Genomic DNA, 113340 nt, shown 5'->3' with positions numbered 1-113340 from the left:
AAGCCCGAAGACTTGCGCAACTTTATTGAAGAAGCGGCGGGCATCTCCAAGTACAAGGAGCGCCGGCGCGAGACCGAAAACCGCATCCGTCGCACCCACGAAAACCTGGAACGCCTGACGGACCTGCGCGAAGAGCTTGCGCGGCAGCTTGAACGCTTGCACCGCCAGGCCGAGTCGGCCAAGAAGTATCAGGAATACAAGGGCGAGGAGCGGCAGCTCAAGGCCCAATTATCGGCCCTGCGCTGGCAGGCGTTGAACGAACAGGTTGGTCAGCGCGAAGCGGTCATCGGCAATCAGGAAGTCACGTTCGAAGCGCTGGTGGCCGAGCAGCGCAACGCCGACGCGAGCATCGAACGCTTCCGGGACGGGCACCATGACCTGTCGGAGCGCTTCAATCTGGTGCAGGGGCGCTTCTATTCGGTCGGCGGCGACATCGCCCGGGTCGAGCAGAGCATCCAGCATGGTCAGCAACGTCTGCGTCAGTTGCAGGACGATCTGAAGGAAGCCGAGCGCGCGCGGCTGGAAACCGAGTCGCATCTGGGCCACGACCGCACGTTGCTGCTGACCCTCGGCGAAGAACTGGACATGCTCACGCCGGAGCAGGAAGTCACCAGCGCCGCTGCCGAAGAGGCCGCCGCCGCGCTGGAAGAATCCGAAACCACCATGCACGGCTGGCAGGAGCAGTGGGACACGTTCAACCTGACGGCCGCCGAGCCGCGTCGCCAATCCGAAGTTCAGCAGTCGCGCATTCAGCAGCTGGAAACCAGCATGGAGCGTTTGGCGGATCGCCAGAAGCGTCTTGGCGAAGAGCGCGCGTTGCTTTCGGCGGACCCGGAAGATGCGGCAATCATGGAACTCAGCGAGCAACTCGCCGCCAGCGAAGCGACGCTGGAAGATTTGCAGGCCAGCGAAGAAGCGCAGGTTGAGCGCCTTGAGCAGCTGCGTCAGGAATTGCAGCAAGCACTGTCGGCACAGCAACAGGCGCAAGGTGATTTGCAGCGCCTCAACGGGCGCCTCGCCTCGCTGGAAGCCTTGCAGCAAGCCGCGCTCGATCCGGGCACCGGCACCGCTGAATGGCTGCGCGAGCAACACTTGGCTGACCGCCCGCGACTGGCCGAAGGCCTGAAAGTAGAAGCCGGTTGGGAGCTGGCGGTGGAAACCGTGCTTGGTGCCGACCTGCAAGCGGTGTTGGTGGATGATTTCGGCGATTTCGATCTGGCCGGTTTTGCACAGGGCGATTTGCGTTTGCTCAGTCCCGCTAGCGATGGCGTGCGCGTGCCCGGCAGCCTGCTCGACAAGGTCGAGGCGCAGATTGATCTGTCGCCCTGGCTGGGGCAGGTCAAACCGGTTGAAAGCCTCGAACAGGCCTTGGCCCTGCGCAGTCAGTTGACCGCCGGCCAGAGCTTGATCAGTCGCGACGGTTATTGGGTCGGTCGACACTTTCTGCGTGTGCGCCGGGCCAGCGAAGCGGAAAGCGGTGTGCTGGCTCGGGGTCAGGAAATCCAGCGGCTGAGCATCGAGCGTGAGGAGCGTGAAGCCACGGTCGAAACCCTGGAAACCCAACTTCAAAATCTGAGGGCACAACAGCGTCAGCAGGAAAACGGTCGCGAACATTTGCGCCGTTTGTTGCAGGACGAAGCGCGTCAGCAAGGTGAATTGAAAGCCCAGTTGTCCGCCGGCAAAGCCAAGGTCGAGCAACTGACGTTGCGTCGTACCCGGCTCGATGAAGAACTCACCGAACTGGCCGAACAGCGCGCGCTGGAGCACGAAAACATCGGTGAAGCGCGTCTGCAATTGCAGGACGCTCTGGACGCCATGGCGCTGGACACCGAGCAACGTGAGTTGCTGCTGGCCCAGCGCGACAGTCTGCGCGAACGGCTGGATCGCGTGCGTCAGGAAGCGCGGCAACACAAGGATCATGCGCATCAATTGGCGGTGCGTCTGGGGTCGCTCAAGGCGCAACACAACTCGACGCGTCAGGCGCTGGAACGGCTGGAAATGCAGTCCGAGCGCCTGACCGAGAAACGCGAACAGCTGAGCCTCAATCTGGAGGAGGGCGAGGCGCCGCTGGAAGAGCTACGCCTGAAGCTGGAAGAGTTGCTCGACAAGCGCATGACCGTCGATGAAGAGCTCAAGACCGCACAAATTGCTCTGGAAGATGCCGACCGCGAACTGCGTGACGCCGAGAAGCGCCGCAATCAGGCCGAACAGCAATCGCAGTTGATTCGTGGCCAGATGGAAACGCAACGCATGGAATGGCAAGCCCTGACCGTGCGCCGCAAGACTCTGGAAGATCAGTTGCTGGAAGACGGTTACGACCTGCACGGGGTGCTCGCTACGCTGGTGGCCGAGGCCAACGAGAAGGACGCCGAAGAAGAACTCGAACGCATTGCCGCGCGGATTCAGCGCCTCGGCGCAATCAACCTCGCGGCCATCGACGAATATCAGCAACAATCCGAGCGTAAACGTTATCTGGATGCGCAGAACGACGATCTGGTGGAAGCGCTGGACACGCTCGAGAACGTGATTCGCAAGATCGACAAGGAAACCCGCAACCGCTTCAAAGATACCTTCGATCAGATCAATGGCGGTTTACAGGCGCTTTTCCCAAAAGTTTTCGGTGGAGGTCGCGCGTATTTGGAACTGACGGGCGAAGATCTACTCGATACAGGGGTGACGATCATGGCGCAGCCGCCCGGAAAGAAGAACAGCACCATCCATTTGCTCTCCGGCGGCGAAAAAGCCCTGACTGCATTGGCCCTGGTTTTTGCGATCTTCAAGTTGAATCCGGCGCCGTTCTGCATGCTCGATGAAGTTGATGCGCCACTGGATGACGCTAACGTTGGACGCTACGCACGGCTGGTGAAAGAGATGTCGCAGACGGTGCAGTTCATCTATATCACCCACAACAAGATCGCCATGGAAATGGCCGATCAATTGATGGGGGTGACGATGCACGAACCGGGCTGCTCGCGTCTGGTGGCAGTGGATGTCGAGGAGGCCATGGCGATGGTGGATGCCTGAGTCAGCGCTTGAAGGGCAGGTGTTTTTTGTCTGTAGGACATATTTACCTCCCTCTACTTGCTGGCCAATCGACATATTCGCGCAAGCCACGGTGACAGACGGTGTAAAGTTGCCTTTGGTCGTGCTAGTTTAATGTAAATTTTTCGTATACGTGGGCAAAACGCCTGTCAGAACATAGAGTTGGCGCCACGTTTTAAAGCGGTTTACAAGCTGTAAACCCCTTATTTTTCAGCATTTTTTATAGAGGCACGGGATTACATGGAAATCGGTCTGCGCGAGTGGCTGATCGTCATCGGCATTATTGTCATTGCCGGTATTCTTTTCGATGGCTGGCGCCGTATGCGCGGCGGCAAGGGAAAACTGAAATTCCGTCTTGACCGGAGTCTGTCCAATTTGCCGGACGAGGACACCGGCGCCGAGCTGTTGGGCCCGCCCCGCGTCCTGGATACCCACAAAGAGCCGCATCTGGACGAGCACGATCTGCCGTCGGTGAGCATGCCAGCCCGTGAACCCCGTGAGTCGGGTTCCAAGCGCGGCAAGCGTGGCCATGGCGAACCGTCGCAAGGTGATATGAACCTAAGCCTGGACCTGGACGGCGGCCCGAGCTTCAGCAGCCGTAACGACGATTTCCCGGATGACACCAAGTCCTCGCCGTCGGTCAGCGACAAAGAACAACCGCAAGCCGAAGAAGTGCTGGTGATCAGCGTGATCTGCCGCGACGCCGCCGGCTTCAAGGGGCCGGCGCTGTTGCAGAACATTCTGGAAAGCGGTCTGCGCTTCGGCGAGATGGACATTTTCCACCGCCACGAAAGCATGGCCGGCAATGGCGAAGTCCTGTTCTCCATGGCCAATGCGGTCAAGCCGGGCATCTTCGATCTGGACGACATCGACCACTTCAGCACGCCGGCCGTGAGCTTCTTCCTCGGTCTGCCAGGCCCGCGCCATCCGAAGCAGGCCTTCGACGTGATGGTGGCTGCGGCACGCAAGTTGTCCCAGGAGCTGAACGGCGAACTGAAAGACGACCAGCGCAGCGTCCTGACCGCCCAGACGATCGAGCATTACCGTCAGCGTATTGTTGAGTTTGAACGTCGCGCACTGACCCAGAAGCGATAAATCGAATGGCTGGTGCAAGCTCTTGTGGTGAGAGAGCTTGTTGTGGCGAGGGAGCTTGCTCCCGCTGGGCTGCGAAGCGGCCCCATTCAGGCAGCAACCTTATTTATTCAGATACACCGCATTTGCTGGTTTTACGACGGCTTCGCCGCCGAACGGGAGCAAGCTCCCTCGCCAAAGTGTCCATAGCTTTAAGCTACTGTATTTAAACGATTGAGCAGCCTCGGCTGCTCTTTTGCTTTATGAGAGAACACCCATGACCGCCGCCAAAACCCGCATTCTAGAGCTGCGCGCTGAGCTGGATCAGCACAACTATCGCTACCATGTGATGGACGAGCCGAGCATTCCGGACGCCGAATACGACCGGTTGTTCCATGAGCTCAAGGCCCTTGAAGCGGCCAATCCTGACCTCATCACCAGCGACTCGCCGACCCAGCGCGTCGGAAGCGCGGCGCTGTCGGCATTCACTCAGGTGCGTCACGAAGTACCGATGCTCAGCCTCGGCAACGCCTTTGAAGAAACCGACATGCGCGAGTTCGATCGCCGTGTGACGGAAGGTCTTGATCTGCCGGCCGGCGACTTGTTTGGCGGCGGTGCGGCGGTGGAATACAGCTGCGAACCGAAGCTCGATGGCCTGGCGGTCAGCCTGCTTTATCAGGACGGTGTGCTGGTGCGCGGCGCGACCCGTGGCGATGGCACCACTGGCGAAGACATCAGCGTCAACGTACGCACCGTGCGCAACATCCCGCTCAAACTGCAAGGCAGCGGCTGGCCGGCGACCCTCGAAGTGCGCGGCGAAGTGTTCATGTCCAAAGCGGGTTTCGAACGGCTCAACGCCACGCAACTGGAAGTCGGCGGCAAGACCTTCGCCAACCCGCGCAACGCGGCGGCAGGCAGTTTGCGGCAGCTGGATTCGAAGATCACCGCCAACCGTCCGCTGGAATTCTGCTGCTACGGCATCGGCCAGGTGTCGGCGGACATTGCCGACACGCACATCGGCAATTTGAAGCAACTGCAGGCATGGGGGATGCCGATCAGTCGCGAGTTGAAACTGGCGCATGGCATCGAAGAATGTCTGGATTACTACCGCGACATCGGTGAGCGCCGCAGCGGGCTGGCCTATGAAATCGACGGTGTGGTGTTCAAGGTCAACAGCATCGCCTCTCAGCGTGAACTGGGTTTCCGTGCTCGCGAGCCGCGCTGGGCGATTGCTCATAAATTCCCGGCCATGGAAGAACTCACCGAGTTGCTCGACGTGGAATTCCAGGTCGGTCGTACCGGTGCAGTAACCCCCGTGGCGCGCTTGAAACCGGTCAAGGTGGCTGGCGTCACCGTGGCCAATGCGACGTTGCACAACATGGATGAAGTCGCGCGTTTGGGCCTGATGATCGGCGACACCGTGATCATTCGCCGCGCCGGCGACGTGATTCCGCAAGTGGTGCAAGTGGTCACCGAGCGCCGCCCCGATAACGCGCGAGCGGTGCAGATTCCCGAGCAATGCCCGGTCTGCGGCTCGCATGTCGAACGCACGCAACTGGTCAAGCGCAGCAAGGGTCGCGAGACCGTCAGCGAAGGCGCGGTGTATCGCTGCGTCGGCCGTCTGGCCTGCGGTGCGCAGCTCAAGCAGGCGATCATTCATTTTGTCTCGCGTCGCGCGATGGACATTGAGGGGCTGGGCGATAAAAGCGTCGAGCAACTGGTCGATGAAGGCCTGGTGAGTTCTCCGGCCGATCTGTATGCCCTGAAGTTTGACGACATTGTCGATCTGGAAGGGTTTGCCGAACTGTCGAGCAAGAAGTTGCTCAGCGCTATCGAAGACAGCAAGAAACCAGGCCTTGCACGGTTTATCTACGCCCTCGGCATTCCCGATGTCGGTGAAGAAACGGCCAAGGTCCTGGCACGCTCACTCGGTTCGCTGGAGCGGGTTCAGCAAGCGTTGCCGCAAGTGCTCACGTACCTGCCAGACGTCGGCCTGGAAGTGGCTCACGAGATTCACAGCTTTTTTGAAGATGCGCATAACCAACAGGTGATCGCGGATCTGCTCAAGCATGGCCTGCAGATTCAGGATCAGGGCGACCTGGGTGCCGAGTTTGCGGCGAGCACCACGCTGGGCGGTTTCCTCGACAAGTTGCACATTCCTTCGGTCGGGCCGGGTGGCGCGCAGAAACTGGCGGACAAGTTCGGTTCGCTGGAAGGCGTGTTCGGCGCTGACTGGCTGGACATGCGTCAGGCGCTGCCGGAGAAGCAGGCCAATTCGGTCCGCGAGTTTTTTGCGGTTGCGCAAAATCGCCAGATCGCTGAGGCCGCTGAAAAGCAGTTGCGTGATTTCGGCATGCACTGGCAGAGCGAGAAGAAGGTCGTCGAAGGACTGCCGCTGGCCGGGCAGACCTGGGTGCTGACCGGCTCGCTGGAATTGATGAGCCGTGACGTTGCCAAGGACAAACTGGAAAGCCTCGGCGCCAAGGTGGCCGGGTCGGTGTCGGCCAAGACCCATTGCGTGGTGGCCGGGCCGGGTGCCGGTTCGAAGTTGGCCAAGGCCAATGAGCTTGGGTTGAAGGTGCTGGATGAAGAGGCATTTGTGGCTCGTCTAAAGGAATACAACATCCAGATCTAACGCGTGACTCTGTGGCGAGGGAGCTTGCTCCCGCTGGAGCGCGAAGCGGTCCCTTCGATGCTGGCGCCTGCTGCGCAGGCGAACGGGAGCAAGCTCCCTCGCCACAAAGATCACGGAACGATCTTCGCGCAGCAATGATCTAGTCTTGGCAGCCCAAGGGAGAGATCGCCATGCACCGCTTCTTCGAACAGCTCAGCTCGCGCATTGCAGCGCCCTTCATCGGCGAGCGTTCGCGCAACAGTAAGGTCTGGCATTGCCGCTGTGGGCAGTCGCTGTTCTTTCGCAACAGCCAGTGCCTGGCCTGTTCGGCGGCGCTGGGTTATCAGCCTGAATACAGTCGTTTGTCTTCGCTGCAACCCGGCTTGCAGGCGGACACCTGGATTCTCGACACAGATCCCGACGCCGGTGTGTTTCGCCGCTGCGCCAATCTGGATTCCCCTGCCGCGTGCAACTGGCTGTTGCCAGCCAACGACCATGATGCGTTGTGTATCGCCTGTAGCCTGAATCGCACCATTCCTGATTTGTCGATTCCCGAGAATCACGAACGCTGGCACAAGGTCGAAACCGCCAAGCGGCGCCTGGTCGCGCAGTTGGTCAGCCTGGGTTTGCAGGTCATTCCCAAAACCGTGGACGAAAAGACCGGACTGGCCTTCGATTTCATCGGTATAGACCTCGAAGGCAAACCACCGACCACCGGCCATGCCAACGGCCTGATCACCCTCGATATCAAAGAAGCCGACGACGCCCACCGCGAGCAGGTCCGGGTGCAAATGCGCGAACCGTATCGCACGCTGCTCGGGCACTTTCGTCATGAGGTCGGGCACTATTACTGGGATCGGCTGATCGCCAACAGCCAGTGGCTGGGGCCGTTTCGCGGGCTGTTCGGTGACGAGCGCGTGAGTTACGCCGACGCCCTTGAGCGGCATTACCAGCAAGGCGCGCCGCTCGACTGGCAGCAACAGTTCGTCAGCGCCTACGCCACCATGCATCCATGGGAAGACTGGGCGGAAACCTGGGCGCACTACCTGCACATGATGGATGCGGTGGACACCGCCCTTGGATTCGGCATGAGCGCGCGGGAAATGGATTTCGACTACCAGCCATTTCCGTCCACAACGCTCTACGATCCGCAGCATCCTGGCGGTGTGGCATTCCTGTCCTTCGTCAATGCATGGATCGAACTGGCCGGCATGCTCAACGAACTGTCGCGCAGCATGGGCCAGCCGGATTTCTACCCGTTCGTTTTGCCGCCGGCGGTGATTGCCAAGCTGCACTTCATTCATCTGGTGATCCAGCAGGAGGGCGGCAGGGCGGATGAGGTGTTGGCGCAATAAGATCAAAAGATCGCAGCCTTCGGCAGCTCCTACGGGTGTACGCCGACCCATGTAGGAGCTGCCGAAGGCTGCAATCTTTTCCGAAATGCCGCATGTCCTTGAAGCCGCTCATATTTTTTAATCCACGCGAACGGTTGTAACTTCGTCTCAGACAGGTACAATGGCGCGGCTCGCCGTCAGGTGAGCGTCGTTATGGTGATCCCATCGGTCCCCCCGCAACGATTACCCGTGAACCTGGTCAGATCCGGAAGGAAGCAGCCACAGCGGGAACATTGTGTGCCGGGGTGTGGCTGGTGGGGTTGCCTCCTATCTCTAAGTCCTTGATTCCTCAAGGATTTGTCAGTAAAAAATCTCGAAGTGTGACAGCGTTTAGGTACACCTAAGTGGTGCACGGTGCGGACATTTTAGTGTGTTTATTCAGACGCCTCCATCACCCACTTTTTGCGCCTTATAGTATTTATACGATACGCTAAGGAAGCTGACTCCCACGCCAATCGCTATGAACGCAAACCCGATTGCAATAGCGATACCTTCATTTCCGTCTGCTTTGATGGAGGCGTCGGCGTTGTAGCCTAGTGGGGTGCTGTAGCTTCCTGAAAACTCGAGCATGATGTAACCCTCTTGGTTAGTGGTCTGCTTAATCTTTATTCTTTGCTTTCGCGGCAAGCTTGGATATCTGGGCGCCAATCAAACCGCCTAATACGTTACCTAGTACCGGTATGAGCGTTGAGATTCCTGCTGCGGAGGCGCCTAAAGATGTCGCTGCCGTGCCGATAGGCTGCAATTTGATGCCTTTCTTAGCTACATCTGCTTCTGCTGCTTCTGCCATTTCGAGTATGGCTCCCGGCGTATACCCCAAGGCGGGGGCGATTAGTCGGAGCTGATCGATCGATAGCCCGCTCTCACCTTTTTCTATCCGTGACCATGTCGATGGTCCCACGCCCGCGACGTCCGCTAAGTCAGCCTGTTTCATGTTCGCCTCGGCCCGAAGTGTGGCCAACACCGCACCCAGCACCGCTCCGGTAGTGGTAACCGCTTCAATTTCGCTCATTTGAATCTCTCCTCATCTGGAATGAGCATAATCCCTATAAAATATATCTGCAACAGATTTAGTTGCAGAATATGCACGTTCCCGTTTGATGGAGCGATAGTCGCAGTAGATTCGACCACGTTGTAGGTCGGAGCCGCCCATCAGGATTCCTGACAACTGTTTATCTATCCAGTATTGGGTGTTGCCGTGGAAGGGTGCGATTTGCTCTGTGCCGAGCTTGAGACGACACGCCGAGACTTGAGGAAGGCCCACCAGAACATCGCCGGGCTGATCGTCATGTACCGGGAAACTCCACTGAGCTTGCTGCCCTGAAGGTTGAGAACGAACGACTGAAGTGGACGCTGAGTGACATGCATAGCCGGGAACTGTGAACAGGGAAAGACACAACTGGGATATGCATATGGTGACTACTCGCCCAAGGACAAGACCTAGACCTAGGTCAATCAAGTGACGTGATGGCAGGTAGCTACTGCTCCGGGTAAGCTCACCACATCAACTATAGAGAGCGGGAACATGGCACAAGAACTAGACCGAGCGGACCACCTCGGTACATTGCAAATCGAGGCCGCTAGCAAACTGGACTACTTCACCCTCGGGGTAGCCCTAGCGATCTGTGCATATCTCGCTCAAACGAATCCTTACGCTCCACTGGGAGTCAACAAGGAAACGTTCCTTCTGCTAAGCCTGATAGTGTTCACGGCAAGTGTTATCTGCGGCTATTTGCGTTTGGAATTCAAGGTCAAAGAAATGCTGGCTTACACAAGGGTTCACGAAGCAGCAACTGTTGCTGACCGATACGAACCAATGCAGGACACTTTCCGATACCACACGTGGGGCAACTGGACATACAGGCTAAGGAACGCCCTACTGCTGCTGGGGATGATCTGCTACGTAATCACAAAGGTGGGGGCGAGCTACCAGAACAACGGATGGATACCAGTCCAGTAGGCCACAACACCCGGTGACATCACCTGATCACAACTCAAGAGAATCATCATGAAAGCAGGGATAGCAGTAGCGTTTGCACTACTTAGTGCATTAGCTCCACCATGCAATGCAGCAACAGGACCTCAGCTCATAAACGATGGCCGCACACTTCTATCTGCCTGCAAATCATTTCTCGACACAGCAGGCGGGAAGCCCAGCGACGCGGACAACTTCTTTTTCTTTGAAATGGGACAATGCATCGGGGTAGTCGGTGGCGTGAAAGCAACCATGCAAAGCCTTAACGGATCGCTTGAGGAAGACATGAGAACATGTTTCCCAGAGGCTCAAATGAAGATCGGGCAGAATGTACGAACCGTGGTTGACTACTTGAAAGCACACCCAGATGTACTTGCCCTCGACAGCAGCATGCTAACGATGATCGCCTTACATTCGGCATACCCCTGCAAGGAATGACTAAGACCGCTTTCCACAGGATTTCTTTTTCGCCGCCGAAAAAGGGGTGCAACTCTTCGGACGATCTAGTTTCGCTGACTGGAAATAATGATGGGGCTCACCCGGCATGACGTACTGCATCCAGCGAAGACGGGCACTGTCCACACCGGGCGAGCGGGACAGATTGTAGGTTGCTACTCCCTGGCTGGCAAAGGATTGACGGCAACGTAGAACGTGCCGTGAAACCTTGGCGTGCATCCCTCACTCTGAGATTAACGCGGCCACATCATCAGCGAATTGTTGTTGTAGCAGAGACGTCGGATTGGCATTTCCCCACTCTAAGAATGCGCTACCCATCGCTGATGACTTAGCGATATAGGTGAATGTACGCTGCGATGCGGGATCAGTAACAGGGTAGAGGCTAAGACGAAGTGATATACGGTCTGGAATCCCCGACCAACCCGTGGCTCGATCCTCATATTCAATGATTTGCGAGTCCAACATGAATTGGCAACCTGCGACTTGTGCTTTCGCCGGGTCATCGATAACAAACGCACTGCGGCCAGACTTTTCGACTCCTAATCGCACCTTCTCTGCAATTAACTTTCCGGCTCCGACGTAGACATGTTGCTGAAATGACGGATCGTTGGGGGTTGTGATGCAGACAGGTGTCTGATCCACGACTAAATTAGTGGCGCCTGATACTTTGGTAGATTCCGCATCGGGGATAGAAATACAGCCCGTCAAAAGCAATGGGAAGAGATAGAGGGTTCTTAACAAAGTCACGATGAGCATCCAAGCGTCGGTGGACCGCAGGTTTAGCATGATGTCATTTTGATGGTCAACGGCGAGCGCCAGGAGAATTGCTGAACTCCGCGTTTAACTCATGATTGCCTTAGCCGCAGAATCGCGTCAGTGATCCCCTGGGCGTTCAAATCCAGCGTTTCCATCGAAGTCATAGCGTTAGCGGCAACATCCCCCACACCATTCTCTGAGAGCCACTTAGTAACCTCTTCAATCGCAGCTGCCAATGCGTGCTGGTTATGCAAAAGCAGTGTGAGAGCGTCCGCTGTTGCGATGTTGGTTTCTGAATTACTCGGCATGGATATCGATCCTGAGTGATGGAGTAGGAAGCTTAGATTACCCGCCGCCGGTTTGAGCTACATTCCCAGTTCGCCGACACCTGGGTAATTTCACTCGTTTGACCCTTCATTTGCATCGGACTTGACCAGCATCCTTAGCAACAATGACCGGCAGCGAACGGCCAATAGCTGACGCACGTGGCGGCAGCTATTGACACCGGCACAAGATCGACCCAAGCCGTCACGCTGTAGGACAGACAGTGCTTGGACTGTTGCCGCTGACCGAAAACTGACCCAGTAAAGGCTGTTCTGCCGACTGAAAACTGACCCAGGTGTTCAACTGCTTCTGCTCGCTTTCCGAGCAGGAGAACACAGGGTGATCAGCATGGAAATGTTGGGGAAAATTCGGCGGATGTACTTTCGCGACAAGCTGTCGCTGCATCAGATAGCCAAGCGTACCGGGCTGTCGAGAAACACCATCCGAAAATGGGTCAGAGCGCCCGAAGCAACTCAGCCGGCGTACCAGCGGTGCGCAGCCTTCAACAAACTCAGTCCATTTCACCAGACGCTGGAGCAGGCGCTCAAGGCCGATTCGTTTCGGGCAAAGCACAACCGCAGGAGCGCCAAAGCGCTCCTTGAGCTGATCAAGGCCGAGGGTTACGACGGCGGCTACAGCCAGCTCACCGCCTTCATTCGCTCGTGGCGCGGTGAGCAAGGCAAATCCTTACGTGCCTTTGTACCGTTGACGTTCGCACTCGGTGAGGCTTTTCAATTCGACTGGAGCGAAGAAGGTCTGCTGATTGGCGGCCTGTTCCGACGCATCCAGGTCTCCCACATGAAGCTGTGCGCCAGTCGCGCATTTTGGTTGGTTGCGTATCCCAGCCAAGGCCACGAGATGTTGTTCGATGCCCATACCCGCTCGTTTGGCGCGTTAGGTGGGGTGCCGCGTCGCGGCATCTACGACAACATGAAGACCGCTGTCGACAAGGTCAACAAGGGCAAGGGCCGCACGGTCAATGCCCGGTTTGCCGTGATGTGCGCGCACTACCTGTTCGACCCGGACTTCTGCAACGTGGCCTCCGGCTGGGAAAAAGGTATCGTTGAAAAGAACGTCCAAGACAGCCGACGGCGCATCTGGCTCGATGCTCAAAACTGCATGTTCCACACCTTCGAGGAACTGAATGCTTGGCTCGGCCAACGCTGCCGTGCGCTCTGGGACGAGCTGGTGCACCCGCAGTACAACGGGCTGACAGTGGCGGACGTCCTGGAGCTGGAACGCGCTGAATTGATGCCGATGCCGACCGCCTTTGATGGTTACGTCGAGCGCACCGTGCGGGTCTCCAGCACCTGCCTGATCAGCGTGGCGCGAAATCGCTACTCGGTGCCGTGTGAGCGGGTCGGCCAGTGGGTCAGCAGCCGTCTGTATCCTTCGCGGATTGTAGTCATCGCCGATGAAACGACGATTGCCAGTCACAAGCGCCTCTTTGATCGAGACCAGGTCAGCTTCGACTGGCAGCACTACATCCCGCTCATCGAACGCAAGCCCGGAGCGCTGCGCAATGGCGCTCCGTTTGCTGATCTGCCGAAGCCGTTGCAACTGCTAAAACGCGGTCTGAGGCGTCACACCAACGGTGATCGAATCATGACGCAGGTACTGGCGGCTGTTCCCATCGCCGGGCTCGATGCCGTGTTGGTGGCTGTGGAGTTGGTACTTGAATCAGGCAGCTTGAGCGCTGACCACATCCTGAATGTCCTGGCTCGACTGACATCGACAGCAGCCCCTCCGTCCGCCGAAACCAGCCTTCAACTCAAGATAGCGCCTGTCGCCAATACGGCACGCTACGACCGGCTCCGTACCACCGATGAGGAGACTCGCAATGCGTGATCTTATGGCGGAACTCAAAGAACTGCGTCTGCATGGCATGGCCAGCGCCTGGGAAGAACTGGCTTCCCAAGGAGAGGCCTCAACGACCTCGTCGAAATGGCTGCTCGAACATCTGCTTCAACAAGAACATGCAGATCGTGCCGTACGGTCTGTGAATCATCAGATGCACATGGCCAAACTCCCCATGCATCGTGATTTGGCCGGCTTCGACTTCAGCGCTTCCAGCGCTGACGCCCGCCTGGTCAGGGATCTGTCCAACCTGGAGTTCACCGATACCGCGCAAAATGTCGTGTTCATCGGCGGGCCTGGAACAGGCAAAACACACCTCGCCACCGCCTTGGCCGTGTCCGGGATCACGACGCATCACAAACGCGTGCGCTTCTACTCCACGGTGGATCTGGTCAATTTACTGGAGCGCGAAAAGTACGACGGCAAGGCAGGCCGAATCGCTCAAGGGCTGCTTCGCACAGACCTGGTGATACTCGATGAACTGGGGTATTTGCCCTTCAGCCAGAGCGGTGGTGCCCTGTTATTTCACTTGCTGTCCAAGCTGTACGAGCACACCAGCGTGGTCATCACGACCAACCTCAGCTTCTCGGAATGGTCGAGCGTGTTTGGCGACGCCAAGATGACCACGGCGTTGCTAGATCGGCTGACACACCACTGCCACATCGTCGAAACGGGCAACGAGTCCTACCGCCTGCAACACAGCAGCTTGGTCGCCCAGACGAAGATCAAATCACGTGAACGAAAGCGCAAGGACGATGATGGTGCCGAGGACGATGAGCCGTTTTGATCTGCACCAAGATACCCTGCCGCATGCCTGCATGCGGTGGGGCTTGATGCCTCGTCCACTGGGACACGACTGCTAAGCTTATCCACAATTGCTGATGCAAAAATCAGCAATCCGCCCTGGGTCAAATTTCAATCGGCAGGGTGGGTCAGTTTTCAATCAGCGCCGACAGGTTTTGGGGTCAAAACCGGTTTTTTCGCCAAGTTCAGCCTGAGTAAGCCCCGCGACCTTGCGGTAACGCCGGATGGCTGGACCCAAACTTGAAATTTGCATCGCTCAATTCCCATTTATAATCAAGAACTTAACGATAGATTTTTGCATTAGACAACCGCATGACTCATCACCTTGCTTTGCAAAATGTGATGCATTTCGTAGAATCGCCGACCCAAAGGGGTATTCGGTGATCTGTTTTCGGAAGTTTGGTTGATATGGAAGAGCCCGCATTGCGCTCCCTCGAAGCGTGTGCGGAGCGCTGAATTTGTCCTGAAGCCTTGCAAAATGTTACCGAAATCGTTGTTGCTGCCCTTTGTCAGGGGCTTTGAGCCTAGTTGATCTTCGGCTGCCAATGGGTCATCAATCGCTGTATAGGGAGTGAACACGTGGCTCTGCTCAGTACGATTCAAAACATCTCTTCCGGGCATTGTGCGCTGGTCGAGCGGTACCACCGCTAGCGACAGTGAGCCTCTCTCATGGATGAGAAATACCGCAGGGCAGTGGATGCCGCCGCGATTTTTTCCGAGACCGATCTGACCGGCCGGATTACCTACGTCAATGATCAGTTTTGCGCCGTGTCCGGCTATAGCCGCGATGAACTGCTTGGGCAGAACCATCGCCTGCTCAACTCCGGACTGCACTCCGCTGATTTCTTTGCCGGGATGTGGGGCACCATCGCATTGGGCAATGTCTGGAAGGGCGAGATCTGCAATCGCGCCAAGGATGGCCGTCTGTATTGGGTCGAAAGCACCCTGGTGCCGGTGCTGGATGACGTCACCGGGCGGATTCACCGTTACCTGGCGATTCGTTTCGACATCAGCGAAAAGCGCCAACTGCTGCATTCCTTGCAATGGCGGGTCGGCCATGACGTGCTGACCGGACTGCCCAACCGCGCGTTTCTCTCGGATTTGCTGGATCAGGCGCTAGCCTTCTCCCGGCAGGAAAACATTCCGCTGGCGGTGTGCATGCTCGACCTCGACGGCTTTAAAGCGGTCAACGACGGCTACGGGCATGCCAGCGGCGATCTGCTGCTGGTGGAGGTGGCCAGGCGCTTGCGTGACATCGTTCGTGGCGAGGATGTGGTGGCGCGGCTGGCCGGTGACGAGTTCGTGTTGGTGTTGCGTTATGTGCATGATGTGCCGGAGTTGCGCGCGGCACTGAACCGTGTGCTGGGGGCGGTTTCCGCACCGTACGCGCTGCAGGGCAAAGCCCTGAATGTCTATGCCAGCATCGGCGTCACACTGTTTCCCCACGACAACGAAGATGCCGAAACCTTGCTGCGTCACGCCGATCAGGCTATGTACGTGGCCAAGCAGAGCGGGCGCAATCGTTTTCATTTGTTCGATGTGTTCCGGGATCAAGAGGTCAAGGCCACTCACCAGACCGTCGAACGGGTACGCCAGGCGCTGGCCGCCGGTGAGTTGCGCCTGTATTTCAAGCCCAAGGTCAATATGCGTCACGGTTTTGTCGTCGGCTTCGAGGCGCTATTACGCTGGGAACATCCACAAAAAGGTACGGTGCCGGCCCGGGAGTATCTGCCGTTGGTGGAAGAAACGGATCTGATCATCGATATCGGTGAATGGGTGATGGATCAGGTGTTGTCGCAGTTGGACCGTTGGCAGCAAGCGGGGCAGGGCTGGCCGATCAGCGTCAACATTGCCGCCCGGCATTTTCAGCGGACGGATTTCGTCGACCGCCTCAGGCAGGTGCTCGCCCGGCATGCCCGGGTCGCGCCACAGATGCTCGACCTGGAAATCGTCGAGTCGGTGGCCATCGAAAACATCCAGCATGTCAGCGCCTGTCTGCAGGCCTGTCAGGAACTCGGGGTGCAGTTTTCATTGGGCGACTTTGGCACCGGTTATTCGTCGTTGAGTTACCTCAAGCGTTTGCGTACCCAGACCATCAAGATCGACAAGTCGTTTATCCGCGACATTCTGCATGATCACGATGACCTGGCCCTGACCACGGCGGTCATTGGCCTGGCCCGGGCGTTTGGCCGGCAGGTAATCGCCGAGGGGCTGGAAAGCATCGAGCACGGTGAGCTGCTGTTGCAACTGGGGTGCGACGTTGCCCAGGGCTATTTCATCGCCCAACCGATGCCGGCGGCGGAGGTGCCGGGCTGGGTCGAAGGGTTTGTTGCGCCGCTGCAATGGCGGGTGCTCGATCAAACAGCCTGAGGCTCGTCCTGTCAGTCTTGTGAAGATCAAATGTGGGAGCGGGCTTGCTCCCACAGGTTCAGGGTTTGCCGACATAAAGCCGGATGATGTCATCAATTTCCCCGGACATTTTCATCCTCAGCAGGGTGCGCAGAATTCGCTGCGCCGGCACTTTCGGATCGTTGCGCACATAGCAGCCGACTCTTTGCTCCTGCAGCACCGCCACGCCTTGCAATTGCCGGTCAGGCAGCAAGCGTTGATTGAACCAGTCCAGTGTCCACTGATTGCTCATGGCATAGCGGTAGCGTCCGGCCATGAGTTTTTCCAGTACCTGTTCCTGATTGCGCGCGTCTTCGCGAATCAGGCGGTCAGCGTCGAACAGTGGTTGCAGGGCCGGGTAGCTGTAACCGAGCACCGTACCGATGGTTTGTCGCGGCAAGTCTGCCGGGGTAATCGCGATCTCCGGTTGTTGCCGGCTGATCAGCACGTCGGGCTGAGTCCATAGCGGAATGCTCCAGAGGTAGTCCTCGGGATTCGGCAGCCACGACTGCGCGGCATAGCAGCGAACATCGACCTCGCCGTGTTCCATCGCACCTTGCACCCGCGCCCGGGGCAGCACGTGAAATTCGATCGGAACGCCGACCTGGGTGGCGAGGCTGACCATCATGTCATGCAGGATGCCCTGGGTCGGCCGGCCGCGTTCCAGTTGCACCATCGGCATCGCCCAACTGTCGGGCACCACGAAGCGTAATGGCGCTTCGGCGGCCGCGACGCTCAGACTCATCAACAGCAGTGCCCCCAAGGCCAGCCGCATAAACACTCCAATAAATCCCCCCCAAAATGCAGCTTAGCCAGATTAGACGAGCGCGCCGGATGCAATTTTGGCCTTGCTCCGCTAGCATTAGCCGCTTGTGTTCCTTCGTGGCGACGGTTTTCGATGAGTTATCAGGTTCTTGCACGTAAATGGCGTCCGCGCTCGTTCCGCGAAATGGTCGGCCAGACCCATGTGCTCAAGGCTCTGATCAATGCCTTGGACAGCCAGCGGCTGCACCACGCCTACCTGTTTACCGGGACGCGCGGGGTCGGCAAGACCACCATCGCGCGGATCATCGCCAAATGCCTGAACTGTGAAACAGGTATCACTTCTACGCCCTGTGGCGAGTGCTCGGTGTGCCGTGAGATCGATGAAGGCCGCTTCGTCGACCTGATCGAGATCGACGCCGCGAGCCGGACCAAGGTCGAGGACACCCGCGAGCTGCTCGACAACGTGCAATACGCCCCGAGCCGCGGGCGCTTCAAGGTCTACCTGATCGACGAAGTGCACATGCTCTCCAGCCACTCCTTCAATGCGCTGCTGAAAACACTCGAAGAGCCGCCGCCCTACGTCAAGTTCATCCTGGCGACCACCGATCCGCAGAAACTTCCTGCAACTATTCTGTCGCGGTGCCTGCAGTTCTCCCTGAAAAACATGACCCCGGAACGTGTGGTCGAGCATTTGACCCACGTGCTGGGCGTCGAGAACGTGCCGTTCGAAGACGACGCACTGTGGCTGCTGGGCCGCGCCGCCGACGGTTCGATGCGTGACGCCATGAGCCTGACCGACCAGGCCATTGCCTTCGGTGAAGGCAAGGTCATGGCCGCCGACGTGCGGGCGATGCTCGGGACGCTCGATCACGGTCAGGTTTATGACGTTCTGCATGCGCTGATCGAAGGCGACGCCAAGGCGTTGCTCGAAGCCGTCCGTCATCTGGCCGAACAAGGCCCGGACTGGAACGGCGTGCTCTCGGAAATTCTTAACGTGCTGCACCGTGTCGCCATTGCCCAGGCCTTGCCTGAAGGTGTCGACAACGGCCACGGTGACCGTGACCGGGTGCTTGCGCTGGCTCAGGCCTTGCCGGCCGAAGACGTGCAGTTCTACTACCAGATGGGTCTGATCGGTCGCCGCGATTTGCCGCTGGCGCCGGACCCGCGTGGTGGTTTTGAAATGGTCCTGCTGCGGATGCTGGCGTTCCGGCCCGCAGACGCCGAAGACGCACCGAGGCAACCGCTAAAGTCAGTGGGGATCAGCCAGGCCACAGTTGATTCCGCAAACTCCGTGGCTGCCGCGCCGGTAGTCGCTTCGGCAGTTGCACCGGTTGCTGCGGTTGTTGCTCCGGTTCCCGCGCCAGCGCCAGAACCGGTCGCGCCCGTTGTCGTGCCTGACCCGGTTGTCGTGCCCAAGCCAGTCGCGGTTGACGCCGTCGTCGATCTGCCATGGAACGACCCGGTAGAACCCGAAGTCGTCCAGCAGCCAGCCGTCGAGCCTGTGCTGGAAACTGCCGGCGAACAACCCGAGTTGCCGCCGATGCCGTTGCCGACGCCGGACAGCGTTGTGCCGGACGCGCCGGAGTGGGCCGCTGCGCCCATCCCCGAGCCGTCTGTGGCCGACGTCGATGCTGCCACGCCCGGCATTGACCTCGACGACGAGCCGCCGCTCGACGAGGATTACATCGAGCCGGACATGGATTCGGCTTATAGCTACCTCGACGAACTGGCCAGTGAACATGCCGCCGAGCCAGCGCCGGAGCCCGAGCCTGAACCGGCCGCCATGCCCGCCACCGGTCTGGCCCTGCAATGGCTGGAACTGTTCCCGAAACTGCCGGTTTCCGGCATGACCGGCAGCATCGCCGCCAACTGCACGCTGATCTCCGTGGAGGGCGACCATTGGCTGATGCACCTGGACCCGGCCCACAGCGCCTTGTTCAACGCGACCCAGCAGCGTCGTCTCAACGATGCGTTGAACCAGTTTCACGGGCGCACGCTGACCTTGAGCATGGAGCTGATCAAACCCGAGCAGGAAACCCCGGCCCAGGCCGCCTTCCGGCGCCGCGCAAACCGTCAGCGCGAGGCCGAGGAGTCGATCCACGGTGATCCGTTCATCCAGCAAATGATGCAGCAGTTCGGTGCGGTGGTCCGTAACGATACTATTGAACCTGTCGAAGCCCTGGTCAGTCAGGGCTAATAACTGAAGGCGTTCGGCCGAACGGGCCGGGCACTGTTTTTATCCAAGTACTTTGAGGTGATTCCCATGATGAAAGGTGGCATGGCCGGCCTGATGAAGCAGGCGCAGCAGATGCAGGAAAAAATGGCCAAGATGCAGGAAGAACTGGCCAACGCCGAAGTCACCGGTAAAGCCGGTGGCGATTTGGTCACCGTGGTGATGACCGGTCGTCACGACGTCAAGCGCGTGACCATCGACCCAAGCCTGGTCGAAGGTCTGAGCGAAGACGACAAGGAAATGCTGGAGGCTGTGTTCGCCGCCGCCGTCAACGACGCCGTGCGCAAGATCGAAGCCAACAGCCAGGACAAAATGTCCGGCATGACCGCTGGCATGCAGTTGCCACCGGGCATGAAACTGCCATTCTGATTCGCCAACGCGCGTCGGATGAGCTAAAAAATGCCAGGCATCTTGCCTGGCATTTTTGTTTTCGGCTGGTTTTGTTAATCCCTGTGGCGAGGGAGCTTGCTCCCGCCGGACTGCGCAGCAGTCCCTTTTTTTGGGGCCGCTTCGCGACCCAGCGGGAGCAAGCTCCCTCGCCACAATGAAAGCAGAAACATCGAACGCCCCACCGCCACAAAGGTCTGCTCCCCTATACCGCCGAATTCATCGATCAAAGGAGACGCTCTAATGCCTGAAGCAACGACCCTCAACCAACGAATCGTCCTGGCGTCCCGTCCGGTTGGCGCGCCGACGCCAGAAAATTTCCGCCTGGAAAGCGAAGCGCTGCCGGACCTGGCCGACGGTCAGGTATTGCTCAAGACCCTTTTTCTGTCACTGGACCCCTACATGCGCGGTCGCATGAGTGATGCCCCTTCCTACGCGGCGCCGGTGGAAATCGACGAGGTGATGACCGGTGGCGCTGTCAGCCGGGTCGAGCGTTCGCTGAATCCCAAGTTCCAGGAAGGTGATCTGGTCGTTGGCGCTACCGGGTGGCAGAGCCACAGCATCAGCGACGGTCGCAACATCATTCCGGTGCCGTCCGGGCTGCCGAGCCCGTCGATGGCGCTGGGCGTGCTCGGCATGCCCGGGATGACCGCCTACATGGGGTTGATGGACATCGGCCAGCCCAAATCCGGCGAAACCCTGGTGGTCGCTGCGGCGTCCGGTGCGGTGGGTTCGGTGGTCGGCCAGGTGGCGAAGATCAAGGGCCTGCGTGTGGTCGGTGTGGCGGGCGGCGCGGACAAGTGTCGTTATGTGGTGGATGAGTTGGGCTTCGATGCCTGCATCGATCACAAGAGCCCGAATTTCGCCGAAGAACTGGCGCTGGCCTGTCCAAAAGGTGTCGACATCTATTACGAGAACGTGGGGGGCAAAGTCTTCGATGCGGTACTGCCGCTGCTCAATCCCAAGGCGCGGATTCCTCTGTGCGGCCTGATCGCTACCTACAACGCCCACGAGGCACCCACCGGCCCGGATCGCCTGCCGCAATTGCAGCGCACGTTGCTGACCAAGCGTGTGCGGATTCAGGGCTTCATCGTGTTTGACGACTACGGTGACCGTCAGCCGGAGTTTGTCAGCGCCATGGCGCCGTGGGTGCGTGATGGCAAGGTGAAGTTCCGCGAAGACGTGGTCGAGGGTCTGGATAATGCACCCGAGGCGTTCATCGGTCTGCTGGAAGGACGCAACTTCGGCAAACTGGTGGTGCGGGTCGCACAGAACTGAATAATTGACGCTCATTCGAGGCGCGGGTATAAACCGCGTCTCGTTGTTTTGTCGGACGTTTCCCCATGAGCTTCAGCCCTTTGATTCGCCAACTGATCGATGCCCTGCGAATTTTGCCAGGTGTGGGTCAGAAAACTGCCCAGCGCATGGCATTGCAACTGCTCGAGCGTGATCGCAGCGGTGGCTCGCGCCTGGCGTCGGCGTTGAGCCAGGCCATGGAAGGGGTGGGTCACTGCCGGTTGTGCCGCACGCTGACCGAAGATGACCTGTGCCCGCAATGCGCCGATACCCGTCGCGACGACACCTTGCTTTGCGTGGTGGAAGGGCCGATGGATGTCTACGCGGTGGAGCAGACCGGTTTCCGTGGTCGCTACTTTGTGCTCAAGGGCCATCTGTCGCCGCTCGACGGGCTCGGTCCGGAAGCCATCGGAATTCCGCAGTTGCTGGCGCGGATCGAAGAGGCGGGCACGTTTACCGAAGTCATCCTCGCGACCAACCCGACGGTCGAAGGTGAAGCCACGGCGCACTACATCGCCCAGTTGCTCAGCAACAAAGGCCTGATCGCTTCGCGCATTGCCCATGGCGTGCCGTTGGGTGGCGAGCTGGAGCTGGTGGATGGCGGGACGTTGGCGCATTCGTTTGCCGGGCGTAAGCCGATCGTGCTGTAACCGCATCAAAGTCAAAAGATCGCAGCCTTCGGCGGCTCCTACAGAATTTTGTGTACACCCTGTAGGAGCTGCCGAAGGCTGCGATCTTTTTTGTCCTCCACCCATCTTCCTGTTGAAAACCAAGCAAGCGCTCGGTTAACTTCGCTGAACCCTTCAGTGGAGTTCGCCGATGCCTGCCTTTCAGGAATACTTCGACCCCAGCCACCAATTGGTCCGTGACAGCGTCAGACGTTTCGTCGAGCGTGAGATTCTTCCGGACATCGACCAGTGGGAAGAGGCCGAAAGCTTTCCCCGCGAGCTTTACCTCAAGGCCGGTGCGGCGGGGATTCTGGGGATCGGTTACCCCGAAGCCCTGGGTGGCAGTCACGAAGGTGACCTGTTCGCCAAAATCGCCGCCAGCGAAGAGTTGATGCGCTGCGGCTCCGGCGGGTTGGTGGCGGGGCTTGGCTCGTTGGACATCGGATTGCCGCCGATCCTCAAATGGGCCAGGCCCGACGTTCGAGATCGTATCGTGCCGTCCGTGCTGGCTGGCGAGAAGATCAGCGCCCTGGCGGTGACCGAGCCCAGCGGTGGCTCCGATGTGGCCAACCTGCAAACCCGAGCCGTACGCGACGGTGATGTTTACCGGGTCAGCGGCAGCAAAACCTTTATCACCAGCGGCGTGCGCGCGGATTACTACACCGTCGCGGTGCGTACCGGCGCGCCCGGATTTGGTGGCATCAGCCTGTTGCTGATCGAGAAGGGCACGCCGGGTTTCACCGTAGGCCGACAGTTGAAGAAAATGGGCTGGTGGGCGTCGGACACGGCCGAATTGTTCTTCGACGATTGCCGCGTGCCTGTCGGAAATCTGATCGGCGCCGAGGACATGGGCTTTGCTTGCATCATGGGCAACTTCCAGAGCGAACGCCTGGCCTTGGCGCTGATGGCCAACATGACTGCGCAACTGGCGTTGGAAGAAAGCCTGAAATGGGCGCGTCAGCGCGAGGCGTTCGGCAAACCGATCGGCAAGTTTCAGGTGCTTAAACACCGCCTCGCCGAAATGGCTACCGCGTTGGAGGTGTCACGGGAGTTCACCTACCGTCAGGCGGCGAAAATGGCGGCGGGGCAGAGTGTGATAAAGGAGATTTCCATGGCCAAGAATTTTGCGACGGACACGGCGGATCGGATTACCACGGATGCGGTGCAGATTCTGGGGGGCTTGGGGTATATGCGTGAAAGCCTGGTGGAGCGGCTTTATCGGGATAACCGGATTCTGTCGATCGGTGGGGGGACGCGGGAAGTGATGAACGAAATTATCAGCAAGCAGATGGGGCTCTGAGTTTCGCGGTGTTGCGGCTGACGCCTTTGCGAGCAAGCCCGCTCCCACAGTTAATTTCAGTCGTGCACAAATGTTATGTACACAGAAAATCCACTGTGGGAGCGGGCTTGCTCGCGAAGAGGCCGGTACAGGCGCCGCTTACTTATCAGTCAGGGCAAACTGCGTCAGACAGAAAGTAGGAATCCCCATATCTTCCAGCCGCTGCGACCCACCCAGTTCCGGCAAATCAATAATCGCCGCCGCTTCATGCACCCGCGCGCCCATGCGCCGAATCAGGTTCGCCGCCGCAATCAGCGTGCCGCCGGTAGCGATCAAGTCATCGAACATCACCACCGAGTCGCCTTCGCAAAGACTGTCGGCGTGCACTTCAAGGAAGGCTTCACCGTACTCGGTCGCATAGCCCTCGGCCAGCACGTCGGCCGGCAGTTTGCCTTGTTTGCGGAACAGCACCAGCGGCTTGTTCAACTGATAGGCCAGCACCGAACCAATCAGAAAGCCACGGGCATCCATGGCGCCGATGTGGGTGAAGTCGGCCTCGACGTAGCGGTGGGCAAAGCTGTCCATCACCAGGCGCAGGGCGGTGGGCGACTGGAACAACGGGGTGATGTCGCGAAAGATGACACCCGGTTTCGGGAAGTCGATCACAGGGCGGATCAGGGATTTGATGTCAAAGGAGTCGAAGACCATCGTCGAGGTGTCCTGGCAGGCTGCAAACGTCGCAGTATACCGACGGCTGAACCGTTTCGCTCAGCCGCGATCGTCGGAATATCAGCCTTCGATCGAGCCACCGGCCAGGGCGCAGAGCTGGATCGGGTCAAGGATGTGAATTTCCTTGCCTTCGGCGGCAATCAGCTCGTTCTGCTGGAAGCGCGTGAACACCCGCGACACGGTTTCCACTGCCAGGCCCAGGTAGTTGCCGATTTCGTTGCGCGACATGCTCAGGCGGAACTGATTGGCCGAGAAGCCGCGAGCGCGGAAACGCGCCGACAGGTTGACCAGGAACGTGGCGATGCGCTCGTCGGCGGTTTTTTTCGACAGCAACAACATCATCTGTTGATCGTCGCGAATCTCGCGGCTCATCACGCGCATCAGTTGACGGCGCAATTGCGGCAGTTGCAGCGCCAGTTCATCGAGGCGTTCGAACGGAATTTCACAGACCGAGGTGGTTTCCAGCGCCTGCGCCGACACCGGATGCTTTTCCGTGTCCATGCCCGACAGCCCGACCAGTTCGCTCGGTAAATGGAAGCCGGTGAGCTGTTCTTCACCGCCATCGCTCAGGCTGAACGTTTTCAGGGCGCCAGAGCGTACTGCATAAACGGAATCGAAAACGTCGCCCTGACGGAACAGGAACTCGCCCTTTTTCAAGGGGCGGCCACGTTTAACGATCTCGTCCAGCGCATCCATGTCTTCCAGATTCAGAGAAAGTGGCAAGCAGAGGGGCGCCAGGCTGCAATCCTTGCAATGGGCCTGGTTATGAGCGCGCAGTTTTACTGACTCGGACATTTCTTAAATCCTTGTGGGAAAACACACATAAGACGTAAGGGTAACCTACCTGAGGACATTCAGGCCAGCTTGCGGCGATTTTGATGCTACCTCAAATGATACGTGAAAAGCGCTGGCGATTTTGTTGCTGCAGGTACGCATCGAACACCATGCACACCGAACGCACCAGCAATCGTCCGGCGGACAGCACGGTGATCCGTTCATTGGTCAGTTCGATCAGCCCGTCCTCGGCCATGCCCTGCAATTGCGGCCACAATTCGCCGAAGTAACCGCGAAAGTCGATGTTGAAGGCCTGCTCGATCTCGGCGAATTCCACATTGAAACTGCAAATCAACTGCTGAATCACCGCCCGTCGTACGCGGTCATCGGCGTTGCACAGCAGACCGCGGTTGGTCGCCAGTTGCGTGGAGGCCAGGGCGTTCTGGTACTGGTTCAGATCGCTGCTGTTCTGGCAGTACAGGTCGCCGATCTGGCTGATGGCCGAGACGCCCAGCCCGATCAGATCACAATGGCCGTGGGTGGTGTAGCCCTGGAAATTGCGTTGCAGGGTCGATTCTTCCTGGGCAATGGCCAGTTCATCGTCGGGCAGGGCGAAGTGGTCCATGCCGATGTAGCGATAGCCAGCGGCGGTCAACTGTTCGATGGTGCGCTGGAGCATGTCCAGTTTCTGCGCCGGGGTCGGCAACTCGTCGCTGCTGATTCGCCGTTGCGGCATGAAGCGCTCCGGCAAGTGCGCGTAGTTGAACACCGACAACCGGTCCGGTTGCAGGTTGATCACTTCTTCGACGGTGCGGGCGAAATTGTCGGGTGTCTGTTTGGGCAAGCCATAGATCAGGTCGATGTTGATCGAGCGGAATTGCAACGTGCGTGCCGCGTCGATCACCGCACGGGTTTCTTCCAGACTTTGCAGGCGATTCACCGCCCGTTGTACGGCCGGGTCGAGGTCTTGCAGGCCGATGCTGACCCGGTTGAAGCCCAGTTCACGGAGCAGGCCCATGGTTGACCAGTCGGCTTCGCGCGGGTCGATCTCGATGCCGTAGTCGCCGCTGTCGTCATCCAGCAAGTTGAAGCTTTTGCGCAACTGGGCCATTAGCTGGCGCAATTCGTCATGGCTGAGAAAGGTCGGCGTGCCGCCGCCGAAGTGCAATTGCTCGACCTTCTGCGCTGGGTCGAGGTGGCAGGCGATCAGCTGGATTTCCTGCTCCAGGCGCTGCAGGTAGGGCAGGGCGCGGCCGCGATCCTTGGTGATGACTTTGTTGCAGGCGCAGTAGTAGCAAATGTTCGCGCAGAACGGTACGTGCACATACAGCGACAACGGGCGCAGGGCCTTACGGCTTTCCCGCAGCGCATGAAACAGGTCGAAGGTGCCGACATGACCGTCGAATTGCACGGCGGTCGGGTAGGAGGTGTAACGCGGTCCCGCCAGGTCATAACGGCGGATCAGATCGGTATCCCAACGAATGGCGTCGAGCATCATGCGGGCATTCCCCCGGATAGGCTGGCAGTGTCGGCAAGTCTATGGGGTGCGGCGTTGGGGCATCTTGATTTGCATCAACGGCGATGGGTGGCTGTGTTTGGTTTTTGTGGCGAGGGAGCTTGCTCCCGCTGGGGCGCGTAGCGGCCCTAAAAGATGGGACTGCTGCGCAGTCCAGCGGGAGCAAGCTCCCTCGCCACAGGATCAGTGCCCCATGAGCCAATGCTGATGCGGCCCCGGCAAGGTCCAGATGCCGAACAACATCACCAGCAGGCCACCCGTCATGCGCACGCTGCGTTTGCGCAACAGCGCCGTGACTCGCTCGGCGGCCAGCCCCGTGGCGAGCAACACCGGCCAGGTGCCGAGGCCGAACGCGAGCATCAGCAATGCACTGTCCAGCGCATTGCCCTGGCTCGCCGACCACAGCAGCGTGCTGTAAACCAGCCCGCACGGCAGCCAGCCCCAGAGCGCGCCCAGCAGCAATGCGCGGGGCAGGCTCGACACTGGCAGCAATTTGTTCGCCACCGGTTGGATGTGCCGCCACAAGCCGCGACCGAGGCTTTCGATGCGGGTGAGGCCGCTCCACCAACCGGCGAGATAAAGCCCCATGGCAATCAGCAGCAATCCGGCGAGGATGCGCATGAACATCGCCGCCGGGCTGTTCGCCACCGCCCAACCCGCCAGGCCGATCAGCAGGCCGGCAGCGGCGTAACTGAGAATTCGCCCGAAGTTGTAGGCCAGCAGCAATCGAAAGCGTCGGCTGCGTTGGTCCTTGGGAATGGCCAGGGTCAACGCGCCCATCAAGCCGCCGCACATGCCCAGGCAATGGCCGCCGCCGAGCAGGCCGAGGATCACCGCAGACACCAACAGTGGCGCCAACTCAAACATGCGGGGGCGCCTTGTCGTCCGGTTTGACCGGTTGGCCGCTGGCCTCATCGACCGCTGCGGTGTGATTCGGGTCCTGGTCGTCGAACAGGATGCTATGGGCCGGGCCGTCGAGGTCGTCGTACTGACCGCTGTCGACCGCCCAGAAGAAGATGTAGACCGCGATGGCCACGATCAGCAGCGCGGCCGGGATCATCACGTAAAGAGCTGGCATGGGAAGGCTCCATGCCCGCGCGGCTCAGGCCGGCAACGGGCGGGTTTCTGGCGTGGCGCTGGCGGCCGGCGTGCTCGGCAGGCGAGTCAGGCGCAGGGCGTTCAGCACCACGGTCAACGAACTGATCGACATGCCGACGGCGGCCCACACTGGCGTGATCCAGCCGAGGGCGGCGAACGGCAACATGAGGCCATTGTACAGCCCGGCCCACAGCAGGTTCTCGATGATTACCCTACGGGTACGCCGGGCGAGGCTGAAGGCTTGCACCAGCGCATCGAGACGGTTGGACAGCAATACGGCGTCGGCACTGGTTTTCGCCAGGTCGGTGGCCGAGCCCATGGCGACACTGATGTCGGCGGCGGCCAGCACCGGTACATCGTTGACCCCGTCACCGAGCATCAACACTTTGCGTCCTTCCTTGTGCAGCTGTTGCAAGACCTGCAGTTTGTCGTCCGGAAGCAAGCCGCCACGGGCCTCGTCGATGCCCAGTTCCGCTGCGACGCTGGCAACCATCGGCGAGGTGTCCCCGGACAGCAACAATGTGCGCCAGCCGCGCGCCTTGCAGGCTTCCAGTAATGCGGGTGCATCGGCGCGCAAACGGTCGTCGAGGACGAACCAGGCCAGCGGCCCCTGACGGTCGCCGAGCAACAGCCATTGCCCGGCCTCATCAGGCATCAGCGGTACGGCGGCGCCGCTGAGTTCACAGACAAAACCCGGCTGGCCGATGCGCAGGCGCTGTAAACCGACCATGCCTTCCAGGCCCAGTCCCGGCGTGCTGTGGACTTCTTCGGCGGCCAGTGGCGCGCGACCAAACGCGCGGGCGATCGGGTGTTCGGAACGGTTTTCGAGGGCGGCGGCGAGGCTCAGGCACTGATCGCTGTCGAGTGCGCCGAGGGGGCGGATCGAACGCAACGCCAGGCGCCCTTCGGTGAGCGTGCCGGTCTTGTCGAAGATCACCGTGTCGATCTGGTTCAGGCCTTCCAGCACATGACCGCGCGTTAGCAGCAGACCCAGCTTGTGCAACGTGCCCGTGGCGGCGGTGAGGGCGGTCGGCGTGGCGAGGGACAAGGCGCACGGGCAGGTCGCGACGAGCATCGCCAGGACAATCCAGAAGGCGCGCGATGAGTCCAGCTCCCACCAAAGCAGGCCAATGCAGGCGGATGCGATCAGCGTCAGTAGAAGAAACCACTGCGCGGCGCGGTCGGCGATTTCTGCGAGTCGCGGTTTTTCAGCCTGAGCGCGGTCGAGCAGGCGGACAATGGCGGACAGTCGGGTGTCCTGGCCGAGGGCGCGGACTTCCACGGTCAACGCGCCTTCGACGTTCAGGGTGCCGGCGGTGACCGCATCGCCGAGCGTTCGCGGTTGCGGCAGGTATTCGCCGGTCAACAAAGACTCGTCGATGCTCGATTGGCCGTCGAGGATCTTGCCGTCGGCCGGGAGGATCGCGCCGGGATGCACCAGCACATGATCGCCGACGCGCAGTTCGCTGAGCAGGATCCGCTCGCTCTGGCCATCGGCGCTCAGCCGCAGGCACGAGGCGGGCAGCAGATTGACGAGCTGTGCGGTGGCGGCGGCGGTGCGTTCCCGGGCGCGGCGCTCCAGATAGCGCCCGGCCAGCAGGAACAGCGCAAACATGCCGACGGCATCGAAATACAGTTCGCCGACCCCGGTGATCGAGGTCCAGATCCCGGCTATGTAAGCACCGCCAATCGCCAGCGACACCGAAACGTCCATGGTCAGGTGGCGGGTGCGTAAATCGCGCATCGCCCCTTTGAAGAACGGCGCACAGCTGTAGAACACGATCGGCGTGGTGAGAAACAGCGCGACCCAGCGCAGGATGGTGTGCAGCTCGGGACTGAGGTCGATGTTGAATTCCGGCCAGGTGGCCATGGTCGCCATCATCGCCTGGAACCACAGCAGCCCGGCGACCCCGAGTTGGCGCAGGGCCAAGCGGTTTTCGCTGGCCAGTTGTTCGCTGGCGCGGTCGGCCTGATAGGGGTGCGCGGCGTAACCGATGTGGCGCAACTCGCTGAGCACCTGGCTCAGGGGCAGTTGCGCATCAGCCCAACGCACATGCAGGCGATGGTTGGACAGGTTCAGGCGCGCTTCCGCCACCGCTGGCAATCCGCGCAGGTGTTTCTCGATCAGCCAGCCGCATGCTGCGCAGCTGATGCCTTCCATCAACAAAGTGGTTTCCGCGAGTTCGCCGTCGTGTCGGACGAAGGGCTTTTGCACGTCGGCGCGATCGTACAACGCCAGTTCATCCACCAACTGCACCGGCAACGCTTCGGGGTTGGCCGAGGCTTCGCTGCGATGCTGGTAATAGCTTTCCAGCCCACCGGCGACAATCGCTTCGGCCACGGCCTGACAACCCGGGCAGCAGAACTCGCGGGTTTCACCGAGGACGGCAGCGGTGAAGCGGCTGCCGGCCGGAACGGGCAGGGCGCAGTGGTAGCAGGGGGTTGGTGTGGTCATGAGGGAAGTCTATATCGTCAGGAAGGAGCTCATGCCTGTAGGAGCTGACGAGTGAAACGAGGCTGCGATCTTTTGATGTTGTTTCTAAAGAGCAAGATCAAAAGATCGCAGCCTCGTTTCACTCGACAGCTCCTACAGGTCTTCCGCGCCTTGCAGCGGTTCGTCACCCAGCAGCAGGTCCTTGTCATGGCTGACCTGCTCTTCTTCGAACATGCGCCAGATGTGGTCGTCCTGAGTGCCCAGCAGTTCGACAAAACGACGGCCATCGACCTTGTCGCTCAACTGGCCGATGTAGCGGCCCTGTTCGGTTTCACTGCGGGCGAGGGTGATCTTGCGATCCTTCTCGGGCTGCGTCGGCGAGATCAGGTTCAGTTCCAGGGTTTTCGGTTGGCTGTTGCCGCTCAGGCGCAGGTCGACTTCGCCGGTCACGTCATCCAGGTGCACACTGGCGCGCAGGAGCAGGGTCTGCGCCAGCAGCTCGCGGTCGAGGGAGCGGTTGATGCCTTTGCCGGCCTCGTAGTAGTTGTCGTTGACCAGGTTGTCCGGGTTTTTCACCGCGATCGTCACCATGGACAACGTCAGCGTCACCGAACAGGCGAGGATGGCGATGATGATCCACGGCCAAAGGTGCTTGTACCAGGGACTTGCGGCGTTTGATGCGGGCATGATCACTTCTCTTAACGAATTTGTGGGCCGATGAACCGGCTCTTGGCTTCAACGTGGATGCTTTCGTCATCGGCATCCTTGAGGATGAATTTCACCTCGTTGGTGCTCGATGGCAGTTTTTCCGGGGCGATGGACAGTTCGACCGGCTGGCTGAAAATCTCACCGGCGGCGACCTTGATTTCGCGCCTGCCTTGCAGCTTCAGGTCCGGCAGGCCGGCGGCCTCCAGCACGTACGTGTGGTCGCGCTGATCCTTGTTCATGATCTTCAGGCTGTAGACGTTTTCGATCCGGCCTTCGGCGTTCTCGCGGTACAGCACGCGGTCCTTGCTGACGTCGAAACCCACCAGCGAACGCATGAAGAACGCTCCCGCCAGCAACGCCATCATGGCCAGCAACACCGCTGCGTAGCCGATCAGGCGCGGGCGCAGTTTATGGGTTTTTTGCCCGGACAGGTTGTGCTCGGTGGTGTAGCTGATCAGGCCGCGCGGGTAATTCATCTTGTCCATGATGCTGTCGCAGGCATCGATGCACGCAGCGCAACCGATGCATTCGATTTGCAGGCCATCACGGATGTCGATGCCGGTCGGGCAGACCTGGACGCACATGGTGCAGTCGATGCAATCGCCCAGGCCCTGAGCCTTGTAGTCGATGCCTTTCTTGCGCGGGCCGCGGCTTTCACCGCGACGCGGATCGTAGGAAACGATCAGTGTGTCCTTGTCGAACATCACACTCTGGAAGCGCGCATACGGGCACATGTAAATGCACACCTGCTCGCGCAACCAGCCGGCGTTGCCGTAGGTGGCAAGGGTGAAGAAACCGGCCCAGAAATACGACCAGCCATCGGCCTCGCCGATGAAGAAGTCGAGGGTCAGTTCGCGGATCGGCGAGAAGTAACCGACGAAGGTCATGCCGGTGACGAAGCCGATCAACAGCCACATCGCGTGCTTGCTGAATTTGCGCAGGAATTTGTTGGCGCTCATTGGCGCCTTGTCGAGTTTGATGCGCTGGTTGCGGTCGCCTTCGGTGACCTTTTCGCACCACATGAAAATCCACGTCCACACGCTCTGCGGGCAGGTATAGCCGCACCAGACGCGCCCGGCGTACACGGTAATGAAAAACAGCCCGAAGGCGCTGACGATCAGAATCCCCGAGAGCAGGATGAAGTCCTGGGGCCAGAAGGTGGCGCCAAAAATAAAGAATTTACGCTCTGGAAGGTTCCACCAGACGGCTTGATGACCGCCCCAGTTCAACCACACCGTGCCGAAGTACAACAGAAACAAAAAGGCCCCGCCCATCATCCGCAAGTTGCGGAACAGGCCGGTGAAGGCACGGGTGTAAATCTTTTCTCGAGAGGCGTAGAGGTCGACGCTGTTGTTCGCGTTTTTGGCAGGCGGAGTAACGTCGTGTACCGGAATCTGGTTGCTCATCAGTTGCATCCCACGGCAGTGGAAAAATGCCTCGGTCAGTACATGCCGACCGCGGTCAAAAAGAGGTGTTGCAGTGGCGCAATGATACGCCTGTAGCTCTAGCCCAAGGGTGCGACCTTTGGTCACGTTGGTGGAAATCAATCGACGGTGTAATGACTTGAATCAATTGACTGGTGAAATTATGGACGGTTTTGCGAGTGTCAGCGTTCAATCGGCCCATGGGTTGATCAGCGCAACGCCGCTGGACTGAAAGTCGCTGATATTGCGAGTGACCACCGTCAGACCATGAACCAAGGCAGTCGCTGCAATCAGGGCTGCGCTTTCATTGGTGCTGTCTGGAACATGCAAACCGGCACAGCGCAGGGCCACGGCGGCGTCGACCGGCAAGATTCTGGCATCAAAGGCTGGCATGACATGTCGCTTCAGCCAGGTGCGCAATACCTTCCCCTGCGCCGGGTCACGACGCTCCATTCGCAGAACCCCGGTCTCCAGCTCCTTCAGGGTAATGGCCGAAATAAACATCCGTGGGGCGATGACACTTTTGGCCCAGGCGACGACGTTGGCGTCTGCCCGGGGTTTGCGTAGTTCGGAAATCACATTGGTGTCGAGTAGAAACATCAGGACAGGTCCACGGGTCGATGAGTGATCACGGCACGCTCGGTCTCGAACTCGATGTCTGCCGCTTCTGGCATCACTAATAAGTCGACAATGCTGGCGTTGTTGCCGGTCAGTTTTTGGTAGTCCTCAATGCTTAGCAGTACATGTGCCGGCTTGCCACGATCGGTGATGATAACCGGCCCTTGGCATGTGGCTTTTTTGGCACTACCTGTGTCCTGATTGAATTCACGACTGGAAATGGTGGTGATGGCCATCATGGTGACCCTCCTGAAAAATCTAATGTAGAAACGTTACTACCAAGTCCGCTGTCCGGCAATTGGTTGAAGGAAAACGGATGTACCGTTCGTCATCGTTTACAAGGGGCGGGCGACATTGGCCAAAATCGGCGCCATCAGTTCGGACGTTGGCGCCAGACTGCTACCTGACCGGGACAGTGTGAGTCGCAACGGGGTTACGCCAGTCGTTACCCGCAATGACGTTTACCGTCAGTTGCGTTCTATCGGTTGAAAGAGCGGCAAACAACCAGCTCTGCTGAACGGCCGAGCCACTCATGAACAAGGGAATGTCGCCGTAAATATAGTTGCTCGACTCATATTTCCCGCTTCGCTTTTGCGCATTCGCGGAAAACACCGCGGTTACACCGTAGTCCTCGATCATTTTTGTGAACCGCAAAATCTCGGTTTCCTTCACGGGCCAGTGGAACGGTTGACTCAGGTTAAGCAGAATGATTTTCCCTTGCGCCCGCGCCCGCTTCAAATCTCGTTCCAGCCAGTCAAGGGAAGAAGTGATTTCATAAGTGGTCGTATTGAATAACGAACGGGTGGAAAAACTGGCTGAGTAGGTGGGTTCGTTATTCAGTTGAACCAGATGAACGTCGCCAAAGTCCCTGGAGTAAGCCAGGCTTCCATACCATGTTTTCGTCATGCCGGAAGCTCTCGCGGCGAGATCAAAGTTGTCGACCTTTCCCCAGTAACGATCCTTGAGGTCGTCGACACTTCCGGCCGCCCAATCCGGGCGACCAGCGACATTGTTATCGTAGTCAAAATTTCCCAGGCCGTAGTCATAGACGTTGTTCAGTTTGTTTTCCAGAACCGAACGGATGTATGAGCGTTCGCTGTCCTTCCCTGTAACGGTGAGATTGCCGTTGATCATGACGGGAACTGCGGCAGTTCCACCTGATTGCGCCCTGAAGTCGGCAATGCTGGTGTACTGCGCATCGATCAGCCACCTTGAGCGCGCTTGTTTGTCTGAGTCGGATTCAAATTCGCCGTTATCGGACTTTTCACTTGACGGGAATTTTGGGCTCGACGCCAGCACGATATAGCGTGGAGAAAGTTCGGAGGCGACTACAGGTATGATGTTTACGCTACAGGCAAATATCAGCATGCCCACGGTTGTAATGCGGTTTGATAGTTTCATTAGAAATCCATTTCTAAGTTTAAGATGAGGTGTATGTTTGCGTTTTCGAAGGTATGCCAAGGCTCACGACTATTCAAACAGTTGCCGTGGCCGGATTGATTGGGCATGTTTCGAGCGGGTTTGAAGTGCAACTTTTCTTTAAATGAAAACGGCCCCGCCAATTCTCATTGGCGGGGCCGTTTTTGCATCAGGCGTTTACCTTACTGGGCGTCCTGCGCCGGAGCCTTCTCACCGTGAGACAGGCTGTAGACGTAAGCGGCCAGCAGGTGAACCTTGTCGTTGCCTTGCAGCTGTTCTTGCGCAGGCATCTGGCCCTGACGGCCGTAACGGATGGTCTGCTGCAGTTGAGCGAAGCTCGAACCGTAGATGAACGTTGCCGGGTGAGTCAGGTCAGGTGCGCCCATCGCTGGCGTACCTTTACCGGCCGGACCGTGGCACGCCACGCAGTTTGCGGCGAACAGTTTCTGCCCGGCAGCCGGGTCAGCCTTGGTGCCTTCCGGCAGCTTGCGGCCATCGAGGTTGGTCAGCACGAACGCAGCAACGTCCGCCACGCCTTGCTCGCCGATCACTTCAGCCCACGCCGGCATGACCGCATGACGACCGCCCATGATGGTGGTCTTGATGGTTTGCGCTTCGCCGCCCCAGCGCCAGTCGGCGTCGGTCAGGTTAGGGAAGCCGTATGCGCCTTTGGCGTCGGAGCCGTGGCAGACCGAGCAGTTGGAGGCGAACAGACGGCCACCCATCTTCAGGGCTTGCGGGTCCTTGGCCACTTCTTCGATTGGCATGGAAGCGAACTTGGCGAAGATCGGGCCGAACTTGGCGTCCGATTTGGCCATTTCCTTTTCCCACTCGTGAACGCCGGTCCAGCCGGTCTGGCCGTTGGCGAACGCGGTCTGCTTCTCGTTATCCAGGTAGTTGTAACCCGGCAGCAGGCCTTTCCAGTTGCCCAGGCCCGGGTACAGCACCAGGTAGCCCAGGGCGAAAATGATGGTGCCCACGAACAGCATGAACCACCATTTCGGCAGTGGGTTGTCGTACTCCTCGATCCCGTCGAAGGAGTGGCCAACCGTTTCGTCCGTTTGCTCGGCGCGCTGGCCCTTGCGGGTGGACAGCAGCAGCCAGGTCAGGGCGAAGATGGTGCCGAGACTGAGGACTGTGACGTACAGACTCCAGAACGTAGTCATTCTTTGTTACTCCTAGAAGCTTGCTCGACGTGCTTGATGGCTTCGGGATCATCCGCGAAAGGCAGCAAGGTCGCGTCTTCAAACTCCGACTTGCGCTTGGGGCTGAACACCCACAACGCCAGACCGATGAAGGCCACCATCACGACAACGGTGCCCAGGCCACGAATCATCCCGATATCCATCTAAATCACCGTTTGCTTTTGATGATGGTGCCCAGGCCTTGCAGATAGGCCACCAGCGCGTCCATTTCGGTTTTGCCCTTCACAGCATCCTGAGCACCGGCGATGTCTTCGTCGGTGTAAGGGACGCCGAGCGTGCGCAAGACTTCCATTTTCTTGGCGGTTTCCTTGCCGTCGAGCTTGTTTTCCACGAGGAACGGGTAGGCCGGCATTTTCGACTCGGGCACTACGTTGCGCGGGTTGTACAAGTGCGCACGCTGCCAGTCATCGGAGTAACGACCGCCGACACGGGCCAGGTCCGGACCGGTACGCTTGGAACCCCACAGGAACGGGTGGTCCCAGACGCTTTCGCCGGCGACCGAGTAGTGGCCGTAACGTTCGGTTTCAGCACGGAACGGGCGGATCATCTGCGAGTGGCAGCCGACACAACCGTTGGCGATGTAGATGTCGCGGCCTTCCAGTTCAAGGGCGGTGCGCGGCTTCATGCCTTCGACCGGCTTGTTGGTGACGTCCTGGAAAAACAGCGGAACGATCTGGGTCAGGCCGCCAATGCTGACGGCGATAACCATGAAGAAGGCCAGCAGGCCAATGTTCTTCTCGACTGCTTCATGCTTCATCAGTGAGCTCCAACTACGGCAATCTGTTCAGCGGCTTTGGCTTCAGCCGGGTTCGAGGCGCGTACGGTGCGCCATACGTTGTAGGCCATGAACAGCATGCCGCTGGCAAAGAACGCACCGCCCAGGGCGCGAACGATGAAACCAGGGTGGCTGGCTTGCAGCGCTTCAACGAACGAGTAGGTGAGGGTGCCGTCGTCGTTGATTGCACGCCACATCAGACCCTGGGTGATGCCGTTGACCCACATCGAAGCGATGTACAGAACGGTACCGATGGTCGCGAGCCAGAAGTGCGCGTTGATCAGGCCGATGCTGTGCATCTGCGCGCGACCGAACAGTTTCGGGATCATGTGGTAGATCGCGCCGATCGAGATCATCGCCACCCAACCCAAGGCACCGGCGTGTACGTGGCCGATGGTCCAGTCGGTGTAGTGCGAGAGCGAGTTGACGGTCTTGATGGCCATCATCGGGCCTTCGAAGGTCGACATGCCGTAGAACGCCAGCGACACGACCAGAAAGCGCAGGATCGGGTCGGTGCGCAGCTTATGCCAGGCGCCCGACAGGGTCATCATGCCGTTGATCATGCCGCCCCAGCTCGGAGCCAGCAGAACGATCGACATCGCCATGCCCAGGGACTGAGCCCAATCCGGCAGTGCGGTGTAGTGCAGATGGTGCGGACCGGCCCAGATGTACAGGGTGATCAGCGCCCAGAAATGCACGATCGACAGGCGATAGGAGTAGATCGGACGCTCGGCCTGTTTAGGAACGAAGTAGTACATCATCCCCAGGAAGCCGGTGGTCAGGAAGAACCCTACGGCATTGTGGCCGTACCACCACTGGATCATGGCGTCAGTCGCACCGGCGTAGGCCGAGTAGGACTTGAATAAGCTGACCGGCAGTGAGATGTGGTTAACGATATGCAGCATTGCGGTCACGAGGATGAAGGCACCGTAGAACCAGTTGCCCACATAAATGTGCTTGGTCTTGCGCTTGATGATAGTGCCGAAGAACACCAGAGCGTAGGTCACCCAGACAATGGCCAGCAGAATAGCCAGGGGCCATTCCAGCTCAGCGTATTCCTTGCTGGTGGTGTAACCCAATGGCAAGGAGATGCCTGCACCGACGATCACCGCTTGCCAACCCCAGAAGGTGAAGGCCGCGAGGCTGTCGGAAATCAGTCGCGTTTGGCAGGTTCGCTGCACGACGTAATAAGAAGTGGCAAACAGTGCACAACCACCGAAGGCGAAAATCACCAGGTTGGTGTGCAACGGGCGTAAGCGTCCAAAAGTCGTCCACGGCAGACCGAAGTTCAATTCCGGCCATACGAGCTGTGAGGCGATGAAGACACCGAGCCCCATGCCAAGGATCCCCCAGACCACCGTCATGATGGCGAACTGGCGGACTACCTTATAGTTATAAGCAGTCGGACTGATTGCTGTGCTCATTCTAAGGTTCCACGGTTTGGGTGTTTTATTAGGAGTAAAAATCGGCCGCAAGTATGGAGAAAGCAGGGGGTCATTGCAACGCGCCATGACCTGGGTCAATGCTTTCAAGCGCTGATTCTGCGGCCTTTCCATGCGCCGCGTAAGGACAAAGTCGCCCTCGGACAAATGTCGCAGCGAACGAAAATGGTGAGGGGGGTCAGGTCAGTTGTAACGGGGTGTGTTCAAACGCAACGATCGGGTGACCGATGGCAATTGGCGCGACAGCCGGTATCTACCAGCCTTTGCGGCCTGTCATCGAATAGATTCGTCGAACACATCGGGTTGGGTCGACCTGGAACCGGCTCATGCCAGTCCGCATCGCAGGAAGCTTAGACCTGAATCCGGGGAATCGAAAGGAGGACTAACGGAGGGTGCGACAATGGGTCGCAAAGGGGCAGGGAACTGCCGCATCCGGGAAAAATGCGGCAGCAGAGCGGTCAAGAATTATTTGCTTTTGCCTTCCGCCTGCAAACGCTCTGTATTCAGACCGTGGGACAGGCTGTACACATAAGCGGCCAGCAATTGCACTTTATCGTTGCCGAGCAATTCGTTCTGCGCCGGCATATGGCCCTGACGGCCATGACGAATGGTTTGTTGCAGTTGCGCGAGGCTTGTACCGTAGATGAACCCGGCCGGTTGCGTCAGGTTCGGCGCGCCCATGGCTTCAGTGCCGTGGCCGTTTGCCCCATGACAGGCGACGCACATGGTGCTGAACGCTTGCTGTCCGGCTTGCAGGTCGGCACTGCTGTCGGCCGGCAGCGGCAGGCCAGCCAGTTCATGACGCACATACGCGGCAACGTTTGTCACACCGGCCTCACCGAGGATTTCACCCCAGGCCGGCATCGCGGCCATGCGACCGCCCATGATCGTGGTCTTGATCATTGCCGCGTCGCCGCCCCAGCGCCAGTTGCTGTCGGCCAGGTTCGGGAAGCCGAAAGCGCCCTTGGCATCCGAACCGTGGCACACCGAGCAGTTCGATGCGAACAGGCGACCGCCCATTTTCAGTGCTTGCGGGTCCTTGGCCACTTCTTCAACGGGCATGGCGGCGAATTTGGCGAAGATCGGTCCGAACTTCGCGTCGGCCTTGATCATCTCCTTTTCCCATTCGTGAGCGCCGGTCCAGCCGTTCTCGTAACCCGGCAGGATGCCTTTCCAGTTGCCCAGGCCCGGGTAAAGCACCAGATAACCCACGGCAAACACCAAGGTGCCGGCGAACAGCATGAACCACCACTGCGGCAGCGGGTTGTCGTACTCCTCGATGCCGTCGAAGCTGTGGCCCATGGTCTGGTCGACGCTGCCCTTGGTTTCGCCCTTGCGGGTGCTGATCAGCAGCCAGGTCAGGCCGATGAGGCTGCCGATGGTCAGTACGCAGATCCACGTACTCCAGAAAGTGGTCATGACCGGGTACTCCTTGTTTCAGGTTCTTGGGTGGCGTCATCGGATAGGGGGTCATCGGCGAACGGCAGCAAACGCGCTTCGGCGAATTCCGGATTGCGCTTGCTGTTGAACACCCACAATGTCAGGCCGACGAAGGCCACGAACACCACGACCGTGCCCAGGCCGCGGATCATTCCACTGCTCAATTCGCTCTCTATAAAAGAAATAGGCATGGCTCACCTCTTGCTCTTGATGGCAGTGCCGAGCACTTGCAGATAGGCGACCAGCGCGTCCATCTCGGTTTTGCCCTTGATCGAGGCGACAGCGCCTGTGATGTCGCCGTCGGTGTACGGCACGCCGAGGGTGCGCATTGCCTTGATCTTGCTTTCGGTGTGGCTGCTGTCGAGCTGATTGGCCACTAGCCACGGGTAGGCGGGCATCTTCGATTCCGGCACCACGTTGCGCGGGTTGTACAAGTGCGCGCGGTGCCAGTCTTCGGAGTAGCGGCCGCCGACACGGGCCAGGTCCGGACCGGTGCGTTTCGAGCCCCAGAGGAACGGGTGATCCCAGACGCTCTCACCGGCCACCGAGTAGTGACCGTAGCGTTCGGTTTCTGCGCGAAACGGACGGATCATCTGCGAGTGGCAGCCGACGCAGCCTTCGCGGATGTAAATGTCCCGACCTTCCAGTTGCAGCGCGGTGTAGGGCTTCATGCCTTCCACCGGTTTATTGGTCACGTCCTGGAAGAACAGCGGGACGATCTGGGTCAGACCGCCGATGCTCACGGCCAGGATCATTAGTAACATCAGCAGGCCGACGTTTTTCTCGATTGTTTCGTGTTTCATGGCGGACTCCTCAGGCCATCTGCGCGGCAGCGGCGACTTCGGCAGGCTGCGAGGCCCGCACGGTGCGCCAGGTGTTGTAAGCCATCAGGAACATGCCGCTGAGGAAGATCGCACCGCCCACCAGTCGTACGATGAAGCCTGGGTGGCTGGCCACCAGGGTTTCAACGAAGGAGTAGGTCAGCGTGCCGTCTTCGTTGACTGCGCGCCACATCAGGCCCTGGGCAATGCCGTTGACCCACATCGACGCGATGTACAACACGGTGCCGATGGTCGCGAGCCAGAAGTGCGCGTTGATCAGGCCGATGCTGTGCATCTGCGGGCGACCGAAGATTTTCGGGATCATGTGATACAGCGCGCCGATGGAAATCATCGCCACCCAGCCGAGCGCGCCGGCGTGAACGTGGCCGATGGTCCAGTCGGTGTAGTGGGAGAGGGCGTTCACCGTCTTGATCGCCATCATCGGGCCTTCGAAGGTCGACATGCCGTAAAAAGCCAGCGACACCACGAGGAAGCGCAGGATCGGGTCGCTGCGCAACTTATGCCAGGCGCCCGAGAGCGTCATCATGCCGTTGATCATCCCGCCCCAGCTTGGCGCCAGCAGGACCAGCGACATCACCATGCCCAGTGACTGCGCCCAGTCCGGCAGCGCGGTGTAGTGCAAATGGTGCGGACCCGCCCAGATATACAGGGTGATCAGCGCCCAGAAGTGCACGATCGACAGACGATAGGAATACACCGGGCGCTCGGCCTGTTTCGGCACGAAGTAGTACATCATCCCGAGGAAACCGGCAGTGAGGAAAAAGCCTACGGCGTTGTGGCCGTACCACCACTGCACCATGGCATCGGTCGCACCGGCGTACAGCGAGTAGGACTTGGTGAAACTCACCGGCAATTCCATGTTGTTGACGAGGTGCAAAATCGCCACGGTGATGATGAACGCGCCGAAGAACCAGTTGCCCACATAGATGTGCTTGGTCTTGCGCTTCATGATCGTGCCGAAGAACACGACGGCGTAGGCCACCCAGACGATGGTGATCAGGATGTCGATCGGCCACTCCAGTTCGGCGTATTCCTTGGAACTGGTGTAACCCAGCGGCAGGCTGATGGCCGCCAAGAGAATCACAAGCTGCCAGCCCCAAAAGCAGAACGCGGCAATTTTCGGCGCGAATAGCTGGGTTTGGCAGGTGCGCTGTACCGAGTAGAACGTACTGGCGAACAGGGCGCAGCCGCCAAAGGCGAAGATCACTGCGTTGGTGTGCAGCGGGCGCAACCGGCCGAAACTGGTCCACGGCAAATCGAAGTTGAGTTCAGGCCAGACCAATTGGGCCGCGAGAAAAACCCCGAGCCCCATGCCGACGATGCCCCACACCACCGTCATAATGGCGAATTGGCGGACCACCTTGTAGTTGTAGGCGGTACTGATAGAAGTGTTCATGGTTCCCCATCCACGGTTCAGCCGAAGTGAGGGCGTTCGCGCAAGGCAGACGCTCCCTTCGCCTGGAGTTATAGGCAGACTAAAAGCGAGGCAAGCATGGACAAAGAGCACAAGGCCAGTATTGACGGGGATCAATGGGCGCGGTGTGTGCGGGATCATGGATGGTTGTGGAATGCTGCTTCAGTGCCGGCATCGGCGACGCTGATTCTCGCCCACGGCGCCGGTGCGCCGATGGACAGTGACTGGATGAACGACATGGCTGCGCGCCTTGCTGCGCAGGGCGTCAACGTCGTGCGCTTCGAGTTTCCGTACATGGCGCAACGGCGTGTCGATGGCGGCAAGCGTCCACCGAACCCGGCACCGAAACTGCTGGAATGCTGGCGTGAGGTGTACGCCGTGGTGCGACGTCATGTCACTGGGTATCTGGCCATTGGCGGCAAGTCCATGGGTGGGCGGATGGCGAGTCTTTTAGTCGATGAACTCGAGGCAGATGCGTTGGTGTGCCTCGGTTATCCGTTTTATGCAGTGGGTAAACCGGAGAAGCCGCGGGTCGAGCATTTGTCTTCGTTGAAGACGCGGACGCTGATCGTGCAAGGCGAGCGGGATGCGCTGGGGAATCGTGAGGCGGTCGAGGCTTACACGTTGTCACCGAGTATCGAGGTGATCTGGTTGGCGGCGGGGGATCATGATTTGAAGCCGTTGAAGGTTTCCGGGTTTACCCATGAGCAGCATTTGGCTTCGGCGGCGAGTCGGGTAGCTGCATTTCTTCAGTGAAATAATGGGCGCCAAGTAGGGCCTCTTCGCGGGCAAGCCCGCTCCCACAGGGTTTCGTGTCGATCAAAAAATCTAACCACACGCCGGTTCACTGTGGGAGCGGGCTTGCCCGCGAAGAGGCCGGGACAGGCGACATCCCATTCAAACTGGCAATAAAAAACCCGGAAGCTTTCACCGTCCGGGTTCTTTGTTTCCAGCATCAATCAGCGGTTAAACCGCTCCACCAACGAATACTGCGTATTCGCCGTCTTGGTCAGCTCTTCACTCAACAATGCCGAGTGCTGCGCCTGTTCCGACGTCTGATCCGCCAGTTGCGAGATGTTGCTGATGTTGCGGCTGATTTCTTCCGCCACCGAGCTTTGCTCTTCGGTCGCAGCCGCAATCTGGGTGGTCATGTCGGTGATGTGCGCCACCGCTTCGCTGATGCCGACCAGTGCCTGATCCGCCTCCAGCACCCGCGCCACACCTTCTTCCGCCTGGCGATGCCCGGCTTCCATGGTTTGCACCGCCGTGCTGGCGGTCTGCTGAAGCTTGGCGATCAGGGCGTGAATCTGCCCGGTGGATTCGCTGGTGCGTTGCGCCAGTTGACGAACTTCATCAGCCACTACCGCAAACCCACGACCCATCTCGCCGGCACGCGCCGCTTCGATGGCAGCGTTCAACGCCAGCAGGTTGGTCTGGTCGGCGATGCCTTTGATCACATCGACCACGCCGCCGATTTCATCGCTGTCCTTGGCCAGTTGGGTCACGGTCAGACCGGTTTCACCCACCACCACCGACAGGCGCTCAATGGCTTCGCGGGTTTCCCCGGCGATGTCACGGCCGCGACCGGTCAGGCGATTGGCTTCCTGAGTCGCATCAGCGGTGCGCTGCACGTGGCTGGCGACTTCCTGTGTGGTGGCGGCCATCTGGTTGACGGCGGTGGCCACTTGCTCGGTTTCGACGCGCTGACGTTCCAGGCCGGTGGAGCTGTTGTGGGCCAGGTTGTTGGACTGCTTCGCTTGCTCTGTCAGGTACTCGGCGGTGTCCTGCAGACGGGTCAGGCAGGTTTTCAGGCGGGCTTCCTGGCTGAGGATCGACATCTCCAGACGCGCCTGATCGCCACGACTGTCGGTGTACATCTGCGCGATCAGCGGGTCGGAAGTGGTCTGCTCGGCCAAACGCAGCAAGCGCTTGAGACCGCGATGTTGCCAGCTCAGACCCAGCAGGCCCAACGGCACCGAAAGGCCGGCCGCCAAGGCGAAGCCCCAATGGGAGTTGAGCGTGGCACCGATCATGAAACTCAGCTGGCTGACCAGAATGAACGGCAGCCAGTCCTGAAGAACCGGCAGCCATTTATCGGTGGAAGGAATCGCTGACTTGCCCTGGTTGATGCGTTGGTAGAGCGCTTCGGCACGGTGGATTTGTTCGGCGGTGGGCTTTACCCGCACCGACTCGTAACCGACGACCTGATTGCCTTCGAAAACCGGTGTGACATAGGCGTTGACCCAGTAGTGGTCACCGCTCTTGCAGCGATTCTTGACAATGCCCATCCATGGCAAGCCTTGTTTCAATGTGCCCCACATATGCGCGAACACCGCGGCGGGTACGTCGGGGTGACGGACCAGGTTATGCGGTGCGCGGATCAGTTCCTCACGGGAATACCCACAGATTTCGACGAACGCGTCGTTGCAGTAGGTGATCACGCCCTTGGCATCGGTGGTGGAAATCAACCGTTGCTGAGTCGGGAAGGTCCGTTCGCGTTGTGTAATGGGCTGGTTGTTACGCATGGCTTTTTTCAATCCGCAAGGCTTTGAGAGGTTGTCGACACTGTCAGGGATTTATTGAAATTATTTTTTAATAATCAGCGGTGCGCCGCAATACGACCGTTGCATCAGCCAGCCAGCATCGGATAGGTGAACAGGGCGAAATGTAGCAGGTTCAAACCGAAATGCGTGGCAATGGCTGCCCCCAACCCGCCGAGACGGTAAGCCAGGCCATAGCCGACACCCGCCAGGCTCGCCAGCAACACCCATTGCCACCCGGCACCCAGATGCACCAGCCCAAACAACAGCGACGCAAGCAGCAGGGCCAGATGTTCACCGTAGCGCAGGTTTTTAAAGTGCCGGCTCAGACCGCCCTGGATGTAGCCGCGAAACAGCGCTTCCTCCACCAGCGTTACCAACAGCAGATTGTTCAGCACCCACAGCCACGCGTGGTCCGGCCACTTCGGTGCCCAACCGATCACGCCCAGCAATAACGCGCCGCCCAGCGCCAGCACGGTGCTCAGTGTCAGCCCCAGCGCCGTGGCATACAGGGAAAGCCGCAGCGAACGCCGCCCGACAATCCACGGGCAGACCAGCAATAGCCAGAAACCGAGCAGGGGTTTGTCCAGATTCAGGTACATGGAAAACGGTACGGCATCGTCGGTGAAGCGTTGCGGGTTGATGCCGCGGCCGTTGTAGAAACCGGGGAGCCAGTGCATGGCCAGTGCGAGGGCCATGAAAATGAACAGAGCGTGGCCGAAGTAGCGGCCGATGCGGAGCTGTTGCTGGCGTGCAGCGAAACCGGCGATCAGTAGCAGTGCGACGGAAATTCCGGCGAGCCAGCCGAGGTGGCCGAAGGTCAGGGCCAGGCCGTAGCCGAGGGAGAGCAGGACCAGGCAGGTCCATGGCAGAGCAAACATCTGAAGTCCTTGTGTCTGAAACTCTGCAGGTCGCCTCGATCCATTGTGGGAGCGGGCTTGCTCGCGAAGAGGCCATCACATTCGAAATCATCGGTGACGGATACTCCGCTTTCGTCGGAGCGCCGCCCGGAGCAAGCCCGCTCCCACAGTGGATTTGCGTCGGGTTCATAAATACGCGGCGATTATAGAGACGTACACGCAAACAAAAACACCGCCCGAAGGCGGTGTCTGTGTAAGGCGTCTGTCAGGACGCAATCAACTGCCGCAACACGTAATGCAAAATCCCCCCTGACTTGAAGTACTCCACTTCATTGAGCGTATCGATCCGGCACAGCACCTCGACTTTCTCGCGGCTGCCGTCCTCGCGGGTGATGATCAGCGTCAGGTTCATCCGCGGCGTCAACTCCACGCCCGTCAAACCAAGAATATCCAGCGTTTCCTTGCCGGTCAGATTCAGGCTCTTACGGTTCTGATCCAGCTTGAACTGCAAGGGCAACACGCCCATGCCCACCAGATTGGAGCGGTGAATCCGCTCGAAGCTTTCGGCGATGACCGCTTTCACACCCAGCAGATTGGTGCCCTTGGCGGCCCAGTCGCGGCTCGATCCGGTGCCGTATTCTTGCCCGGCGATCACCACCAGTGGCGTACCCGACGCTTGATAACGCATGGCCGCATCGTAGATCGCCATTCTCTCCCCGGTGGGAATGTAAATCGTATTCCCGCCTTCCTCGCCGCCGAGCATCTCGTTGCGGATCCGGATATTGGCAAAGGTGCCGCGCATCATCACTTCATGGTTGCCGCGACGGGAGCCGTAGGAGTTGAAGTCCCGCGGTTCCACGCCTTTCTCGCGCAGGTAGTTGCCCGCCGGGCTGTCGGACTTGATGTTGCCGGCCGGGGAGATGTGGTCGGTGGTCACCGAGTCGCCGAGCAGCGCGAGGACTCGGGCGCCCGCGACGTTCTTGACTGCGGGCGGCGGGCCCCCGATGTCGTCGAAAAACGGCGGATGCTGGATGTAAGTCGAATCGTTCTGCCAGACATAGGTCGCCGCTTGCGGCACTTCAATTGCCTGCCATTGCTTGTCGCCGGCAAACACTTCGGCGTATTCCTTGTGGAACATCGCGGTGTTGACCTGATTCACCGCGTCGGCAATCTCCCGGGTGCTTGGCCAGATGTCTCGCAGGTAAACCGGGTTGCCGTCCTTGTCGTCACCCAGCGGTTCGCTGCTGATATCAATGCGCACCGTGCCGGCGAGCGCATAAGCGACCACCAGCGGCGGGGAGGCTAGCCAGTTGGTTTTCACCAGCGGATGTACCCGGCCTTCAAAGTTGCGATTGCCCGAGAGCACCGAGGCGACGGTCAGGTCGGCGGCCTGAATGGCTTTTTCGATCGGCTCCGGCAAGGGCCCCGAGTTGCCGATGCAAGTGGTGCAACCGTAACCGACCAACGCAAAACCCAGTTCATCAAGGTATTGGGTCAGGCCGGCGGCCTTGTAGTAGTCGGTGACCACTTTCGAGCCTGGGGCCAGCGAGCTCTTGACCCACGGTTTACGCTTCAGGCCTTTCTCCACGGCTTTTTTCGCCACCAGCCCTGCGGCCATCATCACGCTCGGGTTGGAGGTGTTGGTACAGGAGGTGATTGCGGCGATCACCACCGCGCCGTTTTTCAAGCGATAGGTCTGACCTTCGTAGTCGTAATCCGCTTCACCGGCCAGATCGGCATTGCCCACCGCGACGCCACCGCCGCCTTCACTTTCGAGGCGACCTTCTTCCTTGCTGGCAGGTTTGAATTGCAGGTCGACGAAGTCACTGAACGCTTGCGCAACATTCGGTAACGACACCCGGTCCTGTGGTCGTTTCGGCCCGGCGAGGCTGGCTTCGACGCTGCCCATGTCCAGCGCCAGGCTATCGGTGAACACCGGTTCCTGACCCGGCAGGCGCCACAGGCCCTGGGCCTTGCTGTAGGCCTCGACCAGTTTCACGGTTTCAAGTGGGCGACCGGACAGGCGCAGATACTCCAGAGTGATGTCGTCCACCGGGAAGAAGCCACATGTCGCGCCGTATTCCGGGGCCATGTTGGCGATGGTCGCGCGGTCGGCCAGCGGCAGATCGGCGAGGCCATCGCCGTAGAACTCGACGAATTTGCCGACCACGCCTTTCTTGCGCAGCATTTGCGTCACGGTCAGCACCAGGTCGGTGGCGGTGATGCCTTCCTTTAACTTGCCGGTGAGTTTGAAACCGACCACCTCCGGAATCAGCATCGACACCGGTTGGCCGAGCATCGCCGCTTCCGCTTCGATCCCGCCGACGCCCCAGCCGAGCACGCCGAGGCCGTTGATCATGGTGGTGTGGGAGTCGGTGCCGACCAGGGTGTCGGGGAACGCGTACGTGCGGCCGTCCTCATCTTTGGTCCAGACCGTGCGGCCGAGGTATTCAAGGTTGACCTGGTGGCAAATTCCGGTGCCCGGCGGCACCACGCTGAAGTTGTCGAAGGCGCTCTGGCCCCAGCGCAGAAAGGCATAACGCTCGCCATTGCGCTGCATTTCGATATCGACGTTCTGTCCGAAGGCGCTTGCACTGCCGAACTTGTCGACCATCACCGAATGGTCGATCACCAGATCCACCGGCGACAGCGGATTGATGCGCTGCGGGTCGCCGCCGGCCTTGGCCATGGCGGCGCGCATGGCGGCCAGGTCGACCACCGCGGGAACGCCGGTAAAGTCTTGCATCAATACCCGCGCAGGGCGGTACTGGATTTCGCGATCGGAGCGACGTTCCTTGAGCCACGCGGCAATCGCTCTGAGGTCGGCGCCGGTGACGGTTTTTTCGTCTTCCCAGCGCAGCAGGTTTTCCAGCAACACTTTTAACGACATCGGCAGTTTGTCGAGATCACCGAGGCTTTTGGCTGCGTCGGGCAGGCTGAAATAATGGTATGTCTTGTCGTCGACTTGCAGGGTTTTAAGGGTTTTCAGGCTATCGAGGGACGGCATTGAAATGACTCCTTTGGGTCCGCACGGCTACGGACTGACGGGACAGACAGAGCCTTTAACCTAGCCCTGTTCATTCGCTAAAGCTAATAACTGGACTCTATGGCCAAGTCCAGGGCTCCGAACTCGGCTATCATGCGCCGGTTTTCGTGACAGGCTTTGCTTCATCGCAAGTCTGGGCATCGCGCAGTGGCTGAATTCTTCGCCAACTGCCCAGGAGTAAGAATGAACACCCTCTTTATGCATTGCCGGCCGGGCTTCGAAGGCGAAGTCTGTTCCGAGATTTCCGAACACGCCGCACGGCTGAACGTGGCCGGTTATGCCAAGGCCAAAACCGCCAGCGCCTGCGCCGAATTCATCTGCACCGAAGAAGACGGCGCCGAACGCCTGATGCGCGGCCAGCGTTTTGCCGATCTGATCTTCCCGCGTCAGTGGGCACGCGGGATCTTCATCGACCTGCCGGAAACCGACCGCATCAGCGTGATCCTCGCGCACATGGCGGACTTCCCGCTGTGCGGCAGCCTGTGGCTGGAAATGGTCGACACCAACGACGGCAAGGAACTGTCGAACTTCTGCAAGAAATTCGAAGTGCACCTGCGCAAGGCGCTGATGGCCGCCGGCAAACTGGTGGACGACGCGCACAAGCCGCGTTTGCTGCTGACCTTCAAAAGTGGTCGCGAAGTGTTCATGGGCCTGGCCGAGTCGAACAACTCGGCGATGTGGCCGATGGGCATTCCGCGCCTGAAGTTTCCGCGCGAGGCGCCAAGCCGCTCGACCTTGAAGCTGGAAGAGGCGTGGCACCACTTCATCCCGCGCGACCAGTGGGACGAGCGCCTGCACAGCGACATGACCGGCGTCGACCTTGGCGCAGCGCCGGGCGGCTGGACCTGGCAACTGGTCAATCGCGGCATGCTGGTCACCGCCATCGACAACGGCCCGATGGCGGAAAGCCTGATGGACACCGGGCTGGTGCAACATTTGATGGCCGACGGTTTCACCTACAAGCCCCGGCAGCCGGTGGACTGGATGGTCTGCGACATCGTCGAGAAACCGGCACGCAACGCCGCGATGCTGGAAGAGTGGATCGGTGAGGGCCATTGCCGCGAAGCGGTGGTCAACCTCAAGCTGCCGATGAAGCAACGTTACGCTGAAGTGAAACGCTTGCTGGAGCGCATTGCCGACGGCTTCAAGGAACGCGGGATTCGGGTCGAAATCGGCTGTAAACAGCTGTATCACGACCGGGAAGAGGTCACGTGCCACCTGCGCCGGCTGGACGTAAAAAAACCAAAATCCCGCTGATTGACTGGCCCCTGTAGGAGCTGCCGCAGGCTGCGATCTTTTGATCTTGCTCTAATGAAAAATCAAAAGATCGCAGCCTGCGGCAGCTCCTACACAAGTGCAGCGAAATGCCACAGATGACCGAACACCCGGCAATGCGCGACAATGCCGGCCAGTTTCAGGAGTGAATCATGAGTGAAATGCTAGACACGCCGGTAGACGGCACCCTCGACGCCACCGGCCTCAACTGCCCGGAACCGGTGATGATGCTGCACCAGCATATCCGTGACCTGGCGCCCGGCGGCCTGCTCAAGGTGATCGCCACCGATCCGTCGACCCGTCGCGACATTCCCAAGTTCTGCGTCTTCCTCGACCACGAACTGATCGCGCAGCACGAAGAGGCAGGCACCTACCTCTACTGGATCCGCAAGAAACTCGCTTAACCCGCCGAATGGCTGATACGGATCCGCTTGCGTGCACTGCGCGTCAGGCGGATCGACAGCATCAGCGCCGCGCAACTCAAGCCCACGATCAAACCCTGCCACAACCCGCTCGGGCCACGGGGTTCGCCGAGCCAGTCAGTCAGCCCCAGGGCGTAACCCACCGGCAAGCCGATGCCCCAGTAGGCGAATAGCGTCAGGATCATCGTCACCCGCGTGTCTTGATAACCGCGCAAGGCACCAGCCGCTGTCACCTGGATCGCATCGGAAAACTGGAACAGCGCCGAGTACACAATCAGCATCGCCGCGATATGGATCACCGTCGGGTCTGCGGTGTAGATCGCCGCGATGTGCTCGCGCAGCAGCAACATCATGCTCGCCGACAGGCAGGCGTAGGCCAGCGCCGTGCCCATGCCGACACCCGCGGCAAAACGGGCCTCGCGCGGCTCTTCACGTCCCAGTGCCTGACCGACGCGCACTGTCACGGCCATGCCCAGGGAGTAAGGGATCATGAACACCAGCGAGCTGACATTCAGGGCAATCTGATGCCCGGCCACCACGGTGGCACCGAGGCTGCCGATCAGTAGCGCGATCACCGCGAAGATGCTCGACTCGGCGAACACCGCGATGCCGATCGGCAGGCCGATGCCCAGCAGGCGTTTGATCACCGACCATTGCGGCCAGTCGAAACGACTGAACAACTGGCTCGACTGATACGCTGGCGCCCAGCGCTCCCAGCCGGCCATGCCCAGCGCCATCACCCACATCACAATCGCCGTGGCCCAGCCGCAACCGACACCGCCCATGGCCGGCACACCGAAGTGGCCATAAATGAAGACGTAGTTCAGCGGAATGTTCAGCGCCAGACCGCACAGCCCCAGCACCATTGCCGGGCGCGTGCGCCCCAGGCCATCACTGAAACAGCGCAGCACATGGTAGAAAGCGACGGCGGGCAAACCGCTGGCGATCCCGTGCAGGTATTGCATGCACGGACCGATCAGTTCGGGGTCGACCTTCATGATGTGCAAGATCGGTTCGGCGCTGAACAGCATGCCGGTCGCCATCAAACCCACCACCAACGCCAGCCACAGCGCCTGTCGCACGATCGGACCGATTTCGCTGTGCGTGCCGGCACCAAAGCGCTGGGCGACTTTTGGTGTGGTGGCCAGCAAGGTGCCGGTCATCAGCAGAAACACCGGGACCCAGATCGAGTTGCCCAGCGCCACCGCCGCCAGATCCCGCGGCCCGACACGGCCAGCCATCACCGCATCGACGAAGCCCATCGCCGTGGTGGCAAGCTGCGCGATCATGATCGGCAGCGCCAGGCCGAGCAGGGTTTTCAGCTCCAGGCGAACCCGGGCCGGGCGGTTGAGGGAAATGGCGGCGGGGCGGTCAGTCACGGAATTCAAGGGCGAAACGTCCAAAAGGTTTTGATGCACGAGGCGGCGCATTCTACGCCTTGACGCAGCGGTCAGGAAAAGTCCTGTGTTAGGGATTTGTAATCATTTTCGGACATTGCGACACACCCTGTGGCGAGGGAGCTTGCTCCCGCTGTGCAGCGAAGCGGCCCCAAGTCAAGCGACCCGGTTGCAACAGACACACTGCATGCAAAGGTTTTGGGACTGCTTCGCAGTCCAGCGGGAGCAAGCTCCCTCGCCACAGGGGGCGTGGTGCCCTCTAATGCCCGCTGGCCCACCACGGTCATCTCCGCCTACACTGCCGATCCGCCAAAGGAGCCTGCCATGTTGATTGTTGCCGACGAAAATATTCCGCTGCTCGATGCCTTCTTCGAAGGTTTCGGCGAAATCCGCCGGGTGCCGGGACGTTCCATCGACCGCGCCGCCGTCGAACAGGCCGATGTGCTGCTGGTGCGCTCGGTGACCAACGTCAATCGCTCTCTGCTTGAAGGCAGCAAGGTGCGCTTTGTCGGCACCTGCACCATCGGCACCGATCACCTGGACCTCGATTACTTCCAGCAGGCCGGCATCACCTGGTCCAGCGCCCCCGGCTGCAATGCCCGTGGCGTGGTCGACTATGTGCTGGGCAGTGTGCTGACCCTCGCCGAAATCGAAGGCGCTGACCTTACTCAGCGCACTTACGGCGTGGTGGGGGCGGGCGAAGTGGGCGGTCGACTGGTCAAGGTTCTGCAAGGGCTGGGCTGGAACGTGCTGGTCTGCGATCCGCCACGACAAGCCGCCGAAGGAGGCGATTTCGTCAGCCTTGAGCAGATCGTTGAGCAGTGCGACGTCATCAGTCTGCACACACCGCTGAAGAAACATGGCGCCGGATCGACCTGGCATCTGTTCGATAAAAACCGTTTGAACCAGCTCAAACCCGGCACCTGGCTGATCAACGCCAGCCGCGGCCCGGTGGTGGACAACGCCGCCCTGTGCGAGGTGCTGCTGCAACGCGAAGACCTGCAAGCGGTGCTGGACGTCTGGGAAGGCGAGCCCGAAGTCGACGTGGCGCTGGCCGAACTTTGCGTGCTGGCGACGCCGCACATTGCCGGTTACAGCCTCGACGGCAGACAACGCGGGACGGCGCAAATTCATCAGGCGCTTTGCGATTTTCTCGGGCAACCGGCGCGGGTCAGCCTGAGTGATTTGCTGCCGGTGCCCTGGTTGTCGCAAGTGACCTTGCACGCTGACAGCGATCCGGCCTGGGCGTTGGCGATGCTGTGCCGTGGCGTGTACGACCCGCGCCGTGACGACGCGGATTTCCGCCGCAGCCTTGTAGGCAGTGTGAATGAGCAGCGTGCGGCGTTTGATGCGTTGCGTAAGAACTACCCGTCGCGGCGGGAGATCGATGGGTTGCAGGTGCGGATTGAGGGGGATGCGCCTGAGTTGCTGAAGATCGTGGCGGCGTTGGGCGCAACAGCAATCTAGACATCGAGTCGGCCCCTTCGCGAGCAAGTCGAATCGTCGCACCGCCGCTCCCACAGGTCATGCGCCACTGTGGGAGCGGGCTTGCTCGCGAAGGGTCGCACTACAATTCTGGATCAGCACCCACAAAAAACCCGGCCATCAGGGCCGGGTCAAGAAGACGGTGGCTATATCAATCTTGTTTGGCAGGCGTGACCAATCGCTTTTCCAGTTCGCGGCAAGCGTCCTGGATCATGTCTTCAGTGATCGGTACTTCGCGGCCTTTTTCGTCAATGATTGAGCAACCCAGAGACTGATCTGGCTGTGTGCGGATCACTTGAATCTTGTCATCGCTGCTGTTTTGCAAGGACATGGCCTGTCTCCTCCTCAGGTTGTGTGCTTACTGTAGAACCGCCAGGTGACCGGGCTGTGACAGCTCCCTGCGATCTTCTCGGGGCGGCAATACCAGTCCACCAGAAATACCGCAACCTTGCCACCTGGACTTTAGACCATTAGCGTCTAGGGGATGGTCTTTGCGGTCATAATTAACCTGACTCATTGTGATTAACAGAATTCCCCCCTATTGAGCGGTATAGCCGGCCCCTTAACTTGTGAACTGGAAAGCCCCGATGCTATCTGCCCGTCACCGCCGCGCGATTCGCCTGGCCAGTCGTTTCCTGGTGCCCTATCGCCGGCAGGCCTTGGGTGCCTTGCTCGCACTGATTGTCACGGCGGGCATCACCTTGTCCATGGGGCAGGGGATTCGACTGTTGGTGGATCAGGGGTTCATGACCCAGTCACCGCATTTGCTCAACCAGACCATCGGTCTGTTCATGCTGTTGGTGCTGGGTCTGGCGCTTGGCACGTTTGCGCGTTTTTACCTGGTGTCGTGGATCGGCGAGCGTGTGGTGGCCGACATCCGCCGTCTGGTGTTCAACCATCTGGTTTACCTGCATCCGGGGTTTTACGAAGACAACCGCAGCTCCGAGATCCAGTCGCGGCTGACCGCCGACACCACGTTGCTGCAATCGGTGATCGGCTCTTCGCTGTCGCTGTTTCTGCGTAATCTGCTGATGGTGATCGGCGGGATTGTGTTGCTGTTTATCACCAATCCCAAACTCACCAGCATCGTCGTTGTGGCTTTGCCGCTGGTGATTGCACCGATCCTGATTTTCGGCCGACGGGTGCGCAGTCTGTCGCGCCTGAGTCAGGACCGGATTGCCGATATCGGCAGCTACGTGTCCGAAACCCTCGGCCAGATCAAAACCGTGCAGGCCTATAACCATCAGGTTCAGGACGAACAGCGATTTGCCGTGACCGTGGAGGAGGCGTTCAACACCGCCCGTAAACGGATTTTCCAGCGTGCCTGGCTGATTACCCTGGTGATCGTGCTGGTGCTGGGCGCGGTCGGCGTGATGCTGTGGGTCGGCGGTATGGATGTGATGGCCGGGCGGATTTCCGCAGGTGAGCTAGCGGCGTTTGTCTTTTACAGCCTGATCGTCGGCAGCGCGTTCGGCACGCTGAGCGAAGTGATCGGCGAGTTGCAGCGCGCCGCCGGGGCCGCCGAGCGGATTGCCGAGTTGCTGCGTTCGGAAAACATCATTCAGCCACCGACTACGGGTCTGGTGACTTTGCCGGAGCGGGTGCCGGGGAATCTGGTGCTGCAAGACGTGCGTTTTTCCTACCCGTCGCGGCCTGAAAGCTATGCCATTGATGGCTTGAATCTGACCATCAGGGCCGGCGAAACCCTGGCACTGGTCGGACCTTCGGGTGCGGGCAAGTCGACGGTGTATGACTTGTTGCTGCGTTTTTATGACCCGGCCGAAGGCTGCATTCTGCTCGACGGCGTGCCGCTGACTCAGCTCGATCCACTCGACTTGCGCCGCTGCTTCGCCCTGGTCTCCCAATCCCCGGCACTGTTCTTCGGTAGCATCGAAGAGAATATCCGCTACGGCAACCCGACGGCGACGCTGGAGCAGGTTCAGGAAGCGGCGAAAATCGCCTACGCCCACGATTTCATCGAGGCAATGCCCCGCGGTTATCAGACGCATCTGGGGGATGCAGGCCTCGGTTTGTCCGGCGGCCAGCGACAGCGCCTGGCCATCGCCCGCGCGCTGCTGGTGGACGCGCCCATCCTGCTGCTCGACGAAGCCACCAGCGCCCTCGATGCCCAAAGCGAACACCTGATCCAGCAAGCCCTGCCCAGCCTGATGAAGAACCGCACCACCCTGGTCATCGCCCACCGCCTGGCCACGGTAAAAAACGCCGACCGGATCGCGGTGATGGATCAGGGAAAACTGGTGGCGGTGGGCACGCATCAGGAGCTGATTGCGAGCAATGCGCTGTATGCGCGGCTGGCGGCGTTGCAGTTCAATGATGGAAAAACCGAGCTCGATCTCCACCTGTAGGAGCTGCCGCAGGCTGCGATCTTTTGATCTTGCTCTAAAAAAAATGCCCGCATCAATCGATGCGGGCATTTTTGTTTGCGGCTCAAAGCAAAGATCAAAAGATCGCAGCCTGCGGCAGCTCCTACATAACCGGCATTACCGGTTATTGATCATCAAAATACCGCTCATGCCAATCCACCAACGGCTGTGGCGAGTTGAGTTTCTGGCCGTAGATCACCGAATACGACAACACGTTCTGCACGTACTGGCGGGTTTCGTCGAACGGGATGCTTTCCACCCAGACGTCGAAACTCAGGTGGTCCGCGCCACGCAGCCACTGGCGCACACGACCCGGGCCGGCGTTGTAGGCGGCGGAGGCGAGGACGCGGTTGCCGTTGAACTGGCTGTGCACCTGGCTCAGGTAAGCAGCGCCGAGCTGAATGTTCTTGTCCGGGTCGAACACTTGCTGCGGCGAGGCCAATGGAATGCTGAACTTGCGCGCGGTTTCCTTGGCGGTGCCGGGCATCAGTTGCATCAGGCCGCTGGCGCCGACGCCAGAGCGGGCGTCGTCCATGAAGGCGCTTTCCTGACGGGTGATGGCGAACACCCAGCTCGAGTGCAGGCCACGGACCTTGGCTTCACGTACCAGAGTTTCGCGGTGGGCCATCGGGAAGCGGATGTCGAGGTCGTCCCAATACTGCGCCTGACTGATGGTGCGAATCGCCGGGAAGTACCATTTCAGGTCATAGGCCAGTTTTGCCTGAGCGACCATTTCATCGCGACTGAAGTGGCGGCTGACGTGATACCACTCGCGACGACCGTCAACGATCTGCCCGCGTGCGTGAAACTCCAGGGCGCGACGCACACCCGGTGTGTTGCGCACCTTGTTGATCAGCGCCTGGCTGAGCACCAACGGTTTGTTGACCAGCGAGTAGGGCAACTGCGAACGGTCGGCCGCGAGGAAACCGTAGAAATCACGTTCGCGGGCGAGGCCTTTGTACAGCGTCTGCGCTTCCGGATTCTGCGGCTGCGCCAGTTCCAGGCTGCGGGCCTGCCAGTAGCGCCAGCGGTTGGTGGTCGCCAAGTCCTGCGGCAAGCGGCGAGTCAGCTGATAAGCGTCGTCCCAGCGGGCCAGGCGCAACAACAACCGCAAACGCCATTCGGACACGGTGTTGTCGCGCAGTTCCGGGTCGTACTTGGTCATCACGTCCAGGGCGCGTGGATCGAAACGACGGGCCAGGGTCAGGCCGATTTCCCGGGCGATCGCGACTTTTTCATCACGGGAAAAATGCATGCTGCTGGCATAGCCGTCGAGCAACTCCATGGCCTTGTCCGGGTCTTGCTTGGCCAGACGGCGCAAGCCGAGGCTGACGATGTCGGACATCGGCTCATCGGCCGGGGTGAAGCGTGACGGCTGATTGAGCAGTTCTGGTTTCTGCGCCACATCCACCAGCAAGCGGCCGCGAGGGGCGAGGGTGGTCAGGCCGTTGATCAGGCTGTTGGCCAGCGGATAGTTGCGTGCCTGAGCGGCAAGTTTGGTGCGCTCCCAGCGTTTCTGTTCGGTCAGTTGGCCATCAGCCGCCCAGACGCCGAACAAGCCGTCGCACGCCTCTGGCAGGGATTTACCGGTCAGCCAGAGTTTGTTGGCGTTGGCGTAGCCTTCGGATTTCTGGTTTTGCCCAATCTGGTACTGCGCGTTCAGGCAGTCCAGTTCGGTGAAATTCAGCTTGGGGTCGTAGTACTTGACGAAGGTCGCCCAGTCGCCACGCTCGGCCAGCCAGCGCAACCAGCGCAATTTCATCCAGTTGGCTTGCGGCAGGTCACCGTGTTCGGCGAGGAATTTCTCGATCTCGGCGTTGCTCGCGGTTTTCAGGCGCGCGGTCAGTTCGTCATACGCCAGATACGGCTCCAGCGGGTAATCGCTGAGCGCCTGGCTGTAACGGAAATAAGGACCGGTATCGCCCTTGGCCAGCGCGCGCTTGGCTTCATCGTAATACTGGCGCTGGGTGGAAAGGTCCACGGCCTGGGCGGTTTGAACGACAGTGGCAGAAAGAAGAAAACAGGACAAAAGACTGAAAAGGCGACTGCGCATGAGACATCCGGGCAGAGAAATCATGACAAGTGCAGACGTGGGCCGCACTGAATAATCTGTAGCTTAGCCTTTTGCCAGCAGCGGGCGAAAGCTTTGCGGGCCTGTCAGCATCAGTTCGCAACATTTGTCATGCAGAGTGTCGCGAAGGTGAAATTGCCGGCCTTCTGAAGCCTCAAGTCAGGTAGAATGCGCGCCCGGTTTTTGGAGAAGCTCATGACCCTGCTCAAATTCAGCGATGTGTCCCTTGCTTTCGGCGCTATGCCGTTGTTGGACAAGGTGTCCTGGCAGATCGCCCGTGGTGAGCGGGTGTGCATCATCGGCCGCAACGGCACTGGCAAGTCCAGCATGATGAAGCTCGTCAAGGGCGACCAGAAGCCCGATGACGGCTCGGTTTGGCGCGCACCCGGTCTCAAGATTGGCGAATTGCCGCAAGAATTGCCGGTAGCCGACGAGCGGACCGTGTTCGACGTGGTGGCTGAAGGCCTGGACGGTGTCGGCGAGCTGCTCGCGCAGTATCACCACCTGAGCCAGAACATCGTCACCGACGCCGATCTGGACAAACTGATGCACGTCCAGCATGACCTCGAAGCCCGCGACGGCTGGCGTTTGCAGCAACTGGTAGACAGCACGTTGAGCCGTCTGCAGTTGCCGGCCGACAAGACCCTCGCCGAATTGTCTGGCGGCTGGCGTCGCCGCGTCCTGCTGGCGCAGGCGCTGGTGTCCGAGCCGGATCTGCTGCTGCTCGACGAACCGACCAACCACCTGGACATCGGTGCAATTGCCTGGCTCGAAGAAGCGCTGAAGGATTTCCAGGGCGCCGTGCTGTTCATCACGCACGACCGTTCCTTCCTGCAGAACCTCGCGACCCGCATCCTCGAACTGGATCGCGGCGGCCTGATCGACTGGAACGGCGACTACGCCAGTTTCCTCGTGCACAAAGAAGCCACGCTGGCCGCTGAAGAAACCGCCAACGCGCTGTTCGACAAGAAACTGGCCCAGGAAGAAGTCTGGATCCGTCAGGGCATCAAGGCCCGACGCACCCGTAACGAAGGTCGCGTGCGTGCACTGAAAGCATTGCGCGTCGAGCGCAGCGAGCGTCGTGAGCGCACCGGCAAGGCCAACATTCAGCTGGATACTGCTGACAAGTCCGGCAAGCAGGTGATGGTCCTCGAGAACGTGAGTTTCGCTCACCCGGGCGGCCCGTTCCTGATCAAGGATTTTTCGATGGTCCTGCAGCGCGGCGACCGTATCGGTCTGCTCGGCGCCAACGGTACCGGCAAGACCACGCTACTGAAACTGATGCTCAGCGGTCTGCAACCGACCAGCGGCAAAGTGGAAGAGGGCACACGCATCGACGTGGCCTACTTCGACCAGCTGCGCCATCAGCTGGACCTGGAAAAGACCGTGATCGACAACGTCGCCGAAGGTCGTGACTTCATCGACATCGACGGTCAGAGCCGTCACGTGTTGAGCTACCTCGGCGACTTCCTGTTCAGCCCGCAGCGTGCCCGCACGCCGGTCAAGGCGCTGTCGGGTGGTGAGCGTGCGCGTCTGTTGCTGGCGAAACTGTTCAGCAAACCAGCGAACCTGCTGGTCCTCGACGAACCGACCAACGACCTCGACGTGGAAACGCTCGAACTGCTGGAAGAGGTCTTGCTGACCTTCAACGGCACCGTGCTGATGGTCAGCCACGACCGGGCATTCCTCGACAACGTGGTCACCAGCACCCTGGTCTTCGAAGGTGAAGGCAAGGTTCGCGAATACGTCGGTGGTTACCAGGACTGGCTGCGTCAGGGCGGCTCGCCGCGCCTGCTGGGCGTGACCGAGAGCAAGTCCGGCAAAGCCGACCTGAACTCTGCCGTTGTCTCAGCCGAACCTGCGCCAGTCGCGGCAGTGGTCGAAGCACCGGTGGCGAAGAAGAAACTCAGCTACAAGTTGCAGCGTGAGCTGGAAATGTTGCCGGGGCAGATCGAAGCCATGGAACAACAGATCGCAGTCGTTGAGGTCCAGATGGCCGATGCTGGCTTCTATCAGCGTCCTGCTGCCGAGACCGCCGCAGTGATCGCTCAGTTGGAGCAGTTGCAGGCTGAGCACGACGTCATGGTCGAGCGTTGGGCGGAGCTGGATGCCTGATTGATCCAGTAACAAAAAAAGCCCGGCGCTCAGTGATGAGCGCCGGGCTTTTCATATGTAATGCGATCCATTCCCTGTAGGAGCAGCCGGTCGACGCTCGATTGCTCGCGATGAACCTGAGAGCACCGCGCGGTGTCAGGCTTACAGCGTCATCGTTGAAGACCATCGCGAGCAAGCTCGCTCCTACAGTAGTGGTTTTGTATTGTCAGCTTTTGTTTTGCAGGCGCACTGCCAGCACGTCGCAAGGCGCACCGTGCAGCACGTCGTTGGCGGTGGAGCCCAGCAATAGCGCCAGGCCGTGCCGGCCATGACTACCTACCACAATCAGGTCACAGGTTTGTTCCTTGGCCAGGTGATGAATCTCCTGGCGCGGCTGGCCGTAAGTCAGGTGGCTGTATTCCTTGGAGAGTTCCGGGTACTTCACGATCAAACGGTCCAGTCGCTCCTTGGCCTGATCGAACTGCTGTTGTTGCAGTTGTGACAGGTCCATCGGCACGTCGCCGCCGAAGGCCATGGCCATGGGTTCGACAATGTGCACCAGGGACAACTTCGCGCCATTGCTCACCGACAGTTCGCGAGCGCGGTGGATGACAGGGTCGCACTCTTCGGTCAGGTCTACAGCGACCAGAATGTGGTAGTAGGGCATGAGGTGCTCCTCCTGAGGGTTGCAATATTGGTAAGTATGGCTGGTTTCAAGCGCATTGTTCTCAAAGTGACTCAACGCGCTCATCAAGAATCGGGAGTACACATATGACGGTCTGGATAGTGGTGTCAATCCTGTTGGTGGTGCTGAGCCCACTGGCGTGGTTGCGACCGTCCCGTGGTCAGAGCGGGCGCATGGCCCTGCGCATGGAGGCGCGACGCATCGGGCTGGCCATGCAACTTGCGCCTCAGGAGTGGCCGCACTGGTTGAGCCAGGAGCCGCCGAGCCCCTGCGCGCAGTACCATCGACCTCGTCGCGGCAATCAGCCGGCGTGCTGGAGCTACTGGCAGAAGTCGCCGGGCGTGTGGGTGAATCAGTGGCAGGAGGTCTGCGAGGATCAAGCACTGCTGAATCATTTCGAAAAATTGCCTGCCAATGTCTACAAGATCGAAGCGGACAAGCAGATGATCACGTTGTATTGGGGCGAGAAGGGCGAAGCGACGGTTTTGCAACAAATCGATGCCACCCTCAAAGCGCTCGCCTGAACCCCGATCCCGCGTAGGAGCTGCCGAAGGCTGCGATCTTTTGATCTTGTTTGTAAGAATCCAAATCAAAAGATCGCAGCCTTCGGCAGCTCCTACACCAAACAAGCCTCTGTGCCTGGCAGCAGGCAATAAAAAGCCCGACATTCATCATCGGGCTGGAGTTGGCCAGGCAGGCCGGTAATTCGCTGTGGGCTGATCTTGCGCCGGGCATTCGCCAGCGTGTTTATATTTTTTCCTCAATCTCCCGCCCAGCGTAGCCTGTTAAACAAAGGCTGTCGGGAATTAGGGCGACTTTTCTAAGTATTGATTCTATGAATGGTCTCGCATGTATCCGTGTGATGCAGGTACTCGTGGTACGGAAATGACCGGAAAGTCGCATTTAAACCCGTATTTTGGGCGATTGACAATTGTCGGAAATTCCGTGAAGGTGGCGTACCCCAAATCAAACGGGCGTATGAATTGAGCGTTTGCATTGCAGACCGTTCCTACAGAATCCCGACTATCGCGTTGGCGGGTGTGCCGGGTGGATTGGCGTAGCATCGACGATAACGTCCTGCCGAGCCATTCGCCTGCGTCCGACGTGTACTGTTCAGCTTCCATATCGTGGAGATCAGTTGATGATTTACGAAGGTAAAGCCATCACGGTTAAAGCCCTTGAAAGTGGCATTGTCGAATTGAAATTCGACCTCAAGGGTGAGTCCGTCAACAAGTTCAACCGTCTAACCCTGAGCGAACTGCGTCAGGCTGTAGACACCATCAAGGCAGATGCTTCGATCAAGGGTGTGATCGTCAGCAGCGGCAAGGACGTGTTCATCGTCGGCGCCGACATCACCGAATTCGTCGAGAACTTCAAGCTGCCGGATGCAGAGCTTGTTGCAGGCAACCTCGAAGCCAACAGGATTTTCAGCGATTTCGAAGACCTCAACGTCCCGACTGTCGCCGCGATCAACGGCATCGCCCTGGGTGGCGGTCTGGAAATGTGCCTGGCAGCGGACTACCGCGTCATGTCCACCAAGGCCAAGATTGGTCTGCCGGAAGTCAAACTGGGCATCTACCCAGGCTTCGGCGGCACTGTTCGCCTGCCGCGCATCATCGGTGCCGACAACGCTATCGAGTGGATTGCCGCCGGCAAGGAAAACCGTCCTGAAGACGCGCTGAAAGTCGGCGCCGTCGATGCCGTGGTTGCACCTGAGAAACTGCAGGAAGCCGCTCTGGAACTGATCAAGCGTGCCATCTCCGGCGAGTTTGATTACAAGGCCAAGCGTCAGCCGAAGCTTGAGAAACTCAAGCTGAACGCCATCGAACAAATGATGGCTTTCGAAACCGCCAAAGGTTTCGTGGCCGGTCAGGCTGGCCCGAACTACCCGGCGCCGGTTGAAGCGATCAAGACCATCCAGAAAGCCGCGAACTTCGGTCGCGACAAAGCGCTGGAAGTCGAAGCTGCCGGTTTCGTCAAACTGGCCAAGACCTCTGCCGCGCAGAGCTTGATCGGTCTGTTCCTGAACGATCAGGAGCTGAAGAAAAAGGCCAAGGCCTACGACGAAATCGCCAAGGACGTGAAGCAGGCTGCCGTATTGGGCGCCGGCATCATGGGTGGCGGTATCGCTTATCAGTCGGCTTCCAAAGGCACGCCGATCCTGATGAAGGACATCAACGAGCACGGCATCGAGCAAGGCCTGGCTGAAGCCGCCAAGCTGCTGGTGAGCCGCGTTGATAAAGGTCGCATGACCGCGGCGAAAATGGCTGAAATCCTAAACGGCATTCGTCCAACCCTGTCCTACGGCGACTTCGGTCACGTCGACCTGGTTGTCGAAGCTGTTGTCGAGAACCCTAAGGTCAAGCAAGCCGTTCTGGCCGAAGTCGAAGACAAGGTCAAAGAGGACACCATCCTCGCGTCCAACACCTCGACCATTTCCATCACCTTGCTGGCCAAGGCCCTCAAGCGTCCGGAAAACTTCGTCGGCATGCACTTCTTCAACCCGGTGCACATGATGCCGCTGGTGGAAGTGATTCGTGGCGAGAAGTCCAGCGAGCTGGCCGTTGCCACCACCGTTGCCTATGCCAAGAAAATGGGCAAGAACCCGATCGTCGTCAACGACTGCCCGGGCTTCCTGGTCAACCGTGTACTGTTCCCGTACTTCGGCGGTTTCGCCAGGCTGGTCAGCGCCGGTGTGGACTTCGTCCGTATCGACAAGGTCATGGAAAAATTCGGCTGGCCAATGGGCCCGGCGTACCTGATGGACGTGGTCGGCATCGACACCGGTCACCACGGTCGTGACGTGATGGCTGAAGGCTTCCCGGATCGTATGAAAGACGACCGTCGTTCGGCTATCGACGTGCTTTACGAAGCCAAGCGCCTGGGCCAGAAGAATGGCAAGGGCTTCTACGCCTACGAAACCGACAAGAAGGGCAAGCAGAAGAAAGTCGCCGATCCGTCGGTACTGGAAGTGCTCAAGCCAATCGTCTTTGAGCAGCGTGAAGTTTCTGACGAAGACATCATCAACTGGATGATGATCCCGTTGTGCATGGAAACCGTGCGTTGCCTGGAAGACGGCATCGTCGAAACCGCTGCCGAAGCCGACATGGGTCTGGTCTACGGTATTGGTTTCCCTCCATTCCGTGGCGGTGCGCTGCGCTACATCGATTCGATCGGTGTGGCAGAGTTCGTTGCCCTGGCTGACCAGTACGCTGATTTGGGCGCGCTGTACCACCCGACCGCGAAGCTGCGTGAAATGGCCCAGAACGGCCAGAGCTTCTTCGGTTAAGCGCCCCCAACTAGAGTGAGAGTGAATATATGAGCTTGAATCCTAGAGACGTCGTGATTGTCGACTTCGGTCGTACTCCGATGGGCCGCTCCAAGGGCGGCATGCACCGCAACACCCGCGCCGAAGACATGTCGGCGCACCTGATCAGCAAATTGCTGGAACGCAACGTCAAGGTCGACCCGAATGAAGTCGAAGACGTGATCTGGGGCTGTGTGAACCAGACCCTGGAGCAGGGCTGGAACATCGCCCGCATGGCTTCGCTGATGACCCAGATCCCGCACACTGCTGCCGGCCAGACCGTCAGCCGTCTGTGTGGCTCGTCGATGAGTGCTCTGCACACTGCCGCGCAAGCGATCATGACCGGCAACGGTGACGTGTTCGTCGTCGGCGGCGTCGAGCACATGGGCCACGTGAGCATGATGCACGGTGTCGATCCGAACCCGCACATGTCGCTGTACGCGGCGAAAGCCTCGGGCATGATGGGCCTGACCGCAGAAATGCTCGGCAAAATGCACGGCATCACTCGCGAGCAGCAGGACGCTTTCGGCGTGCGCTCCCACCAACTCGCCCACAAGGCGACCGTGGAAGGCAAGTTCAAGGACGAAATCATCCCGATGCAGGGCTACGACGAGAACGGTTTCCTGAAACTGTTCGACTACGACGAAACCATTCGTCCGGAAACCACCCTGGAAAGCCTGGCGGCGTTGAAGCCAGCGTTTAACCCGAAGGGCGGCACCGTGACAGCCGGTACTTCGTCGCAGATCACTGATGGTGCTTCGTGCATGATCGTGATGTCGGCGCAGCGTGCACAGGACCTGGGCATTCAGCCTCTGGCGGTGATTCGCTCGATGGCAGTGGCAGGTGTGGACCCGGCAATCATGGGCTATGGTCCAGTACCGGCAACACAGAAAGCACTGAAGCGCGCGGGCCTCGGGATTAACGATATCGACTTCTTCGAGCTCAACGAAGCTTTCGCCGCACAGGCCCTGCCAGTGCTGAAAGATCTGAAAGTGCTCGACAAGATGAACGAGAAGGTTAACCTGCACGGCGGCGCGATCGCCTTGGGTCACCCGTTCGGTTGCTCCGGTGCGCGTATCTCCGGCACCTTGCTGAACGTGATGAAGCAAAATGGCGGCACCTTCGGGGTGTCCACCATGTGCATTGGTCTCGGCCAAGGCATCTCCACCGTCTTCGAACGCGTTTAAGCGTTTCGTTGAAGGAAGCCGGGGCCAAGTGCCCCGGTTTTTGTTTTTCCGGATTTTTTTATTTTTATTTTGAAAAAATTTGAGTGAGGGCCAAAGCATGCCGATACAACCTGGGCTCTACCAACATTACAAAGGTCCGCAGTACCGCGTATTCAGCATTGCGCGGCATTCGGAAACCGAAGAAGAAGTGGTCTTCTACCAAGCCCTGTATGGCGATTACGGCTTTTGGGTACGTCCCTTGAGCATGTTCCTGGAGTCGGTCGAGGTTGACGGCGAACAGGTGCCACGCTTTGCTTTGGTGCAAGCCGAACCGAGCCTTTTTTCGAAGCCATAAGCTGAGTGCGCGCAAAACCCTGCGCTTGACCTCACCTTGTAGCCACTATATATAGCGGTGCCGCGTCAGGCGCCAACCGCCTTTCACTTCTAGAATTCAGGAATTTTCTGATCCATGGGCAAATCGCTGGTCATTGTGGAATCCCCGGCTAAGGCCAAGACCATCAACAAGTATCTGGGTAACCAATACGTGGTGAAGTCGAGTATCGGCCATATCCGAGACCTACCCACCAGCGGTTCGGCTAGCGCCAGCAAAGAGCCAGCCGCCAAGCGCGGCAAGGCCGCCGCGGGTGAAGGTCCGGTGCTCACGCCGAAAGAGAAAGCGCGCAAGCAGCTGGTCTCGCGCATGGGTGTCGATCCCGATCATGGCTGGAAAGCCAAGTACGAGATCCTCCCGGGCAAGGAAAAGGTCATCGAAGAGCTGCGCCGGCTCGCCAAGGATGCTGACACCATCTATCTCGCAACCGACTTGGATCGCGAGGGGGAAGCCATTGCCTGGCACCTGCGCGAAGCCATCGGTGGTGACGACAGCCGCTACAAGCGCGTGGTGTTCAACGAAATCACCAAAAAGGCGATTCAGGAAGCCTTCTCCAAGCCGGGCGAGCTGGACATCGACCGTGTCAACGCCCAGCAGGCGCGTCGTTTCCTCGATCGCGTGGTGGGTTACATGGTTTCGCCGCTGCTGTGGGCCAAAATCGCCCGTGGTCTGTCCGCCGGTCGCGTGCAATCGGTCGCCGTGAAGCTGGTGGTCGAGCGTGAGCGCGAAATCCGTGCGTTCAACCCGGAAGAGTACTGGGAAATTCACGCCGACCTCGGCACCGCCAAGGGCGCCACCGTGCGCTTCGACGTGGCCCGCGAGAAGGGCGAAGCTTTCAAGCCGCTGAACGAAGCCCAGGCCATGGCCGCGCTGGATAAGCTCAAGGCTTCCAGCTACAGCATCGTCAAGCGCGAAGACAAACCGACCAGCAGCAAGCCGTCGGCACCGTTCATCACGTCCACCCTGCAACAGGCCGCGAGCAACCGCCTGGGTTTCGGCGTGAAGAAAACCATGATGATGGCCCAGCGTTTGTACGAAGCCGGCTACATCACTTACATGCGTACTGACTCCACCAACCTCTCGGCCGATGCCGTGACGATGGCGCGTACTTATATTGAAGGCGAATTCGGCAAGAAGTACCTGCCGGAAACCCCGAACGTCTACAGCAGCAAGGAAGGCGCACAAGAGGCTCACGAAGCGATTCGTCCGTCCGACGCCAACACCGAGCCAAGCAAGCTGTCGGGCATGGAGCGAGATGCAGAGCGGCTTTATGAGCTGATCTGGCGCCAGTTCCTCGCTTGCCAGATGCTGCCGGCCCAATACCTGTCGACCACGGTTACCGTCGGTGCCGGCGACTTCGAGCTGCGCGCCAAGGGCCGTATCCTGAAGTTCGACGGTTACACCCGCGTCATGCCGCAAATCGCCAAGCCTGGCGATGACGACGTGCTGCCGGACATGGCTCAGGGCGACGCGATGAAGCTGATCAAGCTTGATCCGACCCAGCACTTCACCAAGCCACCGGCGCGTTATTCGGAAGCGAGCCTGGTGAAAGAAATGGAAAAACGCGGTATCGGTCGTCCTTCGACCTACGCGGCGATCATTTCGACCATCCAGGACCGCGGCTACGTGGCGCTGCACAACCGTCGTTTCTATTCGGAAAAGATGGGTGACATCGTCACCGAGCGTCTGTCCGAGAGCTTCTCCAATCTCATGGACTACGGTTTCACCGCCGGCATGGAAGAGCACCTCGATGACGTGGCTCAGGGCGAGCGGGACTGGAAAAACGTGCTGGACGAGTTCTACGGCGACTTCCAGAAAAAGCTCGAAGTAGCCGAAAGCGCGGAAAATGGCATGCGTGCCAACCAGCCGGTAATGACCGACATTCCGTGCCTGACCTGTGGCCGTCCGATGCAGATTCGTACCGCATCGACCGGCGTATTCCTCGGTTGCTCGGGTTACAGCCTGCCGCCGAAAGAGCGCTGCAAGGCCACCGTCAACCTGGTGCCGGGCGATGAAATCGCGGCGGACGACGAGGGTGAATCGGAATCGCTGGTTCTGCGCGGCAAGCATCGTTGCCCGATCTGCAGCACCGCGATGGATGCTTATCTGCTCGACGAGAAGCGCAAGCTGCACATCTGCGGTAACAACCCGGATTGCGATGGCTACGAAATCGAAGAGGGCACCTATCGCATCAAAGGCTATGAAGGTCCGAGCCTGGAATGCGACAAGTGTGGCAGCGAGATGCAACTCAAGACTGGCCGGTTCGGCAAGTTCTTCGGTTGCACCAACGCAACGTGCAAGAACACCCGCAAACTGCTGAAAAGCGGTGACGCGGCGCCGCCGAAAATGGATCCGGTGAAGATGCCTGAGCTGAAATGCGAAAAGGTCAACGACACTTATATCCTGCGCGACGGTGCTTCCGGCCTGTTCCTGGCGGCGAGCCAGTTCCCGAAAAACCGCGAGACGCGTGCTCCGCTGGTCATGGAAATTGTGCCGCACAAGGATGAAATCGATCCGAAGTACCACTTCCTCTGTGACGCGCCGAAGAAAGATCCGGACGGCCTCCCGGCGGTGATCCGCTACAGCCGCAAAACCAAAGAGCAGTACGTTCAGACTGAAGTCGACGGTAAGCCGACCGGGTGGAAGGCGTACTACGACGGTGGCAAGTGGACAGTTGAAGACAAGCGTCCGGCAGCCAAGGCTTAAGCAGGCGTTAAGAGCTTTACTGTAGGAGCGAGCTTGCTCGCGAAGGACGTTAACGACAACGCGTGCTATCTGGATGAGCACGCCGCCCTCAGGTTCTTCGCGAGCAAGCTCGCTCCTACAGAGAGCGATGCAAGCTCCCTGGCCACAAAAAAAGGCCGCATGACGACCCCCTCGGGTTTTCATGCGGCCTTTTTGTTTTGGGCTTGCGGTGAGCTCGGGTGATCCACGACACTGTCTGACCTGCGTGAAGCAATTATTTCGTTGTGGAGGCTGCCGTCATGGCCCACGAACTCTATACCCGTACCAACCAGAAGATTTATTTCGCCGGCCTGTCGCTTGAAGCGCTCGCGAAGGCCGAAGAGGGGCGGGCGATGAATTCCCTGGCGCTGATTCAGGCCGGACGCGAATCGGCGTTGTTTCACTTGTACGGCGCGTTGTTGGGGCTGTGCCATGAAATCGCTGGTTTCTATCGCTTGCCACAGGCCAGTGCGCCTCGGGCGGAAATGCTGCTGACCCGGGAAGTGCTGGAAGCCATCGCCATTCCTGAAATGGCCGAGATGGTCGAGCTGGCGCAGAACCCTGAAACCTGGCTGGCCAAGCTGCTGTCAGCGCATGCGGCACTTTTTCAGCCGCCCCGCGCACCGCACAAACCCAAGGGCGACGTGACACAGCCGTTGATCATGACTGTTAACCTGGATGAAGACGACGCGCCCGAAGAGTTGAGTCGGGAAGAGCTGGAGAGCTGGCGTCAGAACCTCAAAGGTCTGGCGATCCGGTTTCGCGAAGGCTTGAACGAGTGCTGAAGGATTGAGTGTTCGACGGACGGTTGAGAGAGGCTGTCCGTTCAGGGATGAGCGTGCTGTCAGAAATTTCTCTTCGTAGTGGCATCTGGTCAAGATCCCGAGCGAAGCCTGGCCGATGCCTATATAATGCCCGCCTTTCGTGGAGACCAGACCTTTATGCCAACGTCCTTTCTAGAAATTGTCGAGTTACCAGACGGCCGAATCGAGCTGCGCAGGGCTGAGGACGAGGGTTCTCTGGTTACTTTGGATTTCTCCGAGGATGCCAAGGTGTTCCTGCAAGGCCAGCACGTGGAAGTCGCCAAAGCGATGTTGAGCGTGGGTGTTCAGATGGCCGGTCGCATGGTTGAAGGCGATTTCAATACCGATGAGAGTTCTCGGGTCCTTCATTGATCCCGTTCGTCGCATTTAACTGATACCGCTATTGATCGGCTTCTCTATCCTTGGAGAAGCCTCGCGTTGCTCAGCGCGCTCTTCATTTAACCCAGTCGAATATTCAGGCTTTGTGCGTCCCCTATCCGGGCGGCGCTGATCAACTGTTGCCGTGACGTGGTGCTCAATGGATTGAGCCAGCTGACGACAGTGTGGCTGCGGCCCAGTCGCAAGGCTTCGCAGGTCAACTGTTGTGCACTCTGGGTGCCGCGCGGTTGCAGCAGCAGAATACGTTCACGATTCAGGCCGGCGTCTCGCAACCAGGTCTGTGTCAGGCTGGCGGGCGGGGCGATCAGTGTCAGCCAGCGCGCGTCCTGATCCTCGCTCAACTCCCTGAGGATCGGTGCCAGAAGATTCAGGCAGTTCCCGGCAGCACCACGCAGTGACAGCTCACTGAAAACTTCTGGTTCGGCGCTCCAGGGCGACTCGACCACGTCCTTCAGAATCGGCGCCATCGGCTGCACCATGAAAGCCTCGAACAACGGCAGTTGGGCTTGCTGTGATGTGTGTGGGAACTGCATAAAGCCTCCTTTAGCGGCGAATGACGCCGACACTCAAGCCTTCGATCACCAGTTCCTGATCTTTCAGGTTCACTTCGATAGGGGCGAAATCAGGGTTTTCGGCAATCAGCCAGACTTTGCTGCCGTCACGCTTGAAGCGTTTGACCGTCACTTCGTCGCCGATACGCGCCACCACGATCTGGCCGTTGCGGGCTTCGCGGGTGGTATGGACGGCCAGCAGGTCGCCGTCGAAAATGCCCACGTCCTTCATGCTCATGCCATGAACGCGCAGTAAATAGTCAGCACGAGGATGGAAGAACGCGGGATTGATGTTGCAGGACTCTTCGATGTGCTGCTGGGCAAGGATCGGTGCACCGGCAGCGACTCGGCCAATGATTGGCAGGGTGGACTCGTCTGCCTTGGCTTCGAAGCCGGGGATGCGGATGCCGCGGGAGGCGCCTGGCGTCATCTCGATGGCGCCTTTGCGGGCGAGTGCCTTGAGATGTTCTTCTGCCGCGTTGGGCGACTTGAAACCCAGTTCCTGAGCGATTTCCGCGCGGGTTGGCGGGTAGCCGTTGTCTTCCAGGCAGCGTTTGATGAAGGCCAGAATCTCGGCTTGGCGTGGCGTCAGCTTTAGCATATTGATCGCTCTGTCTTTTTATACAGTGACTGGGATTATATACAGTGAAAGCGTCTTGGCAATGCCCCTTTTTTTGCCGGCCGCCAGACGGTCAATCAGCACGCGGATTAACACGTCGCAGATCTATGGTTAAATAGCTGACGGACCATTCCCAAACGAACCTCCAGGCTTGACAAGGCCTGGGCTGAAACGTATGTTTCAAACAAGTGTTTGTCATGCGGAGTAGCCATGGCCCAGTCGGAAACCGTTGAACGCATTCTCGATGCTGCCGAGCAGTTGTTCGCGGAAAAAGGTTTTGCTGAAACCTCGTTGCGTTTGATCACCAGTAAGGCCGGTGTCAATCTGGCGGCTGTGAACTATCACTTCGGCTCGAAAAAGGCGCTGATTCAAGCCGTCTTCTCGCGCTTTCTCGGACCGTTCTGCCTGAGTCTCGATAAAGAGCTGGAGCGGCGCCAGGCCAAGCCCGAGAGCAAGCCGACACTCGAAGAACTGCTGGAAATCCTCGTCGAGCAAGCCATGGTGGTGCAGCCACGCAGCGGCAACGATCTCTCCATCTTCATGCGATTGCTGGGACTGGCATTCAGCCAGAGCCAGGGTCACTTGCGGCGGTATCTCGAAGACATGTACGGCAAGGTATTCCGCCGCTACATGATGCTGGTCAATGAAGCCGCGCCGCGCATTCCGCCGATCGAGCTGTTCTGGCGTGTGCACTTCATGCTGGGTGCTGCGGCGTTCAGCATGTCCGGTATCAAGGCCTTGCGTGCGATCGCCGAAACCGATTTCGGCGTCAACACTTCCATCGAGCAGGTGATGCGCCTGATGGTGCCGTTCCTGGCGGCCGGCATGCGTGCCGAAACCGGCGTGACCGACACGGCCATGGCCACCGCGCAGTTGCGTCCGCGCAGCAAATCGACACAGGTTGCCGCCAAGGTTTAACCGCACACGGGTGGGCGCGGCAGCTGACATCCGCTAAGCTAGCCGCCCATGCCGACTCTCGTTCTGAACCCGCTCCCCATTTTTATCGCCGACCTGCCGTGCACAGCCCAGGGCGGCGAATGCGTGCGAGCCGGGTTTATCGTTATCAAGGAATCTCTATGACTGCTGGCCTGCAAGGCTCGTTGATGGTGGACGTCGCCGGTACGTGGCTGACGGCTGAAGATCGCCAATTGTTGCGCCAGCCCGAAGTGGGCGGCCTGATCATTTTTGCCCGCAACATCGAGCACCCGCGTCAGGTGCGCGAGCTGAGCGCTGCGATTCGCGCCATTCGCCCCGATCTGCTGCTGGCAGTGGATCAGGAGGGTGGTCGGGTTCAGCGCTTGCGTCAGGGCTTTGTACGACTGCCGGCCATGCGAGCCATCGCTGACAATCCGAATGCCGAGTACCTGGCCGAACAGTGTGGCTGGATCATGGCCACCGAAGTGCTGGCCGTCGGCCTCGACCTGAGCTTCGCGCCGGTGCTGGATCTGGATTACCAGCGCAGTGCAGTGGTCGGCACCCGTTCGTTCGAAGGTGATCCGGAGCGCGCGGCGCTGCTGGCGGGCGCATTTATCCGTGGCATGAACAGCGCGGGAATGGCCGCCACCGGCAAACACTTCCCCGGCCACGGCTGGGCCGAGGCGGATTCCCACGTCGCGATCCCGAATGACGAACGCAGCCTCGACGAAATCCGCACCAACGATCTGGTGCCGTTCGCCCGGTTGAGCAAGCAACTGGCCGCCGTCATGCCCGCTCATGTTATCTACCCACAAGTCGATTCTCAGCCTGCCGGATTTTCCCGGCGCTGGCTGCAGGACATCCTGCGCGGCGAATTGCAATTCGATGGCGTTATCTTCAGCGACGATCTGTCGATGGCCGGCGCCCATGTGGTCGGTGATGCTGCCAGCCGTATCGAAGCCGCGTTGTCTGCCGGTTGTGACATGGGTCTGGTGTGCAACGACCGCGCCGCCGCGGAACTCGCCTTGAGCGCCGCCCAGCGGCTGAAGGTCAAGCCGTCCGAGCGCATTGCGCGGATGCGTGGCCAGTCGTACGCCAGCACTGAATATCGCCAGGATCCGCGCTGGCTGACAGCCATTGGCGCGCTTAAAGAAGCTCAACTGATTGAATAAGGACTTCACGTTATGACGGTTTACGCGATTATTGGTGGCACCGGCCTGACTCAACTCGAAGGCCTGAGCATTCGTCAGTCATTGGCGGTGGACACTCCTTATGGCGCGCCTTCGGCCGAAGTGCAGATCGGTGAATACGCCGGCAAGGAAGTGTTGTTCCTCGCGCGTCACGGGCACCCGCACCGTTTTCCGCCGCATCAGGTGAACTACCGCGCCAACCTCTGGGCATTGAAACAGGCCGGTGCCGAGGCGATCCTTGCGGTCAACGCGGTAGGCGGAATTCATGCCGCCATGGGCACCGGACATTTCTGCGTCCCGCATCAGCTGATCGACTACACCAGCGGCCGCGAACACACCTATTTTGCCGATGACCTGGAGCACGTCACCCACATCGACTTCAGCTACCCCTACAGCGAGCCGCTGCGACAGCAATTGATCGCGGCGTTGGCGGCTGAGGGCGTTGGCTACAGCAGTCATGGCGTGTATGCGTGCACCCAGGGGCCGCGCCTGGAAACGGTAGCGGAGATTGCGCGTCTGGAGCGTGACGGGTGCGACATCGTCGGCATGACCGGCATGCCGGAAGCGGCATTGGCGCGTGAGCTGGAACTGGATTACGCCTGTCTGGCGTTGGTGGTGAACCCCGCGGCGGGCAAGTCGACGGCGGTGATTACCATGGCCGAGATCGAGCAGGCGCTGCATGACGGGATGGGGAAGGTGAAGTCGACGTTGGCGCGGGTGTTGAAGGGCTGAACATCAGTTACATTGGGTTGACCCCTTCGCGAGCAAGCCCGCTCCCACATTTGTCCTGTGTGGTACGCAAAATGCGTGAACACAGAAGATCAAATGTGGGAGCGGGCTTGCTCGCGAAGGCGATCTAACGGGCGCCGCTATTTTTCCAGCTTATCCGGCAGCGGCGCAAACAACGCCTCGATATCATCACTCTGCAACTTCCAGTCCCCGGTCTTGCGGCCATCGAGCACGCCCGCCGCCAGGTCGGATTTTTCCTTCTGCAGGTGCTGAATCTTCTCTTCCACCGTACCTCGGGCAATCATCTTGTAGACGAACACCGGCTTCTCCTGGCCAATGCGGTAAGCACGGTCAGTCGCCTGGTTTTCCGTCGCCGGGTTCCACCACGGGTCGTAATGAATGACCGTGTCCGCTTCGGTCAGGTTCAGGCCCACACCGCCTGCCTTCAAGCTGATCAGAAAGATCTGACGCTTGCCACTCTGGAAGTCTTTCACCGGCGAACGTCGGTCACGGGTCTGCCCAGTCAACAACGCATATTCAACGCCGCGTTTTTTCAACTCGACCTCGATTAACGCGAGCATCGAAGTGAACTGCGAAAACAGCAGAATCCGCCGACCTTCCTCGAACAACTCCTCCAGCATCTCCATCAGGCTATCGAGCTTGCCTGAAGTGCTTCCACGAACCGGCAGCGCAGCGTCGTTGACCAGGCGCAAATCGCAGCACACCTGACGCAGCTTCAGCAGCGCCTCAAGAATGATGATCTGGCTGCGCGCCACGCCCTTGCGGGTGATTTCGTCGCGCACCTTCTTGTCCATGGCCAGGCGCATGGTTTCGTACACATCGCGTTGGGCTTCGTTGAGCTCGACCCAATGGATGATCTCAGTCTTCGGCGGCAACTCCGTCGCCACCTGCTCTTTGGTTCTGCGCAACAGAAACGGTTTGATCCGACCGTTCAAATGCTGAAGTCGTACCTCGCTGGCGCGCTTTTCAATCGGCACGCGGTAATCGCGGTTGAAGCTCTTCACATCGCCGAGCCAGCCGGGCAGCAGGAAGTGAAACAGCGACCACAGTTCGCCCAGGTGGTTTTCCAGCGGCGTGCCACTCAGGCACAGACGCTGGCGCGCATTTAGCTCGCGCGCAGCCTGGGCGGCCTTGCTGTTGGGGTTTTTTATGTACTGCGCTTCGTCCAGCACCAGGACGTGCAACGGCTGCGCGGCCAGGCGCTCGACGTCTTTGGGTAGCAGCGCATAGGTGGTCAGGATCAGGTCGTAATCGGCCAGCGTGTCGAAATGTTTTTTGCGACTGGCGCCGTACAGCGCCAGCACTTTGAGCTGTGGCGTGAAGTGCGCTGCTTCGTCGAGCCAGTTTGGGATCAGGCTGGTGGGCATCACCACCATGCAGGGTCGATCGAGGCGTCCGGCGTTTTTCTCGCTGAGAACATGCGCCAGGGTCTGTAGGGTTTTACCCAGTCCCATGTCGTCCGCGAGAATTCCGCCGACTTCGAGTTGCCGCAGCGATTGCATCCAGCTCAAGCCTTCCAGCTGATACGGGCGCAACGTCGCGTTCAAGCCTTCCGGTGCAGTCGCGGTGTAGTCCTTGATGTCCCGCAGGCGCTGGGCAAAGGTGCGGATCTGCTCGCCACCTTCCCAGAGCAGCGGCAGGTCTTCCAGCGGATTCAGGCGCGTGGCGTCGGCCTTGCTCAGGCGCAGCGTGGTTTCGCCGGGTTCTTGCAGGTAGAACTCGCCGAGGGTCGCCAGTACCGGTTTCAATCGGCCAAAGGGCAGGGCGACTTGCAGCGGCCCATACTCGGAGTTCGGGCGATTGGGGATGTTCACCAAAATCAGCTCGTCGTCGCGCCGACGGGCGAGGCGTTCCGGGTTGAGGATTTCGGTGTGGGAGCGCATCAGGTTCAGCAGGATGGGCAGCAAGCTCAGCCGCTCGCCGTTGACGATGATCCCCAGTTCCAGATCAAACCAGTCACGCTCCGGAGCCTGTTCGACGGTGGCGTACCAGTCGTCCACGGCGGTCAGGTCGAAACCGAAATCCTCGTCGATCTGCAGCTCCCAGCCTTGGGTGCGCAACTTCGGCAGCTCATTGAGGGTGAACGTCAGCCAGGCGCTGTCGTTGACCATCTCGTAGAGTTCGCCGGCGCTTTCCGGCAGGGCCTTACTTTGCCGGGTGGCGATCTTGAAGCCGAGAATTCGCAACTGTTCCCTGTAGGCCTGTTCGACTTCCGGGTGGCGTTTTATCCGTAATGTCTGCGTTTCCTGGCGAATCAGGATGTCGGCGTTTTTCTGTCCGCTGACGTATTCATCCAGATAGCTGAAGGACAGCGCCGCACGATGTTGAATGTAACGCTGCATCCTGCCGTTGCGCGGTTCGAAGGCGCTGAACTCAATGCTCGCCAGCCACAGGCGCGGCACCGGTTGCACGTTGTCTACCAGCACTTGCGGCGCTGCTTTCGGGCTACGGTTTTCCAGCACTGCCTGAAGTTTTTCCAGCAGTTCGGCGTCTTGCGCGGCCGCGGGGTAGGCGAGGGTTTCCTGCACTTTCAGCAGCACCGCGGCGCAATGTTTGCAGTTGCTGCGGACCGGGCACGTACACGTGGCATCGACCATCAGCAGGGTGGCTTTAGCCGACTCTCGCAGGCGAATGGTCTGACGGTAAACGTTACCGCCAGAACCTTCACACGCGGCGGTAATGGTCGCGTCGCCGACTTCGACAATCCTGACGCGGTTCTCCAGCGCGTAACGGCGGCCACGCTCCAGGCTTTGTTCCTTGAATCGGCTGACCCATGAAGGTGCCAGGGGTTTGCTCAGGGTCGCAGGCATATGGACTTCAATCAGTCCGGAATTTCATCGGGGACTGGCCGAGGCGCAGGGGCGGTGAGCGAGGTGATCTTGATCAGCAGGCCGAGGTGGCCGTTGTCGAGGAAGTTCAGCTGGCCATTCTTGGTGTGGCTTTCCTGCTTGAGGCGTTCGCTGGCGGTGACCATGCCGTTGGCGTCGATCTGATTGACCCAAAAGTCGGCGTCCACATCAGTGAAGCGGCCCAGTTTCAGGTTCAGCGTGCCCTCGATCGGGAACTGCCCGAACTGTTCATTGCCATCGCTGATTGCAATTTTGCTGGCTTCTTCGCCGAGGTTCTGTTGCCAGGCCTTGTGCAGCAACACCGTGTATTCGTTGCTGGCGGTGAGTTTTTCCACTTCGCCATTCAGGCTTGGCGTGCGCAGGCTCTCGGGGCTGATGCGCTGGGCGCCGGCAGCCCAGTCTTCCGGCGCGGCGCGGCTGACGATGGCGGGCACGGCGTTTTGCCGGACCAGAATCATTTCAATCTGATACAGGTCATCGGCAAACGCCATGGGGGCAGCCAGGGTCATCAGCAAAGTCAGTGAGCGAAACAGGCGCATGCGGCGTCCTTCAAGCAGTTTTCGGAATGAGGCACTCAAGCAGTGCCTCTACAGTATTAAAGCGCTCTTCCGGGCGCTCCATCGGGACCATGAATTTAAACATCGTGGCGCCTTCGAATTTGTAGCGTTTAGGCTGGCCCTGAATCAGTTTGATCAGTGTCAGCGGGTCGACCGGTGTCTGCGCGGCGAACTCGATCCGGCCGCCTTGCGGGCCGCCGTCGACTTTCTTGATGCCCAGCACTTCGGCCTGCAACTTCAGCGCTGTGATGCGTATCAGGTTCTTGGTCGGTTCCGGCAGCAGGCCGAAACGATCGATCATCTCGACTTGCAGGTCCTTGAGACCGTCCTCATCGGTGGCCGAGGCAATGCGTTTGTAGAGAATCAGTCGGGCATGCACGTCCGGCAAGTAGTCTTCGGGAATCAACGCCGGTACACGCAAATTGACTTCCGGGCCACCGCCCAGCGGCTGATCGAGATTCGGCTGTTCGCCCTTGCGGATCGACTTCACCGCACGTTCGAGCATCTCCATATACAGGGTGAAGCCGACGGCCTGGATCTGCCCGCTCTGACCGTCGCCCAGCAGTTCGCCGGCGCCACGGATTTCCAGGTCGTTGGTGGCGAGCACGAAGCCTGCGCCGAGGTCCTGGGTATTGGCGATCGCTTCCAGACGCTTTTCTGCATCCGGGGTGATTTGCTGGCGCGGCGGTGTCAGCAGATAAGCGTAAGCCTGGTGGTGACTGCGACCGACGCGGCCGCGCAACTGGTGCAGCTGCGCCAGGCCGAATTTGTCGGCACGTTCGATGATGATGGTGTTGGCGCTCGGCACGTCGATGCCGGTCTCGATGATGGTCGAGGCGATCAGCACGTTGAAGCGCTTGTGGTAGAAGTCGCTCATTACCTGTTCGAGTTCGCGTTCGCGCATCTGCCCATGGCCGATGCCGATCCGCGCTTCCGGTACCAGTTCGGCGAGGTCGGCGGCGCACTTCTCGATGGTTTTCACGTCGTTATGCAGGTAGTAAACCTGGCCGCCACGCAGCAACTCACGCAGCAGGGCCTCTTTGACCGTGCTCTTGTTTTGCTCCATGACGAAGGTCCGCACCGACAGGCGACGGGCCGGCGGCGTGGCGATGATCGACAGGTCGCGCATGCCGGACACCGCCATGTTCAGCGTGCGTGGAATCGGCGTTGCAGTCAGGGTCAGAATGTCGACTTCGCTGCGCAGGGCCTTGAGCTGTTCTTTCTGACGGACGCCGAAACGGTGTTCTTCGTCGATGATCACCAGCCCGAGATTTTTGATCTTCACATCGTCCTGCAGCAACTTGTGCGTGCCGATGACGATGTCGATCTTGCCTTCGGCGAGGTCGGCGACGGCGGCGTTCACTTCCTTGGTCGACTTGAAGCGGCTCATCACTTCCACGCTCACCGGCCAGTCGGCGAAGCGGTCGCGGAAGCTGTTGTAATGCTGTTGGGCGAGCAGGGTGGTCGGCACCAGGATCGCCACTTGGCGACCACCGTGCACCGCAATGAACGCTGCGCGCATCGCCACTTCGGTCTTGCCGAAACCGACGTCGCCGCAGACCAGCCGGTCCATTGGTTTCGGCGCGAGCATGTCGGCGCGCACCGCTTCGATGGTGGTTTGCTGGTCCGGGGTTTCTTCGAACGGGAAACCGGCGCTGAAGGTTGCGTAGTCGGCTTTCGGATCTTCGAAGGCGTAGCCTTCGCGAGCGGCACGGCGGGCATAGATGTCGAGCAATTCGGCAGCCACGTCGCGCACCTGTTCGGCGGCTTTGCGTTTGGCTTTCTGCCAGGTTTCCGAGCCGAGACGGTGCAGTGGAGCCAGGGCATCGTCGCTGCCGGTATAACGGGCGATCAAATGCAGGTTGGCCACCGGCACGTACAGCTTGGCGCCTTCGGCGTATTGCAGGGTCAGGAACTCAGCGGCCTGATCGTCGATTTCCAGTGTCGCCAATCCGAGGTAGCGGCCAACGCCGTGATCGATGTGCACCACCGGCGCGCCTTCGCGCAGTTCGGTGAGGTTCTTGATCACGGCGTCGTTGTTGGCGTCGGCGCGTTTTTCGCGGCGACGGCGCTGCATCACGCGCTGACCGAACAACGGGCTTTCAGCCACCAGTGCCAGCGCCGGGTCGTCAAGCACCAGGCCTTCGTCGAGCGGCGCGATGGTAATCGCCAGGCGCTCCTTGCTCGCGACAAAGTCCGGCCAGCTGTCGACGGTTTTCGGCCGCAGCTTCAGGCGTTCCAGCAGTTCCAGCAGCACTTCGCGACGGCCCGCGGATTCGGCGGTAAACAGCACGCGACCGGGGAACTCGTCGAGGAAACCAGCCAGTGCAGCCAATGGCTGAGTGGCCTTGGCTTCGATGGCCAGGTTCGGCAGCTCCCGCGCCGGGAAACGCTCGCGGCCGACACCGGTTTCCACGTCCTGCTGACTGGCCACCACACGCGGCCAGCTCTTCAGGCGGGCAAAGCAATCCTCCACTGGCAAGAACAATTCGGCCGGCGGTAATAAAGGACGAGAGGGATCGACGCGGCGCTCTTCATAACGGTTGCGCACATCGTTCCAGAAATTTTCCGCCGCCTGTTCAATGCCAGGCAGGGAAAACACTTGCGTGTCCTGGGGCAGGTAATCGAATAGCGTGGATGTTTCGTCGAAGAACAGCGGCAGGTAGTACTCGATACCCGCCGGTGTAATCCCGCTGCTCAGATCCTGGAAGATCGGGCAGCGACGGAAGTCGACATCGAAGCGCTCACGGAAGCGCGCCTTGAAGCGGGTGACCGCGTCTTTTTGCAGCGGAAACTCGCGAGCCGGCAACAGGCGAACGGTGTCCACCTTGTCGATGGAGCGCTGGTTTTCCGGATCGAATGTACGCAGCGTCTCGATTTCGTCGTCGAACAGGTCAATCCGGAAGGGCAGTTTGCTGCCCATCGGAAACAGATCGATCAGCGAGCCGCGGACGGTGAATTCGCCGTGCTCGTACACCGTGTCGACGTAGCGATAGCCGCTGGCCTCGAGCCGGGTGCGCATTTGCTCGACATCGAGCTTCTGGCCGACGTCCAGAACAAGGCTGCTGCCGAGCAGGAATTTGGTCGGCGCCAGGCGATGCAGGGCCGTGGTAATCGGCACCACCAGCACGCCATGGCTCAGTTCCGGCAACCGATAAAGGGCAGCGATGCGCTGGGAAATGATGTCCTGGTGTGGCGAAAACAGATCGTACGGCAGGGTTTCCCAGTCCGGGAAATGCAGCACCGGCAAATCCGGGGCGAAGAAACCCAGCTCCTGTTCCAGCCGTTCGGCACTTTGGCTGTCGGCGGTCAGCAGCAGGGTAAAGCGCTTGGCAGCGCTGGCAGCCTCGGCGATGGCCAGGCTCAGGGCGGCACCGGGCAGGTTGCCCCAGTGCTGTTTACCTGCCGCGGCAGGGAGAAGCGGTAGACGCAGAACGGGCACGGAAGGTTGAGCTCCAAGCGTTGCGACAAAGTCGGTAATTGTAGCGGCCCCGGGTGCCGCCTGTCAGTTGCTGACTGTGTCTATTACGCAGGTTTGGCGAAATGTAGTGGTAAAGACAAAAAACGCCGGTTTTTTACTGAAAATTGCCGATTATGTAGTGGCAAAACGACCGAGTGTTACGGAGGGTTACGGATAACTTTGCGATGTCTCCAAAAAATTGACTGCGCTGAAAGCCGCGGTTTTACTGGGCTGCGGCGGCGCTTAATTTTTTTGAACGGCAATTTGTTACGGATCGTACGACAGGCGCGCATTGCTACGGGAGGGAGTCGGCGGCATAATGTAGCCCCTTTTTTCTGCCCCTACATGTGGAAGGTTCCCGTGACTCAGAAGCCCGACCAGTGTCTTGGTGAATGGATCGACCGTGAAGCACTCGCAGAAGCGATGATTCCGCTTATCGGTCAGCTCTACCGCAATAACAACGTGGTGAGCTCGATCTATGGCCGCAGCCTGATCAACCAGTCTGTCATCGCGATTCTCAAAGCTCACCGCTTTGCTCGCCATCGTTCTTCCGACGATAGCGAACTCTCCGTCCACGAAACATTCCCTCTGCTTAAAGCCATGAGCGAGCTCAAGCTCGGCGCGGCTTCGGTAGACTTGGGCAAGTTGGCGTACAAATTCCGCGTCGAAGGCAATGGCCGCACTGCCGAGCAGTTCGTTCGTGAAGAAATGGCTGACGTGGTTGGCCAGCAAAACGCCGCAGCCCGCAAAGGCACGGACGTTGTGCTGTACGGCTTCGGTCGTATCGGCCGTCTGCTGGCGCGCATCCTGATCGAAAAAACCGGTGGCGGCGACGGTCTGCGTCTGCGTGCCATCGTGGTGCGCAAGGGCGCCGATAACGACCTGACCAAGCGCGCCAGCCTGCTGCGCCGCGATTCGGTACATGGTTCGTTCAACGGCACCATCACCATCGACGAAGAAAACAACACCATCACCGCCAACGGTAACCTGATCCAGGTGATCTACGCGAAGAACCCGACCGAGGTGGATTACACCCAGTACGGCATCAAAGACGCGCTGCTGGTGGACAACACCGGTGTATGGCGTGACGCCGATGGCCTGGGTCAGCACCTGGCGTGCCCGGGTATCGACCGCGTTGTTCTGACCGCGCCTGGCAAAGGCAAGCTGAAGAACATCGTTCACGGCATCAACCACGGTGAAATCACCGCTGACGACAAGATCGTGTCCGCCGCTTCCTGCACCACCAACGCCATCGTGCCGGTGCTCAAGGCTGTGAATGACAAGTTCGGCATCATCAACGGTCACGTCGAAACCGTTCACTCGTACACCAACGACCAGAACCTGATCGACAACTTCCACAAGGGCGATCGCCGTGGCCGTAGCGCCGCGCTGAACATGGTGATCACCGAGACCGGTGCTGCCACCGCTGCTGCCAAGGCCCTGCCTGAGCTGGCCGGCAAGCTGACCGGTAACGCGATCCGTGTTCCGACGCCTAACGTGTCGATGGCCATTCTCAACCTCAACCTTGAGAAAGCCGCCACCCGTGAAGAGATGAACGAGTACCTGCGCTACATGGCGCTGCACTCCGATCTGCACAAGCAAATCGACTTCGTCAATTCGCAGGAAGTGGTTTCCACCGACTTCGTTGGCTCGCGCCACGCAGGCGTTGTGGATGCTGAAGCAACCATCACCCAAGACAACCGCGTTGTTCTGTACGTTTGGTACGACAACGAATTCGGTTACAGCTGCCAGGTGGTTCGCGTGATGGAAGACATGGCCGGTGTAAACCCGCCAGCGTTCCCGCGCTAAGCATTAGCTGGAAATGAAAACGCCCCGACCTTGGTCGGGGCGTTTTTGTTTGTTCGGCTCTGTAGGAGCGAGCTTGCTCGCGAAAAATACACAGGCGGCGCAGTTCTCCAGACAGCGCGCGTCATCGTTCACGTCCATCGCGGGCAAGCCTCGCTCCTACAAAGGGGGCGTGCATAATGGCGGACTTCATTGTGTCAGGGGATTTGCCAGGAAATGTGGGATTTGTCGAGTAGGTGGCGGAGCATTTTTTGGGCGCTGCTCGGCATGTTGTCCGGCTGCGGCAGCGGCGACTCCATGGAAACCATCAGCGGCCCGACCATGGGCAGTACCTATTCGATCAAGTACCTGCGTCACGCCGATCTTCCCGCAGCCGCCGAGGTCCGCGTCGAGGTCGAAAAAATCCTCGCTGAAGTCGACCGGCAAATGTCGACCTACCGCAGCGATTCGGACATCGAACGTTTCAACGATCTTCCCGCCAACCGCTGTCAGAAAATGCCCGCGCCGGTCCTAGAATTAGTCCGCGTTGGAGAACAACTGTCGGAACAAAGCGAAGGCTCCTACGACCTGACGGTGGAACCGCTGCTCAACCTCTGGGGATTCGGACCTCAGGCGCGTGAGGAAAAAGTTCCCACTGCCCAAGCGCTGGCGACTGTGCGGCAGCGAGTCGGTTATCAACACCTGCGCATCCTAGGCGATCAGCTATGCAAGGACGCTGCCGTCGAAGTCGACTTCAACAGCATCGCTGCCGGCTACGCGGTCGACAGGATTGCCGTAAAACTCGAAGCCATGGGCATCCACAACTACCTCGCCGAAGCCACCGGAGAGCTCAAGGCGTCGGGCAAGAAACTCGACGGCACATCCTGGAAGATTGCGTTGGAGGAACCCCGCAACGATCAGCAAGTGGCTCAGCGCATCATCAATGTGGACGGCTACGGCGTGTCCACTTCCGGCGACTACCGCAACTATTTTCAACAGGATGGTCGGCGTTATTCCCACACCTTCGATGCCCGCACCGGTGCGCCGGTCTCACACACCCTGGCGTCAGTCACGGTGATTCATCCTTCAGCGTTGATGGCCGATGGCCTATCGACGCTGTTGCTGATTCTTGGTCCTGAACGGGGTTGGGACTATGCCGAAGCTCACAACATCGGCGCATTCTTTGTGATTCGTGCCGATACAGGTTTCGTCATACGAACCAATCAGGCTTTTGAACGCCTCAGTGGCGGCAAAACCGAATGATTGCTGCGATTTGCGCATTGAAGACTGGCGTTGTAGTGCAGGCAAAAGTAGCCTACGACGCGACCAAGGGTTAATGTGCGCGGCGTTGACGCTTCTATAGACTGTGTCCGGGTTCTGCACTGGCCCCAAATTGTTCCTTCACGCCACAGATTGGCGTGATTTAGCCGCAGGTGCCGAGGGCGCCGCGGCCTGTTCTGAGGAGTACGCATGGCTGTCTACAACTACGACGTGGTGGTGCTGGGTTCCGGCCCGGCGGGAGAAGGCGCGGCAATGAACGCCGCCAAAGCAGGGCGCAAGGTGGCGATGGTCGATAGCCGTCGCCAGGTCGGCGGCAACTGCACCCACCTGGGCACCATCCCGTCCAAGGCGCTGCGTCACTCGGTCCGGCAGATCATGCAGTTCAACACCAACCCGATGTTCCGGGCCATTGGTGAGCCGCGCTGGTTCTCGTTCCCGGACGTGCTGAAAAGCGCCGAGAAAGTCATTTCCAAACAAGTCGCTTCGCGTACCGGCTACTACGCCCGTAACCGCGTCGACGTGTTCTTCGGCACCGGCAGCTTCGCCGACGAGCAAACCGTCGAAGTGGTCTGCGCCAACGGCGTGGTCGAAAAACTGGTGGCCAAGCACATCATCATCGCCACCGGTTCGCGTCCTTATCGCCCGGCGGACATCGATTTCCACCACCCGCGTATTTACGATAGCGACACCATCCTCAGCCTCGGCCACACTCCGCGCAAACTCATCGTTTACGGCGCCGGCGTGATCGGTTGCGAATACGCCTCGATCTTCAGCGGTCTGGGCGTGCTGGTTGAACTGGTGGACAACCGTGGTCAGTTGCTGAGCTTCCTCGACTCGGAAATTTCCCAGGCGCTGAGCTACCACTTCAGCAACAACAACATTACGGTTCGCCACAACGAAGACTACGACCGTGTCGAAGGCGTGGACAACGGCGTGATCCTGCACCTCAAGTCCGGCAAGAAGATCAAGGCCGACGCCTTGCTCTGGTGCAACGGCCGGACCGGCAACACCGATCAACTGGGTCTGGAAAACATCGGCGTCAAGGTCAACAGCCGTGGCCAGATCGAAGTCGACGAAGCCTACCGCACCTGCGTACCGAACATTTACGGCGCCGGTGACGTGATCGGCTGGCCGAGCCTGGCCAGTGCCGCGCACGACCAGGGCCGTTCGGCTGCTGGCAGCATTGTCGATAACAACAGCTGGCGCTTTGTGAATGACGTGCCGACTGGCATCTACACCATTCCGGAAATCAGCTCGATCGGCAAGAACGAGCAGGAGCTGACTCAGGCCAAAGTGCCGTACGAAGTGGGCAAGGCGTTCTTCAAGAGCATGGCGCGTGCGCAGATCGCCGGCGAGCCTCAGGGCATGCTGAAGATCCTGTTCCACCGCGAGACGCTTGAAGTGCTGGGCGTTCACTGCTTCGGTTATCAGGCGTCGGAGATCGTGCACATCGGTCAGGCGATCATGAACCAGCCGGGCGAACAGAACACGCTGAAGTACTTCGTCAACACGACGTTCAACTACCCGACCATGGCCGAAGCCTATCGGGTAGCGGCGTACGATGGCCTCAACCGGCTTTTTTGAGCGGCTCCGGCCGGTGGCCTGAGCCGGCCGGGGAGACCGATTTCAGCAATTCTCGAGCGTGGCAGTGGCCAAACCGGGAAAGTCTGTAATCAGGCTGTCAACGCCGAAGTCGGCGAGTCTGCGCATCAGCGCGGGCTCGTTGACTGTCCACACCGACACATGCAGCCCCTGACGCTGTGCCTTCTGCAGGCGTTCCGGCGTACACAGGGTCCAGTTCAGCGCCAGAATCTCACAGCCATAGCTTTGCGCGACCTTCAGCGGGTCGAGCCAGGCGTATTCGGCCACCAGTCCGCGGGACACGTCCGGCACCAGATCCAAAGCAGCTTTCAACACTTCTCGCGAACTCGAGGTGATGGTGACTTTGTCGAGCATGCCGAAACGCTGAGCCATTTCGCGAATCGCCAGCACCGTGGTCGCAGCGCGGGTGCGTGAAGCGCTTTTGACTTCCAGCTGCCAGTGCTCGAAGTCGCATTGCTCGAACAATTCTTCCAGCGTCGGAATCGGGCACGGCTTGATCCAGCCCGGGCCGCCCGTGCGTGCGTCGTAGGTCACCAGCTCTGACGCCGAGTGCTCGACGACCTTGCCGCGCCGATCGGTGGTGCGCTTGAGCGTGGGGTCATGAATGACCATCAACTCGTTGTCCATGGACAGATGCAGGTCCAGCTCGCAGCGGCGCACGCCGTGCTTGAGGCATTGCTGAAAGCTGGTCAGGGTGTTTTCCGGTGCTTCGCCCTTGGCGCCGCGATGGCCGTAGATGAGGGTCACGGTTCTTCCTTAAATTAAATGCCTGATTCGGTTTCGCGGGCCAGACGTCGTTCCTGGGCCTGCTTCTGCAAGATGTAGCGGGCCAGCAGTTGGCGCTGGGCATCGGTCGGGCGTTCGAACTCGGTGCCGACGTCGTAGCCGTCGCCCTTGCGATCGCAATGGGTAACGCGCGCCCGCAGCAACAGGCCGAGGGCTTGCGGCATCAGCACCAGTTTCACCGACAGGTGCGTGCCCGTGGCGATAGCGGTCGGGTACTGGAAGGCGACGCCGCCCTCGGAAATGTTCACGGGCTGCGGCTCGCCGATCTGCCCGAGCACGGTGATGGCGACCACTTGGCTGAGCAGATCGATGCGTTTGTTCTGGGATTTCAGGAACGCCGCGAGGTTGCGGTCGCGCTCGCTGATCTGGCGCAACAGATGTTGCGATTCGAATTCGCTCAGGTGCAGTTCGCTGAGCAGGTTGAAGAGCGGGGAAGCATCCTGCAACACTTCCTGGCCTGCGGCTTCGGGAGCGGACAGGGGCCGAATTTCCAGTGCGATCATGTCCTCGATACGGTAGTATTCGCGGCGATCTTCTTCATCTAATGTCGACATGGCGAACCCATGGTAGCGGCGGTGGTCTGAGTGTAAAGCTGGTTATCGACCCCCGCCACAAGGACGTTCCTTTTCCCTCCGAACAAGCCCCGACATGTTCAGACCTCTCTTCGTATTTATTGGCACGCGTTATACCCGTGCAAAGCGTCGCAATCATTTTGTGTCGTTCATTTCCCTGACTTCGATGATCGGTCTTGCCCTCGGCGTGATCGTGATGATCGTGGTGCTGTCGGTCATGAACGGCTTCGATCATGAGATGCGCACCCGCGTGCTGGGCATGGTGCCCCACGCGACCATCGAGTCCGGCGAGCCGATCAGCGACTGGCAAGGCCTCGCCGCCAAGGTCAAGCAAAACCCTCAGGTGACAGCCGTTGCGCCGTTCACTCAGATGCAGGGGTTGCTGACCAATAACGGCAAGGTCTCCAAAGTGCTGCTCAATGCCATCGACCCGGCGCTGGAACGCCAGGTGTCGATCATTGACAAGTTCATGCTGCAGGGCAAACTCGACGACCTCGCACCCGGCAGTTTCGGCATCGTCATCGGCGACAAGGCGGCCGCCAAGCTCGGTGCGGCCATCGGCGACAAGCTGACCTTCGTCGCGCCGGAAGTCACCGTGACCCCGGCCGGCATGTTCCCGCGCATGAAGCGCTTTACCGTGGTCGGCATCTTCCATGTTGGCGCCGGTGAGATCGACGGCTACCTGGGCGTCACCAACCTGCAGGATCTGGCCAAATTGCACCGCTGGAAACCGGATCAGGTGCAGGGTATCCGCCTGAAGTTCGACGACTTGTTCCAGGCGCCGCGCACTGCGTGGAACATCGCCCAGCAACTCGGCGAAGACCATTTCTACGCCCGCGACTGGACCCGCACCCACGGCAATCTGTATCAGGCGATCCGCATGGAAAAAGCCATGATCGGTCTGCTGTTGCTGCTCATCGTTGCCGTGGCCGCGTTCAACATCATTTCCACGCTGGTGATGGTGGTGAACGACAAGAAGGGCGACATCGCGATTCTGCGTACCCTCGGCGCCACGCCGCGTTCGATCATGGCGATCTTCATGGTGCAGGGCACCGTCATTGGCGTGGTCGGCACGCTGATCGGCGCCGTGGTCGGGATCTTCGCGGCGCTGAACGTCAGCGCCGCGATTTCGGTTCTCGAAGGCCTGATCGGGCACAAGTTCCTGAACGCCGACGTGTACTTCATCGATTACCTGCCGTCGCAAGTGCAGAGCCAGGATGTGTTGATGGTTTGCGCCGCCGCGTTGGTCCTGAGTTTCCTCGCCACCCTGTATCCAGCCTGGCGTGCCGCGCGCACCCAGCCTGCGGAGGCGCTACGTTATGAGTGAGTCGGGCATGAGTGATAAAGCAATCTTGAGCTGCCGCAACCTGGGCAAATCCTACGAGGAAGGCCCGGAGTCGGTAGAGGTTCTGGCCGGTCTGCAACTGGAGCTGCATCCGGGTGAGCGCGTGGCGATTGTCGGCACCTCGGGTTCGGGCAAAAGTACTTTGCTCAACCTGCTGGGCGGTCTCGATACGCCGACCAAGGGCAGCGTCTGGCTTGATGGTGAAGAGCTGTCGGCACTCAGCGAGAAAAATCGCGGTTTGTTGCGCAATCGGTCGCTGGGTTTCGTTTACCAGTTCCACCACTTGCTGCCGGAATTCACCGCGCTGGAAAACGTCTGCATGCCGCTGCTGATCGGCAAGACCGCCATTGCGGAAGCGCGTCAGCGTGCGACGGCGTTGCTGGAGCGGGTAGGGCTGGGGCATCGCCTGGAGCACAAACCGGCGGAATTGTCCGGTGGCGAGCGTCAACGCGTGGCCATTGCCCGCGCCCTGGTGAACAAGCCTGGCCTGGTGATGCTCGACGAGCCGACCGGCAACCTCGACTCCCACACCGCTCAGGGCATTCAGGATTTGATGCTGGAACTCAGCACCTCGATGCGCACGGCGTTCCTGGTGGTGACCCACGACATGAACCTGGCTCGCCAGATGGATCGCGTCCTGCATTTGCAGGAAGGTTGCCTGACGCCCATCTGATTGACCGAAATCCGACGTACTGAACGGTACGCCGGGTCTTTTATTTTTATACGGTGCCCCAGCGAATGTTCAGACCGTTATCGATCTTTATCGGCACGCGCTATACCCGCGCCAAGCGCCGCAATCGCTTTGTTTCCTTCATCTCGATGACTTCGATGATCGGCCTCGCCCTAGGTGTGCTGGCGATGATCGTGGTGTTGTCGGTGATGAACGGCTTTCAGCGCGAAATGAGCTCGCGCATCCTCGGCATGGTGCCTCACGCGACCATCGTCGGCGTCAACCCGATCGATGATTGGCAGCCGGTTGCCGCCGCCGCGATGAAGAACCCGGAAGTGACCGCCGCCGTGCCGTTCACCGAAATGGAAGGCATGCTTTCCTATAAAGGTACGATGCAACCGATTCAGGTCAGCGGCGTCGATCCGGCGCTGGAAGGCAAGGTGTCGATTGTTGCCCAGCACATCGTCCAGGGTCGTCTCGATGCCTTGAAACCGGGCGAGTTCGGCGTGGTGATCGGCGAGATCACGGCGCGGCGTTTCCGCTTGAATGTCGGCGACAAGATCACCCTGATCGTACCGGAAGTCAGCAATGCACCGGGCGGGATTACCCCGCGCATGCAGCGTCTGAACGTGGTTGGCGTGTTCAAGGTGGGCGCTGAACTGGACGGTTCGATGGCGCTGATCCACGTTGCCGATGCCGCGCAGATGCAGCATTGGGAACCGAATCAGGTGCAGAGCGTGCGCCTGGCGGTGAAGGATCTGTATGCGGCACCGCAGGTTTCCAGCGATATCGCGGGCGGCTTGGGCACGGCTTACAAGGCTGACGACTGGACCCACACCCAGGGCAGCCTGTTCAGCGCGATGAAAATGGAAAAAACCATGATCGGCCTGTTGTTGCTGATGATCGTTGCGGTGGCGGCGTTCAACATCATCGCCACTCTGATCATGGTGGTGAACGACAAGGGCGCGGACATCGCGATCCTGCGCACCATCGGCGCCACGCCACGGCAGATCATGGCGATCTTCATGGTCCAGGGCACGGTGATCGGGGTGGTCGGCACTTTGATCGGCGGCGTGCTCGGCGTGATTGCCGCGCTGAACGTCAGTGAATTGGTGGGCTGGATGGAGCGGGTGAGCGGGCAGCACATCTTCAGTTCTGATGTGTATTTCGTCAGCAACCTGCCTTCGGAATTGCAGGGCGGGGATGTGTTGTTGATTTGCTCGGCGGGGTTTGTGTTGAGCTTCCTTGCCACGGTTTACCCGGCGTGGCGTGCGGCGAAAATCGAGCCGGCTCACGCGTTGCGGTATTCGTAAGCCGTTACACCGCTTTCGTCGGAACGCCGCCCGGAGCAAGCCCGCTCCCACATTAGATCTCCCATGAACACAGATAATGTGTACGACAAAGATCAAATGTGGGAGCGGGCTTGCTCGCGAAGGGGCCGGCTCTGCTGGCCTCAATCCCCCCTTGGCAACTCAATCACAAACCGCGTCCATCCGTTATCCGATTCACAACGAATCTGCCCACCATGGGCACGAATGATCGACTGGGTAATCGCCAATCCCAACCCCGCATGTTCACTGCTGCCTTCCTGACGCGCCGGATCCGCCCGATAGAAGCGATCAAACAAGCGCGGCAGTAATGTCCCGTCAATGCCTTCGCCGCTGTTCTCAACCGTCAGACTCAAACCTTCAGGCCGCTCGATAATCCGCACCCGGACCTCTCCATCGGCCGGCGTAAACCGCAACGCGTTATCCAGCAAATTCGAAAGCGCCCGCCGCAACATACTCTGATCGCCTTCCATGCGCGCATGACCTTCACGGCTCAACGTCACCCGAGCGTCCTCGGCCAGTGGCGCAAAAAACTCCAGCAACACATCCACTTCGTCCGCCAGTTCCAGCGGTTCGCGCTTGGGCATCAACAAACCATGGTCAGCCTTGGCCAGGTACAACATGTCGTTGACCAGTTGCGCCATCCATTGCAGTTCTCCGAGGTTGCTGTGTAGCGCTTCGCGGTAGTCCTCGATGGGCCGTGGGCGGGTGAGGGTGACTTGGGTGTGGGTCAGCAGGTTCGACAGCGGCGTGCGCAGTTCATGGGCGATGTCGGCAGAGAACGCAGAGAGTCGCTGAAAAGAGTCGTCGAGGCGTCCGAGCATGGCGTTGAAGTGGTGGGCCATTTCCGCGAGTTCAGGCGGCATGTCTTCTTCGGGCAGGCGAGCGTTGAGCGATTGCGCCGAAACACCGCGGGCGACCGCACTCATCCGTCGCAATGGACGCAACCCGCTGCGCGCCGCCCAGGCACCGAGCAACGCTGTGGCCAGGGCTGACAAACCCACGGTGAGCCAGATCAGGTGTTGCATGCGTTGCAGAAAGTGTTGGTGATGGGTGATGTCCAGCAGCAAGGTCAATTGCGGTGAATCAGGTTTGTCGACAAACAATGGCGCATTCAGGACGCGGTAGTCGTTGTCGTTGTCGTTGATGGTCGACAAGCCCGGCTTTTGCGGGAGTTTGTCAGGCAAGTGTGCCGAGCTGTCGTACCAGCGTTGGCCGTCGCTGCCGGTAATCCGCAGTGAAAAATCAGTCTGTCGACTCAATTCATCCACCAGTTTGACGTCGCTTTCACTCGACTGAAGATCGTGAAGCGCCCGACGTAAACCAATCAACTTGCCGTCCAGCAACTGCTGATCCAGTTCAACAAAATGCGCCTCGCTGGCGCGACTGAACAACACCCCGGCGAACAACGAAACCACGGCGGTGCAGGCGGCAAACAGCAGTGCCAGGCGGCTGCTCAAGGACAGTCGGCGCATCAGGCAGGACGCTCTTCAAGGACATAACCCATGCCGCGCACGGTGTGGATCAGCTTGTTCGGGAACTCGTCGTCGATCTTCAGGCGCAAACGACGGATCGCCACTTCGATGACATTGGTGTCGCTGTCGAAATTCATGTCCCAGACCTGGGAAGCGATCAGCGACTTGGGCAGTACTTCGCCTTGACGGCGCAGGAGCATTTCCAGCAGGGAGAACTCCTTGGCGGTCAGGTCGATACGTTGACCGCTGCGTTCGACCCGGCGGCGGATCAAATCCAGGCGCAAATCGGCCAGTTGCAGGCTGGTTTCCTGAGGCGGGGCGCTGCCTCGACGCAACAGGCTGCGGACCCGGGCCAACAGTTCGGAGAAGGCGAAAGGCTTGACCAGGTAATCGTCGGCGCCGAGTTCGAGGCCGTGGACCCTGTCCTCTACCGCGTCTCGTGCTGTCAGAAAAAGTACCGGCGTATCGAGGCCGGCGCTGCGCACGGCTTGGAGGATTTGCCAGCCATCGCGCCCGGGAAGCATCACATCGAGGATTAACAGTGCATATTCACCACTCAGCGCCAATTGCTGGCCGGTGCTGCCGTCGGCCACCAGGTCGGTGTTGAACCCGGCCTCGGCCAGGCCCTGGCGCAAGTAGTGGCCGGTTTTTGGTTGGTCTTCGACGATCAGCAGTTTCATGGGCGACTCGGGGGCAAATGGAACGAACGCTTTATACCGTGGGCAGCGGCAGTGCAGGCCAACCTGACAAAGTTGTAATCTGGCCGTCAGGTTGTGGGCAGTGGCTGCAGTTTAAAGTTTTCCACACGCTGAACCTTATCTTGTTGGAGTACGACTATGTTTTTGCGCAAACCTCTGGTGCTAGCCGCGTGTTTGCTGGTGCTGAGCTCGCCAGCGTGGGCATCGCCGGCACACACCTACGACTTCGGGCAACCGGCCGCGGCTGCCAAGGCGACCCGCAGTGTCGAAGTGGTGATGAGCGACATGTCGTTCACCCCCAAGGCCATCGATATCAAGTCCGGTGAGACGGTTCGTTTTGTGCTGGTGAACAAAGGCCAGTTGTTGCACGAATTCAACCTCGGCGATGCGACGATGCATGCAAAACATCAGCAGGAAATGATGAAAATGCAGCAGAGCGGCATGTTGACGCCTACAGGCGTGAAGGAAATGGGCCACGGCGCGATGCCCGGAATGGATCATGGTATGAAACACGACGACCCCAATAGCGTGCTGGTCGAGCCGGGTAAAACCGCCGAATTGACCTGGACCTTCACCAAGGCCACCAGCCTGGAATTTGCCTGCAATATTCCCGTCCATTATCAGGCCGGCATGGTCGGCAAGTTGACTGTCAGTCAGTAAGCACTCAAAGGCGGGCGCAAAGGCTGGTAGAATCCGCTGATTCTTCAGTCAGGTTTCCGCCATGCATCCCGCAGCCGAACACTCGCCGCTGGGCAAATCCAGCGAATACATCGCCACTTATACGCCGTCCTTGCTGTTCCCGATCCCGCGCACCGCAAAATGGGCCGAACTGGGCCTGACGGCTGAAACCCTGCCGTACAAGGGCGTGGATTTCTGGAATTGCTTCGAGCTGTCGTGGCTGTTGCCGTCCGGCAAGCCTGTAGTGGCAATCGGCGAATTCAGCATCCCGGCGGATTCGCCGAACATCATCGAATCCAAGTCGTTCAAGCTGTACCTGAACTCGCTGAACCAGACGCCGTTTGCCGACATCGCGAGCCTTGAAGCGACGCTGGCGAAAGACTTGTCCGCCGCGGCTGGTAAATCGGTTGGCGTGCGGATTCGCAGCCTGAAAGACGTTGAAGCCGAAGGCGTCGTGGCGCTGCCGGGCGTGTGCATCGATGATCTGGACATCAGCGTCAGCAACTACGAGCATCCGCGTCCGGAACTGCTACGTTGCGACGAGTCACGCATTGTCGAGGAGAGCGTGCACAGTCATTTGCTCAAATCCAACTGCCCGGTGACCAGCCAGCCGGACTGGGGCAGCGTGGCGGTGGAATACCGTGGCGCGACGCTGGATCATGCGAGTTTGCTGGAATATATCGTGAGCTTCCGCCAGCACTCAGACTTCCATGAACAGTGCGTGGAGCGGATTTTCCTCGACCTGCAACGGTTGCTGAAGCCGGAGAAACTGACGGTGTACGCGCGGTATGTGCGTCGTGGCGGGTTGGACATCAATCCGTATCGCAGCACTGAAGAAGTGCAGCTGCCGAACCACCGCCTGGTCCGTCAATAAAGATTACTGTAGGAGCGAGCTTGCTCGCGATGGAGTGTCAGCTGCATTGGTGTCGACTGACACACCATCGCGAGCAAGCTCGCTCCTACAAGGGAATGCGTTGCAAATCGCAGATATGAAAAAGCCCCGCCATCACTAGCGGGGCTTTTTTGTATCCGGTGGCTTCAGATCCCCATATTGCCCAAGGCCTGCACGATGTTACGCAGAGTGCCGGCGAGGGTCGGGTGTTCGATTTCGAAGCGCTCTACGGCCAGGTTCACATTGTCGGACAGGCTGGAGTCCTGGGTTTTGGTTTCCAGTTCAAGCTCAAGTTCGATCTGTTGCATCAGCGCGTGGAGGTCTTCGCGCTCTGCTTCGGTCAGCGGCGGATTCTGTTCCAGTTGCTCGCGCAGAGTATTGAGCTGTTGTTGCAGTTCGCGGGCAGGCATGGCGTTCTTCCTTTTATCGATAGGCACTGGCATAGACCGCGGCAGCGCGCCAAAAGTCTATGGCTGACCTTTAGATTAATCCACTCGCGCACAACCTGCATGATCTCGGTCAGGGCTTTTCGCCCTTCAAGCGGCGCAGGCTGATGTCGGCCAGACAGGTGTCGAGTTCACCTAGGTGATCGATCACCGAATGCACGCCCAGGCTGAACAACTGCACCGTTGCCTTGCCGCGCAGATGTTCACGTTCCTTTTGGCTCAAGGCTTGCCATTCGCTGGGCGCCAGCCCGCAGAGCGAGCCGCAGGAGGCCAGGCCAATCGTCCACAACCCGGCATTCAGGCCCGACTGCAGCAATCGCGGTTCGCCGCTGACCAGCACGCAACCATCCAGGCGCTCGACATTCAGTGCCATCAAGGCTTGCCAGCACGCATTCGGCGCGGGCCAAGGATTGATTGTTGCGGGGTGTTGCGAAGGTTTGATCCATTCCGGCAGAGCGGCCGCCAGGGAATGGCTGAGGGCAGGGGCGAGCTCATCGAGCCAGGCGCAGGGAATCTGCTGACGTTGCAAGCTGTGCAAACTGTCCAGGGCACCCGGCGTGACCTCGGCGTGCTCGGCAGAGTGGGTGTCGTGCTGGCGCGTGCGGGCGCCGAAATCCACCAGGCAACCGCTGAGGCCGAACAGGACGGCGGTCAGACCGGGTGCGGCGAGGGGCAAGGTTTCGGCGTGCGGCATATCGACGTCCCTGAAATAGCGACAAGGTTATGCGTTGCCGGTGACAGTTGAGTGACATTGATGTGAATCGCTCACAGTCAGGGCGAATCATCCGTAGTCCATCGCGCACGATGCTGCCTTAAGCGGCTTTTCCGTCTTATACTAGCGAGCTTAATGCCCGGGCCAAGACGCTCGCGTCAGTACAATCCAAGGAGTTTTCTATGCGCTGGAGCAATCATCTAGCTCAGCTTTGTGTGTGCGCCAGTGTGTTACTGGCTCCGTTGGTTGCTCAGGCAGCCTCGGAAGACGACCCTTGGGAAAGCATCAACCGTCCGATTTACAAATTCAACGATGTGGTCGACACCTATGCGCTGAAGCCGTTGGCGCAGGGCTACCAGTTCGTTACCCCGCAGTTTCTCGAAGACGGCATCCACAACATGTTCCGCAACGTCGGTGATGTCACCAACCTTGCCAACAACATCTTGCAGGCCAAACCGGCCGCCGCCGGGACCGATACCGCGCGCCTGATCTTCAACACCACCTTCGGCGTGCTGGGCTTCTTCGATGTGGGCACTAAAATGGGCCTGAACCGTAGCGACGAAGACTTCGGTCAGACGCTGGGCTACTGGGGCGTAGGAAGCGGTCCGTACGTGATGCTGCCGTTGCTGGGCCCAAGCACGCTGCGTGACGCTCCGGCGAAGTACGTCGATGGCTACACCGGCCCATACCCGTACATTCACGATGTGCCGGTGCGTAATTCGATCTTCGGCCTGAACATCGTCGACACCCGTGCCAGCCTGCTGTCCGCCGAGAAGCTGATCAGCGGCGACAAGTACACCTTCATCCGCAATGCGTACTTGCAGAATCGCGAATTCAAAGTCAAAGACGGTCAGGTCGAAGACGATTTCTAATCTCGACCGGTAAAACGAAGAAGGCGGCCCATTGGCCGCCTTCTTTGGTACTGGATCCCGGTTATTTCATCTTCAAGATTGTAAGGCCGAGTTTCTGGCTGCCACCATCCTGTTCTTTCACCCACACCACTTCGGTGTCGGCCTCAAGGCCTTTGAGTGCAGAGTGATCGGAATCGATCCGCACGCTGAGGCGGTCACCCACCTTGAACAAACGAGATGCCTCAACCTGCATGCCGCTGCTGGAAAGGTCGATACAGACGGCTGCAACCTCGTCTCCTTCATGAATCAGCGCCACATCGGCATCGACCCGCATTCGGATGAAATCACGCTTTTCGCTGTAGTCCCGATCGGTTTGGCTCATGGGCTTCGTCCTTCCATTGAGTTACGGTTTTGCCTGTTCTTATAACTCCCGGTGATTTGACAAGTAAAGACGTCAAGCGACCATCGGCGTGAGCTTGAAACGACCCGCGGATGGGAGTACCGTCTGCGCCTTAGAAGGGCACCTCTGGTGTGCCGGTGAATAGGGTGAATGCCCGAAAGCGGTGCAACAGAGAGGCTAGAAAGCAAATCCAGTAGTGTGAGTCGGGACAGAACCCCAGCCTGCTACGCCAACCTAATTCTGGCGCCGTTTGCCCACATGCCAAAAACCAGTGCCACGCTGCTGATAATCGATGATGACGAAGTAGTGCGCGCGAGCCTCGCCGCCTATTTGGAAGACAGTGGTTTCAGCGTCCTGCAGGCCAGCAATGGCCAGCAGGGCCTTCAGGTATTCGAGCAAGACAAGCCCGACTTGGTCATCTGCGATCTGCGCATGCCGCAGATGGGCGGACTCGAACTCATCCGCCAGGTCACCGAGCGGTCACCGCAAACCCCAGTGATTGTGGTATCGGGTGCCGGCGTGATGAACGACGCGGTCGAGGCCCTGCGCCTGGGCGCGGCGGACTACCTGATCAAGCCTCTCGAAGATCTGGCTGTGCTCGAGCACTCTGTGCGCCGGGCCCTGGATCGCGCGCGGCTGCTGCTGGAAAACCAGCGCTACCGCGATAAACTGGAAAAGGCCAACCGCGAGCTCGAAGCCAGCCTGAACCTGCTTCAGGAAGACCAGAATGCCGGTCGCCAGGTGCAGATGAACATGCTGCCGGTCAGTCCCTGGACCATCGACGAGTTCCAGTTTGCCCACCAGATCATCCCGTCGCTGTACCTGTCGGGTGATTTCGTCGATTATTTTCGGGTCGACGAGCGTCGGGTAGCGTTCTACCTGGCGGATGTTTCCGGTCATGGCGCCTCTTCGGCGTTCGTCACCGTGCTGCTGAAATTCATGACCACGCGCTTGCTGTTCGAATCCAAGCGCAGCGGCACATTGCCGGAATTCAAGCCATCAGAGGTCCTTGGTCATATCAACCGGGGTCTGATCAGTTGTAAGCTGGGTAAACACGTCACAATGGTCGGTGGAGTCATCGACGAGGAGACAGGTTTGTTGACCTATAGCATCGGCGGTCATTTGCCGTTGCCTGTGTTGTACACACCAGACAGTGTGCGTTATCTGGAAGGGCGTGGTCTGCCGGTGGGTCTCTTCAATGAAGCCACCTACGAAGACCACGTGCTGGAACTGCCGCCGACGTTCAGCCTGACGCTGATGTCTGATGGCATTCTGGACCTTTTGCCAGAACCTACACTCAAAGAAAAAGAAGCGGCTTTGCCCCAGCGGGTCAAAGCAGCGGGCGGCACCCTGGATGGGCTGCGGCAGGTTTTTGGATTGGCCACGCTAGGGGAGATGCCGGATGATATCGCCCTGTTGGTGTTGAGCAGGAATCTTTAATGAGTACCGGTAGAATCCAGTTCGCCGAGCAGGACGGCACCTTCGTCCTGAAGTTCGTCGGTGAAGTTCGCCTGACCCTGTGTTCGGCGTTGGATGCGACTATTGAGCGGATCTTCACGGCGTTGAACTTCAACGCGATCGTGATCGATCTGACCGAAACCCGCAGCATCGACAGCACCACCCTTGGCCTGCTGGCCAAACTGTCGATCCTGTCGCGGCAAAAGGTCGGCCTGCTGCCGACCGTCGTCACCACCCACGAAGACATCACCCGTCTGCTGCAGTCCATGGGCTTCGAGCAAGTGTTCAACATCGTTGACCGCCCGATTCCGTGCCCTGAATGCCTGACTGATCTGCCAGACCAGGATCAGTCCGAAGAAGTGGTGCGGATCAAAGTGCTCGAAGCGCACAAGATCCTCATGGGGCTGAACGATTCCAATCGTGAAGCGTTTCATGATCTGGTGAATGCGTTAGAGCGTCACTGATCCCCTGTGGCGAGGGAGCTTGCTCCCGCTGGGCTGCGCAGCAGCCCCAAATCAACGCATAAAAAAGGGCGAACCCATCAAGGTTCGCCCTTTTTGCATTGCGCTGAACTAGATCACAGCTTGGCTTGCAACAGCGCCTCAAGCTTCTCCTGATCCCGAGCAAACTGACGAATCCCCTCAGCCAGTTTCTCGGTTGCCATCGCATCTTCGTTGGACAACCAACGGAACTGCGCTTCATTCAGGCTCAAGCGCGCCTCACCGGCATGACCCGGCGCCAGTTTACGCTCCAGTTTGCCAGTGTCTGCCGCCAGCTTGTCGATCAAGTCAGGGCTGATGGTCAAACGGTCGCAACCGGCCAACTGCTCGATCTGATTCAGATTGCGGAAGCTCGCACCCATGACCACGGTCTTGTAGTCATTGGCCTTGTAGTAGTTGTAGATGCGCGTCACCGACTGCACGCCCGGATCATCCGCGCCGGTGTAGTCGTTGCCGTTGGCCTTCTTGTACCAGTCGTAGATACGGCCTACAAACGGCGAAATCAGGAACACACCCGCATCGGCACACGCCGCTGCTTGGGCGAAGGAGAACAGCAATGTCAGGTTGGTCTGGATGCCTTCTTTTTCCAGAGTCTCGGCAGCGCGGATACCTTCCCAGGTAGAAGCGATCTTGATCAGCACGCGGTCGCGGCCAATGCCGGCATTGTCGTACAGCTCGATCAGACGGTGCGCACGCTTCAACACGGCGTCAGCGTCAAACGACAGTCGCGCATCCACTTCAGTGGAAATACGGCCAGGAATCACCTTCAGAATCTCTTGCCCCACCGCAACGCCAAAACGGTCACTGGCCAGGCCCACATCGCCCTTGCAGTCACTGACGCAAGCGTTCAGCAACTCGGCATAACCGGGAATGGCCGCCGCTTTGAGCAGCAGGGAAGGGTTGGTGGTAGCGTCCACCGGTTTAACGCGAGCGATCGCTTCGAAGTCGCCGGTGTCGGCAACCACGGTAGTCATTTGTTTGAGTTGTTCCAGCTTGGAAGTCATGGGCGTGCTCTGTCCTATGGATCTAATGACATTACCCGAGCGCTGACAGCCACTCAAGGGCGCATGTACGTATCGAAGGCCCCAGCGGCAACAACCTGAAAACGGCTGTTTGAATGGCGGGGCGCGGTGTCCGTAAATACGATGCCAAATCCGGGCGCAGGTTCAACCCGGGTGACCGTTAGCGCCCTTCAAGCAACTCCGCCGCCTGATCCAGCAACACCAAAGGCTCCTTGGCCTTATGAATATCCACCGACAACAACTGCCGAAACTTGCGCGCTCCCGGAAACCCGGTGCCCAGCCCCAGCACATGCCGGGTGATGTGATGCATCGAACCACCCGCATCAATATGCGCGGCAATATAAGGCCGCAACTGCGCCAGCGCCTCCGCGCGGCTGATCACCGGCGCCGTGCTGCCGAACAGTTGCTGATCCACCTCAGCCATCACATAAGGATTGTGATACGCCTCACGGCCCAGCATCACGCCGTCAAACGTCTGCAAATGCTCGTGACAGGCCTCCAGCGTCTTGATCCCGCCGTTGAGAATGATTTCCAACTCCGGAAAATCCGCCTTCAACCGTGCCGCCACGTCATAGCGCAGGGGCGGAATGTCGCGGTTCTCCTTCGGCGACAACCCCTCCAGAATCGCAATCCGCGCATGCACCGTAAAGCTCGTGCACCCGGCATCCCGAACCGTGCCGACGAAATTACACAACTCTTCGTAACTGTCTCGCCCATTAATCCCGATGCGGTGCTTCACCGTTACCGGAATCGACACCGCATCGCGCATCGCCTTCACGCAATCAGCCACCAACTGCGGATGCCCCATCAGCACCGCGCCGATCATATTGTTCTGCACCCGATCACTCGGGCAGCCGACATTCAGATTCACCTCGTCGTAACCGTGCTCCTGGGCCATGCGCGCGCACGCGGCCAAGTCCAGCGGAACACTGCCGCCGAGTTGCAGGGCGAGAGGGTGTTCGGCTTCGTTGTGGCGCAGGAAACGGTCGTGATCGCCGTTGAGGAGCGCGCCGGTGGTGACCATTTCGGTGTAGAGGAGGGCGTGCTTGGAGAGCAGGCGCAGGAAGAAACGGCAGTGGCGGTCTGTCCAATCCATCATCGGGGCGACGGAGAAGCGGCGGGAGAGTGGGGCGGGTTCGACGGTGATTGGATGCATTGGGGATCTGAAATCGATGAGGCTGGGAGATGGGGAAGTTTATCAGGATTGGTCTTGCCGGGCTTCGGCGCTTGCAGACCGCACAAGGTTGAGTGCATCACGAAATCGAAATAGCTGAACCAAAGCTGTCACCCAATCAAGTTTCATAATGCTTGGCGGGCTTGCAGCATAGGATGAGGACTTAAGCCCGAATCGCAGCGCTCCAGTCCACAGGGAAACCGAAAAATGATCTCGAACCTCTTCAAAGTCTTGCTGATCGGTGGTGCGTTGCTATTGAGCGCCTGTTCGGGTGTGAGCACCCATAGCAATTATTCAGAAGATCTTCAGCCGTCTGCCGGCTTTGGCCCGGGCCCCACCATCCACCCCGGTAATTTGAATTTCCATGGCAGTGCGCTCGGTAGTAGCTTCGGCGAGTACAGTTCGGGGTTGTTGCACGACGATTAAGGGGGAGGCACAACGGCTCAGGTGTTTCTGCCGTTGCGTAGGTTGTCCCGAGTACCGTGAGTGGCGACTTCTGCGCGGTTGAACGCAGGTTGCACCAGCTGCTACCTGAAATACGGCTATTTGGACTCAGGCGTCGCTATCCACTGACCCAAGACTTTCTGGTACTTCCCCGTCACCTTAGCCAGGTGCAACGACTGATCGACATACAACTTCCACGTCATGTCGTCACGCGGCAGCAAATACGCCTTCTCCCCATACTGCATAAACTGACTCGGATTCACCGCGCACAAACCGGGTTTGAGTTTCTGCTGATACAGCGCTTCCGACGCATCCGTGATCATCACGTCAGCCTTCTTGTCCGGCAGCTCCTGAAAGACAGCCGACTAAATGATGGCCATACAATAGCGCTGTCGGCTTTGATAGCTAATAGTCTAAAAATCAGTGGAGAGCTGCATTGCAGCTGAATCTTATTAGGAGTCGCGCGACCTCTACAGGTCGCCCACTTCCACTTCCGGACTAAGCATTCCAAGCCAGGCCACGAGCCCTGCGATCAACACCGCGAGCGACAACTCGACAACCATACTGCGTCGCAGCGCGTTGGCGGCAACGACGTATTTCCCCTCCTGCAACGACCGCTCCAGAAACGGCCCGAGGTGAAACCGGTTCAGCGCGGCCAGCACCAGCATCCCGGCAAACAGTGCAACTTTGATAAACAGCAAAATCCCATAGGTGCTCAGGATTACGTCATCAAGCTTCGGCCCCACGATGAACAGGTAATTCACGACTCCCGTAACCGTGATGACGACCACGATCACCGCGCCGACCCATTCAAATCGACTGACAGCCCGAGCCAGCAACCTGATCCGCTCTTCTGTTTGCAGCGCGTTGATTTTCGCCATCAACGCAAACGCCATCAACGCCCCAACCCAGGCACCCGCTGCCAGCAGATGCAGAATGTCCATCGCAAAATGCCAATACCGACGACTGCCTTCATCCATCGCCCCATGACCGTTCCAGGCCAGGGAGGCGAGGGCGATACCGCCAGACATCGACGCAACCAGCAAGCTGACGCCGGGCATGCGATGGTTGAACATCACCATCAAACCGGCCACCACAAGCGCAACGATTCGAACCGTCCAGGCCAACCCTGCATCCGTCTCAAGCACCAACATCTGAATGTGTGGCCGCAGCGCGGCGGGGTCCGACTCCCCACTCATCGCACTCACCATCGTCACCATGCCAGCCACAGACAACAGAACCCCGAGCACTGCGGTCCCCAGCAGTATCGACCGAAACGGCAGCACCGCCCCGGTCATCCGTTCCCGGCCCTTAAGGCTGTAGAGCCCAAACAAGCCCATCCCAAACAGCACCATCAAATCCACATACAACCCAAACCGCAGTGCAATGCTGATCCAGTCGCTCATCAATCACTTCACTTTGAACGTGACGTTGCCGGTGATCGGATGAGTGTCCGAAGACACGGCGCGCCATTCGACTTTGTAGGTGCCGACAGGCAACGGTGAGAGAGGGGTGATGACCATGGTTTTCGGATCGCTACCACCAGAAACTTTGGCTTTCATGGGCATGGGGGAGTGCGCCATGCCAGGCATTTCAGTCATGACCAATTTTGCACCGGAGAACTGGGTCATGAGGCTTTCGGAGAAGTGCAGTTCGATCTTGCTCGGTGCCGCACCGTCCGCGCCTTCGGCCGGGGTGGAGGACAGCAGTTTCGGGTGGGCTTGAGCGAGCGCGCTCATGAGCAGCCCAATGGCAACGGCGGTAGTTTTAATCATGCGCATGCAAGGCCTCTTACCGCTTTAAGCGGTTGTTTTTTGGTTGTTGAGTTAATGCGTTTAGAACCACAGCCGAACGCCGAGAACGAGGCGTGCTTCACTGCGATCCTCGCCATCGTCCCTGGCGTAATCGGCGGTTCTGCCGTAGGTGCGGTTCCAGGTCACGCCGATGTACGGGGCGATCTCACGGCGAATTTCATAGCGCAACCGCAGCCCGGCTTCGGTGTTGGAGAGCCCGGCACCAATGCCCCGCTGCGGATCGTTTTTGCCGTAAACATTCAGCTCGGCGGTCGGCTGCAAAATGAGCCGGTTGGTCAGCAGGATGTCGTAGTCACCTTCCAGCCGCGCCGCGGTCTGGCCGCCTTCACCGATGAACGCCGTGGCTTCGGTTTCGAAGTTGTACAGCGCCATGCCTTGCACGCCGAACGCGGCCCAGGTTTGCGGGTCGCCGGGTTTGAAGTCCTGGCGAACGCCGGTCACCACGTCCCACCAAGGGGAGATCGCGTGCCCCCACAGGGCGTGGATTTCGGCATCTTCGGTTTTGCCGTTGATGCGTTCGCCTTCGGAACGCAGCCACAGGCGATCGATATCACCGCCGACCCAACCCGATAAATCCCAGGCCAGCGCGCTGCCGTCGTCGGCGTCCTGCCATTCGAGTTTGTCGGCGAGGAAGTAGTGGTTGAGCGCGGAGTCATGCACGTTATGGCCGCCGGGGCTGACGAACACGGCGGCGCGGTCGGCATCGGTCAAAACCGGGATCGGCGTGCGGCTTTCGGTTGGCGCGGCGGGCTGCATCTGGCCGTCGTCCATGCTTTGCATCTGACTATGGTCCATGCCCTGCATCTGGCTGTGATCCATGTTCTGCATGTCGTCGGTGGCGGCCATCGCCGAAGTGAGCGCCAGGCTCGCGGTCACGAATGCCAAAGAGATCGGGGTGAGTCTGGTCATGGGTAGCGCCTCATTCTTCCACGCGAACTTCACGGAACATGCCCATTTCCATGTGATATAGGAGATGGCAGTGATAGGCCCAGCGGCCGAGTGCATCGGCGGTCACCCGATAGCTGCGTCGGGAGCCGGGGGGCATGTCGATGGTGTGTTTGCGCACCATGAACTCGCCGTTCTCGTCTTCGAGGTCACTCCACATGCCGTGCAGGTGGATGGGGTGGGTCATCATCGTGTCGTTGACCAGCACGATGCGTACGCGCTCGCCGTACGTGAGGCGCAGCGGTTCGGCGTCTGAGAATTTCACGCCGTTGAACGACCAGGCGAACTTCTCCATGTGGCCGGTGAGGTGCAGCTCGAGGGTGCGGCTCGGGTCACGGCCGTCCGGGTCTTCGAAGGTGCTGCGCAGGTCGGAATAGGTGAGGACGCGGCGGCCGTTGTTGCGCAAGCCAAGGCCTGGATCGTCGAGTTTCGGCGAGGTGGTCATGGCTTGCATGTCCACCAGTGGGTTGTCGTTTTCCGTGGCGGGATGCGATTGCATGCCTCCCATGGCGCTGTGATCCATGCCGGCCATGCTGGCGTGATCCATCCCGCCCATGCCCATGTCGTCCATGGTCACCAACGGTCGCGGATCGAGTGCAGGCACTGGCGCGGACAAACCCGCTTTCGCCGCCAGCGTGCCCCGTGCGTAGCCGGTGCGATCCATCGACTGGGCGAACACGGTGTAAGCGTCCAGTGCCGGCTCGACAATCACATCAAAGGTCTCCGCCACCGCAATGCGGAACTCGTCGACGCTCACCGGTTTGACATACAACCCGTCCGCCGCGACCACCGTCATTTTCAGCCCTGGAATGCGCACGTCGAAGTAGCTCATGGCAGAGCCGTTGATAAACCGCAGCCGCAGTTTTTCACCCGGCCGGAACACACCCGTCCAGTTCGCGTCCGGCGCCTGGCCGTTCATCAAGTAGGTGTAGGTGGCGCCGCTGACGTCGGCCAGGTCTGTGGGATTCATCTTCATTTCGGCCCACATCTTTCGATCGGCGACCGTGGAAGCCCAACCGTTCTCGCTGACGTCGTGGATGAAATCGCCCACGGTGCGCTTGTTGTAGTTGTAGTAATCGGACTGCTTTTTCAGCGTTTTCATCAGGCTGGCGGCGTCTTCGTCGGTCCAGTCGGTCAGCATCACCACGTAATCGCGGTCGTACTGGAAAGGCTCCGGTTCCTTGGCGTCGATCACCAGCGGGCCGTAAACGCCGGACTGTTCCTGCAGGCCCGAATGGCTGTGATACCAGTACGTGCCGTTCTGCCGGAGCTTGAATGTGTAAACGTACACGCCGCCGGGTTCGATGCCGTGAAAGCTCAGCCCCGGCACGCCGTCCATGTTGGCCGGCAGCAAAATGCCGTGCCAGTGAATGGAGGTGTTTTCCTTGAGCCGGTTCTTCACCCGCAGCGTGACCGTGTCGCCTTCGCGCCAGCGCAGCAATGGGCCGGGAATGCCGCCGTTGATGGTCATCGCGGTGCGCGGATGGCCGGTGATGTTGACCGGGGTTTCGCCGATGAACAGGTCGAAATCGGTGCCGGCCAACACCTGCGGTTCGCCAGGGCTGGTGACCGCCCACGCAGGCAAGCGCCATAACCCGAGGCCGCCGAGCAGTCCGCCCGCGGCCAACCCCTTTACGAAGGTGCGTCTTGAAGTGTTGGAGTGCATGCCGTTTTATTCCCGGTTCCGTCAGTTGGGAGACAACCTGACGACGAGACTAGCGGGTGATGCCTTTCAGAAGACTGAGTCGCAGATTACAGTTTTGACAGGTTAACGCGGCTTTCAGCGGTTGGTAGAAAGTTTGGAGGCCGACGCCACCGTCCCGCTCCCGCAATTGATATACGAAGATTTTTTCAACCAGCGCTGATCCGGGTAGTACGAAAACAACAACTGCCCATCTTTCATCGAATCAATCAGCTTGTGCGCAATGGCGGGTCGCACGGCCGGGCAGCCCAGGCTTCGACCAATCCGTCCGTTTGCCCGCGCCAGCACCGGGCTGACGTAAGGCGCGCCGTGAATGACGATTGCCCGGTCAAACGCATTGTCGTTGAAGCCCGGCTCCAGGCCTTCCATGCGCAGCGAATAACCGTTCTGCCCGACATAGCTCTGTTGCGTGCGATACAACCCGAGGCTGGTGGCAAAGCTTTCATTTTGATTGGAGAAGTTGACGGCCATGTTCTCGCCGCTGTTGCGACCATGGGCGACCAGTTCATGAAACAGCAACTTGCGTTTCTTTAAATCGAACACCCACAGGCGCTGTTCGGTCGAAGGGAGGGAATAATCAATAACCGCAAGTCTTTGGACAGGAGCAGAACCTTGAGCGATGCTGCATTGCGAGGCGCGAACGGCGAGGTTGATGACCTTGGCGTTGGCTTTCGGGGCCGCTTTGATGAGGGCGGCCGCGAGCGAATCGGCGTAGGCTGACGGTACGGACATTGCAGTCAGTAGCAGGGCCGGCAGTAGATAGCCAATACGTAGTGGCGCCATATAGATGTCTCATCATGTTAAGTTCGAGTCTAGCAGTGCGGCGAAAGCCAAGCGTTGAATGCGGGAGATTAAGGATTATTCATGGTGCTTTTAACAAGGTTATTCGTCATAAGCCGCGTATTTTTTATGGGCTTTCTGATCGGTGGCACGGCGCTCGCGGAAACTTCGCCGATTGAGCCGACAATTGCGCCGAGCTCCGTAATCGAAGCGACAGCGGATGACAACGTCGGTCAGGCGATTCAGGCTTCGCTTGAGCCGCTGAAAACCGGGTTTCCACCGTTGCTGACGTCGTCGCGTAATCGGCGGGTGGATGTCAGTCGTCTGGTCATGGATTTTTATACGCACCGTGCTTATCGCGCGGCGTGGACGAATGATAGCGACGTCGCACAATTGATCGCCAGCTTGAGCGCGACTGAAGCCGATGGTCTGAACCCGACGGATTTTCATATTGATGAGCTGATCCGATCCCAGACCACAATGCAGACCACACCGGTCACGCCCGAGCAACGGGCTGCCTTTGATTTGGCGACGACGCATACTTTTATTACCGCGCTGCTGCAGATGCGGCGGGGCAAAGTCGATCCTTCGCGGCTCGACATTCATTGGAATTTTGACGCCAATGGCGTCGACCCGCGCGACGACGTCAATGCCTTCTTCGCCGCGCTCGACAATCACGATGTCGCGAAGGCTTTTGCTCAAGCACCGCCGCAAGAAGCGGTGTACGTGGGGTTGCGCCAGGCGCTGGCGCAATTGCGCGGTATTCGCGATCGGGGCGGCTGGCCGAAAGTGGTTGTAGACCATTCGCTCAAACCTGGCATGGACGAACCGGCTGTCGCGCAGCTGCGCGCCAGGATGGTCGCGGCAGGTTTTCTCGATTCGCGGTTGATCCACGGTACGAAGTACGACGGCGCCGTCACCGCAGCGGTGAAAAAGTACCAGAACGAGCAGTACCTCGGTGCGGATGGCATGGCGGGGGCGACCACGCTGGAGGCATTGAATGTGCCCGTTGACGCACGCATTGATCAGGTGCGGGTGAACATGGAGCGGGCGCGCTGGCTGCTTTATAAACTCCAGGGCACGTTTGTTATCGTTGATATCGCCGGCTACAAAGTGGCGATGTACCGCGATGGTCAGCCGATCTGGCGCTCCCGGGTGCAGGTCGGTAAAACGGCGCGTAATACGCCGATCTTTCAGGCGCAGATTACCTACATCACGTTTAATCCGACCTGGACGGTGCCACCGACGATCCTCAAGGAAGACGTGCTGCCGAAAATTCAGAGCAATCCCGGCTACCTGGCCGCCAACCGTATTCGCGTGATCGATCGCGACGGCAACGAGCTGGATCCGTCAGCCGTCGACTGGACCAACCCGCGTGGCATCAGCTTGCGCCAGGACGCCGGGCCGGAGAGCTCGCTGGGTCAGGTGGTGATCCGCTTCCCCAACGACTACGCGATTTACCTTCATGACACGCCGCATCGCGAGTTGTTTGCCAAGACTGTCCGCGCAACCAGTTCGGGCTGCATCCGGGTGGAGAACCCGCTGCAACTGGTGGAGTTGTTGTTCAACGACCCGGTTAAATGGAACAGCGCCGGTATTCAGAAACAGCTGGCCAACGGCAAGACCGAGAACATTCGGCTGCCGGTGAAAGTGCCAGTGTTGTTGGCCTATTGGACAGTGGATTTGGGCAGTGACGGGCGCGTGGCGTTTAAACCGGATGTGTACGGCTACGATGAGCCAGTGTTGCGGGCGTTGAATCGGCCTGCGCAAGTGCCTGTGTTGAATTTACAGGCGGCGACGGCCTCGGTGGGGAGAGGGCAGTAATAGGGTCGAATCCAGACTGACCAGTCCGCCCTCATCAGGACGTCGACCGTCAGCCGTTCGGCGCTTGCGCCGGGGAGGGCATTTTTCCTGCGGAGATGCCAAGAGTGCACGGGCGCGTTTGCACAGTGCGATGCGACGCCTGTCCAAAGGGCAATTGCCCCGCACCATCCCGTAGATTAAGCTCGCAAACTTTTGGGGTTTGGGGTCTTCGCCCATGCCTTACTCTTGCAGGACGAGCTTTTGCCTATCTCCCATGACGACCCGCGCCACACCAGTGGCGTCGCTTTGAAACGGCTACCCCTGCGCAAGGCGGCGGTCCTGTTTATTGTGGTGGTGTGTCTGTCCCTCTGCGGTTTGCTCTATCTGCAACTGGAGCAATCGCGCCAGCACGATCTGGCGGTGGCCGAAGTGGCGTCATCGAACCTTACACGCGCCATGGCGCAGCAAGCCGAAGACACGTTCATGAAAGCCGATCTGGTACTGACCAGTCTGGCGGACTGGATTCAGGTTGATGGTTTTGGCCCGGCACAGAAGCCACGTTTACAGAAAACGTTCGCCCGCCGGGTGCAGGCGCTGAGTCAGTTGCACGGGATCTTCCTGTTCGACCAGAAGGGGCAATTGGTCGTGACCTCGTTCGAGGACCTGCCTCGCGGCGCCCGCGTAGCGGACCGAGAATATTTCCTGTTTCACCAGCAGAATGCTTCGTCCATGGCGCACATCGGGCCGGCGATACGCAGTCGCCATAATGGCGAGTGGATCATCCCGATTTCAAAACGGGTCAACGACAAGGACGGCCGTTTCCAGGGCGTTTTGCTGGCCGGCATCAAAATGTCCTACTTCGATCAGTTTTTCAAAAGCTTCAGCATTGATGACGACGGCTCCATGTTCCTCGCGTTGACCGACGGAACGCTGCTGGCGCGACGGCCGTTTGTGGAATCACAGATTGGCCAGTCACTGGCCAAAGGGGAGATTTTCGACAAATACCTGGCTGGCGCCATGTCCGGCAACGCGATGATCGGTTCTGTACTCGATGGCACCGTTCGCTTGCATGGCTACCGGCAACTTGATGTTTATCCGCTGGTGGTGTCCGCGGCCTCGTCCAGGGATTCGATTCTCAAGGGTTGGTATGACAGGGCGATTCAATCCAGCGTCATTGTGGCCCTGGTTGTGCTGGGCGTGGGGCTGTTCGGTTGGGGGTTCGTGCGCCAGGTGCGCCTCGGAGAGCGGGTCGAGAAGGATTTGCGCAAGGCCAAGGATGCGCTGAAGCTGATCGCGACCCATGACAGTCTCACCGGCCTGGCCAATCGCCGACTGTTCAAGCAGGCGCTGGACATCGAGTTTGGCCGTGGCATCCGGCAGTCGAGTCCGCTGAGCCTGATCATGCTCGATATCGATTACTTCAAGCGCTACAACGACGCTTACGGCCACGTCGCGGGTGACCATTGCCTGGCAGAAGTGGCGAGGGCGGTGAAGAGTTGCTGCCATCGACCAGCCGATCTGGCGGTGCGTTACGGCGGTGAGGAGTTCGCCGTGTTGCTGCCGAATACAGATATTCACGGCGCGATGGTCATTGCCGAGCAAATCCGCCACAGCGTCATGGCCCGCAACATCAACCACAGCGGTGCGCCCAGCAGTTACGTGACCGTCAGCCTCGGCTGTTTTGCCTTCGTGCCGACGCGCCTGGACAGCACCGAAGTGTTTATCGAACGCGCGGACGCGGCGTTGTATCAGGCCAAGCATTCCGGGCGAAACCGTTCGGCGGTGCTGTCGATGGACGTTGGTGTCGGGGAATTGATGCGCTCTGATCGTTGAGGCGGTTTTAAGTCCGGGAAGTGACCGTTGATTTCATGTTACGGGCCGTCCTTACGTATTCACCGCTGGTTTTTGTTCGAGACTCTGCCGCACCTGCGGCCATTCATCATCAATGATGCTGAACCGCACCGAGTTGCGCTTGCGGCCGTCCGGCATGATCCGTTCGTGGGCGTCTATTACGCCGTACTTGAGATTGCCGACGCAACCACCCAAATGCCTGGATGTCACACACTGAACACACATGTCCGGAGCGCTGGCCCATGAAGAATTTGCGAATCGCAACGTTCAACGTCAATGGCATGCGCGCCCGGCTGCCGAACCTGCTGGCCTGGCTGGAACGGGAGAAGCCGGACATCGCCTGCCTGCAGGAGCTCAAGTCGGTGGACAGCGCATTTCCTGCCGCAGAACTTGAGGCGGCCGGCTATGGTGCGATCTGGCAGGGGCAGTCATCGTGGAACGGGGTGGCGATTCTGGCGCGCGATGCACAACCGCTGGAGAGTCGTCGCGGTTTGCCGGGCGACGACGGCGATACGCACAGTCGGTATCTGGAGGCCGCCGTGCACGGCGTGCTGGTGGGCTGTTTGTACCTGCCCAACGGCAATCCGCAGCCTGGGCCGAAGTTCGATTACAAACTGGCCTGGTTCGAGCGGTTGATCACTTACGCCAAGGATCTCCAGAGCAGCGAACACCCGGTGGTGCTGGCCGGCGACTACAACGTGGTGCCGACCGACCTGGACATCTATAACCCGCGGTCCTGGCTCAAGGATGCGTTGCTGCAACCGCAAAGCCGCGAGTGTTATCAGCGGTTGCTGGATCAGGGCTGGACCGATTCCCTGCGCCATCTGTATCCAGAGGATCGGCTCTACACCTTCTGGGACTATTTCCGACAACACTGGCAGAAAAATTCCGGGCTGCGCATCGACCATCTGTTGCTCAATCCGGCGCTGAGTCCTTATCTGCAAGAGGCCGGTGTCGATGCCTGGGTACGCAACGAGCCGCATGCCAGCGATCATGCGCCAACGTGGATTCAACTGAGTTCGCGCAAGCGGCGATGATTTTTCGTGAGTGGCGATTGGCGAAATCAATTGTCGGTCGCACCGGTTTATCCCTTATACATGGCGCCCATCGGCGGAGAGATCCGCGGCCCCGTGCATAAGGATCGAGCAATGAGCGAGCCACGTCTGAGCAATCTTGCGTTGTACCTGCAACGTCTGGGTTTCGACGCGGCACCGGCGCCAACCCTGGAAACCTTGCGTCAATTGCAGTTTCGTCACACCGGTGCTTTCCCGTTCGAGAACCTCACCACGTTGTCTGGCGAGCCGGTACTCATCGACTTGCCGTCCATCGAGCAAAAAGTCCTGCACGATGGCCGCGGTGGTTACTGCTATGAGCTCAACCATCTGTTTCTGGCCCTGCTTCAGGCGTTGGGCTTCGACGCTAGCGGCATCTCCGGCCGCGTGGTCATGGGTCAACCCGAGGGCGCGTGGACCGCGCGTACGCACCGCCTGAGCCTGGTCACCCTGGATGGCGTGCGCTACATCACCGACGTGGGGTTCGGCGGTATGGTCCCCACCGCGCCGCTGCTGCTCGAGACTCCAGACGAGCAACTCACACCTCACGAACCCTATCGCATCGAGCAGCATGTCGACGGCTACACCCTGCGCGCCAACGTCGCTGGTGAATGGCGACCGATGTACATCTTTGACCTGCAACGTCAGGAAGACATCGATTACGCCGTCGGCAACTGGTACGTCTCGACCCATCCCGAATCGTCTTTTGCCAAACAGCTGATGGTGGCGCGGACGGGGGAAGGTTGGCGGCGTACGCTGAACAACGGCAGTTTTGCGATCCACCGGATCGGCAGCGAGAGCGAGCGGCGGCAGGTCGTTGATGTGGATGATCTGGTTGGGTTGCTGGGGAGCGAGTTCGGGATTCGGGTGCCCGAGCATGCACATTTGAAGCAGGTGCTTGGGCGGTTGATCGAGCCCGTCTAGGGGCGAGCGTCAGGCTCCATCATTCGGTGGATTTCGCTGACGGCGTCCAGCAACTTTTTCTCCAGACTTTTCAGGTCAGAGGGCGTTATTCCTTTTTTGAGATGCCCGGTCTCGGCAGATTTGCCTTTTTCATTCAGCAATGCGTGACGGAGCGTGTTGTTGATCACAGTCTGGTAGCCATACCCCTCGCTTTCCGCGAGCGAGCGAGCAGCCTCTATGACCGCTTCATCCAGCATGATGGTAATGCGGGTTTTGCCTTTGCCAGGGGCAACCGCCCCACGCTTGGCACCGCTGAAGTCGTATTCATCTTTCATCACTCAATCCTCCAGATAGCGGCGACGCTCGTTTTTCGTGGCGATGCGCGCGGAAATGACTCGAACGAAATTCGGATCGCGGTAGGTGTATGCGACGACCAGCAAGCGACCTTTGGCGTCCAGTCCCAGGGTGATCCATCGCTGTTCATCGTGATGATCGTCCTGAAACGTCAGCGCTCGTTCGTCATGGAACACGGCCTCAGTCTCTGCGAGGCTGATGCCTTGATGCTTCAGTTTGTTCGCCGCGTTTTTTGCCTTGTGATACTGAATTTCGAATGGCTTCATTATGCATACTTTATATGTATAAAAAAGAGGACGGCCCTACCGGTGGTCGCCAGGAACTCAAAAGACTAGCGGGAGATGTGAGAGGGCTTCGGAGGGATATATTTCAAGGTTTATTGAAGGATGCTGTGGATGGGGCACTGGGTGGGGATGGACACATGTCCATAATATGACTGAATAGTTGTATACAACTCTATAGACATTTATCCTGAGTCTTGCATACAGTGTGCGCATAACAAAAACCAGGGAACCCCCCCAATCATGAAAACGCCCCATGTTTCACACCAACGGCCTGAGGACGAAAACCTCGGGGTCGGCGCGAATATGGCTTACGGCCTGCAACATGTTCTGACCATGTACGGCGGTATCGTCGCGGTGCCTTTGATCATCGGCCAGGCGGCCGGGCTCTCGCCGGCGGACATCGGTTTGTTGATTGCTGCTTCATTGTTTGCGGGGGGCTTGGCGACATTGCTGCAGACCCTCGGTCTACCGTTTTTCGGGTGTCAGTTGCCGCTGGTGCAGGGCGTGTCGTTCTCCGGCGTCGCGACCATGGTGGCGATTGTCAGCAGTGGCGGGGAGGGTGGATTTCAATCGATTCTGGGTGCAGTGATCGCCGCATCCTTGATCGGTTTGCTGATCACGCCGGTGTTCTCGCGAATCACCAAATTCTTTCCGCCACTGGTGACGGGCATCGTCATCACCACCATCGGTTTGACGCTGATGCCGGTGGCCGCGCGCTGGGCCATGGGCGGCAACAGCCATGCGGCGGATTTCGGCAGCATGTCGAACATCGGTCTGGCGGCGGTGACGCTGGTGCTGGTCCTGCTGCTGAGCAAGATCGGCAGCGCAACCATCTCCCGTTTGTCGATCCTGCTGGCGATGGTCATCGGCACGATCATCGCGGTGTTTCTCGGCATGGCGGACTTCTCGTCCGTCACCCAAGGCCCGATGTTCGGCTTCCCGGCGCCGTTCCACTTCGGCATGCCAACCTTCCACTTCGCCGCGATCCTGTCGATGTGCATCGTGGTCATGGTGACCCTGGTGGAAACCTCGGCGGACATCCTCGCCGTCGGTGAAATCATCGGCACCAAGGTAGACTCCAAACGCCTGGGCAACGGTTTGCGCGCCGACATGCTGTCGAGCATGATTGCGCCGATCTTCGGCTCCTTCACCCAAAGCGCGTTCGCCCAGAACGTCGGGCTGGTGGCGGTGACCGGTATCAAGAGCCGCTTCGTGGTGGCCACCGGAGGCTTGTTCCTGGTGATCCTCGGTCTGCTGCCGTTCATGGGGCGGGTCATCGCCGCCGTACCGACTTCCGTGCTCGGTGGTGCCGGTATCGTGCTGTTTGGCACCGTGGCGGCCAGCGGTATTCGCACGCTGTCCAAGGTCGATTACCGCAACAACGTCAACCTGATCATCGTCGCCACCTCCATCGGTTTCGGCATGATCCCCATCGCTGCGCCGAATTTCTACGACCACTTCCCAAGCTGGTTCGCGACGATATTCCACTCGGGTATCAGCTCCTCGGCGATCATGGCCATCGTGCTGAACCTGACCTTCAACCACCTCACCGCCGGCAACTCGGATCAGCAGTCGGTGTTTGCTGCTGGTACTGAACGGGTTTTGCGTTATCAGGACTTGGCAGCGTTGCGCGAAGGGGATTATTTCAGCGAAGGCAAACTGCATGACTGCGACGGGAAAGAGATCCCGGTGGTGGAGGCGGACCATGGGCATGGAGAGCCTCGGGCGGTGCATGCGAAAAGCAGTGAGCATGTGTGAGTAAAAAAGGCGTCATCCGGGGCTAATGCCAGTCAATCAAGCGAACACTACCCTTGTAGGAGCAGCCGGTCGACGCTCGATTGCTCGCGATGGACGCTAGCGGTAACGCGTATTCTCTGGAAAAACGCGTCGCCCTGAAGTCCATCGCGAGCAATCGAGCGTCGACCGGCTGCTCCTACATTCCGCCCACAAAAAAGCCCCTGAACCTTTCGATTCAGGGGCTTTTCATTGTTGCTGTCTGGCTCCACGACCTGGACTCGAACCAGGGACCCAGTGATTAACAGTCACTTGCTCTACCAACTGAGCTATCGCGGAATGGCGTGTATGTTACTGATTCAAAAAGAGAAGTCAAGCACCTGTTAACAATTTGAGCGATTCATCGGGACGGACGGTGGTTTATCGGCGATTGGCGGTTACCAGAACCGCACCAGAGGTCTACCATGGCCGCCCGGAAGTGGTTACACGCGCTACCGGCCATTCGCCGAAAAGGTACGCGCCATGAATTACCCAGTCCTCGCATTCCGAAGCAACGGGGTGTTCGCATGAGCATCGCACAGATCAGCCTGCCCAAAGGGGTCGGCCCGCACGCCGAAAAACTGTTCGACGCCATCACTCAGGCCAGCACCGCTGACGAATTGAATCGCGCAGGCGGCAAGGCCGAAGGTTTTGTCCTGGGCCTGGAAAGCACCAAGGCCATCAAAAGCCAGGTCGCCGAATCGCTGTACGTCGCCTATGACGATGCGGCCAGCCAGCGCGCGACCGAACTGGCTTAACCGCCGAAGGTCACGGTGGCGAGCATCAGTTTGGCGTAAAGCAGCGTCGCGCCCAGCTGCACCAGCCACAAGGCCAGGCCGCCGAGAAACACGCCCGCTGCCACTTGCATCACCA

101 protein-coding genes, 1 tRNA gene, 1 other RNA gene and 3 pseudogenes (2 of these 106 cut by a window edge) are annotated in these 113340 nt (G+C 59.4%); 49 read left to right on the top strand and 57 right to left on the bottom strand.

From position 1 onward, the window contains the following. From smc to ffs, 5 genes are all read left to right on the top strand, one after another. On the top strand, window positions 1-3024 hold the 3' portion of the coding sequence (gene smc / locus ACYZTL_RS06565; protein ID WP_461951090.1) for a chromosome segregation protein SMC. The gene continues 465 nt to the left of window position 1, outside the view; the window shows 3024 of its 3489 coding nt (coding positions 466-3489); its start codon lies beyond the left edge, outside the window; it ends in the stop codon at window positions 3022-3024. Window positions 3025-3282: 258 nt separating this feature from the next. Then, window positions 3283-4137, top strand: coding sequence for a cell division protein ZipA (gene zipA / locus ACYZTL_RS06560; protein WP_461951089.1), 855 nt, complete (start codon window positions 3283-3285; stop codon window positions 4135-4137). A gap of 253 nt (window positions 4138-4390) precedes the next feature. Beyond that, window positions 4391-6748, top strand: a complete 2358-nt coding sequence (ligA, locus tag ACYZTL_RS06555; RefSeq protein ID WP_461951088.1) for an NAD-dependent DNA ligase LigA — start codon at window positions 4391-4393, stop codon at window positions 6746-6748. A 170-nt stretch (window positions 6749-6918) separates the two neighbouring features. Next, window positions 6919-8082, top strand: coding sequence for a zinc-binding metallopeptidase family protein (locus tag ACYZTL_RS06550; RefSeq protein ID WP_461951087.1), 1164 nt, complete (start codon window positions 6919-6921; stop codon window positions 8080-8082). Between the two features lie 202 nt (window positions 8083-8284). Continuing rightward, window positions 8285-8381, top strand: an RNA gene (ffs, locus tag ACYZTL_RS06545) — signal recognition particle sRNA small type. A 118-nt stretch (window positions 8382-8499) separates the two neighbouring features. Here the strand turns inward: ffs and ACYZTL_RS06540 are convergent. After that, entirely contained in the window at window positions 8500-8691 is a 192-nt protein-coding gene (locus ACYZTL_RS06540; RefSeq protein WP_461951086.1) for a hypothetical protein, read from the bottom strand. A gap of 28 nt (window positions 8692-8719) precedes the next feature. Then, window positions 8720-9133 (bottom strand): helix-turn-helix domain-containing protein, encoded by a 414-nt coding sequence (locus ACYZTL_RS06535; RefSeq protein ID WP_461951085.1) that lies wholly within the window; start codon window positions 9131-9133, stop codon window positions 8720-8722. A 513-nt stretch (window positions 9134-9646) separates the two neighbouring features. Here ACYZTL_RS06535 and ACYZTL_RS06530 point away from each other — a divergent pair. After that, complete coding sequence (locus ACYZTL_RS06530) at window positions 9647-10081, top strand: hypothetical protein (RefSeq protein WP_461951084.1); 435 nt, start codon at window positions 9647-9649, stop codon at window positions 10079-10081. A gap of 48 nt (window positions 10082-10129) precedes the next feature. After that, on the top strand, window positions 10130-10534 hold the full coding sequence (locus ACYZTL_RS06525) for a Rap1a/Tai family immunity protein (protein ID WP_461951083.1): 405 nt from the start codon (window positions 10130-10132) through the stop codon (window positions 10532-10534). Between the two features lie 240 nt (window positions 10535-10774). Here the strand turns inward: ACYZTL_RS06525 and ACYZTL_RS06520 are convergent, their stop codons facing one another. Together ACYZTL_RS06520 and ACYZTL_RS06515 are read right to left on the bottom strand one after the other, a co-directional pair. After that, window positions 10775-11308: a DUF4823 domain-containing protein gene (locus tag ACYZTL_RS06520; RefSeq protein ID WP_461951082.1), complete on the bottom strand. Its 534-nt coding sequence runs from the start codon at window positions 11306-11308 to the stop codon at window positions 10775-10777. Between the two features lie 89 nt (window positions 11309-11397). Next, window positions 11398-11616 (bottom strand): hypothetical protein, encoded by a 219-nt coding sequence (locus ACYZTL_RS06515; protein ID WP_461951081.1) that lies wholly within the window; start codon window positions 11614-11616, stop codon window positions 11398-11400. A 364-nt stretch (window positions 11617-11980) separates the two neighbouring features. Here ACYZTL_RS06515 and istA point away from each other — a divergent pair, with 364 nt between their 5' ends. Then, entirely contained in the window at window positions 11981-13480 is a 1500-nt protein-coding gene (gene istA, locus ACYZTL_RS06510; RefSeq protein ID WP_461950425.1) for an IS21 family transposase, read from the top strand. Further along, window positions 13473-14276, top strand: a complete 804-nt coding sequence (gene istB / locus ACYZTL_RS06505; RefSeq protein ID WP_461950426.1) for an IS21-like element helper ATPase IstB — start codon at window positions 13473-13475, stop codon at window positions 14274-14276. Before istA ends, istB begins: the two co-directional genes overlap by 8 nt. Window positions 14277-14435: 159 nt before the next feature. Here istB and ACYZTL_RS06500 read toward each other — a convergent pair. After that, window positions 14436-14546 (bottom strand): annotated as a pseudogene (locus ACYZTL_RS06500) (helix-turn-helix domain-containing protein); the annotation flags it as partial. A 416-nt stretch (window positions 14547-14962) separates the two neighbouring features. On the opposite strand from ACYZTL_RS06500, the gene ACYZTL_RS06495 reads away from it, so the two are divergent. After that, a complete protein-coding gene (locus ACYZTL_RS06495) occupies window positions 14963-16663 on the top strand; it encodes a putative bifunctional diguanylate cyclase/phosphodiesterase (RefSeq protein WP_461951080.1) in 1701 nt (566 codons plus the stop codon). A gap of 58 nt (window positions 16664-16721) precedes the next feature. Here the strand turns inward: ACYZTL_RS06495 and ACYZTL_RS06490 are convergent, their stop codons facing one another. Further along, window positions 16722-17456, bottom strand: a complete 735-nt coding sequence (locus ACYZTL_RS06490) for a substrate-binding periplasmic protein (RefSeq protein WP_461951079.1) — start codon at window positions 17454-17456, stop codon at window positions 16722-16724. A 123-nt stretch (window positions 17457-17579) separates the two neighbouring features. On the opposite strand from ACYZTL_RS06490, the gene dnaX reads away from it, so the two are divergent. The 5 genes from dnaX (at window position 17580) to ACYZTL_RS06465 (ending at window position 23330) form a co-directional block, all read left to right on the top strand. Then, window positions 17580-19643, top strand: a complete 2064-nt coding sequence (gene dnaX, locus ACYZTL_RS06485) for a DNA polymerase III subunit gamma/tau (RefSeq protein ID WP_461951078.1) — start codon at window positions 17580-17582, stop codon at window positions 19641-19643. A 66-nt stretch (window positions 19644-19709) separates the two neighbouring features. Next, the gene (locus ACYZTL_RS06480) at window positions 19710-20048 is read left to right on the top strand and encodes a YbaB/EbfC family nucleoid-associated protein (protein ID WP_461951077.1); all 339 of its coding nucleotides are present in this window, start codon (window positions 19710-19712) and stop codon (window positions 20046-20048) included. A 261-nt stretch (window positions 20049-20309) separates the two neighbouring features. Continuing rightward, the gene (locus tag ACYZTL_RS06475) at window positions 20310-21344 is read left to right on the top strand and encodes an NADP-dependent oxidoreductase (protein ID WP_461951076.1); all 1035 of its coding nucleotides are present in this window, start codon (window positions 20310-20312) and stop codon (window positions 21342-21344) included. A 65-nt stretch (window positions 21345-21409) separates the two neighbouring features. After that, window positions 21410-22012 carry a recombination mediator RecR gene (gene recR, locus ACYZTL_RS06470; protein WP_076030358.1) on the top strand — a complete coding sequence of 201 codons (603 nt, stop codon included), beginning with the start codon at window positions 21410-21412 and terminating at the stop codon, window positions 22010-22012. A gap of 169 nt (window positions 22013-22181) precedes the next feature. Continuing rightward, window positions 22182-23330, top strand: a complete 1149-nt coding sequence (locus tag ACYZTL_RS06465) for an acyl-CoA dehydrogenase family protein (RefSeq protein ID WP_461951075.1) — start codon at window positions 22182-22184, stop codon at window positions 23328-23330. A gap of 138 nt (window positions 23331-23468) precedes the next feature. On the opposite strand, the gene ACYZTL_RS06460 is transcribed toward ACYZTL_RS06465, so the two are convergent. From ACYZTL_RS06460 to ccoN (ACYZTL_RS06370), 19 genes are all read right to left on the bottom strand, one after another. Then, window positions 23469-24017 carry an adenine phosphoribosyltransferase gene (locus ACYZTL_RS06460; protein ID WP_027921719.1) on the bottom strand — a complete coding sequence of 183 codons (549 nt, stop codon included), beginning with the start codon at window positions 24015-24017 and terminating at the stop codon, window positions 23469-23471. 81 nt (window positions 24018-24098) lie between these two features. Beyond that, window positions 24099-24833: a fumarate/nitrate reduction transcriptional regulator Fnr gene (gene fnr, locus ACYZTL_RS06455; protein WP_461951074.1), complete on the bottom strand. Its 735-nt coding sequence runs from the start codon at window positions 24831-24833 to the stop codon at window positions 24099-24101. A gap of 91 nt (window positions 24834-24924) precedes the next feature. Continuing rightward, on the bottom strand, window positions 24925-26307 hold the full coding sequence (gene hemN / locus ACYZTL_RS06450; RefSeq protein ID WP_461954275.1) for an oxygen-independent coproporphyrinogen III oxidase: 1383 nt from the start codon (window positions 26305-26307) through the stop codon (window positions 24925-24927). A gap of 204 nt (window positions 26308-26511) precedes the next feature. After that, window positions 26512-27195 (bottom strand): sulfite exporter TauE/SafE family protein, encoded by a 684-nt coding sequence (locus tag ACYZTL_RS06445; protein WP_461951073.1) that lies wholly within the window; start codon window positions 27193-27195, stop codon window positions 26512-26514. Next, complete coding sequence (ccoS, locus tag ACYZTL_RS06440; protein ID WP_461951072.1) at window positions 27188-27406, bottom strand: cbb3-type cytochrome oxidase assembly protein CcoS; 219 nt, start codon at window positions 27404-27406, stop codon at window positions 27188-27190. The genes ACYZTL_RS06445 and ccoS overlap by 8 nt, the downstream gene beginning before the upstream one ends. Before the next feature lie 24 nt (window positions 27407-27430). Continuing rightward, complete coding sequence (locus ACYZTL_RS06435) at window positions 27431-29881, bottom strand: heavy metal translocating P-type ATPase (RefSeq protein WP_461951071.1); 2451 nt, start codon at window positions 29879-29881, stop codon at window positions 27431-27433. A 132-nt stretch (window positions 29882-30013) separates the two neighbouring features. Beyond that, window positions 30014-30547, bottom strand: coding sequence for a FixH family protein (locus tag ACYZTL_RS06430; RefSeq protein ID WP_461951070.1), 534 nt, complete (start codon window positions 30545-30547; stop codon window positions 30014-30016). Window positions 30548-30558: 11 nt separating this feature from the next. Then, the gene (gene ccoG / locus ACYZTL_RS06425; protein WP_461951069.1) at window positions 30559-31974 is read right to left on the bottom strand and encodes a cytochrome c oxidase accessory protein CcoG; all 1416 of its coding nucleotides are present in this window, start codon (window positions 31972-31974) and stop codon (window positions 30559-30561) included. 207 nt (window positions 31975-32181) lie between these two features. Beyond that, window positions 32182-32592, bottom strand: coding sequence for a PIN domain-containing protein (locus tag ACYZTL_RS06420; RefSeq protein WP_461951068.1), 411 nt, complete (start codon window positions 32590-32592; stop codon window positions 32182-32184). Further along, window positions 32592-32846 carry a type II toxin-antitoxin system Phd/YefM family antitoxin gene (locus ACYZTL_RS06415; RefSeq protein WP_461954274.1) on the bottom strand — a complete coding sequence of 85 codons (255 nt, stop codon included), beginning with the start codon at window positions 32844-32846 and terminating at the stop codon, window positions 32592-32594. Before ACYZTL_RS06415 ends, ACYZTL_RS06420 begins: the two co-directional genes overlap by 1 nt. A 163-nt stretch (window positions 32847-33009) precedes the next feature. Then, a complete protein-coding gene (locus ACYZTL_RS06410; RefSeq protein ID WP_461951067.1) occupies window positions 33010-34011 on the bottom strand; it encodes a phosphoesterase in 1002 nt (333 codons plus the stop codon). 200 nt (window positions 34012-34211) lie between these two features. Beyond that, on the bottom strand, window positions 34212-35195 hold the full coding sequence (gene ccoP / locus ACYZTL_RS06405) for a cytochrome-c oxidase, cbb3-type subunit III (protein WP_461951066.1): 984 nt from the start codon (window positions 35193-35195) through the stop codon (window positions 34212-34214). Further along, entirely contained in the window at window positions 35192-35377 is a 186-nt protein-coding gene (locus ACYZTL_RS06400; RefSeq protein WP_003175465.1) for a CcoQ/FixQ family Cbb3-type cytochrome c oxidase assembly chaperone, read from the bottom strand. The genes ccoP (ACYZTL_RS06405) and ACYZTL_RS06400 overlap by 4 nt, the downstream gene beginning before the upstream one ends. Window positions 35378-35382: 5 nt before the next feature. Beyond that, window positions 35383-35991: a cytochrome-c oxidase, cbb3-type subunit II gene (gene ccoO, locus ACYZTL_RS06395; RefSeq protein WP_461951065.1), complete on the bottom strand. Its 609-nt coding sequence runs from the start codon at window positions 35989-35991 to the stop codon at window positions 35383-35385. Continuing rightward, window positions 35991-37433: a cytochrome-c oxidase, cbb3-type subunit I gene (gene ccoN, locus ACYZTL_RS06390; RefSeq protein ID WP_461951064.1), complete on the bottom strand. Its 1443-nt coding sequence runs from the start codon at window positions 37431-37433 to the stop codon at window positions 35991-35993. The genes ccoO (ACYZTL_RS06395) and ccoN (ACYZTL_RS06390) overlap by 1 nt, the downstream gene beginning before the upstream one ends. A gap of 483 nt (window positions 37434-37916) precedes the next feature. Next, window positions 37917-38870, bottom strand: coding sequence for a cytochrome-c oxidase, cbb3-type subunit III (ccoP, locus tag ACYZTL_RS06385; RefSeq protein WP_461951063.1), 954 nt, complete (start codon window positions 38868-38870; stop codon window positions 37917-37919). Then, window positions 38867-39082 (bottom strand): cbb3-type cytochrome oxidase subunit 3, encoded by a 216-nt coding sequence (locus ACYZTL_RS06380; protein WP_461951062.1) that lies wholly within the window; start codon window positions 39080-39082, stop codon window positions 38867-38869. Before ACYZTL_RS06380 ends, ccoP (ACYZTL_RS06385) begins: the two co-directional genes overlap by 4 nt. A 3-nt stretch (window positions 39083-39085) precedes the next feature. Continuing rightward, window positions 39086-39694: a cytochrome-c oxidase, cbb3-type subunit II gene (gene ccoO, locus ACYZTL_RS06375; protein WP_461951061.1), complete on the bottom strand. Its 609-nt coding sequence runs from the start codon at window positions 39692-39694 to the stop codon at window positions 39086-39088. Window positions 39695-39704: 10 nt separating this feature from the next. After that, entirely contained in the window at window positions 39705-41129 is a 1425-nt protein-coding gene (gene ccoN, locus ACYZTL_RS06370; protein ID WP_461951060.1) for a cytochrome-c oxidase, cbb3-type subunit I, read from the bottom strand. Between the two features lie 96 nt (window positions 41130-41225). Here ccoN (ACYZTL_RS06370) and ACYZTL_RS06365 point away from each other — a divergent pair, with 96 nt between their 5' ends. After that, a complete protein-coding gene (locus ACYZTL_RS06365; RefSeq protein WP_461951059.1) occupies window positions 41226-41903 on the top strand; it encodes an alpha/beta family hydrolase in 678 nt (225 codons plus the stop codon). 203 nt (window positions 41904-42106) lie between these two features. Here ACYZTL_RS06365 and ACYZTL_RS06360 read toward each other — a convergent pair whose 3' ends face one another. From ACYZTL_RS06360 to acnA, 3 genes are all read right to left on the bottom strand, one after another. After that, window positions 42107-43672: a methyl-accepting chemotaxis protein gene (locus ACYZTL_RS06360; RefSeq protein ID WP_461951058.1), complete on the bottom strand. Its 1566-nt coding sequence runs from the start codon at window positions 43670-43672 to the stop codon at window positions 42107-42109. 104 nt (window positions 43673-43776) lie between these two features. Next, complete coding sequence (locus tag ACYZTL_RS06355) at window positions 43777-44568, bottom strand: lysostaphin resistance A-like protein (RefSeq protein WP_461951057.1); 792 nt, start codon at window positions 44566-44568, stop codon at window positions 43777-43779. A gap of 244 nt (window positions 44569-44812) precedes the next feature. Beyond that, window positions 44813-47554 (bottom strand): aconitate hydratase AcnA, encoded by a 2742-nt coding sequence (gene acnA, locus ACYZTL_RS06350; protein ID WP_461951056.1) that lies wholly within the window; start codon window positions 47552-47554, stop codon window positions 44813-44815. Between the two features lie 222 nt (window positions 47555-47776). Between acnA and rlmM the strand changes: the two genes are divergently transcribed. Continuing rightward, complete coding sequence (rlmM, locus tag ACYZTL_RS06345; RefSeq protein ID WP_461951055.1) at window positions 47777-48850, top strand: 23S rRNA (cytidine(2498)-2'-O)-methyltransferase RlmM; 1074 nt, start codon at window positions 47777-47779, stop codon at window positions 48848-48850. A gap of 170 nt (window positions 48851-49020) precedes the next feature. Then, window positions 49021-49272, top strand: a complete 252-nt coding sequence (gene tusA, locus ACYZTL_RS06340) for a sulfurtransferase TusA (RefSeq protein ID WP_461951054.1) — start codon at window positions 49021-49023, stop codon at window positions 49270-49272. On the opposite strand, the gene ACYZTL_RS06335 is transcribed toward tusA, so the two are convergent. Beyond that, window positions 49269-50678: an MATE family efflux transporter gene (locus ACYZTL_RS06335; RefSeq protein ID WP_461951053.1), complete on the bottom strand. Its 1410-nt coding sequence runs from the start codon at window positions 50676-50678 to the stop codon at window positions 49269-49271. The genes tusA and ACYZTL_RS06335 overlap by 4 nt on opposite strands. 333 nt (window positions 50679-51011) lie before the next feature. Here ACYZTL_RS06335 and pdxB point away from each other — a divergent pair, with 333 nt between their 5' ends. Next, entirely contained in the window at window positions 51012-52154 is a 1143-nt protein-coding gene (gene pdxB / locus ACYZTL_RS06330; protein WP_461951052.1) for a 4-phosphoerythronate dehydrogenase PdxB, read from the top strand. Window positions 52155-52323: 169 nt separating this feature from the next. Here the strand turns inward: pdxB and ACYZTL_RS06325 are convergent, their stop codons facing one another. Then, entirely contained in the window at window positions 52324-52503 is a 180-nt protein-coding gene (locus ACYZTL_RS06325; protein ID WP_461951051.1) for a PA1571 family protein, read from the bottom strand. 256 nt (window positions 52504-52759) lie between these two features. On the opposite strand from ACYZTL_RS06325, the gene ACYZTL_RS06320 reads away from it, so the two are divergent. After that, window positions 52760-54538: an ABC transporter transmembrane domain-containing protein gene (locus ACYZTL_RS06320; RefSeq protein WP_461951050.1), complete on the top strand. Its 1779-nt coding sequence runs from the start codon at window positions 52760-52762 to the stop codon at window positions 54536-54538. A gap of 142 nt (window positions 54539-54680) precedes the next feature. Here the strand turns inward: ACYZTL_RS06320 and ACYZTL_RS06315 are convergent, their stop codons facing one another. Further along, window positions 54681-56609 carry a transglycosylase SLT domain-containing protein gene (locus tag ACYZTL_RS06315; protein WP_461951049.1) on the bottom strand — a complete coding sequence of 643 codons (1929 nt, stop codon included), beginning with the start codon at window positions 56607-56609 and terminating at the stop codon, window positions 54681-54683. 213 nt (window positions 56610-56822) lie between these two features. On the opposite strand from ACYZTL_RS06315, the gene ACYZTL_RS06310 reads away from it, so the two are divergent. Beyond that, entirely contained in the window at window positions 56823-58742 is a 1920-nt protein-coding gene (locus ACYZTL_RS06310; protein WP_461951048.1) for an ATP-binding cassette domain-containing protein, read from the top strand. Window positions 58743-58947: 205 nt separating this feature from the next. Here ACYZTL_RS06310 and ACYZTL_RS06305 read toward each other — a convergent pair whose 3' ends face one another. Next, entirely contained in the window at window positions 58948-59388 is a 441-nt protein-coding gene (locus tag ACYZTL_RS06305) for a universal stress protein (RefSeq protein WP_461951047.1), read from the bottom strand. Window positions 59389-59492: 104 nt separating this feature from the next. Between ACYZTL_RS06305 and ACYZTL_RS06300 the strand changes: the two genes are divergently transcribed. From ACYZTL_RS06300 to ACYZTL_RS06270, 7 genes are all read left to right on the top strand, one after another. Then, window positions 59493-59930: a hypothetical protein gene (locus tag ACYZTL_RS06300; RefSeq protein ID WP_461951046.1), complete on the top strand. Its 438-nt coding sequence runs from the start codon at window positions 59493-59495 to the stop codon at window positions 59928-59930. Window positions 59931-60547: 617 nt separating this feature from the next. Continuing rightward, on the top strand, window positions 60548-62695 hold the full coding sequence (gene fadB / locus ACYZTL_RS06295) for a fatty acid oxidation complex subunit alpha FadB (RefSeq protein ID WP_461951045.1): 2148 nt from the start codon (window positions 60548-60550) through the stop codon (window positions 62693-62695). A gap of 29 nt (window positions 62696-62724) precedes the next feature. After that, window positions 62725-63900 (top strand): acetyl-CoA C-acyltransferase FadA, encoded by a 1176-nt coding sequence (gene fadA, locus ACYZTL_RS06290; protein ID WP_461951044.1) that lies wholly within the window; start codon window positions 62725-62727, stop codon window positions 63898-63900. Between the two features lie 97 nt (window positions 63901-63997). Then, the gene (locus ACYZTL_RS06285) at window positions 63998-64234 is read left to right on the top strand and encodes a DUF1653 domain-containing protein (RefSeq protein ID WP_046047845.1); all 237 of its coding nucleotides are present in this window, start codon (window positions 63998-64000) and stop codon (window positions 64232-64234) included. 114 nt (window positions 64235-64348) lie between these two features. Beyond that, on the top strand, window positions 64349-66976 hold the full coding sequence (topA, locus tag ACYZTL_RS06280) for a type I DNA topoisomerase (RefSeq protein ID WP_461951043.1): 2628 nt from the start codon (window positions 64349-64351) through the stop codon (window positions 66974-66976). A 278-nt stretch (window positions 66977-67254) separates the two neighbouring features. After that, on the top strand, window positions 67255-67779 hold the full coding sequence (locus ACYZTL_RS06275; RefSeq protein WP_461951042.1) for a DUF6586 family protein: 525 nt from the start codon (window positions 67255-67257) through the stop codon (window positions 67777-67779). A gap of 156 nt (window positions 67780-67935) precedes the next feature. After that, entirely contained in the window at window positions 67936-68169 is a 234-nt protein-coding gene (locus ACYZTL_RS06270) for a hypothetical protein (RefSeq protein ID WP_461951041.1), read from the top strand. 86 nt (window positions 68170-68255) lie between these two features. Here the strand turns inward: ACYZTL_RS06270 and sulA are convergent, their stop codons facing one another. Next, on the bottom strand, window positions 68256-68729 hold the full coding sequence (gene sulA / locus ACYZTL_RS06265) for an SOS-induced cell division inhibitor SulA (RefSeq protein ID WP_461951040.1): 474 nt from the start codon (window positions 68727-68729) through the stop codon (window positions 68256-68258). 10 nt (window positions 68730-68739) lie between these two features. After that, a complete protein-coding gene (lexA, locus tag ACYZTL_RS06260) occupies window positions 68740-69348 on the bottom strand; it encodes a transcriptional repressor LexA (protein WP_461951039.1) in 609 nt (202 codons plus the stop codon). A 228-nt stretch (window positions 69349-69576) separates the two neighbouring features. Between lexA and ACYZTL_RS06255 the strand changes: the two genes are divergently transcribed. The 3 genes from ACYZTL_RS06255 to ACYZTL_RS06245 all read left to right on the top strand — a co-directional run bounded on the left by ACYZTL_RS06255 (window position 69577) and on the right by ACYZTL_RS06245 (window position 72203). Beyond that, window positions 69577-70284, top strand: coding sequence for a TetR/AcrR family transcriptional regulator (locus ACYZTL_RS06255; protein ID WP_461951038.1), 708 nt, complete (start codon window positions 69577-69579; stop codon window positions 70282-70284). Window positions 70285-70454: 170 nt separating this feature from the next. Continuing rightward, window positions 70455-71453, top strand: a complete 999-nt coding sequence (gene nagZ, locus ACYZTL_RS06250; protein ID WP_461954273.1) for a beta-N-acetylhexosaminidase — start codon at window positions 70455-70457, stop codon at window positions 71451-71453. 12 nt (window positions 71454-71465) lie between these two features. After that, the gene (locus ACYZTL_RS06245; protein ID WP_007991412.1) at window positions 71466-72203 is read left to right on the top strand and encodes an S-methyl-5'-thioinosine phosphorylase; all 738 of its coding nucleotides are present in this window, start codon (window positions 71466-71468) and stop codon (window positions 72201-72203) included. Between the two features lie 137 nt (window positions 72204-72340). On the opposite strand, the gene ACYZTL_RS06240 is transcribed toward ACYZTL_RS06245, so the two are convergent. The 3 genes from ACYZTL_RS06240 to mfd are packed head-to-tail and all read right to left on the bottom strand — an operon-like array spanning window position 72341 to window position 79069. Continuing rightward, a complete protein-coding gene (locus ACYZTL_RS06240) occupies window positions 72341-75031 on the bottom strand; it encodes an SNF2-related protein (RefSeq protein WP_461951037.1) in 2691 nt (896 codons plus the stop codon). An 11-nt stretch (window positions 75032-75042) separates the two neighbouring features. After that, window positions 75043-75609: a CsiV family protein gene (locus tag ACYZTL_RS06235; RefSeq protein WP_461951036.1), complete on the bottom strand. Its 567-nt coding sequence runs from the start codon at window positions 75607-75609 to the stop codon at window positions 75043-75045. Window positions 75610-75619: 10 nt separating this feature from the next. Beyond that, on the bottom strand, window positions 75620-79069 hold the full coding sequence (gene mfd / locus ACYZTL_RS06230; RefSeq protein ID WP_461951035.1) for a transcription-repair coupling factor: 3450 nt from the start codon (window positions 79067-79069) through the stop codon (window positions 75620-75622). A 363-nt stretch (window positions 79070-79432) separates the two neighbouring features. Between mfd and ACYZTL_RS06225 the strand changes: the two genes are divergently transcribed. The 3 genes from ACYZTL_RS06225 (at window position 79433) to sthA (ending at window position 83737) form a co-directional block, all read left to right on the top strand. Continuing rightward, the gene (locus ACYZTL_RS06225; protein ID WP_461951034.1) at window positions 79433-80896 is read left to right on the top strand and encodes a glyceraldehyde-3-phosphate dehydrogenase; all 1464 of its coding nucleotides are present in this window, start codon (window positions 79433-79435) and stop codon (window positions 80894-80896) included. Between the two features lie 213 nt (window positions 80897-81109). Beyond that, a complete protein-coding gene (locus ACYZTL_RS06220) occupies window positions 81110-82135 on the top strand; it encodes an FAD:protein FMN transferase (RefSeq protein WP_461951033.1) in 1026 nt (341 codons plus the stop codon). Between the two features lie 207 nt (window positions 82136-82342). Further along, a complete protein-coding gene (gene sthA / locus ACYZTL_RS06215; RefSeq protein WP_461951032.1) occupies window positions 82343-83737 on the top strand; it encodes a Si-specific NAD(P)(+) transhydrogenase in 1395 nt (464 codons plus the stop codon). A 42-nt stretch (window positions 83738-83779) separates the two neighbouring features. On the opposite strand, the gene ACYZTL_RS06210 is transcribed toward sthA, so the two are convergent. After that, window positions 83780-84502 (bottom strand): glycerophosphodiester phosphodiesterase, encoded by a 723-nt coding sequence (locus tag ACYZTL_RS06210; RefSeq protein WP_461951031.1) that lies wholly within the window; start codon window positions 84500-84502, stop codon window positions 83780-83782. 14 nt (window positions 84503-84516) lie between these two features. Next, window positions 84517-85095: a PilZ domain-containing protein gene (locus ACYZTL_RS06205; RefSeq protein WP_461951030.1), complete on the bottom strand. Its 579-nt coding sequence runs from the start codon at window positions 85093-85095 to the stop codon at window positions 84517-84519. Window positions 85096-85189: 94 nt separating this feature from the next. Between ACYZTL_RS06205 and ACYZTL_RS06200 the strand changes: the two genes are divergently transcribed. The 3 genes from ACYZTL_RS06200 (at window position 85190) to ACYZTL_RS06190 (ending at window position 88441) form a co-directional block, all read left to right on the top strand. Then, window positions 85190-86440, top strand: coding sequence for a lipoprotein-releasing ABC transporter permease subunit (locus ACYZTL_RS06200; RefSeq protein WP_461951029.1), 1251 nt, complete (start codon window positions 85190-85192; stop codon window positions 86438-86440). 7 nt (window positions 86441-86447) lie between these two features. Beyond that, window positions 86448-87131 (top strand): lipoprotein-releasing ABC transporter ATP-binding protein LolD, encoded by a 684-nt coding sequence (gene lolD / locus ACYZTL_RS06195; RefSeq protein WP_461951028.1) that lies wholly within the window; start codon window positions 86448-86450, stop codon window positions 87129-87131. A gap of 65 nt (window positions 87132-87196) precedes the next feature. Next, window positions 87197-88441, top strand: coding sequence for a lipoprotein-releasing ABC transporter permease subunit (locus ACYZTL_RS06190; RefSeq protein ID WP_253439147.1), 1245 nt, complete (start codon window positions 87197-87199; stop codon window positions 88439-88441). Between the two features lie 140 nt (window positions 88442-88581). Here the strand turns inward: ACYZTL_RS06190 and ACYZTL_RS06185 are convergent, their stop codons facing one another. Then, a complete protein-coding gene (locus ACYZTL_RS06185; protein WP_461951027.1) occupies window positions 88582-89931 on the bottom strand; it encodes a heavy metal sensor histidine kinase in 1350 nt (449 codons plus the stop codon). Further along, window positions 89931-90611, bottom strand: a complete 681-nt coding sequence (locus ACYZTL_RS06180; RefSeq protein WP_461951026.1) for a heavy metal response regulator transcription factor — start codon at window positions 90609-90611, stop codon at window positions 89931-89933. The genes ACYZTL_RS06185 and ACYZTL_RS06180 overlap by 1 nt, the downstream gene beginning before the upstream one ends. Before the next feature lie 156 nt (window positions 90612-90767). Between ACYZTL_RS06180 and copI the strand changes: the two genes are divergently transcribed. Both copI and queF read left to right on the top strand, forming a co-directional pair. After that, window positions 90768-91289 carry a copper-resistant cuproprotein CopI gene (copI, locus tag ACYZTL_RS06175; RefSeq protein ID WP_461951025.1) on the top strand — a complete coding sequence of 174 codons (522 nt, stop codon included), beginning with the start codon at window positions 90768-90770 and terminating at the stop codon, window positions 91287-91289. A 61-nt stretch (window positions 91290-91350) separates the two neighbouring features. Further along, window positions 91351-92181: an NADPH-dependent 7-cyano-7-deazaguanine reductase QueF gene (gene queF, locus ACYZTL_RS06170; RefSeq protein WP_461951024.1), complete on the top strand. Its 831-nt coding sequence runs from the start codon at window positions 91351-91353 to the stop codon at window positions 92179-92181. 164 nt (window positions 92182-92345) lie between these two features. Here queF and ACYZTL_RS06165 read toward each other — a convergent pair whose 3' ends face one another. Both ACYZTL_RS06165 and ACYZTL_RS06160 read right to left on the bottom strand, forming a co-directional pair. Then, complete coding sequence (locus tag ACYZTL_RS06165; protein WP_438661901.1) at window positions 92346-92609, bottom strand: DUF4404 family protein; 264 nt, start codon at window positions 92607-92609, stop codon at window positions 92346-92348. 109 nt (window positions 92610-92718) lie between these two features. After that, complete coding sequence (locus ACYZTL_RS06160; protein WP_461951023.1) at window positions 92719-93339, bottom strand: HAD family phosphatase; 621 nt, start codon at window positions 93337-93339, stop codon at window positions 92719-92721. 200 nt (window positions 93340-93539) lie between these two features. Between ACYZTL_RS06160 and ACYZTL_RS06155 the strand changes: the two genes are divergently transcribed. Continuing rightward, the gene (locus ACYZTL_RS06155; RefSeq protein WP_461951022.1) at window positions 93540-94229 is read left to right on the top strand and encodes an MlaA family lipoprotein; all 690 of its coding nucleotides are present in this window, start codon (window positions 93540-93542) and stop codon (window positions 94227-94229) included. Between the two features lie 61 nt (window positions 94230-94290). On the opposite strand, the gene ACYZTL_RS06150 is transcribed toward ACYZTL_RS06155, so the two are convergent. Then, window positions 94291-94590, bottom strand: a complete 300-nt coding sequence (locus ACYZTL_RS06150; RefSeq protein ID WP_461951021.1) for a PilZ domain-containing protein — start codon at window positions 94588-94590, stop codon at window positions 94291-94293. A 276-nt stretch (window positions 94591-94866) separates the two neighbouring features. Here ACYZTL_RS06150 and rssB point away from each other — a divergent pair, with 276 nt between their 5' ends. Together rssB and rssC are read left to right on the top strand one after the other, a co-directional pair. After that, window positions 94867-96048 (top strand): two-component system response regulator RssB, encoded by a 1182-nt coding sequence (gene rssB / locus ACYZTL_RS06145; RefSeq protein ID WP_461951020.1) that lies wholly within the window; start codon window positions 94867-94869, stop codon window positions 96046-96048. Next, window positions 96048-96530: an anti-sigma factor antagonist RssC gene (gene rssC, locus ACYZTL_RS06140; protein ID WP_007935262.1), complete on the top strand. Its 483-nt coding sequence runs from the start codon at window positions 96048-96050 to the stop codon at window positions 96528-96530. Before rssB ends, rssC begins: the two co-directional genes overlap by 1 nt. A gap of 113 nt (window positions 96531-96643) precedes the next feature. On the opposite strand, the gene tal is transcribed toward rssC, so the two are convergent. Beyond that, window positions 96644-97570: a transaldolase gene (gene tal, locus ACYZTL_RS06135; RefSeq protein ID WP_461951019.1), complete on the bottom strand. Its 927-nt coding sequence runs from the start codon at window positions 97568-97570 to the stop codon at window positions 96644-96646. 178 nt (window positions 97571-97748) lie between these two features. After that, entirely contained in the window at window positions 97749-98744 is a 996-nt protein-coding gene (gene dusA / locus ACYZTL_RS06130) for a tRNA dihydrouridine(20/20a) synthase DusA (protein WP_461951018.1), read from the bottom strand. A 225-nt stretch (window positions 98745-98969) separates the two neighbouring features. Between dusA and ACYZTL_RS06125 the strand changes: the two genes are divergently transcribed. Next, window positions 98970-99188: a hypothetical protein gene (locus ACYZTL_RS06125; protein WP_461951017.1), complete on the top strand. Its 219-nt coding sequence runs from the start codon at window positions 98970-98972 to the stop codon at window positions 99186-99188. Between the two features lie 116 nt (window positions 99189-99304). Here ACYZTL_RS06125 and ACYZTL_RS06120 read toward each other — a convergent pair. The 6 genes and pseudogenes from ACYZTL_RS06120 to ACYZTL_RS06095 form a co-directional block, all read right to left on the bottom strand. Continuing rightward, a pseudogene (locus ACYZTL_RS06120) lies at window positions 99305-99565 on the bottom strand (transporter substrate-binding domain-containing protein); the annotation flags it as partial. Window positions 99566-99676: 111 nt separating this feature from the next. Next, on the bottom strand, window positions 99677-100612 hold the full coding sequence (copD, locus tag ACYZTL_RS06115) for a copper homeostasis membrane protein CopD (RefSeq protein WP_461951016.1): 936 nt from the start codon (window positions 100610-100612) through the stop codon (window positions 99677-99679). 3 nt (window positions 100613-100615) lie between these two features. After that, a complete protein-coding gene (gene copC, locus ACYZTL_RS06110; RefSeq protein ID WP_461951015.1) occupies window positions 100616-100987 on the bottom strand; it encodes a copper homeostasis periplasmic binding protein CopC in 372 nt (123 codons plus the stop codon). A gap of 54 nt (window positions 100988-101041) precedes the next feature. Beyond that, complete coding sequence (locus tag ACYZTL_RS06105; RefSeq protein ID WP_461951014.1) at window positions 101042-101929, bottom strand: copper resistance protein B; 888 nt, start codon at window positions 101927-101929, stop codon at window positions 101042-101044. A 10-nt stretch (window positions 101930-101939) separates the two neighbouring features. Then, entirely contained in the window at window positions 101940-103631 is a 1692-nt protein-coding gene (locus tag ACYZTL_RS06100; protein ID WP_461951013.1) for a copper resistance system multicopper oxidase, read from the bottom strand. Between the two features lie 114 nt (window positions 103632-103745). After that, window positions 103746-104450 carry a murein L,D-transpeptidase catalytic domain family protein gene (locus tag ACYZTL_RS06095; protein WP_461951012.1) on the bottom strand — a complete coding sequence of 235 codons (705 nt, stop codon included), beginning with the start codon at window positions 104448-104450 and terminating at the stop codon, window positions 103746-103748. Window positions 104451-104531: 81 nt separating this feature from the next. Here ACYZTL_RS06095 and ACYZTL_RS06090 point away from each other — a divergent pair, with 81 nt between their 5' ends. Together ACYZTL_RS06090 and ACYZTL_RS06085 are read left to right on the top strand one after the other, a co-directional pair. After that, window positions 104532-106271, top strand: a complete 1740-nt coding sequence (locus ACYZTL_RS06090; RefSeq protein WP_461951011.1) for a L,D-transpeptidase family protein — start codon at window positions 104532-104534, stop codon at window positions 106269-106271. Window positions 106272-106511: 240 nt separating this feature from the next. Continuing rightward, on the top strand, window positions 106512-108083 hold the full coding sequence (locus tag ACYZTL_RS06085) for a sensor domain-containing diguanylate cyclase (protein ID WP_461951010.1): 1572 nt from the start codon (window positions 106512-106514) through the stop codon (window positions 108081-108083). A 51-nt stretch (window positions 108084-108134) separates the two neighbouring features. On the opposite strand, the pseudogene ACYZTL_RS06080 reads toward ACYZTL_RS06085, so the two are convergent. After that, a pseudogene (locus tag ACYZTL_RS06080) lies at window positions 108135-108254 on the bottom strand (GNAT family N-acetyltransferase); the annotation flags it as partial. Window positions 108255-108343: 89 nt separating this feature from the next. Here ACYZTL_RS06080 and ACYZTL_RS06075 point away from each other — a divergent pair. Together ACYZTL_RS06075 and ACYZTL_RS06070 are read left to right on the top strand one after the other, a co-directional pair. Continuing rightward, window positions 108344-109138, top strand: a complete 795-nt coding sequence (locus ACYZTL_RS06075; protein WP_461951009.1) for an exodeoxyribonuclease III — start codon at window positions 108344-108346, stop codon at window positions 109136-109138. 111 nt (window positions 109139-109249) lie between these two features. Then, entirely contained in the window at window positions 109250-110077 is an 828-nt protein-coding gene (locus ACYZTL_RS06070) for an arylamine N-acetyltransferase family protein (protein WP_461951008.1), read from the top strand. Here the strand turns inward: ACYZTL_RS06070 and ACYZTL_RS06065 are convergent. Together ACYZTL_RS06065 and ACYZTL_RS06060 are read right to left on the bottom strand one after the other, a co-directional pair. Beyond that, window positions 110074-110391 carry a BrnA antitoxin family protein gene (locus tag ACYZTL_RS06065; RefSeq protein WP_461951007.1) on the bottom strand — a complete coding sequence of 106 codons (318 nt, stop codon included), beginning with the start codon at window positions 110389-110391 and terminating at the stop codon, window positions 110074-110076. The genes ACYZTL_RS06070 and ACYZTL_RS06065 overlap by 4 nt on opposite strands. 3 nt (window positions 110392-110394) lie before the next feature. Next, on the bottom strand, window positions 110395-110676 hold the full coding sequence (locus tag ACYZTL_RS06060) for a BrnT family toxin (RefSeq protein WP_461951006.1): 282 nt from the start codon (window positions 110674-110676) through the stop codon (window positions 110395-110397). Between the two features lie 258 nt (window positions 110677-110934). Here ACYZTL_RS06060 and ACYZTL_RS06055 point away from each other — a divergent pair, with 258 nt between their 5' ends. After that, entirely contained in the window at window positions 110935-112452 is a 1518-nt protein-coding gene (locus ACYZTL_RS06055; RefSeq protein ID WP_461951005.1) for a nucleobase:cation symporter-2 family protein, read from the top strand. A 239-nt stretch (window positions 112453-112691) separates the two neighbouring features. Here ACYZTL_RS06055 and ACYZTL_RS06050 read toward each other — a convergent pair. After that, a tRNA-Asn gene (locus ACYZTL_RS06050) sits at window positions 112692-112767 on the bottom strand. A 227-nt stretch (window positions 112768-112994) separates the two neighbouring features. On the opposite strand from ACYZTL_RS06050, the gene ACYZTL_RS06045 reads away from it, so the two are divergent. Beyond that, window positions 112995-113225, top strand: coding sequence for a hypothetical protein (locus tag ACYZTL_RS06045; protein ID WP_008007186.1), 231 nt, complete (start codon window positions 112995-112997; stop codon window positions 113223-113225). Here ACYZTL_RS06045 and ACYZTL_RS06040 read toward each other — a convergent pair. Next, on the bottom strand, window positions 113222-113340 hold the 3' portion of the coding sequence (locus tag ACYZTL_RS06040) for a hypothetical protein (protein WP_461951004.1). 91 nt of this gene lie beyond the right edge of the window; 119 of the gene's 210 nt are visible here — the last part of the coding sequence; its start codon lies beyond the right edge, outside the window; it ends in the stop codon at window positions 113222-113224. The two genes, ACYZTL_RS06045 and ACYZTL_RS06040, sit on opposite strands and share 4 nt — an antisense overlap.

It is taken from the genome of Pseudomonas sp. LB3P81, assembly GCF_054897965.1.
The sequence above is the reverse complement of the archived record's forward strand: the minus strand, read 5'-3'. Positions and strand labels throughout refer to the sequence as shown.

Bases quoted from the DNA above. Each gene is read 5' to 3' on its own strand.
- zipA (WP_461951089.1), top strand. From the start codon at position 3,283: ATGGAAATCGGTCTGCGCGAGTGGCTGATCGTCATCGGCATTATTGTC.
- ligA (WP_461951088.1), top strand. From the start codon at position 4,391: ATGACCGCCGCCAAAACCCGCATTCTAGAGCTGCGCGCTGAGCTGGAT.
- ACYZTL_RS06550 (WP_461951087.1), top strand. From the start codon at position 6,919: ATGCACCGCTTCTTCGAACAGCTCAGCTCGCGCATTGCAGCGCCCTTC.
- ACYZTL_RS06540 (WP_461951086.1), bottom strand. From the start codon at position 8,691: ATGCTCGAGTTTTCAGGAAGCTACAGCACCCCACTAGGCTACAACGCC.
- ACYZTL_RS06535 (WP_461951085.1), bottom strand. From the start codon at position 9,133: ATGAGCGAAATTGAAGCGGTTACCACTACCGGAGCGGTGCTGGGTGCG.
- ACYZTL_RS06530 (WP_461951084.1), top strand. From the start codon at position 9,647: ATGGCACAAGAACTAGACCGAGCGGACCACCTCGGTACATTGCAAATC.
- ACYZTL_RS06525 (WP_461951083.1), top strand. From the start codon at position 10,130: ATGAAAGCAGGGATAGCAGTAGCGTTTGCACTACTTAGTGCATTAGCT.
- ACYZTL_RS06520 (WP_461951082.1), bottom strand. From the start codon at position 11,308: ATGCTCATCGTGACTTTGTTAAGAACCCTCTATCTCTTCCCATTGCTT.
- ACYZTL_RS06515 (WP_461951081.1), bottom strand. From the start codon at position 11,616: ATGCCGAGTAATTCAGAAACCAACATCGCAACAGCGGACGCTCTCACA.
- istA (WP_461950425.1), top strand. From the start codon at position 11,981: ATGGAAATGTTGGGGAAAATTCGGCGGATGTACTTTCGCGACAAGCTG.
- istB (WP_461950426.1), top strand. From the start codon at position 13,473: ATGCGTGATCTTATGGCGGAACTCAAAGAACTGCGTCTGCATGGCATG.
- ACYZTL_RS06495 (WP_461951080.1), top strand. From the start codon at position 14,963: ATGGATGAGAAATACCGCAGGGCAGTGGATGCCGCCGCGATTTTTTCC.
- ACYZTL_RS06490 (WP_461951079.1), bottom strand. From the start codon at position 17,456: ATGCGGCTGGCCTTGGGGGCACTGCTGTTGATGAGTCTGAGCGTCGCG.
- dnaX (WP_461951078.1), top strand. From the start codon at position 17,580: ATGAGTTATCAGGTTCTTGCACGTAAATGGCGTCCGCGCTCGTTCCGC.
- ACYZTL_RS06480 (WP_461951077.1), top strand. From the start codon at position 19,710: ATGATGAAAGGTGGCATGGCCGGCCTGATGAAGCAGGCGCAGCAGATG.
- ACYZTL_RS06475 (WP_461951076.1), top strand. From the start codon at position 20,310: ATGCCTGAAGCAACGACCCTCAACCAACGAATCGTCCTGGCGTCCCGT.
- recR (WP_076030358.1), top strand. From the start codon at position 21,410: ATGAGCTTCAGCCCTTTGATTCGCCAACTGATCGATGCCCTGCGAATT.
- ACYZTL_RS06465 (WP_461951075.1), top strand. From the start codon at position 22,182: ATGCCTGCCTTTCAGGAATACTTCGACCCCAGCCACCAATTGGTCCGT.
- ACYZTL_RS06460 (WP_027921719.1), bottom strand. From the start codon at position 24,017: ATGGTCTTCGACTCCTTTGACATCAAATCCCTGATCCGCCCTGTGATC.
- fnr (WP_461951074.1), bottom strand. From the start codon at position 24,833: ATGTCCGAGTCAGTAAAACTGCGCGCTCATAACCAGGCCCATTGCAAG.
- hemN (WP_461954275.1), bottom strand. From the start codon at position 26,307: ATGCTCGACGCCATTCGTTGGGATACCGATCTGATCCGCCGTTATGAC.
- ACYZTL_RS06445 (WP_461951073.1), bottom strand. From the start codon at position 27,195: ATGTTTGAGTTGGCGCCACTGTTGGTGTCTGCGGTGATCCTCGGCCTG.
- ccoS (WP_461951072.1), bottom strand. From the start codon at position 27,406: ATGCCAGCTCTTTACGTGATGATCCCGGCCGCGCTGCTGATCGTGGCC.
- ACYZTL_RS06435 (WP_461951071.1), bottom strand. From the start codon at position 29,881: ATGACCACACCAACCCCCTGCTACCACTGCGCCCTGCCCGTTCCGGCC.
- ACYZTL_RS06430 (WP_461951070.1), bottom strand. From the start codon at position 30,547: ATGCCCGCATCAAACGCCGCAAGTCCCTGGTACAAGCACCTTTGGCCG.
- ccoG (WP_461951069.1), bottom strand. From the start codon at position 31,974: ATGAGCAACCAGATTCCGGTACACGACGTTACTCCGCCTGCCAAAAAC.
- ACYZTL_RS06420 (WP_461951068.1), bottom strand. From the start codon at position 32,592: ATGTTTCTACTCGACACCAATGTGATTTCCGAACTACGCAAACCCCGG.
- ACYZTL_RS06415 (WP_461954274.1), bottom strand. From the start codon at position 32,846: ATGGCCATCACCACCATTTCCAGTCGTGAATTCAATCAGGACACAGGT.
- ACYZTL_RS06410 (WP_461951067.1), bottom strand. From the start codon at position 34,011: ATGAAACTATCAAACCGCATTACAACCGTGGGCATGCTGATATTTGCC.
- ccoP (WP_461951066.1), bottom strand. From the start codon at position 35,195: ATGACTACGTTCTGGAGTCTGTACGTCACAGTCCTCAGTCTCGGCACC.
- ACYZTL_RS06400 (WP_003175465.1), bottom strand. From the start codon at position 35,377: ATGGATATCGGGATGATTCGTGGCCTGGGCACCGTTGTCGTGATGGTG.
- ccoO (WP_461951065.1), bottom strand. From the start codon at position 35,991: ATGAAGCATGAAGCAGTCGAGAAGAACATTGGCCTGCTGGCCTTCTTC.
- ccoN (WP_461951064.1), bottom strand. From the start codon at position 37,433: ATGAGCACAGCAATCAGTCCGACTGCTTATAACTATAAGGTAGTCCGC.
- ccoP (WP_461951063.1), bottom strand. From the start codon at position 38,870: ATGACCACTTTCTGGAGTACGTGGATCTGCGTACTGACCATCGGCAGC.
- ACYZTL_RS06380 (WP_461951062.1), bottom strand. From the start codon at position 39,082: ATGCCTATTTCTTTTATAGAGAGCGAATTGAGCAGTGGAATGATCCGC.
- ccoO (WP_461951061.1), bottom strand. From the start codon at position 39,694: ATGAAACACGAAACAATCGAGAAAAACGTCGGCCTGCTGATGTTACTA.
- ccoN (WP_461951060.1), bottom strand. From the start codon at position 41,129: ATGAACACTTCTATCAGTACCGCCTACAACTACAAGGTGGTCCGCCAA.
- ACYZTL_RS06365 (WP_461951059.1), top strand. From the start codon at position 41,226: ATGGACAAAGAGCACAAGGCCAGTATTGACGGGGATCAATGGGCGCGG.
- ACYZTL_RS06360 (WP_461951058.1), bottom strand. From the start codon at position 43,672: ATGCGTAACAACCAGCCCATTACACAACGCGAACGGACCTTCCCGACT.
- ACYZTL_RS06355 (WP_461951057.1), bottom strand. From the start codon at position 44,568: ATGTTTGCTCTGCCATGGACCTGCCTGGTCCTGCTCTCCCTCGGCTAC.
- acnA (WP_461951056.1), bottom strand. From the start codon at position 47,554: ATGCCGTCCCTCGATAGCCTGAAAACCCTTAAAACCCTGCAAGTCGAC.
- rlmM (WP_461951055.1), top strand. From the start codon at position 47,777: ATGAACACCCTCTTTATGCATTGCCGGCCGGGCTTCGAAGGCGAAGTC.
- tusA (WP_461951054.1), top strand. From the start codon at position 49,021: ATGAGTGAAATGCTAGACACGCCGGTAGACGGCACCCTCGACGCCACC.
- pdxB (WP_461951052.1), top strand. From the start codon at position 51,012: ATGTTGATTGTTGCCGACGAAAATATTCCGCTGCTCGATGCCTTCTTC.
- ACYZTL_RS06325 (WP_461951051.1), bottom strand. From the start codon at position 52,503: ATGTCCTTGCAAAACAGCAGCGATGACAAGATTCAAGTGATCCGCACA.
- ACYZTL_RS06320 (WP_461951050.1), top strand. From the start codon at position 52,760: ATGCTATCTGCCCGTCACCGCCGCGCGATTCGCCTGGCCAGTCGTTTC.
- ACYZTL_RS06315 (WP_461951049.1), bottom strand. From the start codon at position 56,609: ATGCGCAGTCGCCTTTTCAGTCTTTTGTCCTGTTTTCTTCTTTCTGCC.
- ACYZTL_RS06310 (WP_461951048.1), top strand. From the start codon at position 56,823: ATGACCCTGCTCAAATTCAGCGATGTGTCCCTTGCTTTCGGCGCTATG.
- ACYZTL_RS06305 (WP_461951047.1), bottom strand. From the start codon at position 59,388: ATGCCCTACTACCACATTCTGGTCGCTGTAGACCTGACCGAAGAGTGC.
- ACYZTL_RS06300 (WP_461951046.1), top strand. From the start codon at position 59,493: ATGACGGTCTGGATAGTGGTGTCAATCCTGTTGGTGGTGCTGAGCCCA.
- fadB (WP_461951045.1), top strand. From the start codon at position 60,548: ATGATTTACGAAGGTAAAGCCATCACGGTTAAAGCCCTTGAAAGTGGC.
- fadA (WP_461951044.1), top strand. From the start codon at position 62,725: ATGAGCTTGAATCCTAGAGACGTCGTGATTGTCGACTTCGGTCGTACT.
- ACYZTL_RS06285 (WP_046047845.1), top strand. From the start codon at position 63,998: ATGCCGATACAACCTGGGCTCTACCAACATTACAAAGGTCCGCAGTAC.
- topA (WP_461951043.1), top strand. From the start codon at position 64,349: ATGGGCAAATCGCTGGTCATTGTGGAATCCCCGGCTAAGGCCAAGACC.
- ACYZTL_RS06275 (WP_461951042.1), top strand. From the start codon at position 67,255: ATGGCCCACGAACTCTATACCCGTACCAACCAGAAGATTTATTTCGCC.
- ACYZTL_RS06270 (WP_461951041.1), top strand. From the start codon at position 67,936: ATGCCAACGTCCTTTCTAGAAATTGTCGAGTTACCAGACGGCCGAATC.
- sulA (WP_461951040.1), bottom strand. From the start codon at position 68,729: ATGCAGTTCCCACACACATCACAGCAAGCCCAACTGCCGTTGTTCGAG.
- lexA (WP_461951039.1), bottom strand. From the start codon at position 69,348: ATGCTAAAGCTGACGCCACGCCAAGCCGAGATTCTGGCCTTCATCAAA.
- ACYZTL_RS06255 (WP_461951038.1), top strand. From the start codon at position 69,577: ATGGCCCAGTCGGAAACCGTTGAACGCATTCTCGATGCTGCCGAGCAG.
- ACYZTL_RS06245 (WP_007991412.1), top strand. From the start codon at position 71,466: ATGACGGTTTACGCGATTATTGGTGGCACCGGCCTGACTCAACTCGAA.
- ACYZTL_RS06240 (WP_461951037.1), bottom strand. From the start codon at position 75,031: ATGCCTGCGACCCTGAGCAAACCCCTGGCACCTTCATGGGTCAGCCGA.
- ACYZTL_RS06235 (WP_461951036.1), bottom strand. From the start codon at position 75,609: ATGCGCCTGTTTCGCTCACTGACTTTGCTGATGACCCTGGCTGCCCCC.
- ACYZTL_RS06225 (WP_461951034.1), top strand. From the start codon at position 79,433: ATGTGGAAGGTTCCCGTGACTCAGAAGCCCGACCAGTGTCTTGGTGAA.
- ACYZTL_RS06220 (WP_461951033.1), top strand. From the start codon at position 81,110: ATGTGGGATTTGTCGAGTAGGTGGCGGAGCATTTTTTGGGCGCTGCTC.
- sthA (WP_461951032.1), top strand. From the start codon at position 82,343: ATGGCTGTCTACAACTACGACGTGGTGGTGCTGGGTTCCGGCCCGGCG.
- ACYZTL_RS06205 (WP_461951030.1), bottom strand. From the start codon at position 85,095: ATGTCGACATTAGATGAAGAAGATCGCCGCGAATACTACCGTATCGAG.
- ACYZTL_RS06200 (WP_461951029.1), top strand. From the start codon at position 85,190: ATGTTCAGACCTCTCTTCGTATTTATTGGCACGCGTTATACCCGTGCA.
- lolD (WP_461951028.1), top strand. From the start codon at position 86,448: ATGAGTGATAAAGCAATCTTGAGCTGCCGCAACCTGGGCAAATCCTAC.
- ACYZTL_RS06190 (WP_253439147.1), top strand. From the start codon at position 87,197: ATGTTCAGACCGTTATCGATCTTTATCGGCACGCGCTATACCCGCGCC.
- ACYZTL_RS06185 (WP_461951027.1), bottom strand. From the start codon at position 89,931: ATGCGCCGACTGTCCTTGAGCAGCCGCCTGGCACTGCTGTTTGCCGCC.
- ACYZTL_RS06180 (WP_461951026.1), bottom strand. From the start codon at position 90,611: ATGAAACTGCTGATCGTCGAAGACCAACCAAAAACCGGCCACTACTTG.
- copI (WP_461951025.1), top strand. From the start codon at position 90,768: ATGTTTTTGCGCAAACCTCTGGTGCTAGCCGCGTGTTTGCTGGTGCTG.
- queF (WP_461951024.1), top strand. From the start codon at position 91,351: ATGCATCCCGCAGCCGAACACTCGCCGCTGGGCAAATCCAGCGAATAC.
- ACYZTL_RS06165 (WP_438661901.1), bottom strand. From the start codon at position 92,609: ATGCCTGCCCGCGAACTGCAACAACAGCTCAATACTCTGCGCGAGCAA.
- ACYZTL_RS06160 (WP_461951023.1), bottom strand. From the start codon at position 93,339: ATGCCGCACGCCGAAACCTTGCCCCTCGCCGCACCCGGTCTGACCGCC.
- ACYZTL_RS06155 (WP_461951022.1), top strand. From the start codon at position 93,540: ATGCGCTGGAGCAATCATCTAGCTCAGCTTTGTGTGTGCGCCAGTGTG.
- ACYZTL_RS06150 (WP_461951021.1), bottom strand. From the start codon at position 94,590: ATGAGCCAAACCGATCGGGACTACAGCGAAAAGCGTGATTTCATCCGA.
- rssB (WP_461951020.1), top strand. From the start codon at position 94,867: ATGCCAAAAACCAGTGCCACGCTGCTGATAATCGATGATGACGAAGTA.
- rssC (WP_007935262.1), top strand. From the start codon at position 96,048: ATGAGTACCGGTAGAATCCAGTTCGCCGAGCAGGACGGCACCTTCGTC.
- tal (WP_461951019.1), bottom strand. From the start codon at position 97,570: ATGACTTCCAAGCTGGAACAACTCAAACAAATGACTACCGTGGTTGCC.
- dusA (WP_461951018.1), bottom strand. From the start codon at position 98,744: ATGCATCCAATCACCGTCGAACCCGCCCCACTCTCCCGCCGCTTCTCC.
- ACYZTL_RS06125 (WP_461951017.1), top strand. From the start codon at position 98,970: ATGATCTCGAACCTCTTCAAAGTCTTGCTGATCGGTGGTGCGTTGCTA.
- copD (WP_461951016.1), bottom strand. From the start codon at position 100,612: ATGAGCGACTGGATCAGCATTGCACTGCGGTTTGGGTTGTATGTGGAT.
- copC (WP_461951015.1), bottom strand. From the start codon at position 100,987: ATGCGCATGATTAAAACTACCGCCGTTGCCATTGGGCTGCTCATGAGC.
- ACYZTL_RS06105 (WP_461951014.1), bottom strand. From the start codon at position 101,929: ATGACCAGACTCACCCCGATCTCTTTGGCATTCGTGACCGCGAGCCTG.
- ACYZTL_RS06100 (WP_461951013.1), bottom strand. From the start codon at position 103,631: ATGCACTCCAACACTTCAAGACGCACCTTCGTAAAGGGGTTGGCCGCG.
- ACYZTL_RS06095 (WP_461951012.1), bottom strand. From the start codon at position 104,450: ATGGCGCCACTACGTATTGGCTATCTACTGCCGGCCCTGCTACTGACT.
- ACYZTL_RS06090 (WP_461951011.1), top strand. From the start codon at position 104,532: ATGGTGCTTTTAACAAGGTTATTCGTCATAAGCCGCGTATTTTTTATG.
- ACYZTL_RS06075 (WP_461951009.1), top strand. From the start codon at position 108,344: ATGAAGAATTTGCGAATCGCAACGTTCAACGTCAATGGCATGCGCGCC.
- ACYZTL_RS06070 (WP_461951008.1), top strand. From the start codon at position 109,250: ATGAGCGAGCCACGTCTGAGCAATCTTGCGTTGTACCTGCAACGTCTG.
- ACYZTL_RS06065 (WP_461951007.1), bottom strand. From the start codon at position 110,391: ATGAAAGATGAATACGACTTCAGCGGTGCCAAGCGTGGGGCGGTTGCC.
- ACYZTL_RS06060 (WP_461951006.1), bottom strand. From the start codon at position 110,676: ATGAAGCCATTCGAAATTCAGTATCACAAGGCAAAAAACGCGGCGAAC.
- ACYZTL_RS06055 (WP_461951005.1), top strand. From the start codon at position 110,935: ATGAAAACGCCCCATGTTTCACACCAACGGCCTGAGGACGAAAACCTC.
- ACYZTL_RS06045 (WP_008007186.1), top strand. From the start codon at position 112,995: ATGAGCATCGCACAGATCAGCCTGCCCAAAGGGGTCGGCCCGCACGCC.